Origin of the sequence: Haloarcula onubensis (assembly GCF_031624605.1) — an archaeon.
GTDB classification, from domain to species: domain Archaea; phylum Halobacteriota; class Halobacteria; order Halobacteriales; family Haloarculaceae; genus Haloarcula; species Haloarcula onubensis.
In genome coordinates this window covers 381,678-469,772 of record NZ_JAMQOS010000004.1, presented here as the reverse complement: position 1 = coordinate 469,772, position 88,095 = coordinate 381,678, and the positions used below count along the sequence as shown (strand labels likewise).

Sequence of the window (88,095 nt, the reverse complement as noted above, 5' to 3'; positions counted from 1 at the left end):
GGTAGTGGCACCTGAACGGTGCCATATGTATATCGAAATCACAGGCAAATATAAAACCTTCGGCCAAATTATCAGATTTGAAGCTCGAAGGGGGCCAAAGACGATTCGGCCGCTCTTCGGTGTGGGTGGGAGCGGATTCAAACCGGATGGAGAACTGCTCGCTCACGTCCGTTCGCTGGGCGTTCCTCCCGTGCTTCGAAGCCGCTCCGTCCGATACACAGACCACTCACGTCCGTTCGTGGTCAGTAGAATGCGTGGGACCGGATTCGAACCGGAGGAAGACTCACTCCGTTCGTCTTCCAGGGCCCGACTCCGCTGAACGATTTTGTCACTCGCGGGTTTGCTCGTGACAAAAATGCGTGGGACCGGATTCGAACCGGCGGACCCCTACGGGACAGCGCCCTCAACGCTGCGCCGTTGGCCTGGCTTGGCTACCCACGCACGCTGTGTCTTACTGCAATAAATCGTATCCCGTGGTCGGATAAAAGGGCTTTCGTTTGCGTCCCGCTCCGAGACGCTCTCGCATCCCGCCGAACCGGACGTTTCAAATATGACGAAACCGCTACCGGGGGCATGGCCAAATACTCGACCGGCAGCGGGGGGGGCAGCGCCGGCGGGAGCTGCGAACTCTGTGGCGCCGCCGGCGACACACAGACCGCCGAGGTCGCCGGCGCGACGCTCGACCTCTGTGCTGACTGCGCGCAGAACCACGGCGAGAGCGACCAGGGCCCGTCGGGCAGCGACTCGCCGGACGACCAGGAACGCAAGCGCCGCGCGGCACAGAACACGGCGAAGATGCAGGACTCCCAATCGGTCGACGGCTCCCACTGGGAAGACGGCGCCGACTACGACGCCGACCAGCTCCCCTATCTCGTCTCCGACTACGGCTCCCGCGTCACCGAGGCCCGACAGGCGGAAGGGCTCCAGACCGGCGAACTCGCGACGGAACTCGACCTCACAGAGGACGACGTCCTCGCCGTCGAGCAGGGCCGGGCGGTCCAGGCGAACGTGAAAGGCTCGACCATCGCCGCCATCGAGAAGTTTCTGGATATCGAACTCGCGGACTCGCGCTGAGACACCGTCGCCGAAGCGCATTTCCAGCCCGCACGCGTAGGCTTCGTCGTGAGTCACGACGCCGTCGTCTACGACCTCGACGGCACCCTGGTCGACCTCGCCGTCGACTGGGGTGTCGTCACCCGCGATGTCGCCGCCGTCCTCAGAGACCGCGGCGTAGAGCCGGACACCGCGAGTCTCTGGGGGCTACTGGAGCTCTCCGAGACGACCGGTCATCGGGCGGCCGTCGAGACGACCATCGCCGAGTACGAGCGAGAGGGCGCGCGGCAGTCGAGCCGGCTGTCGCTTGCCGACGGCCTGCCCCACGACGTTCCCGTGGGCGTCTGTTCACTCAACGCCGAGGGGGCCTGTCGGCTGGCCCTGGAGGTCCACGAAATCGAACACGCCGTCGGGCCGGTGGTGGGGCGGGACTCCGTCGGGTCGGAGAAGCCGGACCCGGAAGGGCTGTTGACGGTCGTCGACGACCTCGACGTCGAACCGGCGGCGACGGTGTTCGTCGGGGACTCCGAGCGGGACGCCGAGACGGCGCGCCGGGCCGGCGTCGAGTTCTCGTGGGCGAGCGAGTTCGATCAGCGCCTGTACCGGGCGTAGAGGTAGACCGAGAGCGCGGTCAGCACCCAGACGACGGCCCCGACGCGAACCGCGAACATCGCACGGCTCGTCCACGTCGGGAGGGCCGCGCCGACGGAGGCGACGGCGACGATGGGCGACCCGACCACGATAGTCGTCACGAAGGTGACCTGCATCACCCAGCCGAAGTCGACGCCGTCCGGGTCGGTTTGCTCGACTGCTGGCACGGCCGACGGTTCCGACCGGTGTGGCAAGGCGGTTGCGGTTTGGCGAGCCGACCGACCCTTATTTCACGGGCCGCCCCAAACCGGTCGCTATGACAGCCGAGGAAGAGACGCCGGAGATACCGGTCGTCTGTACGGCCTGCGGGACGCGCACGCAGGTCCCGTTCGACGACGTGGCGGCCGCGGTGGAGAGACACAACGAACAGCTCCACGACGGCGAGGCGGTCGCCGAGGTCGACCCCGACGTGCTGGACGCGCTGACCGACCGGCTCGGGCGCGACATGGGGCTGTTCGAGTAGGCGACCGGGACGACCACCGACTCAGAAGACGGCACAGACTTCCTGCAGCAGCGGTTTGGCCCTGTCGTGACCGAGATACTCTATCCTGTCACCGTCGGCATCGTACTCGACCCAGCCCCTGTCGTCGAGTTTCGGTAGCTGTGTCTGTGCGAGTTGGAGCCGGAGCTGCGTCTCGTTTTGCGAGGGAATCCGGCCGTCGAGGTAGTGGACCAGCGCGAGGAGACGGACCCTCCGGCTCTCCGTAATCCGCTCGAAGTAGTGGATAATCTCGCGACGAACCGGGTGACAGAGCGTCTCCAGCAGGCGGCTCACTACCGGCGCCTTGTTCGGATAGTAGGGTTCGTCCACCATGGAAATTCGTTAACAACAGGAGTAATTAAATCTAGGCACGACGGCGCGGTCGGAGCGGCCGGTGCTCCTGGCGGCCACGCTGCGCCCGATTCGGCGACGACCCGAACACGTAATACCCCGGAGCGCCCGGCCACGGACATGACCACCGTTCGGGACCTGCAGGCGATGGCCGGTGACGAACCGATTACGATGTTGACTGCGTACGACGCCGTGACGGCGACGCTCGTCGAGGCGGCCGGGGTGGACGTCGTCCTCGTCGGCGACAGCATGGGCAACGCCGTGCTGGGTCACGAGGACACGCTGCCGGTGACCGTCGACGAGGTGGCCTCCCGGGTCGGCGCCGTGGCCCGCGGGACCGACGAGGCCCTGGTCGTCGCCGACATGCCCTTTCTCTCCTTTGGCGCCGACGAGGGCGAGAGCGTCAGGAACTGCGGCCGGATGCTCAAGGAGGAGGGCGCAAACGCCGTCAAGTTGGAGTCGGGCCCCCACACCGTCGAGTTGACCGAACGCCTCGCCGACCTGGGCATCCCCGTGATGGCGCATCTCGGGCTCACCCCCCAGAGCGTCAACCAGACCGGCTACACCCAGCAGGCGACCGAACGGGAGGAAGCAGCGGAGATTCTCGAACTCGCCGTCGCCCACGAGGAGGCGGGCGCGTTCGCGCTCGTGCTCGAACACGTCCCCGCGAACCTCGCGGCGCAAGTGACCGACGCGCTCTCAATTCCGACCATCGGTATCGGCGCCGGCGGTGACTGCGACGGGCAGGTGCTCGTGTTTACCGACGTGGTCGGGCTGGCGGAGTCCTCGCCGCCCTTCGCCGAGCAGTTCGGCGACGTCCGCGCGGAAGTCCAGTCGGCCGTCGCGGACTACGTCGAGGCCGTCGAAAGCGGTGAGTTCCCCGCCAAGCAGCACGCGAACACGGCCGATGACCTGGACGAACTCTACTGAGTGGCAGCATAGTGTCAGTAGAAAGAAACATTGAAGCCGCGCCTGCCGTTAGTCAGTCCAATCCATGTCCGGAGAGGCTGCCGCGGAGGCGGAGCAAGCCGAGGGCGAGGACATCCTCGACATCGAGATTCGCCGGGGGCTGAGCGAGCTACAGCGGCCGACGACCGGGCTCTCGCTTTCGGGGCTCTCCGCGGGGCTCGACATCGGCTTCGGTCCGCTGTTGATGGCGGTCATCCTGACGACGGCGGGGACCGCGGGGACCGGGGAACTGACCACGCAACTCCTGCTCGCGCTCGCCTACGGTATCGGGTTCATCTTCGTCGTCCTCGGACGCTCGGAGCTGTTCACCGAACACACCACCCTCGCGGTGTTGCCCGTACTCGACGGCAGCGCGTCGCCGGCGAAGCTGGCCCGGCTGTGGGGTATCGTCTACGTCTCTAACCTCGTCGGCGCGGTGGTGTTCGGTGCGCTGATAGTCGCCGTCGGTCCGACCGTCGAAGCCGTCGAGCCGGCCGCTCTCGTCGAACTGGCTCGGGTGTACACGGACCAGCCGACCATGGGGCTGCTCGGCGGCGGCGTGCTGGCGGGCTGGCTGATGGGGTTGCTCACCTGGCTCGTGGCCGGCGCGGACAGCACCGCGTCACGCATCTTCGTCGTCTGGCTCGTCGCGACGGCCATCGGCGTGGCCCATCTCCCCCACTGCATCGCCGGCTCCGTCGAGGTGGTCGCCGGAGCGCTCGCCTCGCCGGCGCTGGGCCCGATGGCATTCGCCAGGTTTCTGGGACTCTCGACGGTCGGGAACCTCGTCGGGGGGACAGTGTTCGTGGCCCTGCTGAAGTACGGCCACGTCACCCGGAGCGGCCCGACGGCCCGTGACTTCCGGAGCGACTGACGCCCGCCACCCGAATCCTTATCAGGCCGTCAACAGACAGTCGATGTGTGGTTTACGAGACGGGTAACCGGACGGTCGACGACGCAGTGAGCCGCGTACTGGACGGAGAGCGACTCGACCGGCGGGACGGACTGGCCCTCATCGCCCAACCCGTCGACGCACTCGCCGCGGGCGCCGACGCCGTCCGCTCGGAACTGGGCGACGGCACCGTCGACGCCTGCTCTATCGTAAACGCGAAGGCCGGTAACTGCGCGGAGGACTGTGGCTTCTGTGCCCAGTCGGTCCACTTCGACACCGGCATCGACACCTACGACTTCCTCGGCCCGGAGAAGATACTCGAAGCCGCAAAACGGGCCGAACGGGACGGCTCACAGCGGTTCGGCATCGTCCTCGCCGAGAAGGGCGTCTCGAAGGAACGCCGGCCCGATGAGTGGGAAGCGGTGCTGAAAGCCATCCGACTCGTGCGCGACGAGACCGACGTGGAGGTCGACGCCTCGCTGGGCATCCTCACCGAGGAGGAGGCCGCGATACTCGCAGAGGAGGGGCTCAACCACTACAACCACAACATCGAGACCTCCCCGCGGTACTTCCCGGAAATCGTCCAGTCCCACGGCTTCGAGGACCGCGTCGAGACGCTGGAAGTCGCCAAGGACGCAGGGATGGACCTCTGTGCCGGCGTCATCCTGGGGATGGGCGAGTCCCCGACCGACCGGGTGGACGCCGCCGTAGCCTTACAGGACATCGGCGTCTCCTCGCTCCCGGTGAACATCCTCAACCCCGTCGCGGGGACGCCGCTGGCCGAGCGCGGTCTCCCCGACATCACGACGGAGGCGGTCGTCAAGACCATCGCGGTCTACCGGTTGCTCCATCCAGAGGCTCGTGTGCGCCTGACCGGCGGGCGCGAGGTCAACCTCGACACGGAGGGGCAAGTCGCCGCGCTGGAGGCGGGCGCCGACGGCATCCTCACCGGCGACTACCTGACGACGGCGGGCCAGTCGCCGGCCGACGACATCGAAATCGTCGAGCAGGCCGGGCTAGAGCCAAACAGGGAGACGAACGAGTTCGACCCCGAGCGGGTCAAGGAGCGACGGGACGACGAAACCGGGCCCGAGACCGCCGCTGGCAGCGCAGAGCGCAAATCCGAACTGGAGTCGGACGACTGACTCCGGGCGCCCGCGACAGCAGCCTTTTACCCGGGATGGCCGACGCTGGAGTATGACGGTCGACATCGAGGAACTGCGGGAGTTCTGTGCGTTCGGGCCGGACCGCGTCTACCTCCTCCTGGCTATTGCCCGGTCGAAGGAGAACACCGACGGCGGCGCGAGCGACAGTCCGACGATGCGTGCGGTCGTCGAGGAGGCCGCCGACCTCCCCGATACCGTCGCCCAACTGGAGCACTCGGCCCGTCGCTTCGATGCGACCTATCGGCTCTATCTCACGGTGAACGCCCGCGACGCCCTGGCGGCGACCTTCGAGTTACGCCGGCGGATGGACGACTGGCTGGAGATGCGACTCCACGGCGACGAGGGCGTCGCGGCGAAGTTCAGACGGGTCGACGACGAGTACCGGTCGGTGTTGCAGTCGGACGGGTGTGCGGACGACAGCGACTTCCTCTTCGACCTCGACGACGCGTCCCGGACCGATGCGGAAGAACTCGAATCCGACCTCACCGCGCGGACGACCGTGCGACTCGTCCGCGAGACGCCCAACGGCTACCACGTCGTGACTGCGCCGTTCGACTACACCGAGTTCGAGAGCGACGTTCCGTACGAACTGCAGACCGACGGCCTGCTCTTTCTCGCGTACGTCGGCGACGCTGCGTGAGCGCCGAGCGAATCGAAATCCGCGGACCGCACAAAGGGAACAAGCCGGGGACTTGCGCCCCCGAGCGTGTGACACTACGGAGCCGGAGAGGCTCCACGTATAGTGAGTGCGTCAGACGATAAAAAGGTGGAGGTATGTTTCGTCTGGAGATAACGATATATGGCCCGTCTGTGCCGTGTTCTCAGCGGATGGAATCGCAGCGGAAACTGTGGCTACTCGGACAGGCCGAGCAGCGAGTGGACGTCGACACCGTCGCCGAGCAGTTCCTGCATCCGCGTGACGGTCTCCGTATCGCGGGTGCGCCCCGAGTGGAGCACGTCCTCGATGCGGTCGATAGTGGTCCGGGTGTCGGACTGGACGAGCAGGATGGGGACGTTCTCCTGTTCGGCCCGGCCGAGGACGGCGCTGGCCGGTCGGAAGCCACCGGTCAGCAGCAGGGCCTTGATGCCCGACGCCTCCAGGGCGGCGGTCTGGACCTCCGAGCGGTCGCCGCCGCTGACCATCACGGCGTCGCGCGTCCGCCGGAACTGGTCTAAGGCCTTGTTGCCGCCCATCGCGCCGACGGTGAACCGCTCGACGTGGGTGTCGGTCGACGCCTCGCTGGTGAGTACGTCGGCGCCTAAGCTCCGGGCGAGGTCACTCACGGTGATACCCGCGAGGTCCTGCACGCGCGGGAGCGCGCCGAACACCGGCACGTCGCGCCCTTCGAGGAATGGGATGACGTCGTCGACCAGTTCCTCCATGGCCGAGTCGGTGACGCCGTTGAACAGCACGCCGGCGAGGCGGTCGCCCACCTGGTCGGCCGCGGCCAGCACCTCGTCGGCGTCGCCCGGCGTGGCGTAGCTACAGACCAGCAGGACGCGGGCGTCTATCGCCTCGGCGATGTCCGCGTCGGTGAGGTCGACGATGCCGCCGGTCTCGAGCCTGTCGCTGCCCTCGACGAGCATCGTGTCGCGGTCGGCCGACAGCGCCTCGAAGTTCTCGACGACCCGCTCGCGCAGTTCGTCGGGGTCCTCGCGGCCCCGCACCGCCTCCTTGATGAACGTCGGCGAGTAGACGATGGGCTCCATCTCGTGCATCTCGGCCTCGAAGTCGAGCAGTTCGCGGGCGAGCATCGGGTCCTCGTCGCGGGTCTTCCCGACGGCGCTCTGGAGCCGCGTCCCCTTTGGCTTCATGTAGCCGACCTCCTTGCCGCCCTCCTGTGCGGCCTTCGCGAGGGCGATGGTGATTGCTGTCTTGCCGATTCCTTCTTCGGTCGAGGTTACGAGTAGCGTGTCGGTCATAGTTCCTCCTGGTCGAGCGTGAGCCGCAGGTCGACCGCCGTGGCGCCGTCGGGCGTCGCGACGAGCGGGTTGATGTCCAGTTCGACGATGGCCGGGAAGTCCGTGACGAGCTGTGAGAGCCGCTGGACCGTCTCGACGAGGGCGGCCTCGTCGACCGGGTCGCGGCCGCGGGCGCCTCGCAGCAGCGGCGCGGATTCGATTTCGTCGAGCATCGCACTGGCCTCGGGTTCGCTCACCGGAGCGACCCTGACGGTGGTGTCTTCGAGCACCTCCACGAAAATACCACCGAGGCCAAAGAGCAGTAGCGGGCCGAACTGCGGGTCACGGTTCATCCCGAGGATGGTCTCGGTGCCCGCGTCGAGGTCGACCATCTCCTGGACCTGCACGCCCAGGATAGTGGCGTCCTGCTGGTAGTTGCGCGCGCGGACGACGAGGTCTTCGAACGTGTCCCGGACCTCCGCTGGCGGGACGCCGACCTCGACGCCGCCGATGTCGGACTTGTGGAGGATGTCGGGGCTGACGATTTTCATCACGACCTCCTCGCCTATCTCCTCGGCGACGGCCTCGGCGTCGCCCGGCGAGTCGACCACGTCGCCCTGAGGCGTCGGGATGCCGTAAGCGTCGAGCAAGTCCATCGCTTCGACGCCGAGTCGGTTGGTGTCGCGGCGGGCTGCCTCGTCCAGAATCTCCTGTGCGCGCTCGCGGTCGACGTCGAACGTCGCCGGGTCCTCGAACTCGCGTTCCGAGATGTTGCGGTACTCCGTCAGCGCGTCCAGACTGCCGACGGCCCGGGCGGGGTCGAAGTACTGCGGGATGCCCGCCTCCGAGAGTATCTCCCGGCCCGCACCCACGGATTTACCGCCCATCAGCGTCGTGGCGACCGGCAGCCCGCTCTCCTGCTGGGCCTCGACGACGACGTCGGCCAGTTCCTCGAAGGAGAGTACGGCGGTCGGACAGGCGACGACGACGGCCATCGAGACGTTGTCGTCCGCGAGGACGGTTTCGAGCGCCGTCTCGAAGCGCTCGGCGGGCGCGTCGCCGATGATGTCGACCGGGTTGTAGATGTTGGCAGCCTCGGGCATCGTCTCGCGCAGTTCCTCGAAGGTCTCGTCGGTGAACTCAGCGAGCGACAGGTCCGAGTCGCCGACGGCGTCGGTCGTCATCACGCCCGGACCGCCGGCGTTGGTGACGATGGCTATCTCCTCGCCGTCGGGCAGGGGCTGGCCCGAGAGAATCTGCGCGTAGTCGAACAGCTCCTGGACCGATTCGACCCGCAGCGTCCCGGCCTGTTCGAGGCCGGCCTCGTAGGCCCGCTCGGAGCCCGCCATCGCCCCGGTGTGGGAGGCGGCGGCCGAGGCGCCGGCGTCGGTGCGGCCGGACTTCACGAGGACGATGGGCGTGTCCTGGGTCACCTCGCGGGCGGTTCTGATGAACTGCTCGCCGTCGTCGATGTCCTCCAGATAGCCCAGAATCACGTCCGTCTCGGGGTCCTCGCCCCACTCGGCGATGAAGTCGCCCTCGTCGAGTACGGTCTTGTTCCCGACAGAGACGATGTCCTTGAACCCGACGTCGCGCTCGGCGGCCCAGTCCAGCACGGCCGTCACGAAGGCCCCGGACTGGCTCATAAAGGAGACGTCGCCCTCGGTGGCCATCTCGTTGCCGAACGTGGCGTTGAGCCCCCTCGGGGTCGACATCACGCCGAGGCTGTTGGGACCGACGAGGTTGAGGTCGTGTTCCTCGGCGACCTCGCGGAGTTCCCGCTCGCGGGCGGCCCCGTCGCTGCCGGTCTCGCCGAAGCCGGCGGTGATGACGACGACGTTCTCGATGCCGACCTCGCCGGACTGGCGGATGGCGTCGACGGCAATCCCGGGCGGTACGACGACGACGGCCACGTCGACAGTCCCCGGCGAGTCGACGTCACCGATGCCGTCGTAACAGGTGAGGCCGAGGACCTCCTCGGCGTTCGGGTTGACCGCCAGGACCTCGCCGTCGAACGATGCAAGCAGGTTCTCCGTGATGGCGCGGCCGACAGAACCCTCCGATTCTGACGCGCCGATCACGGCGACCCGTTCCGGCCCAAACAGCGTCGATAATCGTCCCATTCCTCTCGGCTGAACTTGCGACGCCGCGTGGAAATAGCTGCCGAAGCGCGGGTATTGACAGAGTTAATCCGGGAGGATACCCGGCCTTCGAGAGCAGGTGCTTTGTGGCTGGCCGGGCAAGCGAGCGCAATGACGGACGAGACGCTGCTCGCTCCCTTCGACGACGACGTACTCGGACAGGTCGCGGCGGCCAACGACATCGAACTCGACGCGCTGGAACGCGCCGTCGCCGACCACCAGCGAGCGATGCGGGAGAATCCGGGCGTCGAGGACCTGGTCTACGAGTGGCGCAAGCAGTACGACGACCCCGTGCTGGTCCGGACGCCGGACCTGTTCATCCTCGCGCTCCCGCCGACTGTCTGGGAGCAGTACGCTGACTACCTCGACTTCGACGACGGGACGCTGGCCGCCGTCACCGCCGTCCACGGTGAGCAGACCATCCGGACGGAGGCCGTCGAGTTCTCGGACATCCCACGGGACCACGTCGCACTGGTGGTTCATCGTCCCTGAGATGGGTGCTCCAGCGCCCTCAGAATAAGTCGCCATATCCGAAACAATATTTATTCTTCCGTAAAACAGTTTTTCTAGAAGCGAACTTTTAAGTGCAAGCCGTCAGTATATACGGACGACAATGGCAACCCAAGAACACGTAGTGCGGGAGTTCGGCACCGTCGAGGAGAACGAGCTTCGCCTCGACGTCGAGAAGTCCGAGCAGATTATCGACGCCCTGAACCAGGACCTCGCCGACGTCTACGTCCTCTACCACCAGGTCAAGAAACACCACTGGAACGTCGAGGGCGCGGAGTTCCGCGACCTCCACCTCTTCCTCGGCGAAGCGGCCGAACACCTCGAAGAAGCGGCCGACGAAATCGCCGAGCGCGCACAGGCCCTGGGCGGGACGCCCATCGCCGGCCCCGTCGAACAGGCTGAACACGCCTCCGTCGAGTACGAGGGCCAGGAAATCTACGACATCCGCACGTCGCTGGAACACGACCTCGGTGTGTACGGCGACATCATCGAGTCGACCCGCGACCACATCGAACTGGCGGCGAACCTCGGCGACCACGCGACGGCCCAGATTCTCCGGGAGGTTCTGGTCCAGACCGAGGAGGACGCCCACCACGTCGAGCACTACCTCGCGGGCGATACGCTCGTGATGGACTGAGCGCGGACCGCCGGTCCCCCGCGGCTCGCTGTCGACCGAACAGCGGAGAGTTTCTGCCACCGCCGCACACGCTCGACGTGGGCTTATGCCCCTCCAGTACGTATGGGTAGTATGAGCGAACAAGCCGATAGCGTGCCGGAGACGGACGACGAGTGGCGCGAACTGCTCACCGACGAGGAGTACCGCATCCTCCGCGAGGCCGGGACCGAACCCCGATTCAGCAGCGACTTACTGGAGGTCAAAGACGACGGCGTGTTCACCTGTGCCGGCTGTGGGACCGCGCTGTTCGACAGCGAGGAGAAGTTCGAGTCCGGCACCGGCTGGCCCAGCTTCTGGGACGTCTACGACCAGGGAACCGTGGAGACGAGGGTCGACAACTCCCACGGGATGCGCCGGACCGAAGTGGTCTGTGCGAACTGCGGCGGCCACCTGGGCCACGTCTTCGACGATGGCCCCGAACCCACGGGCAAACGCTACTGTATCAACGGCGCCGCGCTGGACTTCGAGTCCGAGGAGTAATCAGGCGTACGACTGGTCGACGAACTCGAGGATGCGGTCGGACTCGGCCATCGTGACACCGTACTCGTCGTCGACAAGCACCGGGACCGCGCGCTGGCCCGAGACGCGCTTTACCTCGTCGCGGTTCGAGTGGAGCGCCTCGACCCACTCGGTGTCGTAGTCGACGCCCAGTTCGTCCAGCCGGTCGGCCACTTTCTCGCAGTACGGACAGCCGTCTAGCTGGTAGAGTGTTCGACTCATGGGATGGTGTTTGGCCGCCGGCCACAAAACCAGTTTGGCTCGGCGGGGCCACCGACCCGCGGCGGACGGTCCTACTCGTACAGCCAGGAGCCGTCTATCTTGTCCCACTCGACGAGTTCGTCCTCGTCGAAGAACAGGTCGATTTCCCGCTCGTTGGCCCCCTCGTCCTCGTGGTCGGAGCCGTGGATGACGTTCCGACCGAGGTCCAGGCCGTAGTCGCCGCGGATGGTCCCCGGTGCGGCCTCGGCCGGGTCGGTGTCGCCCATCATCCGGCGGACCTGCCGGGTGGCGTCCTGCCCGTCGAGCACCATCGCGAAGACGGGTCCGGAGGTGATGAAGTCGACGAGCCCCTCGTAGAAGGGTTTGCCCTCGTGTTCCGCGTAGTGTTGTTCGGCGAGTTCACGGTCCATCTGCATAAACTTCGCGCCGACGATTTTCAGGCCCCGATTCTCGAACCGTTCGAGTATCTCGCTGATGAGACCGCGCTGGACACCGTCCGGTTTGACCATGACGAAGGTTCGCTCTGTTTCAGGCATCTGGAAAAAACGTCGACCGCCGACGGCTTTACGCTTCGGCTTCTTCGGCGTCGTCGGCTTCGTCGTCTTCTTCGGCGTCGTCCGCGTCCGTTTCGTCGGCTTCAGATGCCTCGTCGGCGTCTTCGGCTTCCTCTGCGTCCGCAGCCGCTTTGGCCGCTTCGGCGGCGGCCTGCTGCTCGGCCGCGGTCGTCGCGCGACCGGCGTCGGTCCAGCCGAGGTTCCGGGCCTCGCGGCCCAGGTCGGCGTTGTTCTCGCACTTCGAGGAACAGAAGTGCGTGGTCGAGCCGTCGTTGTGGACGAGCATCGTGCCCGTGCCGGGCTCGATGTCCTGCCCGCAGTAGTCACAGTCTCGGGTTCGGGGCATCGTTACTGTCCTCCGATGGAGTCGGCTTCGCGGGCCGTCTCGCGAAGCTGTAAGACGTCGCCCTCGCGGACGGGACCGAGGACGTTCCGGGTGATGATCCGGCCCTGGTTCTCGCCCTCGCGGATGCGGCACTTGACCTGCATGGCCTCGCCGTGCATCCCCGTCTTGCCGACAATCTCGATGACTTCGGCCGACGTGGCGCCGCTACTTTCGGATTCCTCAGCACTCATTCTCGGTCACCTCAGCGGAGCTCCTCGACCTTGTCGGCGATGTCCTCGACGTCGCCTTCGGCTTCGCCGGCGTCCGTGATGGCGGCGGCGGCCGAGCCGACTTCGAGTCCGGCGGCGTGGCCCAGGTCGTCCTGCTGCTCGACGAAGATGAAGGGGACGCCCTTCTCGTCGGCCAGCTCCGGGATGTGCATGACGATTTCCTCGGGCTGGACGTCCTCGGCGACGAAGACGAGTTCGGCGGAGCCGCGTTCGACGGACTTGGTCGTCTCGTTGGTTCCTTTCTTCACTGTGCCCGTGTCTCGTGCGACCTCCAGCGCCTCGAGGGCGTCGTCCTCGAGGTCGGCCGGAACGTCGAAATCTACGTATACTGGCATTTGTGTGGTCACCTCCCGCACGCGGGCTCAGGCTCCCCCGCCGTTCGCGGGAAATCCCGCGGCACGCCACGCCGGCGTGCGAATCCTGAGAAGGCTGGGAGCATCATCAACCCGGTGCAGGCTGTATCCGACAGTGTGCCACGGGCCCTAAAAGCGCTTTCGAAGCCGAAACCGCATGCCAGCGCTGCACACGGGGCCCTCCCGGCGGTTCGGGGGACAGACCGACGGTGTCGCCGCGGCCCCCCAGATTTTACTCGCTGGCTACCGAGGCGTCTGTATGCACGAACGCATCGGTCCCGACGGCGAGACCCTCTACGTCGACCGCGAGGACAGCGACATCGGCACGAAAGCTCCCTTTTACGTCGTCTACGTCGACCCCGACGGGGAACGGCGGTGGGGGTACTTCTGTGGCAACTGCGAGACGTTCAACAACGCCATGGACTCGATGGGGCGCATCCGCTGTAACGACTGTAGCAACCTCCGGAAGGCCGAGGAGTGGGACGCGGCCCACGAGTAGTCAGGCCCGAATCCTGTCGTCTCGGTTACTAGTGGGAACGTTTATCACCCACCCACTGGTAGGGGTTCACAGATGGCGGCCGTTAGCACATCACTAGACGAGCGGGCTCGGTCGATATTCGACGATATCGGGTACACCGTGTCGCGTACCGAGGACGGACTACGAGCGGCGCACAAGTGGCGCGAGGTCGGCGTCACAGTACTCGAAGACGACATCTCGTTCCCGGAGACGGGGGAGATGCACTGTTTCGTCACGAGCGCCGCCGAGGCGCCCGACGTCGGTGACCGGCTCTCGCGGATGGACGTCACCTACGACTGGGCGGTCATCGGCGTCCGCGACGACGGCGGCTACGACGTCGTCAGAGCGTAGAGACCCACGCTGTTTTCGCCGCTGTACATCCCGCTGGCACGGCCTCACGGACGGGTAGTGCCGTCCCGAGTCCGCGCCCCGACGAGAGAAACCGGCGGTAACTGGCACCCGAGCCGACGGCAGTTCATGTGTCACAGACGCTCACACGAGAGATTTATAGCGACTGGCGGCCAACGAAACGTATGTTCGTCGGCCACGCACTGCTGGCGTTTGCCCTCGCCGTGGGCGCGGCCGAGCGGCTCTCCGTCCCCCGAGAGCGAGCGCTCCGGTACGGTCTCGTCGCCGGGCTGTTCGCTTCGGTCCCGGACGTCGACGTCGTCTACGCGCCCGTCGGTCTCCTGTTGCGCTCCGTCGAGACGGTGGGACCGGACGTGTTCTGGGAGACCGCGAACGTCATCCACCGCGGCCCGACGCACTCGCTGGTGATGGGCGCGCTACTCGCGGTGTCCGTCTATGGCTGGGCCGCGGGGACGCGGCCGACGCGCGCGCTCTCGCTCTCGCTTGCCGCCGCGCTGGTCGCCGTCGGCTGGCTGTTCAGCGGCGCCGTCGGCGGGGTCGTCGTGTTCGTGTTCGTCAGTTCCGGGTTCGTCGTCGGCGCGATCGCCACCCGGACCGCCGTCGCACCGCGCCCGCTGTTTGGAGCCGCGCTGCTGGGACTGCTCTCGCACCCGTTTGGCGACCTGTTCACCGGGTCGCCGCCGCCGTTCCTCTACCCCTTCGACGTGGTGCTGGTCGCCGAGCGCGTCGCCTTGCACCCCGACCCGACGGGGCAGTTACTCGCGGCCTTCGCGGTCGAACTCGGCGCTATCTGGTTGGCCGTGATAGCCTACACCCGCCTGACCGACCAGCGGCTGTCGGAACTGGTCAGTCCCCGGGCCTCGCTCGGTGCCGGCTACGCCGCGGCCGCCCTGCTGTTGCCCGCCCCGACCATGGAGCAGTCGGCCCACTTCGTCTTCAGCGTCCTGGCTATCGGCGTCGTCGGGGCCCCGGTCCGCCCGTTCAGCCGCGGTATCGACGGCGACAGGGTAGTGGTGACCGGGCTGGCCGCCGTCACCGTCGCCGCCCTCGCGTACGCGATGGCCTACGGGGTCCTGTGAGGACGACAGTGTTTTTCTACCAGCGTCGTGTCTTGCAGCTATGAGCGGTGACGTGGCCGAGTTACTGGGTGACAGACGGGTCAACGCCGGCCTGGGGTGGCTGGTCGTCGTCGCGATACTGGCCGTCGTCGTCGGGAGCCTCCTGGACGGGCAGGTCCTCTGGGCGGCCTTCGCCGGGACGGTCGCCGCCCTCGCGCTCTTGCCGCCGGTCTCCTATCGGAACGTCCACGCGATGTTGCCGTGGGAGATACTGCTGCTCGCTGCGCTCCCCATCGTCGGGCGGCTGTTCGCGACGGTCCCGGTGACCGGCAACGTCGCGACGTACCTCTCGGTGGCCGCCATCGCGCTCATCGTCGCCGTCGAGCTACAGCTGTTCACGCCGGTGAAGATGACACCGCGGTTCGCCGTGGTCTTCGTCGGCGTGGCGACGATGGCGGCCGCGGGCGTCTGGGCCGTCGTCCGGTGGGCGTCCGACCGGACCCTGGGGACGACCTTCATCCTCGACCCCGCGCTCTCCGAACACGCCATCGAGGAGGCGCTGATGTGGGAGTTCGTCGCCTCGACCATCGCCGGCGTCGGCGCGGGCGTACTCTTCGCGCTCTATGTCAGCTACCGAATCGGGACGACTCGGGTCCCGGCGGAGGTGGTTCCGTGAGAGTCCGTGACTACGTCGGTATCGGCCAGCGCCGGCAGCGCCAGGCCACCTACGCGATGGAGGTCATCATGGTGGGTATCTTCGTCATCGGGGTCCTGACCGGGAACACGGGCGTCATCGTCAACACCGGCGTCGGACTGCTCGTGACCCAGTTGCCGCCACTGCTGGAACGTGACTACGGCATCGCGCTCGACCCCGCGCTGACGCTGTGGATTACGACCGCCGTCTTCCTCCACGCCGTCGGCGTCATCGGCCTCCCGTGGTCGGACCTGAACTTCTACAAGAGCGTCCCGTGGTGGGACCACCTCACCCACGCCCTCTCGTCGTCTATCGTCGCCGCCATCGGCTACACGACCGTGCGGGCGCTGGACCGCCACTCGGACGACATCTACGTCCCGCCGCGGTTCATGTTCGTGTTCATCCTCATGTTCGTGCTGGCCTTCGGCGTGCTGTGGGAAGTCCTCGAGTTCTCCATCACGCTCGTGGCCGAATCGACGGGCAACGCCACTATCCTCACGCAGTTCGGGCTGGAGGACACGATGCTCGACCTCGTCTTCGACACCATCGGTGCCGTCGTCGTCGCGCTGTGGGGGACCGCACATCTGACGGACATCGTCGGCCTCGTCGAAGAGTGGCTCGACGGTCGGACCGCCTGAGGGCGGCCCCGCCCCGGCGACCGTGGTTTTATATTTCAACGGAGCTACAGTTCGAGGTGCTATGGTGTTCAAGAAAATCACGCTCATCGGTACGAGTCCCGAAAGCTTCGACGCCGCCGCCGACAACGCTATCGAGCGCGCGGAGCGGACGCTCGACAACCTGATGTGGGTCGAAGTAGACGAACTGGGCGTCGAGATAGCGAGCGTCGAGAACCGGGAGTACCAGGCCGAAGTGACAGTGGCGTTCGAACTGGAGGAGTAACGAGTCCGACCCAGAGCGCTCGGACCGAGACAGAAGCGACGCGTAGTCAGGTCCGGAACGACTCGCCACAGCCACACTCGCTGACCACGTTGGGGTTCTCGACGTGGAACCCCGCGCCCTGGAGGCCGCCCTCGTAGGCCAGTACGGAGCCTTCGATGTAGTCGATGCTCGCCCCGTCGACGAACACGCGCAGGCCGTTGCGCTCGAAGACGGTGTCTCCGTCCTCCGGTTCGTGCTCGAAGCGCATCCCGTAGGAGAGGCCCGCACAGCCGCCTTGCTGGACGAACAGCCGCAGGCCGGCCACGTCGGTGTCCATCTCCTCGCCCTCGAGCAGGGCCAGCGCCTCCTCGGCGGCGTCCTCGGTGACGCCGACGTCCTCGCCGCCCAGTTCGGGTTCCCCCTCGACGGTGCTGCTCATACAGAGTGATGCGGTCCCGACCGTGTTAACCCTGACGCCGGTCCCCGAGCGCAGGTCATCGGCGCTCGCTGCCCGTGCAGCAGTTGCAAGCCCGCTTGGAAAGCGGGTCGGCGACGATGTTCTGCCATGAGCCAACCGAACGCAGCCCGCTCCTCCGCCCGGACCACGAGCGGACGCGGGCTGGTCGGGGCGGGCGTCTTCGGGCTGGGATTCAGCGGGCTAGTCGACGTACTCGTCCTCCACCACGTGTTGCAGTGGCACCACCTCGTCTCCGGTGTCTACCCGATGGACACGCTGGCCGGTCTCAGGACCAACATCCTCGCCGACGGGCTGTTCTCCCTCGGAATGTTGCTCATTGCGAGCGTCGGTGCCGGTCTGCTCTGGCGCGCGGAACGAGCGGCGAACAGCCCGCTCGCGGTCCGCCCGCTCGCCGGGGCCGCGCTCGTCGGACTGGGCGTCTTCGACATCTTCGACGCGGTGGTCGACCACGTGCTTCTGGGGCTACACCAGCCGCTCTCGCAGGGCGGTCAGTACAACCCTCACTGGCTCGTCGTGAGTCTGCTGTTCGTGGCCGCTGGCTACTACGTCTACCGGACGGGGCGCTCGACTGACGCCGAGGCTCAGTCGAGTGATTGAGCTTTGCCGTCTCTCCTCGCCGTCACACCGGTACCGCTCCACGGGGCAACGCCGCCAGCAGTCCCGCACTGGGCGGTCCTGCTGACTGTCGTCCCCGCACTCTGGCTCGTCGCGAGTGGTGGGGTCGCCCTGCTCGACCGGCTACTGCGCCGCTTCGGGTAGCGAGACGCCTCCCGCTGGTCGCTTCCTCGCCGTCTCACGGGTCACTTCGTTCCCCGTTCGACTTTCCGAGGTCTTCGCTACGCTCAGACCTCGCTACTCGCGGGTCGCTACCGCTGCCCGCTCGCTTTTTTCGAGGTCGACGCAGAGCGCCGACCTCGCTACTCGAACCGCTTTCGCACGCTCTCGGCGTGGGCCTCCAGTCCCTCGGCCTCGGCGAGCGTCGTAATCGTCTCGCTCAGGTCATCCAGCGACTCCGCCGAGAGGCGCTGCACCGTCGTCGAGCGGACGAACGTGTCAACGGAGAGCCCGCCGGTGACGCGGGCGCCGCCGCCGGTCGGGAGCACGTGGTTCGTCCCGGCGGCGTAGTCGCCCGCTGCGACGGGGCTGTACGGGCCCAGGAACACGGAGCCGGCGGACGGAATCCTGTCCAGCAGCGCCTCGTCGTCGTCGGCCTGGATGGAGAGGTGTTCGGCGGCGTACTCCTCGGCGAACAGCACCGCCTCGCTCATCGAGCGGGCGAGGAAGACGCCGGAGGCGTCGTTGTCGAGCGCCCCCCGGACGACGGCCTCGCGCTCGCGCCCGCTCGCCTGTTCGTCGACGGCCTCGGCGACGGCGTCGGCCAGTCCCTCGTCGTCCGTGACGGCGACGACGGAGGCGTTCTCGTCGTGTTCGGCCTGGGCCACGAGGTCCGCGGCGACCAGTTCCGGGTCGGCCCCGCCGTCGGCGACGACCATGATTTCGCTCGGCCCGGCGAGGAAGTCGATGGCCACGTCGCCCCGGACCTCGGCCTTGGCGGCGGTGACCCAGCGGTTGCCGGGGCCGACGACGATGTCGGTGCCCGTGACCGTCTCGGTGCCGTAGGCCAGCGCGGCGATGGCCTGTGCCCCGCCGACCTGGTAGACGGCGTCGGCGCCGGCGACGTGGATGGCCGCGAGCGTGACGGGATTTACCTCGTCGGCAGGCGGCGTGGCGACGGCGACGTGTTCGACGCCGGCGACCTTCGCGGGGATGACGCCCATCAGCGCGCTGGAGGGGTAGGCCGCGGTCCCGCCGGGGGCGTAGACGCCGGCGCTGTCGAGCGGGCTGAAGCGCCGTCCGAGTTCCCGCCCGTCGAAGTCCTCGCGCCAGTCCTCGGGGCGCTGGCGCTCGTGGAACGCGCGGATGTTCTCGGCGGCGTCCTGGATAGCAGCTCGGAGGTCGTCGTCTATCTCCTCGTAGGCGCGCTCGGCGGCGTCGGTGATGTCGACGTTGCCCACCTCGACGCCGTCGAACTCGCTGGCGAAGCGCCGCAGCGCCACGTCGCCCTCCTCGCGGACGGCGGAGACGATGTCGGCCACGTCGTCGCGGACCGCCTCGACACCGGCGTCGCGGTCGAACAGCGCCGACCGCTCGTCGGGGCCGAGGTCGGCGACAGTGCGTACGTTCATACGCCGCCTTCGAGACCGGCGGAAAAACGGGTTTCCCTTCGCGCTTACCGGAACAGCGCCGCGGTGAGATGCAGCGCGGAGACGCCGGCGGTGGCGCCGACCATCACCGCGGCGACGACGACGGTCGTAACCGACGGGGCGCCGCCGGCGCTCGTTAGCAGCGCCGCCGCCATCGCGACGGCCCCGCCGAGGAGCGCCAGGTGGGCCAGCAGCCACGGGAGCACGTCGCGGACGCCCGCGAGCGTGTCGCCGAGGCCGCCTGACTGGACACCGACGCGATGACCCGGCCGGTAGTAGTCCGAGGCCGTCGCGTAGCCGTCGCTGCGGTCGACCCGCTGGCTCTGCCGGGGCTCCGCCGCGCTGGCCGTCTCACTCACGACACGCTGTGGGGCCTCGGTGGCCGACACGCCGTCGCCGGTGGCACCCACATCCCCAGCCCCGGTCGCATCACTGCGCCAGCTATCGTCCAGGTGTCGCCCGACGTAGCGGTCGTGGCCCAGTCGGTCGTAGCGCGCTCGCTCCGTCTCGTCGGTCAGCACCTCCTTCGCGGTGGTGAGGCGCCTGAAGCGGTCGCCGGCGTCTGTCGCGTCGCTCACGTCCGGGTGGTGCTCTTTGACCTGCTCGCGGTAGGCGCGCTCGATAGCGGCGCTGTCACAATCTGGTCCAACCCCGAGCACCCCGTACAGTGTTTCCGACATGTTCCCCTGTTCGCTCAGGGCTACGGAACGTTATATAAAAAGGCTGTGGCCGATATCGGTCGTCGATACCGTCTCAGGCCAGCCACTCCTCGGGCTTGGTGTTGTAGTCGATGTCCGTCGCGGCCAGATGCTCGACGTCGCTCCAGGGGACGTCTTCGACGGTCACGTCCTCGCCGTCGTAGCGCAGCAACTTCCCGACCTCCTCGGGTTCTGGCTCGCGGTCACGGCGCTTTGCGACCTCGATGTCGTGGTCGTCGAACTCCTTGACGATGGTCAGCAGGTTCACCGGCCGACCCCACAGTTCGAACACTCGCTTGAGCACCTCCGTGGCCTGCTTGCGGTCGAGCATGATGCCGTTGTACTGGTGGGCCAACAGGAGTTCGTTGCGGTTCTCGTAGTTGCCGTCCTGGACCACGACGGTCGGTTTCCCGAAGTTGGTAAAGGATAGCATGAGCTTCTTCTTCACGTCCTCGTGGTCCGTCGAGGTGACCCGGTAGTCGCCGGAGGCGTGGGTGTACTCGTAGGTGAAGTAGTCGTTGTCGTCGACGAACTCCTGGGTGAGAAACTCGTCGAGGAAAGTCACGTCGTTGTGGCTCTCCCGAATCTCGCGCATCCGGTCCCAGCCGCGGGCGTACGCCACGTCTTCGAGCGCCGCTTCGACGCTGTCGTACCGGGAATCGTCGAACATGTACCGCGAGACTCGCTCCAGTTCGGCCTGGCCGACCCGCGAGACGAACCCGCGGTACTGGGGCTTGACCAGCGAGTAGTGCCGTTGTGCCAGCCCCTCGTAGGTCAGCACCTTCCAAGGGTACGTCGCCACGTCGAACTCGCCCTCCCGGGCCGCGGCCAGCGCGTCGGCGTCGACGCGGGGGTCTTCGGGGTCCAATTCGTCGACGTGACCGGCCACGTCCTGCAGCCACGCCGGCGGTTCCAGGTGGTCCTGCACCTCGATGAAGTCGACCACGTCGTGGAAGGTCCGCCAGGTGATGCCGTCGACGCGGAGCAACCGCTCGACGACCTCCCGGCGGTTCTCGGTGTTCTCGACGTACTCCCATATCTCCAGCCCGAGCTTGTACGGGTTCAGCCCGGGCGAACCCAGCACCTGGGCCATGTGGTCCGAGTAGAGGATGAACTCGTCGTCCCCGGCGAATCGCTCGCCGGTCATCATCAGCGACTCCCAGTAGGCCGCCCACCCCTCGTTCATCACCTTCGTCATCTTCTGGGGGGCGAAGTAGTACGCCTCCCGTCGCAGGAGTTCCAGCACCTCTTTCTGCCAGTCTTCCATCTCCACTGCCTTCCCGGCGTCCTCGTCGTAGGCCATCCCGTGCTTGCGGATGAACCCGAGCACGTCCTTCTCGGGCTGGGCCGGGAAGGAGGCCCCGGTGTCCTCGTCGGTCTGTGCCTCCAGCCAGTCGTCGTCGAACACCTGTCGCTTGACCTCGTCAGAGAGGTCTAGCTCGTCGAGCTGGTCGCTGACGTCGACGCCCTCTATCTCCTCTAGTCTATCGCGGGCCGTCTCGACCGGGCGATATGACCGGTGCTGGTCGATGTTGTCCTCCAGACAGAGGACGTGGTCGATGAACCGCTCGACCTCGCTGCGGTCGATGTCGGGGTCCTGCATGTGCTCGCGGATGGCGTCGGCGTGGCGGGCGAGCATCCCGGCGGCGTCCGGGCCGCGACCGTCGTCCTCGCTGCCGGCCGCTCGCGGCGGCGCGCCGTCGCTGAACAGGCCGAACCACTCGTTGTTCGCGAAGAAGTCGGCGTGGGCCTCGACGTGGGTGATGACCGCCTTCTGGTCGGCCAGGGTGTTGGACTCCTGGAGGAAGGCGTGGGAGGGGTCGTCGTTGTTGACGATTTCGAAGGCCTTCCCGCCGAGGAACTGCCCCTGTTTCTGCTGGCGGTCGTACTGCATCCCCCAGCGCCAGTGGGGATACCGCTGCTGGAATCCGCCGTAGGCGATGAGCTCGTTCATCTCGTCGTAGTCGACCACCCAGTAGTTCACCGGGTAGGGTGTCAGCCCCAGCCGTTTCGCGAGATTGCTCGCCTCACTGACCGGCTCTTCTAGTCCGTCGGCGATGCGCTGTTTCCGGAATCTGTCGTCGTTCATTCTGACTCCTCCGTGCTGAGTATCTCGTAGATGGCGTCGACCACGTCCTCCGGCGAGGTGACGTACGCGACCGCGACGTTGTCCGAGTCGCGGAAGCTGCGCTCGACCTCCTCGGCGTGGGTCGCGTTGATAGCGTTGCCCGACGGCTGGGTCTCGACGTAGGCGTGGAGGTTCGCCGGTATCGCCTCCATCATCGGGATGACCCGCTCCTCGGTGTCGTTCGAGGAGTTCTCGCTGTCGCCGGCGGCGAAGACGTAGCGGTTCCACTCGCTCCAGGGGTACTCCTCCTCCAGCACTTCGGCCGCCACCTCGTACGCGCTGGAGATGCGCGTCCCGCCGCCAGAGCGGATGCCGAAGAACTCCTCGCGGTCGACCTGCCAGGCGTCGGCGTCGTGGGCGATGTAGACGAACTCGGCGTTGTCGTACTTGCCCTGGAGATACCAGTCAAGCGGCGTGAAGGTGCGTTCGACCAGTTCCCGCTTCTTCTGGCGCATCGACCCCGACACGTCGCGGATGTTGACCACGACGACGTTCTTCTCGCGCTCCTCGACGATTTCGGGGTAGCGGTAGCGTTCGTCCTCGCGGCGGAAGGGTATCTGGTCGACGCCCTCCCGGCGGATGCGCGTCGAGGTGTCGACCTTCTCGACGTTGGCCTCCATCTCCTCGATTGAACTCCAGGTGGACCTCTCCTCGACCGGCATGTCGTCGTAGGCGTCCTCTATCCACGCCTTCGAGACCGGGATGTTCTGCTCGCGGGCCCACTCGAAGACGGTGGCCGGGCCCCACCCCTCGACTTTCAGGGCCTCGCGGACGTAGTCCTCGTCGAAGTCCATCGCGAGCTTACGCTTCAGCCCCTTCTTGAACAGTCGCTCGAAGTCCAGCGTCGAGGACGGCCCCGAGCGGGTGATGTCGGTGAAGTCGCCCTCCTTCTCCTCGATGACCTTCTTGCCCTTCGGGTCGAGGTCGAGGCCGAGTTGCTCGTCCAGTTCCTGGGCGAACTCCTCGGGGTCCATCTCGTAGTACTCGTGTTCGCCGCCCTCCTCGCCGGGTTCGCCGTCCTCGCCGTCCTCGCCGTCGCCGGGCTGGGGCTGTGGCTGGCCGACGGGGTCGCCCTCCTCGGCGCCCTCGCCCTGGCCGACGCCGCCCTTGTCCCGCTGGTCGTAGGCGAACTCCGGCAAGCTGACGATCTTGATAGGTATCTGGACCTCGTCGCCGCGGGACTGCCCGAGGTCGCCGTACTGGATGAACTCGGAGAGGTCCTGGCGGCGCTCCTCGCCCACTTCGCGATATCGCTCGAGGTCGTCTTTCAGTCCCATCTGTAACTCACCTGGCTCATGACGTGGCGGCTGGTCAGTTCGGCGGCCGCCTCGCTGTAGCCGTGCATCTCCATCATGTTCGCAATCGTCTCCTCTTTGAGCGCGGCCGTCTCGGTGCCCGACGGCGGGTTGTCCCACTGCTGTGGGTCGAAGTCCTCGTAGGTCCGCTTGACGTCGTCCCAGTCGTGACTTCCGAGGACGGTCTTGATGACCGGAATCTCCTTCGGGGAGACGTCGCCCACGCGGAACTCCTCGTCCCGGCGCTGCCACGCGTGGCGGTTCAGCGCCGTGATTATCTTGTCGGTGCGAAACTTCGTGACGGCGTGGTCGGCCTCGCCGCCCTCGTAGTTCTTCTCGTCGAAGCGGCCCAGATGCTCAATCTCGAACACCTTCATCTTCAGGGGGTCCGGGTCGACGAATTCGCCGCGTTCGTTCTCTAGCTGTTCGTCGGAGGCCCAGGCGTACACCTGCTCGATGTACTCCTCGACCGTGGCCGCGTCGACGCGCTTGTCCCGCATCAGCGCGGCCAGCACGTCCCGCTCCTGTTCGCCGAAGATGTAGTTTTTCACGGGCACCACGCGCTCCTCGTACTCGGTCGCCTCGCCGGGGGAGAACACCGGCGCGTCGTTCAGCCCCGCCGCGATGGCGTTCAACACGTCCCGTGGCATGATGACGTGCTCGACCGGCAGGTCCGGGTGGTGGCGGTCCTGGGCCTCGTGGAGCAGGTCGGCCACCACGTCCCGGACGTAGGTCACGGGGATGCCGTGGTCGCCGTCCCGGTCGGTAATCTCGACGTCGTAGTCGTCGATGTCGACGCGCTCGTCGCCCTCCATCAGGTAGCCGCGGTCGAACAGCAGCGCCTTCTCGACCAGGTCAAGCCCGGCCGGGACGGTCGAACTGTCGAGCCGCGAGACCACCGCGTACAGCGCCGCCGCCTCGATGGTGTGGGGCGCGATGTCCTTCTCCGTGACCGACCCGAGGTCGTCTCTGACCGAGACCGACACGGGCTCCTGTATCCACGTCTCCAGTTCCTCCCAGGAGTCGGGGTCCCAGACGCGCGTCTCGTTCGTGAGCTCCCGTCGCAGGAGCTGTGATTCGAGCGAGAGGTTCGTCAGGTACGTGAACTCGTGTTTGTCCAGGCGGCGTTTGAGCGCCTTCAGGGGGTCCTGGCCCTCGCGGTCGGCGTGCTGGTTCAGCTGGGCCTCCAGGTCCGGGTTCGAGATGATGACCAGCTGCGTGTCCACGTCCATCCCGATGCCCTTGTCCAGTTTGACGCGGCTCTCGTCGGGGACGTTCAGCAGCTTCTGCAGCAGGTCGGCGTGCTGGGCGGCGTCCTCGACGACGGTCAGCAGGCCGTTGCCCTGCGAGAGCACGCCGTCGTAGGAAAAGGCCTGCGGGTTCTTCCGGCCGCGGGAGTCCAGTTCCCGGAGCATGCCGTGCATCCACGACCCGACCAGGCGCTCCTTGGGCGTCCCCTCGTCCTCGGAGTGGAGGATACCGATGCCGCGACCCACGTCGACGACGAAGTTCTTGACCCGGAGGTGGCCGGGGTCGGTGACCGCCGAGAAGAGGTTCTCCTCGCCGTTGCGGCGGTACTGCTCCTCGAGGAAGTTGTACGCCTCCCGGGAGAACGGGTCGAGTTCCCCCTCGACGCGGATGTCGATGTGGTCGTCGTGCCGGTCGTTTATCTCGGCCAGTAGCTCCTTGCGCACGTCCTTCGGGAACACCGTCAGCGGGTGGACCTGGACCGGGCTCTCGTACCAGTCGTCCTCGTCCTCGATGGGCGTGTCGCCGTAGGTCAGGGCGCTGTCGCTGGCGCCGGCGCCCGCCACGTTCCACTCGACGGTGTACCGGCGGCCCTCGGGGGTCCGCGAGTACTCGCGCAGGCCGTTGATGAGACAGCGCTTGAGCTCCGACTTGCCCGTCGCCGTGGGGCCTTCGAGCCAGACGATTTTCTCGTCCTTGCCCCTGCCCGCGGCGATAGAGCGGAGGTCGTCGACGAAGGCGTTCAGCACCTCGGTGTTGCCCAGGATGGCGTGTTCGCCGTCGTTGTGCGGGTCGTCGAAGAAGCGGTATCGCTCCTTCTCCTCGCCCTCCTCGATGACGGTCCGCGTGCCCGCCGCCTCGATGGCCGCCAGCAGGTACTTCGAGGCGTGGGCCGCGATTTCGGGCGTCTCCAGGAGGGTGTCGACGTACTCCCCCAGAGCCATCGGCTCCTCGTAGGTGGCGTCGAGGGCCTCGTCGGCGCGGTCGATGTACTCCTCGCCGCTCATTAGTCTTCCATCTCGCTTTTGGCGACCTCCGCGCCGGCGAACTCGAGCACTTCACGCGCGCCCTCTTCGGAGTAGCCCTGTTCCATGAGGGCGTCTATCCACTGGTTGCGCTCGTCGTCGTCCATCTCCCCGCTCGAGACCAGCGCGGAGAAGTTGATGTTGTGTTTCTTGTCCTCCCAGAGCTTGCGCTCCAGCGCCCGGCGCAGGCGGTCGTTGTCCTGCGGGTTGAAGGTGTCACCCTCGCGGGCGCGGCGGGAGACCCAGTTCGACACTTCCTGACGGAAGTCGTCCTTGCGGTCCTCGGGGAGGTTGAGCTTCTCCTCGACCGAGCGGAGGAACTGCTCGTCGGGCTCTTGCTCGCGGCCGGTCAGTTCGTCCTCGACGGTGTCGTCGTCGATGTAGGCCATGACGTGGTCCATGTACTTCTCGCCCTGGCGCTGAATCTCGTCCATATCGTAGGCCAGCGCGTGACGCACGTCCTCGATGGCTCGCTCCTTGTACTCCTCGCGGACGAGTTCGAGGAAGCGGTAGTACTCGTCGAACGACTCCGAGTCGATGGAGCCGTGGTTCTCCAGGTTCCCCTCTAAGTGATTGAACGTCGTCAGCGGCGAGAGGAAGGTCCGCGAGCGGTGCATCGAGTCCATGATGGCCTCGGCTATCTCGTCGCCGATAAAGCGGGGCGAGACGCCGTCCATCCCCTCGCGGATGTCCGCGGCCTGTTCGGCCTCCTCGCGGAGCTTCTTGACGTCGATGTCGTCGGCCTCGTCTATCTCGCCGTTGTACGCCTTGGCCTTCTGGACCAGTTCGACCGACTCCGTGTCGGGCTCCTCGATGCGCGTCAGCACGCCGAAGAGGCCGGCCATCTCCAGGGTGTGGGGCTCGACCTGGATGTCCGGCAGGTCGGCGTTGCGCAGCATCTTGCGGTATATCTTCGCCTCCTCCTCGTACTGGAGGACGTACGGGAAGTCGATGCGCTTGGTCCGGTCGTTAAAGGCCTCCATCTTCTCGTCGCCCTTCTTGTCCCGGTACTCGGGCATGTTCGTCCGGCCGACGATGACCTGGTCGATGTCGATTCGGGGGTTGTTCTTTGGCTTTATCGTCTGTTCCTGGCTGGCGTGCAGGAAGTCATAGAGGAACTCCCGCTGGAGTTTCAGTAGCTCCTCGCCGGAGAAGATGCCGCGGTTCGCGTTACAGAACGCGCCCGAGTAGTCGAACGCCCGCGGGTCGCTCTCGCCGTAGATGGCTATCTTCGAGTAGTTGACGTCACCCGTGAGTTCGGTCTCGTCCTGGTTTTTCTTGTCCTTGGGCTCGAACGTCTCGATACCCTGGCGCTGGTTCTCGTCGGCGACGAAGCGGACGATTTCGATGTGGTTCTCGAGCACTTCCTGGAGGTCGTCGTCGTAGTAGGCCAGCAGCCGGTCCATGTAGAACTCCGAGGCCGGGTCGAGGTCCTGCTCGTTCCGGATGGTGTAGGGGGCGTCCAGTTCCTCGTTGATGTCGTCGATGACCCGGTCGCGCTGGTCCTGCGGGAGGAGGACGAGCGGGTCCTGGTTCATCGGCGAACGGACCACGTCGTCGGCCGGGTCCTGGTCGTGGACCACGTCACAGAGATTCGTCCAGCGGAACGTGTACATCCGCCCCTCGTCGCCGCGGGTGTAGTCCTCGAAGTACCGGCGGACCTGTCGGTCGAAGTCGGATTTCCCCGACCCGACCGGGCCCAGCAGTAGCTTGATGCGTTTCTCCGGCCCGAGCCCGCGAGCGCCCGACTTCACTTTGTTGACGAACTCGTGGATGGCCTCGTGGACCTCGCGGCCGTAGAAGGTGTTCTCACCGTCGGTTATGGGGTCCTCGCTGGCGATCTTGTATTCGACGACGCCCGCGTCCTCGTCGTACTCGGTCCCGTAGTAATCGAACATGTCCGCGACGCGCTGGTGGGCGTTGCGGGCTACCTTCGGGTCCTCGTACAACTGGTCGAGATACCAGTCGAACGTCCGGGTGGTCCGGAGGTCCGCGGGTATCGTGTCTTGGTACTCCTGGCTCAGTGCTTCCAGTGTCTCTTTGTTCTGACTCATGCTATAGTTGGTTCTTCGCGCGACGGGGTCGACGCGACGCTACTGCCTCGGGAACAGTCCGACTGTGACAGCCGCCGCTCTGACCGTGAATCACCGGGAGCCGCGGCGTGACCCGTCCGTCCGGGCCGGTTGGCAAGCGATACCATTGTCGTGCTAGCGGGGACGGGGGCCGCTCCACCCCCTCGGTAACGGGTGACAGCCTTCGACTGTAGTTCCGATACTATTTATTACATGAGTGCTTCGAGAATAAGAGCCTTTTGCCAGGGTACATAAAACACCGGGATTTCTGCCCGGTTATTCGAGGGTGAATCAAAGGACAGCACCGCGTCGGTATGGTGTACCAAGCCACGGCACTGGTAATTAACTTATAAGCAACCGGACCCGCAGCCAGCCGACAGGGTATTGGCCGCCGGGCCACAGGCCACGGTATGGACATCGCGGCGCTGGCCGAGGACTGGACGGTGTGGAACCGAACCGAGACGGAACTCATCCTCGCGTACCGGCCGGACATCTTCGACAGCGAGACCTTTCCCGCGCCGTGTCTGCCGACCATCTACCTGACTCGGGGCAAGCGGACGCGCCGCCCGGGGGCCGACAGGACCGGCGAGGACTGGTACGTGACGCTCTATCTCGAACCGGAGGTGGACTGGCAGGCAGCCGTGGAACCGGAGCGTGAGGCCGCCGTCGAGGCCGCCGTCGACCTGGCGAACGACTTCGCCGCCGGCGAGTTCGACTTCCGGTCGCTGTACCAGGTGCCACGCGAGGCGTATCTGGACGAACTCGACGTCCTGACCGGGCGAGCCTGACACTTACCTTCCGGGGCCACCTACCGTAGGACATGACTACAGTCACGCTCGTCGGCACTCGACTCGCCGATACCGACGAAGAGTTCGTCTACCACGGCGAGGCGTCCGGGTGTGCGGGCTGTCCGTACCGGGACCAGTGTCTCAACCTCACCCCCGGGCGGCGCTACCGCATCACGGAAGTCCGCGAGAGCGGCCAGACGCTCGACTGTGCGGTCCACGACGAGGGCGTCCGCGCCGTCGAGGTCGAACCCGCCCCAATCCGTGCGAACGTCCCGACGAAGGGCGCCTTCGCCGGCAGTATGGCCGAACTGGCCGGGCCCTGCCCGCACACCGAGTGTCCGAGCCACCCGTACTGTGAGCCCAAGGGCGCCGACTTCGACACCGAGTACCGCATCACGGAGGTACTCGGTGACCCGCCCCACGACTACTGTATGCTGGACCGAGACCTCACGATGGTCGAGTTCGAGGCCCCCGACGACGCCTAATCGAGCGTGCCGACGCGGGTCCCCATGTAGCCAAAGACGTCCTCGTACCCCTCAGCGGAGAGCAACACCGGGTGGAAGTCCTCCTCGGCGTGGAGCATCTCACCGTCGGCCGCAGCGACGGGGTCGCCCGCCGCCACCGGCTCGAAGTTCCGGACGAACACCTCGTACTCGTCGGCGGCGGCCTTGGGAATCGGGCCGCCAAGCTGGAACACCGGGAGCGATGGGCTCCTGACCGGCGCGGGCTCGTCCGTGACGCCCAGCGCGGCCAGGAACTCCCGGATGACCTGTTCGGCGTTCGCGGCGGCCTCGGGCGACCCCTGGTAGCCACACTCTATCTCGATGGTCGACGGGGCGACGGAGAACAGCCGCCCCTCGTTCTCGCCTTTCGTCCGGACGACGGCGTCGACCGAGAGCTTCGGACAGACGTCACGCGCCAGGTCCGACAGCTCGTCGACCAGCGCAAACATCCCGTCGTAGGACTGCGTGGAGTGCAGTGAGAGGACGGTACACCCCCGTAGTTCCGCCGTCAGCTCGGCGGCCAGTCGCATCTCGTGGACGTCGCTGTCGGGGTCCCCCGGAAACACCCGGTTGAGGTCGAGTTCGAGGTAGCGCTCGCCAGCGGCCAGCGCTCGCTCGTTGACCACGATGAACTTCACGGGCTGAGAGAGCGCCGGCGGGTCCGCGAGCACCGCTTCGATACCGTCCCGACCGCACGGCTCGTCGCCGTGAATACTGCCGACGACGGCGATGGACGGCTCCCCTTCGCCCAGTTGCTCCACTCGCATCTATCCCAACGTTACCGGCCGGCTATTAGAGTGGTACGGATTCGCCTTCGACCGGCCGTATCTCGTCGTCACGCTACCCCCGACAGTGACCAGAATTAGTATGAGGGAGGGTCACATGACATGTAACCGATGGACCGCCGACAGCTGCTACGGGTGAGTGGACTCGCCGTCGTGACCGGACTCGCGGGCTGTCTCGACGACGGGTCGACGGGAGAACAGACCGGGGCCGACCCGACCACGACTGCCGGGGGGACAGCGACCGGAACCACCGACCCGACAGCGACCGAACGCGCCGCCTACCAGGTCCCGATTCGGAACCTCTGGTCGGCCTACGAGAACGAGAACGTGACGGGGATGCGCGCCAGCTATCACTCGGAGTCACCCTACACGGTGTCCGAGTCCGAGGTCAGGTTCGGCAACGAAATCTCAGCAACGAACTTCAGCGTCGTCGACCGCACCGACGGCAACCTGACGGTCGCGGTCGAGGCGACCGTCACCGAAGGCGACCAGACACAGTCGGTCGAACACGCCTACGAGCTCCGCCGAGAGGACGGCCACTGGGCCATCTGGCGGTTCGTCGTGGGGTCGCCAGCAGCACTCGACGACGCCGATTCCGGCGGCCAGGGAGAGACGGACGCCCCGGCCGCCGCCTTCGGGTTCGACTACGACGGGAGCGCCACAGGGAACGGCGACACTGGCGTCCTGACCATCACACACAGCGGTGGGGACGCCATCGACGCGACCACGCTCTCGGTCCGCGGGGACGGTATCGTCGACCCGGCCGACGCCTCAGCCGCCGTGACTGCGTCGGGGACGACGTGGGCCAGCGCCACCGGCGAGGAGACGGTGACCGCGGGGACGTCGGTGACTGTCGGTGTCGCGAGCGATTGCGACGTTCGACTCGTCTGGGAGGCGCCCGACGGGGGGATGTCTGTGACCCTCGCGCAGTACGACGGCCCGGACGCGTGAGCCTCACTCTAGCTTCTCCGCGAAGCGGTAGTCGGCTTCGTCGGCCACCGGGTAGCCGTCGTCGAGGCGGATTTGCCAACCGTGAAGCACAGACGGCTCCTCCAGCGCGTTCGTCATCGTGGACCGCACGTCGAGGACGTCTACTCCGTAATAATCGTTTGGTACGCCCCGGAAGTACTGCAGCGACGTGCGAAACAGCGACCGCATACCGTCGTCGTCCTCGAAGTCGAAGTGTTTGTACGCGCCGGCAGCGACCTGGACCATCCCGTGGAGGAACTTGCTCTCGGTGCTGCCCCGGCCGTAGTTGTACCACTCGTCTTCGAAGCAATCGTGTGAGTCGTGGAACTCGCCGTCGTTGAACAGCCGGACCCCGTGGACCACGGCCCGCCGCAGCGTGGCGTGCTCCCACTGGCCGTCGGCCCGCCATCCCGTCGGGTTCCCTGCCGGCGGGTCGACGCTGTCGTCGCGCGTGTGGTCGTCCATATCGGCGTGTCGGCTGCCCGATGGGTCAATGTAGCGATACCGACGACGGTCCGAGCGACATTTATACCTCCGCCGCGCTTGTGCCAACTGCAAACAGCGCGTGCGAGGGTAGCCAAGCCTGGAAACGGCGGCGGACTCAAGATCCGCTCCTGTAGAGGTCCAAGGGTTCAAATCCCTTCCCTCGCATCGCCACGGGACCGGACTGGTCCCGTCCGATGCGGAAGTCCGCGTGGAGCGGTCTTCCCTCGCAAATTCCTCGGGAAAGATCCAGCAGAGACGGCGGACTCAAGATCCGCTCCTGTAGAGTCGTCGCGAGCGGTGGCACCGCGAGCGACTGCTCGGAAGGCGAACGGCCGAACGGCGGAGCCGTGAGGCCTGAGTCTTCCGGTGGTCCAAGGGTTCAAATCCCTTCCCTCGCACTGCAGCGAGGCGCAGACGCGCCGAGCAAAGTGCAACGGAAGAGCTTTGAACGAGGCCAGTAGCAGCCCGGACGCCGCAGGCGTCCCGGACCGTCTGGACGTTGTTCAAATCCCTTCCCTCGCATCGCCACGGGACCGGACTGGTCCCGTCCGATGCGGAAGTCCGCGTGGAGCGGTCTTCCCTCGCAAAACTTCTACCGGAACGGTGTTGGGACAGTCGCCGGTAGATACTCGTCAGTATCGCCCGGTAATCTCCATCAATAATAACTAACTTTATACGGGCTCGCTTTGTAACAGACTCACATGGCCACAGAACAGTCCGATAGTTCCGGTCTCGGGGTCCCCCCGCTGGAGAATACGGCGTTTTTTGCCATCGAAGCCGACAACGACTACGTCCGGATAGAACAGTCGCTGGGCAACCAGGTGCGTTACACGCCAGCCGAGGCGCGCGACATCGCCAACGCCATCCTGGACGCCGTCGACGAGGCCGAGTAAGTCGCGATTGCCCCATACCGAGCTTCTAAAGCCGACCCGCTGCCAGGGGCATCCATGCCGGATTCACTCCACCGTGCCGCACTCGCCGAGCGAGCAGCCCGTGCCGGAGGCAGCGTCGCGCGCACCACGTTCCGAGAGGCGCTGGCCGTCGAGACGAAAGCGAGCAAGAACGACGTCGTGACAGAGACCGACCGGGACGCACAGGCACAGGTCGTCGCCACCGTCCGGGAGGAGTTCCCCGACGACGCCTTCCTCTGTGAGGAGGACCTCGTCTCGCGGTCGGGCCCGGAGACCGCCGAGACCGAACCGACCGCCGTCGACGAGGTACCCGAGACGGGCGCGGCGTGGGTGGTCGACCCCATCGACGGGACGACGAACTTCGTCCGGGGGTTGCGCACCTGGGCGACCAGCGTGGCCGCGATGACCGACGGCGAGACTGTCGGGGCGGCGACGTACCTGCCGTCGATGGGCGACCTCTACGCGAGCGGGCCGGAGAGCGCGACCCGGGACGGTACGACCCTCTCGGTGAGCGAGCGGACGGACCCCGAGACGTTCGTCGTGACCCCCGTCGGCTGGTGGGAACTCGACGACCGCGCGGAGTTCGGGCGGCTCTGTACCGCCGTGGGCGAGCGGTTCGGCGACGTGCGCCGCGTCGGCAGTTTCCAGGCGACGCTCGCGTTCGTCGCCGACGGCGGGCTGGACGGTGCGGTCTGTCCGACGCGGACGAACCCCTGGGACACCATCGCCGGGGTGCACATGGTCCGACAGGCCGGCGGGACGGTCACCGACCTCGACGGCGAGCCCTGGCGCCACGACAGCGCCGGGCTCGTGGCCTCGAACGGCGAGGCCCACGACGAACTCGTCGCGGCGGCGACCGCCGCACTGGAGTGAGCCACCGGGGCGGTCCTGACGGCACCCCGGTCCGACGCCCCGCGCACACGCGACCGGAAGCCTGAAATCGACGCCCCCCGGTCACACGGCCATGAACACCTACGAGCGACTCAGCGAGGCCCAGGGACCGGCTCGTCTCTGGGTCGCCTCATTCGTCGCCCTCGTGGTCGCCACCGCCGGCGCCGCGGTGGCGATGCCCACACGGGTCTGGGACCGCTTTCTCTGGCACTACTTCTGGGGCCCGGTGTACGCCGACGCGAAGGCCGCGAGCTGTGCGGTGATGACCGACGGCGGCCCACAGCCGCTGTATCAGGGCTGTGCAGCCGCCGTAGAGAGCGGGGCGATAGTCGCCGAGCCGGGGTACACCATCGTCTCTGAAGTCGGGTACATGCTCATCCTGGTGTACATGCTGGTCGGGGTCTACCTCCTGCTGGAGCGACTGGACATCGCCGACGACCCGAACCTCTACTTCGCGTTCGTCCCGTTCATGCTGCTGGGCGGCGCGCTGCGAGTCGTCGAGGACGGCACCGACCGGGCGGTCGACGCCGGCGTGGCGCCGCTGGTCGAGTACCCGCTGAGTTCGCTCATCATCAGCCCGGTCATCTACGGCACCGTCTTCCTGCTGACGCTTCTCACCCTGCTCGCCTGTCTGGCACTGCAGCGCCGCGGCGTCATAGATAGCTACTACCGGGCCACCGCCGGCGTCGGCGTCACGCTGGTCGTGCTGACGATGGCGTATCTCACGATGGGCGCCGTGACGACCGACTACTCGACGCTGTACCCCTCGGTGCTCGTCTCGACGGTCGCCATCGCGTCGGCGCTCTCCTACGGCCTCTACTGGCTGTTCGAGAACTACGCGCCGGAGGTCAACAGCGGCACCGGTCTCATCGGCCTGCTGGTCATCTGGGGCCACGCCATCGACGGCGTCGCGAACGTCCTGCTGGCCGACTGGCTCGACGCGCTCTCGGTGCCGCTGACCTACTACCCGAAACACCCCGCCAACGCCTTCATCATCTCGACGACGGAGACGCTCCAGCCGGCCGGACTCACCGCCGCTATCGGCACTTCCTGGCCGTTCCTCTTCGTCAAGCTCGCGGTCGCCTCCGTCGTGGTCTGGCTGTTTAACGACGAGTTTCTCGACGAGAGCCCGCGCTACGCGCTCCTCTTGCTCATCGCGGTCACCGCGGTCGGACTGGGGCCCGGCACGCGAGATATGCTCCGGGCCACGTTCGGTATCTGAGCGGGGAGATACCCACCGGCCACGCTACGGGAACGGGTGGTGTGCCCGACCGAGCCGAGGTTCGAACCCCAGTTCGTCGGGCACTCGCTCGGCCCGCTCACCGAAGTACGCCGCGTCGAAGAAGAGCGGCTGGGCGCTCGGACAGAGCACTCGAACCGCCTCGAAGCCCAACTGTTCGAGGTCCCGCGTCGTGAGTCTGGTCGCGTAGGGGTCCAGCCCGGCGTCGGTGACGCGGTCGACGAGCATGTCGAGTTCCGCTGCCGGGTCCTCGGGCACGCTGTCCGGGCCGATACTCGACGCCGGGACGGCCGTCTCGGCGTCGACGAGCGACGCGGCCTCGGACGGTCGACCGGCGTAGTGCCCGATAGCGCCCGCGGCCTCGCCCGCGCCCTCCCGGCCCATCCCCCGGAGTTCGAGCCAGTTCTGGAGCGCCTCTTCTATCGCCCCGGCGGCCGCGTCGGCCGGGTCCAGTCCGGCCGCCGAGCCCAGGGCGAACTCGGGCCACTCATCGCCCCGGAGCGCGACGGCGACGACCGGCACGTCCACGTCCTGCGTGAGCACGACCGCCGTCGCCGTCAGCCCCTCCGACCGGGCGCGCCGCCGAAGCACGTCGTAGGGCTCGCGCTCGACTGCGACCTCCAAGGGGTCGTACGTCGAGTACCACGCGAGCATCGCGGCGTCCCGTTCGACCACCTCGTAGAGCCCCGACAGCAGCGCCTCGGTCTCCGTACTCCCCAGCCCCAGCCCGGTCGTCACCGGCGGCCTGACCGCCTGCGACGGCGGCGGGTACAGCACCGTCTCGGCGGGCACGTCGACCTCGGCGCCACTCGACAGGTGTTCCGCGGGGAGCCACTGTAACACCTCGTCGACGCCGCCGTCATCGGGGCGGACGAAACGCTCGGGCTCGAGTGCGTCCGCGACATCACTTGCTGTCCCCAGTGGCAGGTCGTCCGTCCGGTAGACGCCCGCGGCGTAGCGCTCGTAGCTCTCCCCGAGCGCCTTCATGAACGCCGTATCCCAGTCGCTGGCGACCCCGGCGGCCTGCTGTGACGCGGTCGCGTCGCTGAACCGCTCCGTGTTCGCGACCGTCGCGAGGTAGTACGGCGCCGGGAACGACTCGGCCTCGCCGACCTCGCTGACGACACCGACGCGCTCGTCGAGGCCGCCCTCGGCGCGGGCGAGCGCGTCCCGGTCGTAGTCGGGGTCGGTGCCTCGGAGCGTCCAAGTCCGGTCGCCGCCACAGTCACAGCCCGGCACCGGCAGGAACTGCCGCTCGACGTAGGGCAGTTCGACGAGGGTCCCGGCGAGTCGGCCCGCCCCCGAGAGCGCCCGCTCGATGCGCCGGCCGGCGACCGCGCCAGCGAACCGCTGGGTCGCGCTGCTTGGCGCCTCCGCCGGCGCCGCCTCGCTGTCGAGGTTCGCCCGGACGCGTTCCGTGAGACAGCGATAACAGCCCGTCTCGGGACCGAAACCCGCGACGGCGGCGTCCGCGACCGGCACGCCGCCGATGCCGCCGAGTTCGACGGCGACCCACCCCGTCTCCAGTTTGCGAGCGCGGTCGCTCGCGGTCCCGAACAGCTCCGATGTCACCGTGTCGACGACGACCGAGAGGTCGGCCCGGGTCACGAGGGGCGCCTCGGCCCGGCGCACGTCCGCGGGGCTGTCGCCAAGTGCCGCCACCAGCGACTCGACCGCCGGCCCGCTCCCGACGACTTCGACAGTAGTCATGGCCCCACAGAGACGACAGGGGGAGAAAAACCTAGGCCGAAAGCAGGCTCTGTGCGACCGTCGCCAGTTCGTCGCTGTCGGCGTCTTCGAGGCGCTCGTCGCCCAGCATCAGGCGGAGTCGCGGTCGACCCACGTCGATTGGGACCTTCTCCGTGTCGATGAGGCCCATATCCTCCAGTTTCGTCTTGGTGCGTGAGAAGGTCGCCTTGCTCGCCAGCCCGACGTCCTCGCCCCACTTGCTGATATCGTACAGCAGTTCGTTGTTTCGGGCCGCGACGAGCAGGCTGATAGTCACCTCGTCGAGGCCGTCGCCGTCGCCCCGCGCCGTCGCCAGCGAGCCGAGCACGCTGTCGAAGTCGTCTGCGGTCTCCGGGCCGATTTCGGACTCCAGGGTCGACCGGACCCGCGAGATAGCGGGCGTCCGCAGCGAGTACTCCTCGGCGCTCTCCCACGTGTTCTCGTAGTACGCCTCCGCGTCGTCGACGAACGCGTCGTCGTCGGTGCCGAGGCCGCCGACGACGTCGCCGATGGTGACCAGGGCGTAGACGCCGTCTGCCGTCACGGCGACGGAGTGGTTCGGCACCGTCTCCAGCAGTCGCATAGAGAGTGTGCCCGCCTCCACGAGGTCGGCCGCCGTGCTCGCGACGAGGAAGTCGTCCATCACGTCTTTCAGCGTCCGCTCGTCGGCGAGCACGCGGACCTCCGCGTCCGCCTCCTGGCGGTCGAGCGTCGTCATCAGCGAGGAGATAGTCTCCTGAGAGGGATTCACCACGTAGATGGGTGCGTCCGTCTCGTCGAACACCGACGACAGCATCGAGCCGATGTCGTCCTGCAGTAGGGTAGTACTCATTGTCCTGTTGAGTCTATTGACGGGTAAAACATTTAATTTCATCGGCCGGTTCTCATTGAATTCGCCGACAATTCTGTCATATCGACCATCAAATCAGTACAAATATATCTAACAGATACCAATATTATGTACGTATTCCTGACAATAACAACGTCCGAACACGATGGTTCGATTTGGACTATCCTGAATCTGACTGGTACGTAACTAGTCAGAAACCCGGATTCAATCTAGCAGCGAGGTCCTCGGACCAGTGGAAGTCGCCCTCGAAGATGACGGGCAGGGAGTTCGACTCGAGCGTGTCGACGAGCGTCGCCGCGGAGACGGTGTACTCGGTCGCCGTTCCGTTGAGCGCCATCCCGTCGTCGACCGGCAGGTCGTAGCTCTCGCCGGCCCCCTGTGGCGTCATCACCTCGCAGGTGAGTTCGTAGCCGTCGTCGGTCTCGCGCACCTGGACGACGACGGGGTCGGTCGGCCCCGGCAACAGCGCGTACGTCCCGTCGCCGACGACGGCGTAGTCCTTGCTCATCACGATGCGGCGACGGGCCAACTGGAGCGCGCGCTGGATGCTGAACCCGTTCGAGAGCAACCTGGCGAAAGCCGTCCCGACCATCGCGGCGTGGCTGTCGAGCACGTCGGCGAACGTGACGGCCCCGGCCACGGAGCCCTGTTCGATGAGGTCGAGGCCCTGCTTGTAGGAGCCACAGGCGTTCAGGAAGAAGGTCCGCGTGCGCGACGCCGACAGCGAGGCCATCGAGAGGGTGCCGTCGGGACAGCAGAGACCGTCGTCCTCGCAGTGGCCGATGAAGTGGACGAAGTCGTTCTCCGACTCGAAGACCGCGGCGAGTTCGGCCGTCGTCAACTGGTCGCGGACGGTGACCGCCATCGGGAGGTCGGCCGCGCGGTAAATCTCCGAGACGGCGTGGCGCTCGTCCGACATCTCCATGTCGTTCAGCACGACCGAGAGCTGGAGCCGGTCGCTCTCTTTCTCCCGGTAGCGGTAGCGGTTCTCGTAGGCCGAGGGCGTCGTCTTGAACGCGTCGATGGGCGTGCCGGGCGCGAGCCAGCCGTGGACGCGCCCGACGCCGCCGGTCGGTTCGACCATCGCCGTCGGCCCGGCCGCGCCGCGGGTGTAGGAGTCCGAGAGCGTCTTCTCCAGGAGGTCACACCGCTCCAGGCGGGAGCCCTCAGAGAGGTAGATGAGCGAGAGTTTGTCCAGCAGGAAGGGCAGACAGCGCGCCCGTTCGAGCGACGGCTGGGTGTGCGTCGAGAGGTGCCACTCCGGCACCGCCGCGTCGACGGCCTCGGCCGGCGTCTCCAGGTAGCGCTCCAGGCGCCCCGCGGGCGAGAGCGAGCGCACCGTCTCCGGGTCCAGCGAACACTGCGCCAACAGCTCCGGGTCGGACTCGGGGTTCATCCGGCGGACCAGACAGTCCAGGTAGAACAGCCGCCGGACCATCGACCCGACCTCGTCCTGGAAGTCGGGGAGCGGGGCAAACTCGTGGCGGACGGCCGCGTCCTCCGCGGTGAGCACGGCTCGCGTCCGGTCCTCGACGCTCACGTCGGCACCCAGATAGTACGCCAGCGGGGCCGCGACGAACAGCGACTCCACACACCGCGGCACCCGGAGTTCGATGTCCGTCTCCGGCTTGGTGTTTGCCAGTTCCGTCGGGATAGACACGTCCGGTCCGGTCGTCAACAGCGGCGGGTGGCCCCGCTGGCCCGGGTGAGAGCGGGACGGACTCAGCGTGTGATGGGCCACACTCAGATGTGAGATGCCGGTCGCCAGCCCCGCGGGCGTCTCGGGCACCTGGATGTGCGCCGGCCCGATAGAGGTGGACTCGCCGACGCCGACGGTGACCTGCTGTGAGTCCCACAGCGACAGCACCGTATCGCCGTCCGTGGGACGCAGCGAGGCCGGCCCGTCGAAGCGGACGTGGACGCGCCCCTGCTGTGTCGCGAGGGGGCTCTGCCCGCGGGCGCCCCCGGTCGTCCGGGCGGTCACCGAGAGCAGGTACGCGCCCTCGGGGAGTTCCGACGGGCTAGTCAGTGTGTACTGGGCGTCGCAGTCGAGCGCCGCCACCGTCGGGTCGGTCCCCGGGACGCGCAGGCGGGCGGTCCGGCCGCTGACACAGTCCGTCGTCGCCCGAGGCACCGCGTCCGGCCGACACTCCCGGCGGTCGTCGAGTTGCGCCAGCACTGTCGATACTCCTGAGCGGCCCTGCCGTGCAGTCTCGGCCGCGGCCCCTTGCTCCGCGGCCGTGTCTGCCACCCCCCAAGAAACCATGTGCTACCTACTGTGGGCTTATGCATTATATACGTACTGATAACCCGTTAAGCATTTCCTACTGACATATTTTGGGCTCTGGTGCGGCCCGCTATCTGCCAGCCGCTCACACGCTCGCGGTCAAAGGGTAGATTATTGACGTGCGGGTTCCGACCCACGTACATGAGCTACGACACCGTCCGCGAGACGGACCCCGCCGTCGCAGACGCCCTCGAAGGCGAACGGGCGCGACAGAACGATACGCTGGCGATGATAGCGAGCGAGAACCACGTCTCGGAGGCCGTCATGGAGGCCCAGAGCTCCGAACTCACCAACAAGTACGCCGAGGGCTACCCCGGCGAGCGCTACTACGGCGGCTGTGAGTTCGCCGACGAGGTCGAGCAACTCGCCATCGACCGCGCCAGGGAGCTGTGGGGCGCCGACCACGTCAACGTCCAGCCCCACTCGGGCTCGCAGGCCAACATGGGCGTCTACCTCGGTGTTCTGGAGCCCGGCGACAAGATTCTCTCCTTGGACCTGACCCACGGCGGCCACCTCTCGCATGGCCACCCGGCGAACTTCGCCGGCCAGGTCTACGAGGTCGAGCAGTACGAGGTCGACGCCGACACCGGTTACATCGACTACGAGGGCCTGGCCGAGCAGGCCGAGGAATTCGAGCCCGACATCATCGTCTCGGGCTACTCCGCCTACCCTCGCGAGGTGGACTTCGAGCGCATCCAGGAGACCGCAGACGCCGTCGGCGCCTACCACCTCGCCGACATCGCACACATCACGGGCCTCGTCGCCGCCGGCGTCCACGAGTCGCCCGTCGGCGTCGCCGACTTCGTCACCGGGTCGACCCACAAGACCATCCGCGCGGGTCGGGGCGGCATCATCATGTGCGACGAGGCGTACGCCGACGACATCGACAACGCAGTCTTCCCCGGCTCGCAGGGCGGGCCCCTCATGCACAACGTCGCCGGCAAGGCCGTCGGCTTCGGCGAGGCCCTCGAACCCGAGTTCGAAGAGTACGCCGCCCAGACCGTCGCCAACGCCAAGGCGCTGGGCGAGCGACTCAAAGAGCACGGCCTGGACCTCGTCTCGGACGGGACGGACAACCACCTCGTCCTCGTCGACCTGCGTCCCTCCCACCCCGACACGACCGGGAAGGAGGTCGAAGCCAGTCTCGAAGAAGCGGGCATCGTGCTGAACGCCAACACGGTCCCCGGCGAGACCCGTTCGGCCTTCAACCCCTCGGGCATCCGCGCCGGCACGCCCGCGCTCACGACGCGTGGGTTCGACGAGGACGACTGCCGCGAGGTCGCGGACCTCATCTATCAGGTCGTCGAGGCGCCGGGCGACGACGACGTGGTCGCCGAGGTCAGCGAGCGCGTCGACGAACTCGCCGACGAGTACCCGCTGTACGAGTAATCCGACCCGTTCTCCGGGGTCTCAGTCACCCCGTCAGGTGCCGCGTGGTGAACTGCGCGATGGGGTCGCCGGTCTCGCGCATCCAGTCGGCCAGTCGCTCTCGTAACCGCGTGCGAACGTCGCGGTAGTCGGGGTGGTCGACCAGGTTCTGTAGCTCCCCCGGGTCCGCGTCGAGGTCGTACAGTTCGTCGATATCGGGCGCGTTGAAGACGTACTTGTAGCGCTCGGTCCGGACCATCCGCTGGGAGTACAGCCCCATCTCGTCGCCGTGGTACTCGCCGAAGACGGCCTCCCGACCCGCCGCTTTGTCCGCGTCCCGCAGGGCGGGCCAGAGGCTCTGTGCGTCGATGTCGTCGGGCACCGGCGCGTCGGCGGCCTCCAGGAACGTCGGCATGAGGTCCAGCAGCGAGACGAGGTCGTCACAGACCCGTCCCTCGCCCTCGACGCCGGGCCCGGAGACGACCAGCGGGATGCGGTAGGTGTCGTCGTACATCATCGGTCCCTTGTTCCACTGGCGGTGGCCGCCGGTGAAGTCGCCGTGGTCCGACGCGTGGACGACCAGCGTGTTCTCGGCGACCCCCAGGTCGTCGAGCGCCGCCAGCACGCGGGCTATCTGGTCGTCGATGTGGTGCATGAATCCCATGTAGAGCGCTCGCAGGCGGTCCCACTCCTCCCGCGAGAGGGCCTCGACGCCGCGGTACTCGCGGTAGTTCGCCTGCACCTGGGGCTTCCCGTCGAAGGTCTCGGCGTCGGAGGGCCACGGCGCGAGGTCGTCGGGGTCGTACATCGAGGCGTAGGGCTCGGGGACCAGATACGGGTGGTGTGGCCCCTGGAAGTCGAGCCGGTGGAAGAAGGGCTCGTCGACGGTGGCGAGGTGTTCCAGCCGCGTGATGGTCAGTTCCGCGTTGAACGCCGAGCGGGTCGCCGCCGGCGGAATCGGTAGCGTCCCGCCAAGCAGGTCCCGGGAGTCGTCGAACTCGGCGTACACCGGGTCACGCGGCTCTATCTCCTCGGGGTCGACGCCGTGGTCCCGCTGGTACCCCGCCAGCCCGGAGGCGAGGTGGGCGTCGTGGTGGTCGTCGCTCCCGCCGACGTAGTCGAAGCCGAAGTCCTCGGGCGTCTCCGTGCGACCCACGTGCCACTTGCCGACGTAGGCGTTCCGGTAGCCGGCATCCCGCAGCGCCGGCCCGAACGTCGGGGTGGTCTCGGCGAGGTTCGCCCGGACGGCGTCGGGTTCGTGGACGTTGTTGAGTACGCCGTGGTTGTGGGGGTACAGCCCCGACAGCAGCGACGCTCGCGCGCTGCTGCAGATGCTGATGGGCGTGAAAGCGTGGCTGAAGCGGACGCCCGCGTCGGCCAGTCCGTCGATGGCGTCGGTCTCGACGGGGAGCCCGTCCGGGTCGACGAGGTCGTGGCGCTCCTGGTCGGTCAGCAACAGGAGGACGTTGGGTCGCGCGTCGCTCATCAGAGATACCCGAGGTCGGCGAGTCGGTCCTCGGTCGCGTCGGAGACGTCGACGCTGCCGTCGGCCTCGGCCTCGTCGAAACTGCCCAGCCACTCGTCGAGCGACGCGGCCAGTTCGGCCGTCTGGCGCGGGTTCGCCGCCGAGATGTCGTGTTCCTCGCCCGGGTCGCCGCGGACGTCGTAGAGCCACTCCTGGCCGTCCGAGGCGCGGACGTACTTGTAGCCGTCCGTCCGGACGGCACGGAGGCGGCGCTGGTACTCGTAGAGCTCCGCCGGCAGGTCGTCGAACTTCTCCTCTAGCACGTCGATGGGCGGCTGTGGTCGCATGTACTCGGCGATGACCTGGTCCCGGGGCTCGGTGCCGCGAGTCGGGTGGAAAGACAGCGCCTGCGACGCCTCGCGCAGGTCGGGGGCGTCGATACCGGCCGCGTCGAGCAGCGTCGGCGCCAGGTCAGCGGTCTGGACGAGGCGGTCCGTACGGACGCCGTCGCCCGAGAACGCGCCGCCGTGGACGACGAGCGGGACGTGCAACACCGTGTCGAACAGGCTGTACTGGTGGCCCAGGAACCCGTGTTCGCCGATGTTCTCGCCGTGGTCGCTGACGGCGACGAACACCGTGTCCTCCCACTCGCCGGCGGCCTCCAGTTCGGCTCGAAGCCGCCCTATCTGTGTGTCGAGATACGATATCTCGGCGCTGTAGAGGGCCCTGACGACATCCCACTCCTCGTCGGTGTAGTCGAACTCGCCGACGTCGTACTCGCGGGGGTCCTGTCGCAGCGCCATCGCCCGGTCGTAGCTCCACCCCTCGGGGAGGAACTCGCGGGCGTACTCCGGCGGCGGGCGGTACTCCAGGTGGGGCTCGATACAGTTCGCAAACAGGAAGAACGGCGCGTCCGAATCCCGGCCGTCCAGCCACTCGGCCACCCAGTCGACCGTCGCCGCGGCGCCGTCGTCCGTCGCGTCGGTGTCGGTCACCAGGCGGCGCAGGCGCTCGAAGGCGGGTCCGCCGAGGTCGCTCTGCCGGACGGCGTTGGTCGCCCGGTGGGCCAGCGACCCGGCCCCGCTCCAGGCGTCGGTCCGCTCGGAGTCGTCGCGGTACGTGTCGAAGCCGTCCGTCATCCCGAACTCGTCGGTTATCCAGACGTTGTTCGAGACGCCGGCCGTCTCGTAGCCGGCGTCGGCAAAGGCGTCCACGACGGTCGGGTGCGCCCCGTCGAAGGAGGTGTGCTCGGCGTGCGTGCCGTGTTTCGACGGGTACGTCCCGGTGAACATCGAGACGTGTGACGGGAGCGTCCACGGGGCGGTCGTGAACGTGCTGGTGTACTCGGCCCCGGACTCGGCCAGCGCCGCGAGGTTGGGCGTCAGTTCGGGGTCGGCGGGCACCGTCTCGGCGGCGCGCATCGTGTCCATGACGAACAGGACGACGTTGGGCGCCGCGTGGGTAGAGGTATCTGACATATGTAGCGTCACATCCGTGACATCGAATTGATATACGCGAACACAGTCAGGTTGTGACGGCCACCGTACTAGGCCCTGGGCCTTGCACATATCGGGCGCTTATATATGTGAGTCGGCGTGGCGGAGGACAGTTCGGACGACTCAGGAACTCTACCACCGTATTAGTCCCCTTCGGGCTTGACAGTGGCTGTGGCGACGGCCACTGTTCGATGGCGGGGCAGTCCCGGCCTCGTCGATTGCGCTGAGAGTGTCGAGCGCCAGATGGCCGGCGAGAGCGCGTCCCCGATGTGTTACGGCGTGGCGGGTCCGTGGAGCGATAGTGACGCTTTTGGCCCGCGGGCGTCCCCGTTCTGGTATGACGGAGATAATCGACGGCAACGCCGTCGCCCAGTCGATACGGGACGACCTCGCGACGGCCATCGACCAGTTGGCCGACGCGGGCCACACCCCGACGCTCGCGACCGTGCTGATGAGCGACGACCCGGCCAGCGAGACGTACGTCTCGATGAAACAGTCCGACTGCGAGGAGGTCGGCATCGAAGCGTTAGACATCGAAATCGACCCCGCGGCCGACGCCGGGGAGCTGTACGACACCGTCGCCGACCTGAACGACGACGACGCGGTCAACGGCATCCTCGTCCAGATGCCGGTTCCGGACCACGTCTCGGACCGGCAGGTGCTGCGGGCCATCGACCCCGAGAAGGACGTCGACGGCTTCCACCCGGAGAACGTCGGCCGACTCGTCGCCGGCGACGCCCGCTACAAGCCCTGCACGCCCCACGGTATCCAGAAGCTCGTCGAGTCGGCGGGCGTCGAGACGGAGGGGAAAGACGCCGTCGTCGTCGGCCGGTCGGACATCGTCGGCAAGCCGATGGCGAACCTGCTCATCCAGAAGGCGCCGGGCGGGAACGCGACGACGACGGTCTGTCACTCCCGCACCGACGACCTCGCCGAGAAGACCCGTAATGCGGACATCGTCGTCGCCGCCGCGGGCGTCCCCGAGATGATAGACGGCGACATGATAGCCGAGGGCGCGACGGTCATCGACGTGGGTATCAACCGCGTCGAGGCCGACACCGAGAAGGGGTACGAACTCGTCGGCGACGTCGACTTCGAGAGCGCGAAAGCGCAAGCCGGCGCCATAACCCCCGTGCCCGGCGGCGTCGGCCCGATGACCCGCGCGATGTTGCTGTACAACACGGTCAAGGCCGCCGGACTGCAACACGACGTCGACGTGGACCTGCCCTGAGCGGTCGCTGAGCACCGGTAGTGGGCCTGCGACTGCAGGCACTAGTCTCGGCAACCGCGTCGCCGTACCCCTGCTATGGACGACCCTGCCCACGTCGAAGGTGTCGACTTCACGGCCATCAACCCAGTCCTCGAGGACATCACGTACCCGATAACCGCCGCGGAGTTCGTCGACCGATACGGCGACCGCACGCTCGGACGGACCAACGCCGACCCCATCGCGGTCGCTGACCTGTTCGAGTACATGGGCGAGGACACCTTCGAATCGAAGGGCGACGTCCGACAGATGGTCCTCTCGCAGATGCCCCGCAACAGCGAGGGACGGACGAACTACTCCGACCGCGGCGGCGCGACGCCGATGGAGACGGAGGCCGCGGAGGCCGCCACCGAACAGACGACCGCCGACCTGGAGCCCGGCGTGTCGACCGACCCGGACACCACACAGGAGTGAGTCTGCCGACCGTCACGTACCGGCGCCGTCCAGCCCCGAGAGCCAGTTGTCGGCGGTGACCGCGGCGCTCTCGTCGCCGTCGACGTACCGCCCGAGGTCCCGGGCGGCGTGCATGAGCCGGTTCGCGTCGGCTGGGTCGACGTCGCCGTCCAGCGCCTCGATTCGCTTGCGGTGGTCCCGGATGCGTCCCGAGAGCCGCCGGGCGTGGTCGTCCGGGTTGTCGTCGAGGTAGGTCCGGACGTCGCGCTGGTAGCCGTCGACGGCGTCGGCCATCGCCAGCCCGAACTCCGCGCGGAACTCCGCCGGGACCGCGTCGTGGCCGGGCCGCTCGCCCCGGTCCGCACCGCCGAGCAGGTCCAGGAAGTACAGTTCCGCCGCGTCACTCGGGCGGGCCAGCCTGGCGAACGCCGCGGCGACGGCACCGAGTTCGACGGCGGCGACGTACGTCTCGTCGAGCGGTTTCAGTCGGCCGGTGTCGATGAAGCCGCGTTTGCGGGTGTACTCGCGGCAGGTCGTCGCGACCTCCTCGGCCAGCTCGTCGGTCGTCACCCGGTCCACCTTGTTTCGCAGCGGCGTCAGGTCTAGCTCGACCGGACTGTCCGTGTGTTCCGTGCGGTCGTCGACGCCGACGCTCCGGAGGCACCCACACTCCGGACAGGCGACGGTCCCGGTGTCGTAGTAGGACCACCTGGTCCCACAGGACTTGCACTCGCGGTCCCCGCGGATTTTCATACTCGCTCTCGGGTCGCCGGCCTCAAGTCTGTTGTGCGGTCAGCGTCCGACCGTACTCCCAGAGGCGGCCGATGCGGTCGTCGATGTCGGGGTTCTCCTCACGCAGTGTCGCCACGTCGGTCTCGCCGTCGACGTTGATGACGTGGACCGTCCCCCGGCGGTCCGAGTAGACGTCCTGGAAATCGTACACCGCGCCGACGACGGTCACGTCCTCCGGGACGTCCTCGCTGTCGACCAGCCGCTGGACCTGGTGGTCGACGTTGTACTCGACGAGGTGGTTGATGGCGGCCACGTCCGAGAGTTCGTCCTCGGGGAGCACTTCGAGGGCCTCCTTGAGGTGTGGTTTCAGCTGTTCCAGGCAGTACTTCACCCCGCGGGGCTGGATGACGTCCTCGGTGAGGTACTGAAAGGCCGTGGTGACGGCGCCACAGCCGGTGTGGCCGACGACGATTGCGACTTTGGTGTCGGTGTTCCACAGCGGGAACATCACGTCGCCGGAGACGAGATGTCCCATGCTGGTGGGCTGTGTGACACGGTTCCCGATGTTACCGACGGTGAACAGCGTCCCGGGCACTTCGTTGCCCCACATGTCGTCCTGTAGCACGCGCGAGTCCGAGCAACAGACGGTGACCGCGTCCGGGAACTGGGTGTTCTGGATGTCGTCGAAGCGAGCGCCGGGCTTTGCCGCGTGTTCGGCGTTTCGCGCCAGCATCTCGACGACGGTCTGGTGCATAGCTCCCAAGACACGTGCGAGGGGGTATATTCTTTGGTGAAAATTTCGCCGGCAGCGGCCTTATCTGAATCCGAACCGGGCGAGCAGCGGCCCCAGTTCCGCGCGGACGGCCCGTCGTTTCAACAGGATGAACCCGGCGAAGATACAGCAGAAGCCGGCGATGTCCAGCCCGCCGAGTCGCTCGTCGAGGACGAGCCACCCCGATATCGAGGCGACCACCGGGACGGCGTACGTGACGAGGTTTATCTCGATGGCGCCGACGCGGGCGAGCAGGTCGAAGTATATCACGTAGCCGAGCGCGCTCGCGAACACGGCCAGATACACCACCGCGAGGAGGCCGGTGACAGTGACCTCGACGGCCGACAGCGACTCGCCGGGCAGGCCGAGGCTGATAGCGTGCAGGAGAGCGGCGCCGAGCGCCGTCGACCACGCGACCATCCCCTCCGAGGAGATGTCGCCGTCGAGGCGCTGGACCAGCACGCTCCCCAGGGCGACGGCGGCCGCGGCGAGCACCACCAGTCCCGAGGGTATCGCGGCGCCGCCGAGGAGGGCCGCCGGCGACGGCCGCGCCACCAGCGCCACCCCGAGGAAGCCGACGACCAGCCCGACTACTCCCACCGCAGTCAGTCGTTCCGAGGGCAGAAAGACCCGTGCGAACCCCGTCGAGAGCAGGGGGCTCACGCCGACCAGAATCGCCCCGACGCCGCTGGTCAGGTCCTGCTGGCCGACAAAGAGGAAGGCGTTGTACAGCGCGATGATGAGCGTCCCCTCGACGAGCAGTGTGAGCCGGTCCGCGCGGGTCCGGGGCAGCCAGTAGTCGCTCGAGGCCGCCGCGTAGCAAAGCATCACGAGGGCGGCCACGTCGTACCGGACGGCGGCGAACAGCACCGGCGGCAGCGTCCGGAGTCCGGCCTTGATAGCCACGAAGGCGGTTCCCCAGACGAGAGCGAGGAGGACGAACAGCGCGACCGCCCGACGCTTACTCATACTGCCATCTCCGTCGGCGCCCGGATAACAGTTCTCAGTCGAGCGCGTGCCAGACGGTCGCCGAGAGATACAGCGAGGCCAGCCCGCCCGCGGCGACGACCAGCCAGTAGGTCACCAGCCGGAAGACGATGACGCCGGCCGCGGCGACCGCCGGCGGCGTCGCGACGAGCAGCGAAATCGCCGCGGTCAGCCCGATTTCCGTGCTACCCAGCCCGCCGGGGGTCGGCAGCAGCGTCACCACTCCGGCGGCCGGCGTCAGGAACAGCGCGAGGCCGAGCGGTATCGACGCGCCGACGGCCAGCAGGCCGACGTACAGCGCCGCGGAGAAGGCGAGCCAGCCCAGCACCGCCACCGTCGCCGCGACGACGAGCCGGCGGGTCTCGCCCGTCGCCGTCCCGAACGCCGCCAGAAACGACTCGGTCCCCGACCGGACCCGGCCGGGCGCGAGCGACCGGTGGACCCGCACCGAGACCGTACCGAGCGTCGCTCTGAGGAGCCACGCGACCCGCTCGACGACCGTCGCGACCACGTGAATCCGGTAGGCGACGACGGCGCCGGTGACGACGGTCACGAGGACGATGGCGGTCAGCAGCGCGAGCACGAGCGTCGTCGGCAGTCCCGAGTACGGGTTCAACAATACGGCTATCAGACCGATTATCGCCACGCCGACCGAGCCGGCGAACACCAGCAGTTCGCTCGCCGTGACCGCCGCGAAGACGTCGCGAAAGCGCCGGTCGAGGTCCTCCGAGATGACGTAGGCCAGAATCGCCGAGCCCCCGGCGTTGCCCAGCGGGAGGACCTGCTTGCCGAAGGTGCCCGAGAGGTAGCCAAGCTGGATGCGCCGGGTCGGGAGCGACGCGTCGACCCCGGCGAGAATCGTCGTCGTCGTCAGGCTCCAGCACAGTTGTGCGAGCAGGGAGAGCGCGGCCGCCAGCGCCACGAGCGGCGGGTCCGCGGTGGCGAGGGCGTCGAGAATCGCGGCCGCGTCGAGCGAGAGGACGAGTCCGACCAGCAGGGCGAACGCGAGCGCGCCGCCCGCGAGCAGTCGGCCGTAGCCGGCCCGTTCCTTCGAAACCGTGGCCATCCTGTGTCTGTGATTTGGCGAGCGGTATCAATCCAGCGGCTCGGGAGTTCAGGCCGTCGGCTCGTAGCCGTCGGCCAGTTCGTCCAGCGCCTCGTGGTGTTCGGTCGTGTGTGGCGCCGTCAGGGGCGAGACGCTGACGGCGCCGTCGACGACGGCCCGGCGGTCGGTCCCCTCCGGGTCCGGAATCGACCCGTCGGCCATCCGCTCCCAGATGCGGTCGTGGAGGGTGACGGCGTCACCGTTGCGGTCGGCCGTCATCTCGTACTCTAGCGAGGGGCGTGTCACTTCCAGCGGGGCCGGCCCCCAGTCTGCGACGGGCGCGTTGACGTTGAGGTAGTCACACTGCTCGAAGACGCCCGCCGCGTCGGCGTGCCTGGCCAGGTAGGCCGTGGCCCGGACGGCCTCGTCGTAGCGCAACTCCCTGTCGTCGATGCTGGTGAAGTCGGTGTCCTCACGCACGGGGATGTACATCGAGGTCGCAATCGCCGGCACGTCGAAGAAGGTCGCCTCCACCGCGGCGCTGACCGTCCCCGACCGGCCCAGCACGTAGGCCCCGAGGTTGGCCCCGCGGTTACAGCCCGCGACGACGAGGTCGGCCTCCGGGACGAGCGACTCCAGGCCCGCCACCACGCAGTCCGCCGGCGTGCCCTCGACGGCGTAGCCCAGTTCGTGGCCCGCCACGTCGACCTCGTGAGAGAGCGCTCGTCCGACGGCGCTCTGGTCGGTGGCCGGCGCGACCGCCACCACCTCACCGACCGCCGTGAGACCGTCGTACACGGCCCTGAGTCCCGCGGCCTCGATACCGTCGTCGTTCGTCAGCAGAATGGTCGGCCCGTCCATACGGCGACTGTGGCCCTCGGTAGCAAAAAGCCACTGACTGCGTGGTAGCAATTGGCGCGGTGTCGGACCGACGGGCGCTGCCCCCGGCGCCCCGAACCGCCACGAGGGACGAAACCGCGGCTCGCGTCGGGGAGGTGGTACCGAACGCAGTTCGTACGGCGTGGGCGAACAAAAATTTTTAACGCTAACAAATTTCTTTAGCAGCTCCGAATATCTGACAGCCCATAGACAAATTTAACACGCGAATGGCGCAACCACTAGACGATGAATTGGTCCAACCAGGAGTGGTGGCCGAATCGACTGCGCGTCGACGTACTCGACCAGAACGCCCGCCGGGTCGGTCCGGTCGACGAGGCCTTCGACTACGCGGACGCGTTCGAGTCGCTCGACCTCGACGCGGTGAAGGCGGACATCGAGGACGTGATGACCACGTCCCAGGAGTGGTGGCCCGCCGACTACGGTCACTACGGCCCGCTGTTCATCCGGATGGCGTGGCACAGCGCCGGGACGTACCGCACCAGCGACGGCCGCGGCGGCGCCTCGGCCGGGCGACAGCGCTTCGCCCCGCTGAACAGCTGGCCGGACAACGCGAACCTCGATAAGGCGCGTCGGCTCCTCTGGCCCGTCAAGCGCAAGTACGGCCGCAACCTCTCGTGGGCGGACCTCATCGTCCTGGCCGGCAACGTCGCCATCGAGTCGATGGGCGCAGAGACCTACGGTTTCGCGGGCGGCCGCGAGGACGCCTTCGAACCCGACGAGGCCGTCGACTGGGGCCCCGAAGACGAGATGGAAGCGTCGGAACGCTTCGAAGACGACGGTACCGGCAGCGACCTCCGGGACGGCCTCGGGGCGACCGTGATGGGACTCATCTACGTGAACCCCGAAGGACCGGACGGTCAGCCCGACCCCGAGGCGTCGGCGGCGAACATCCGCGAGTCGTTCGGCCGGATGGCGATGAACGACGAGGAGACCGTCGCGCTCATCGCCGGCGGCCACACGTTCGGCAAGGTCCACGGCGCGGACGACACCGACAACCTGGGTGAGGAACCCGCTGGGGCCCCAATCGAGAAGCAGGGGCTGGGCTGGGAGAGCGAGCACGGCTCCGGCAAGGGGTCCGACGCCATCACCAGCGGTATCGAGGGCCCGTGGACCCAGGCCCCGGTGGAGTGGGACCTTGGCTACCTCGACAACCTGCTCGACTACGAGTGGGAGCCGGAGAAGGGGCCCGGCGGCGCCTGGCAGTGGCACCCGAAAGGCGAGGAACTCGAAGACACGGTGCCCGACGCTCACGACTCCTCGGAGACGCGGACGCCGATGATGCTCACGACGGACATCGCGCTGAAGCGGGACCCGGAGTACCGCGACATCGTCGAGCGGTTCCAGGACAACCCCATGGCTTTCGGCATCGCGTTCGCGAAGGCCTGGTACAAGCTGACACATCGGGATATGGGGCCACCGTCCCGGTTCCTCGGGCCGGAGGTGCCCGACGAGGAGATGCTGTGGCAGGACCCGCTGCCCGACGTGGACCACGGACTGGTAGGCGACGCGGAGATAGCACAGCTCAAAGACGAGATTCTGGAGTCCGACCTCTCCGTGCCCCAGCTAGTCCGGACCGCGTGGGCGTCGGCGTCGACGTACCGCGACAGCGACAAGCGCGGCGGCGCAAACGGCGCCCGCATCCGCCTCGAACCGCAACGGGACTGGGCGGTCAACGAGCCCGACGAACTGGCACCGGTACTGGAGACGCTCGGAGCTATCCGGGCGGACTTCAACGACTCGCGGTCCGACGGGACCAACGTGTCGCTCGCCGACCTCGTCGTGCTGGGCGGCGCCGCGGCCATAGAGCGGGCGGCGGCCGAGGCGGGCCACGACGTGAACGTCCCGTTCGAACCCGGCCGCGTCGACGCTTCGCCGGAACAGACCGACGTCGAGTCGTTCGAGGCGCTGCGCCCCGAGGCGGACGGCTTCCGGAACTACCTCGCCGACGATGTCGAGGACCCGCCGGAGGAACTGCTGGTGGACCGGGCGGAACTGCTGAACCTGACGGCCTCGGAGATGACGGTCCTCGTCGGCGGTATGCGGGCACTTGACGCGAACTACGAGGGGTCGGACCTCGGCGTCTTCACCGACAGCCCTGGGACGCTGACGAACGACTTCTTCGTGAACCTGCTGGAGATGGACACGGAGTGGGAGCCGTCCCCGTCGTCCGACCGCGTTTACGAGGGGGTCGACCGCGGGACGCGCGTCGACCTCATCTTTGGCTCGCACGCCCGTCTGCGAGCCATCGCCGAGGTGTACGCCAGCCCCGACGCCGAGGAGAAGTTCGTCCGCGACTTCGTGGACGCGTGGACGAAGGTGATGCGACTCGACCGCTTCGACCTCGACTGACGCCGGTCAGCCCGACAGGGCGTCTCGGCGTTCGAGCGTGGCGGGGACAGCCGCATTCTCACCCGCGATAGCCGGGCAGTCACCGTGTTGTCACGCTTCAAGCCGGGATTGCGCGGTCGAACCGCCCGTCGAGGGCACGTCCGTCGCTTCGTTGGCTCCTGTGGCCCTCCCGGCCCAGTCACCGCGCCTGCACGCCGATTATCAACGGGTAATATCCGGCCCGGTTCTCAGCTAAATTACACGACGAACGTAATCATTAATAATAGCAAACGTCCTGTCTGTGGCTGCCGTGTTACAGTCGCGAGGTGAAAGAGCGGGTTACAGCCGAGGGTCGAACGGGACTGCAGTGGCTCGTGCTGGAACGCGGCAGAGCAACACATGGGTCACAAGCACGACGAAGCGCGAACTACCGACGAACTATCTTCGAACACACGACTCCCCCTGGACCGACGCACCGCGCTGCGGGGCGCGGGGGCGGGCCTGGCCGCACTGGGTCTGGGCAGCTTCACGGCGAACGTCGCGGCCAAGCCGGGCAACGGGAACGGCGGCGGGAACGACAAGGACGGCGGCAGTGTCGGCACGAGCGCCGCGAACCAGTTCCGGTTCGCTGGCGAGCGCTGGCACATCCTCTCGGCGTCGTCCGACGCGGGGCAGAACACGTCGCCCGTCGAGACGCTGATGCGAATCGACGGCGTGAAACAGTCGAACAGCTGGCAGGACTCGCTCGTCTTCCAGCCGAGCCTGGAGACCAGCCTCCTGACGGACGTGAGCGTCAGCGGCGGGTCGGGAAGTTCCACCGCCGTCGCCGGTGTCCTCGGATGGATAGAGATGAGAGACACCGGAGCCGGGGAGGACGCCTGGCAGATGGTCACGGTGAACGACGACCTCGTCGAGCCGCCGACCGCGTCCAACATCACCGACGAGGGCGGGCTCGACGCGAGCAGCCCCGGTCGCGTACGCGAACTCGCACGGGGTATCGTCGCCGTCAACACGCGGAACCTCGGGCTGGAGTGGGACCTCGAAGCCCTGGTGGAGGCGGCGCTGGACGAGGTCGTGACGGTACTGGCGGCCATCGAAGCCGAGTATCCCGACTTCGCCGACTACCAGGCGACGCTGAACGACTTCGCGAGCTACGGCGACCACGAGGACTGGCTCGTGACGCTCGGGGTCGACCGCACGACCGCGGAGAAGTACAGCGCCAGAGCCACGGACGTCATCGGCTCCTGGAGCGCGTACGCCGACTTCGTCGGGACCGTCGCGACATCGTACGACGACGTGAAGGCGGCGCTGCTCGAACTGGACATCTTCTCGGCCATCTACCTCCAGACCAAGAGCGCGAACTCGTTCAACTTCGTCAAGACCGGGGCCGGTGGTACTCACGACGTCCGCCTGCGGGGGGCGCTGCACGTCTTCGTCGACCCGGACGACGACGCCGACGTGACGGCGAAGGCGATCGTCGGCAACCGCACGATGCTGGTGGAGCCGACGAAGATCAAGGCGCGGGTCAGCGGCCGCGACGAGGACTGACAGCGGCGCGATTGCGCTCCGAGCCCGCTTTTTTCGAACTGGATTACCGCGCCCGGTCGACCGTCGTCTCGCCGTCGACGACGACGTTGTACGCTTTCTCGTCGTCGTTCCACAGCACCAGTGCGTTCCGAATCGACAGCAGGTCGCCGTAGCCCGCCGTCCCGAGGTCGTCGTTCAGCAGCGACGGGTCGGTGACGACGGCGAAGTGGTCGGTCCGCTGACTGCCGTCGCCCAGCAGGTACAGCGGGTTGGCGTCCTCGCCGGAGAGGTCGTGAGAGAGTTTGATAGCCAGCAGGTTCACCCGGTCGGTGACGTAGCTCTCGGCGTCGGCCATCGGCGCGTGGGTGCTTCGGTCGGGCGTCATGTCGATGGCCCGCCGGTCGTCGGTCCGCAGGACGCTGTAGGCGTACTGCACGTCGACGTTGACGAACTCGCGGGTCCCGCCGGCGGGGTCGTCGAGGCGCTTTTGCATCGCCGGGACTTCGATATCCGGTTTCTTCTCGAAGGACCACGACTCGCTCGCGGGGGACTGGTGGGGCCACAGGCGGACGGTCGGCGCGTACACCGTCGCCGGGCCGTCGTCGGCGACGGCGCGCTCTGTCTCGCGGAGCCCGGTGGCGGTGTTCCTGTCGGCCGGTTCCAGCGCCAGGACGGTACCGTCCTCGGCCAGCACGTCGAGATACCGCTTCAGGACCGCCGCGGGTTCGTCGAGTTCGTTCAGGACGTTGCTGAAGAGGACGAGGTCGAACGGGCCGCCAGCGTCGACCTCGGCGTCGAGGTCGAACGCCTCGGCGGTCTCGCGGTGGACCGTCACGTCGCGGCTCCCGTCTGCGGGCTCCAGCAGGGCTTCGAGCACGTCGGCCGCCGCGCTCGGCTCGACGGCGTGGTAGTCCAGCAGGGCGTCCCCTTCGGCGGCGAGGTCCGCAAGCGCCAGGGCGGGGCCACCGACGCCCGCGCCCACGTCGAGGACGCGTAGCTGCGAGGGGAGCAGGCCGTCGGCCGCGAGGTCGGCCAGCGCGTAGGTCGCGACGGCGTAGTAGTCGGGCAGGTGATAGATTGCGTAGCCGTGAGCCGACAGGTCGTCGTACTCGACGTGGTCCTGTCTGAGATACCGCTCCTTGATGTCACGCACTCGCTCTCGCAACCGGTCGCCGCTGTCGCCCTCGGCCCAGCCGTCGCCGTAGGCGTCGGCGAGCAACTGCTCGACGCGGCGCTCGTGTTCGGGCGGGAACCGTTCGACGCCCCGCGCTGTGACCGCCAGCGGCCCCTCCGGTGCGGGCACGAAGGTCCCGTCCTCGCGCTCGACGACGGCGAGGTCCACGGCCTCCTCGCGGAGCACCTGCCGGACGACGGCGGGGTGGGGCTGGCCCTCGACGTACTCGAATATCTCCTCGGGGTCTATCGGCCGCACCGAGCGGAGATACTGGGCGTTCTCGCGTATCTGCTGTCGTGTCTCGGAGTTCATGGGAGTTCGTCGTACAGGTCGACGAAGGCGTCGTGGTCGGCGTCGGCCAGTTCCCGGGCGGCCTCGGCGACGGCGTCGGCGCCGTCGAAGGCGGCCTGGATGTCGGCGTAGACGTGGGCCTCGCCGCCCAGCACCTGCTCGACGAGCGACTGCAGCCCGGCCGAGACAGGGGTGTGGAACCGCTCGGGGACCTCCTCGGCGGCCATGGCGTAGGCGAGCACGGCAGCGTGGGCCGCCGCCTGTACGGACTCCATGGCCGCGTCGTGTTCTGCGGAGGTCGTCTCGAAGACGTCGTTGCCGGCGGCGCCGAGCGCGTCGAGGACGGCCTCGACGGCCGCGCCCCCGGCGGGCGTGACCGCCGCGACGTTACCCGGCGCGTTCGCGGGCGCAAAGAGGGGATGGAGACTCGCTCGCTGGCGGTCCGGCACCGTCTCGGCCATCGCCGCGAGGGGGTCGGTCATGCTCCCGGTCACGTCGACGACGGCGTCGGTGGCGAGGGGGGCGTACTCCTCGATGGCGACGCTGGCGACGGGCATCGGGACGGCGACCGAGACCACCTCGAACCGCTCCTCGGTGTCGGTCGGAACGGCCCGCCCGCCGACCGCCTCTGCGGCCCGTCGGGCGGCGGCGCTGTCGGTGTCGGTGAAGGCGACGGACGCGTCGCTGTGGTCGCGGAGCGTCCGGGCGAACCACTCCCCCATCGACCCGGCACCGACGACGAGGACGTTCATGAACCGAGCGTAGCCCGCGGCCTCTCAAAAGCGGTTCGGTCGGGGGAGCGCCCCTGGGGTAGCACAGCCGACGAGGGAGGGTTAGACTGGTGTCGAAACGCGTGCGGGCTGGTCGCTCGTCGCTCCTAAACGCTTATCCGTCGGCGCCGAGTCGCGGGAAACATGAAACGCGTCCGATTCCGCGACTCCGCCGGGAACGTCCGGGGCGGCCGGTGGGCCATCGAAGACGGTGAGCCCGTGGTCACCGCCGCCGCCGGACCCTACGGCCGCATCGCGTTCGGGGACGAGAGCTACGACCCCGCGGAGGTGGACATCCTCCCGCCGTGCGAGCCGACGAAGATAGTCTGTCTGGGGCGGAACTACGCCGACCACGCCGAGGAGATGGGCTCGGACGTTCCGGAGCGGCCGATGCTCTTCCTGAAGGGTCCAAACGCCGTCGCCTCCCACGGGAACACGCTGACCATGCCCGCTGGCAAGGAGCGCATCGACTACGAGGCGGAACTGGGCGTCGTCATCGGCGAGCAGTGCAAGAACGTCTCCGAGTCCGGCGCGATGGACGTCGTGGCGGGGTACACCTGCGTCAACGACATCTCGAACCGCGACGACCAGGAGCGCGAGCAGAACTGGGTCCGCGGGAAGGCCTTCGACAACGCCTGCCCCATCGGACCGATGGTCGCGACGCCGGAACACGTCCCCGAGGACGCGACCATCGAGTGTCGGGTCAACGGCGAGACCAGGCAGTCCTCCTCGCGTGACAACCTCGTCTTCTCCGTCGAGGAGATCATCGCCGAAGTCACCGAGTACATGACCCTCGAACCCGGTGACGTCATCGCCACCGGGACGCCGGCCGGCGTCGGCCCGATGGAAGATGGCGACCGAATCGAGGTCGAAATAGAGGGTATCGGGACGCTCGAACACTCGGTCAAGATTCCGTGATGTCGACGGCGGCCGCCGTCTGGAGCCGGCTTCCGATGACAACGCCTAAGTTTAGGATTGCCTAATCCGATTCCGAATGCAGCGAGCGCCAACCGACCGGGCGGATGTCTGTATCGTCGGTGCCGGCCCCGCTGGCGCCATCGTCGCGAACCGACTGGCAAGCGACGGCTACGACGTGACGGTACTGGAGGCTGGCAGGCGCTTTGACTTCACACGGCGACGGGACCAGATGGAGCAGGCGATTCGCCCCGGCGAGCGCGGCGACGTCTGGGAGATGGGCGGGGAGCGCGACGACTACTCCGACAACGGCGCCCGCACCTATCCGCTCAACGTCGCCCGCGTGAAAGGCGTCGGCGGGTCGACGCTCCACTGGCAGGGGATGGTGATGCGGATGCACCCCGCGGACTTCGACGCCGGTCACGACAACGACGACCCGGCCTGGCCCATCAGCTACGACGACCTGCGCCCGTACTACGACGAGGCCGAGCGGGCGCTTGGCGTCGCCGGCGACGCGGACAACCCCTTCGCGCCCCCGCGTGACGAGCCGACCTATCCGATGCCTGGCTTCGAACCCTCCTACAGCGACTCCATCTTCGCCGAGGCCTGCGAGAAACTCGGCATCGCGATGCACTCCGTGCCCAACGCCAGAAACTCCGAGTCCTACGACGGGCGGGGCCAGTGCGTGGGGTACGGCACGTGTCAGCCGGTCTGTCCCTCGGGCGCGAAGTACGACGCGACCGTCCACATCGAGGACGCCGAGGCCGCCGGCGCGACGGTTATCGACCGGGTGCCCGTCCAGCGCCTCGAAACCGACGGCTTCGGGCGGGTCAGCGCCGCCGTCTACGTCACCCCCGAGGGCGAGGAGTACCGCCAGGCGGCCCGCGAGTTCGTCCTCGCCGCGGGCGGCGTCGAGATTCCGCGCCTCCTCCTGCTGTCGGCAAACGACGACCACCCCCACGGGCTGGCGAACTCCTCGGGCGCCGTGGGCCGGTACTTCATGGACCACCTCTTTGCCGGTTCCGGCGGGACGCTCGACCGGGAGACGCGCCAGAACCACATCGGCTTCATCACGAGCGAGAGCCACCAGTTCTACGACGACCCCGGCGGCGCCGTCGAACACGTCGACACCGGGGAGACGTTCGTCGCCGAGAGCGACGACGACTACTCGCCTATCAAGCTGGAGTTCCTGAACTACGCCGGGCCGTCACCGGTCGAGATTGCGCTCACCGGCGAGGACTGGGGCGACGCGATGCTCGACGAGCTTCGGGGTGCCTACGGCAACAGCATCGCCATGGGCGGGCTGGTCGGCCAGCCGCCCCGCTGGGAGAACCGCGTCAGGCTCAACACGGATATCACCGACGACCACGGCAACCCCGTGCCGGACATCATGTGGTCGTGGGGCGACCGGGTCCGCCGGTCCATCTCGCGGGCCAACGCCATCCAGCACGCCGTCCTCGACGAACTCGGCGTCGACATCGCCTGGACGGCCAACGTCGAGAGCGGGTCCGGCCCGGCGTATCACCACATGGGAACGACCCGGATGGGCGCCGACCCCGAGGAGAGCGTCGTGAACCCCCAGCTCCGGAGTCACGACCTGCGAAACCTCTCGATAGCCTCCTCGTCGGTGTTCGTCACTGCGGGGTCGATGAACCCGACGCTCACCATCGCCGCGCTGGCACTGAAATGCGCCGACCACCTCGAAGAACGGCTGTAGCCCGCGTCCCGGAGTCGCTCGGCCGAACCTCGGCGACCGACGTTTTCATCTTCCGAGAACCGATTGGTGTCTTTATCTTCACGAGTGGGTAACTAGGGTTCATGAATCCGCCTGTCCGCCGGTTTGGGCAGCGTTCGAGCGGGATTCCCGGTCTCGATTCGCTCCTCAACGGCGGGTTCGTCGACGGCCGGCTGTACCTCGTCCTCGGTCCACCGGGGTCGGGCAAGACGCTGCTCGGAACGCAGTTTCTCAGAGCGGGTCTCGACGCCGAAGAGACGGTACTGTTCATACACAGCGAGGAGTCGGCTCCCGACCTCCGCGCCAACGCGGCGAACCTCGGTATCGACATCGACGACGCCGAGTTTCTGGACGTCGGGCCGGAATCCGACTTTTTCACCCAGTCCGGCCCCTACGACGTCGTCAGACCGGAGGACATCGAGGACGGCTACCTGATTTCGGATATCAGACGGGAGATTGAGGCCGTCGACCCGGACCGCATCCTGATAGACCCGATAACCCACTTCCAGTATCTCGAACCGACAGAGTACCAGTTCCGCAAGCGACTCATCTCGTTCGCTCGGTTCCTGAAGGACCGGGGGACGACTGTACTGGCGACGAAGACGCCCAGCGAGCGGACGGATACCCAGCTCAAATCGCTCAGCGACGGGGTCGTCGTCCTCAGCCACGACGGGGAGAAAGCCGGCCGCCGTATCCGTATCCCGAAACATCGGGGCGTCGGGCAACAGGACGGGTCCCACGGGATGGAGATACGCGACGGCGGCGTCGAAGTCTACCCGACCGGCGGCGGCGAGGACACCGAGCGCCGGTTCGAGCCGACACAGTTCACTTCCGGGGTGTCGGAACTCGACGCCCTGCTGGGCGGCGGCATCGAGCGGGGAACGGTCACGATTCTCAGCGGCCCCTCGGGGGTCGGCAAGTCGACGACAGTGACGCAGTTCCTGGCGAACGCGGCGGCCGAGGGGGAGGCGGCGCTCGCGTATCTCTTCGACGAGTCCATCGAGACGTTCGTCCATCGGTCCGAGACGTTCGGGCTCCCGGTCTCCGACCTGCGCGAGGCGGGGTCGCTGTTCGTCGAGGAGATAGACGCGCTGTCGCTGTCCCCCGAGGAGTTCGCCCACCAGGTCAGAGAGCAGGTCCGGGACTACGACGGTGAACTCGTCGTCATCGACGGCATCGCGGGGTACAAGAACGCTATCAAGGGCGGAGAGGAAGACGTCGCGTTGGGACGGCGACTCCGCGCGCTCATCCAGCGTCTCGTACGGACGAACGCGTCCGTCATCCTGGTCGACCAGCGGCGCGAGGTGACCGGATTCCCGGAGCCCACGAGCGAGAGTGTCAGCTACCTGGCCGACAATATCGTCTTCGAGAACTACATCGAGGTCGAAGGGCAGCTCCAGCGGGTCGTCGGCGTGCTCAAAAAGCGCATCGGCGGCTTCGAGACAGTCCCACGCCGGTTCGAGATTACGGCCGAGGGCCTGGACGTCGGCGAGCCCGTGTCCGGAATGCACGGAGTGTTCGAGGGGATACCCGAACGGTCCGGGACCGAGTGACCACGCTATGGCGACGGTGCAACTCCTCCTGTCCGACGAAGCCAATCGGGACGCGCTCTCCTCGCTGGTGGGCGAACGCCACCGGACGGTCACCGACGTGGCGGTCCGGGACGCCGACCTGTACGTCGTCGACGACTCGTCGTTCTCGCGGTACCGCGAGGAACTGGCACGGCGAAAGCGCGACCTCGACCCGGTGTTCTGTCCGGTAGTGCTCATCCGCCGGGACCGGAGCCCTGTCAGTGTCACGCTGCCCGACATCGACGACTCCGACCGTCCGCTCATCGTGAACGAAGTCGTCCGGTCGCCGGTCGACCGCCAGGCCTTCTTCCGGTCGCTGTCGAACCTCCTCGTCAGACGGTCCCAGACGGAAGAACTCGCCGGGGACCTCCGAGCGCGGAGCGCGGCGTTGCGCCGGTTCGAGAACGCGGTCGAACACGCCGGCCTCGCCATCTTCATCACCGACTCCGAGGGGCACATCGAGTACGCCAACCCGGCCTTCGAGGAGATGACCGGGTACACGGCCGACGAGGCGGTCGGTCGGACCCCCCGTATCCTCAACTCGGGCGAGCAAGACGAGACGTTCTACGACAGACTCTGGGAGACCATCAAGGCCGGCGACGTCTGGAGCGACGAGATAGTCAACGAGCGGAAATCCGGCGAGCGGTTCATCGCCACCCAGACCATCTCGCCCATCGAAGCCGACGACGGCGAGATACGGGGATACGTCGGGATACAGGAGGAGATAACCGACCGACGGTTGCGGGAGCAACAGCTCGCGGTGTTCCACCGGATCCTCCGTCACAACCTCCGCAACAACGGGACGACGATCGTCGGGCGCGTCGAAGTGCTCGAAGACGCGCTCGGCGACACGCTCGACGACGTCGCCGCCGAACACCTCGACGTGATTCGTGACAGCATGGCTTCGCTCCTCGATATCAGCGAGAAGGCAAGCCGCATACAGCACCTGCTGGCGAACTCACTGGCGGAATCGGGGACGGAGTCGGAGCTGCTGGCAGCCGTCTCGGACGTCGTCGACGACGTTACCGCGTCGAACCCGGACGCTGCGATAACAGTCGAGGCCACCCCGTCGGAGTCGCTGGCCGTCGACGCGAAGGCGATTCCCGCAGTCCGTGAGTTCGTCGATAACGCTGTCACTCACTCCGACGCGACCACGCCCCGCGTCGCGATACATCTGTCAGCGGACGAGACGACGGCGACGGTCACCATCGTCGACAACGGGCCGGGCATTCCCGACCGGGAGCGGCGCGTCATTCAGGAGGGGACGGAGAAACCACTCGAACACGGGTCGGGGCTGGGACTGTGGTTCGCCTACTGGCTCATCAGCCACGTCGGCGGTGACATCGACATCCGGGCCGACCGGAGCGGGACGACGGTGTCGGTGACGATTCCGGTTCGCTGAGCACACCCAACCCGGCCGTCACCGGCGCGTCGGATGTCCGGGAGGCCCCTGACCGTCGCCGTCGAACTCGAACCGCGCCCCGCCCGCCCGGCTCTCGGTCACAGCGACCGACCACCCGTGTGCCTGTGCGATAGTCTCGACGATAGCGAGCCCGAACCCCGTCCCGTCTCCGTCGGAGTACCCCTGCTCGAACACCCGCTCGCGCTTCTCGGGCGGGATTCCGGGGCCGTCGTCGGCCACGTAGAACCCATCCGCCGTCGGGCCGACGGTCACCGTCACCGTGTCCGGCTCACCGGCCCCGTGCTCGATTGCGTTCCGAAACAGGTTCTCGAAGATGTGACGGAGCTTGCTGGGGTCCGCTTGCAACTCGACGTCGCCGTCGGCTGCCAGTGTCGCGCCGCCGGTCGCCACGTTCTCCCAGCAGTCCGTCGCAATCGCCTCGAGCGAGACCGGCGACACGTCGGTGACCAGCTCGCCCTCTCGGGCCAGCGTGAGCGTGTCCTCGATGATTGCCTCCATCCGGTCGTGCGCCCGCGCGATGGGGGCGAAGTGTTCGTCGCTTCCGGTTTCGCGGGCCAGTTCCAGTCTGGCCCGTGCGACGTGCAGCGGGTTCCGGAGGTCGTGAGAGATGACGCTGGCGAACTTCTCCAGTCGCTCGTTCGTCCGCTCCAGCGTCCGCTCGTATCGGTGCCGTTCTATCTCGTAGCCGACCCACTTGGCGAGGGTCTTCACCGTCGACTGCTGGATTTCGAGCAACGTCCGGTCCCGGGGCTCCTCGCCCCCGAAACACAGCGTCCCGTAGACAGCCCCGTCGATTCGTATCTCCGCACCGATGTAACACCGTAACCCGAAGTGTTCGAACGCGGGGTCGCCGTCCCACCCGTCCGCTTTCGCGTCACCGACCACGAGCGGCCCGTCGTGGTCGACCGTCTTCCGGCAGTAGGTCCGTTCCAGGGGGTCCGTCGCCCCGGCCTCGATACGGTCGTTCGACCCGACCGCGGCGAGTATCTCCTGGGTCCCGCCCTCGATGCGGGTGACGTAGCCGACCGGATGGTCCAGATGCTCCGCGCCGATCTCTAGAGCGCGTCGGAGCTTCGTCTCGAGAGGGGTGTCGGCGTCGAAGGTCGTGTCGTACAGCTGTGAAAGCGTCGCCTCAGAGGCCGCTACCTGCGATTCGAACCGTCGGTGTTCGGTCACGTCACGCTGGATTGCGACGAACTTCTCGACGGCGCCGTCCGCGTCGGTCACCGGTGCGATGGTCTGGTGGGCGACGTACCTGTCACCGGATTTCGTCTGGTTGACGATCTCCTCTTCCCACACGCCGCCGGCCTTGATGGTCTCCCACATCCGCTCGTAGTAGGCCTCGCACTGTTCGCCGGACTTGAGGATTCGAGGCGTCCGACCGACCGCGTCCGCCCGGTCGTAGCCGGTCACCTCCTCGAAGGTCGAGTTCACGTACTCGATAGTGCCGTCCGGGCCGGTCACGAGGATGGCGTCCGCCGCGTGCTCGACTACCTGCTCGATGCCGTCGAGTCGGCCCTGCTGTGTGCGGGTCCGACGCCGCGTCATCGCTTCGTCGACCCGCGCCGCGAGCCCGTCGATACCGTCCTCGTCCAGCGACACGTACCCGTCCACGCCGGCGTTGATCACGTCGCCGGCGACCTGTCCGGAGCCGTCCGCGGCGACGAGGACGAACGGGAGGTGCGGGTACTGGTCCCGGACCGTCTCTACTAGCTCGACACCGTCAGCCTGCCCGAGGTCTCCCGTCCCAGCCACACAGCCGACCGCCTCGGATTCGAGGGTGGCCATAGCGGTGTCGACAGCGGAGGTAGAGACGACTTCGACGCCGTCCAGCGCCGCGTCCAGTTCCTCGGCCGTGGACGTATCGACACCGACACAGAGGACGATAGTCGCCGCAGTTCGAGACGGCCCCTCGCCCCCTCCGCCTGTCTCCTCGGCCGTTCCAGAACTGGACCGTCCCATCACGAAGAGCTTGGATTTTCGCTCCCTAAACGCTAGCTGTCGGTTCTTTTCTACCGATAACAGCCAGAACAATTTTATATGGATTTTCCGCAGCGAGCGGAACTGGCCCGTCCGGTGACAGGCGACCGCAACTACTACAGCCCGAGAAGGAGGCCGGCGTCCACCAGCAGGAGCAGCGCGACCACCGACGCGCCGAGCAGGAACGGGCGAGCCTCGGCGGCGGGCTGGCGGACCTTCTGCTGGTCGGTGCCGTCAGACAGCTTCGACGCGCCGATTTCGACGAGGGCGGACAGCACGAACCACAGCGCGACCATCGTCAGCACGAGATGCCCGCGGGTCGAGCCGAAGAGACTCGGAACCGTATAGAGGGTCCCGGCGAGGTGGCCACCCGAGAGGAACAACAGGAGCGAACTCGCTCGCGAGACCGTCTTCAGTTTCCCGGTCATCGCCGCCAGCGAGCCCGCCCGGAGGTCGCCGTCGAGGGCCGCCGGGATGACGGCGTAGCTGGTAAAGAGGACGGTGCCGGACCACAGTCCCGCGAAGACGAGATGGAGGACGTACATCGCGGTGTCGATGAGACTCATACAGAGCGGTTAGCCCCCTCCCCCTTGAACGTCATGTAATCCGTCGACTACTCCTCGCGAGTGTCGGCGTCATCGCCACCGTCAGTCGGCACGTCGCCATCGAACACCTGCACGTCGGCGTCCATGTCCAGTTCCTCGACATCGGTGGCGCCGACACTGGTCGGCTCCCCGGTCTCTACGTCCCGGTCGAGCTGGTCGATGAGGTGGACGAACGAGCCGGGGTCAGGAATCAGGAAGATGCGAAGCGAGAAGGCCACGTCGGACTCGGATATGTCGACCAGCGAGTCAAGCACGATGGTCAGTGAGTCCCGGCGGACGTGCGAGAGGGCCGCGTCGGCGATGGCGCTTGCGTCGTCGGCCTCGACCGTCGGCGTCTCCATGTTGATGGTCGTCTCCAGCGTGTTCGCGATGCCGTCGATGAACCCCGAGGTGAGGATGTTACACATCTCCTGGAGGGCCGACTCCTGTAGCTGGGTGAACTCGCCGTCGACGGCGGTCCCGGTCATCAGCCGGGCGATTTCGGCGGCCGTCTCGGTAGAGAACGTCATCAGGAAGACGCCGTAGGGCGGCTCTGTGAGTCGAATCCGGGCGCTGTGTATCTCGCCGGTTCCCATCTCGGTCGGGATGTCGCCCGGCTGGACGAAAGAGAGGCTCTTGACGTCGACGCCGGCGTCGACCCCGGCCAGCGACCCGAGCGAGTCGGCGACCTGTTCGGTGCCGTCCTGGACGAGGTCGGTGATGAGAGAGAGTTTCCGGACGTCGATGAGAAGCGGCATTGTCTGGTCGTGGCGGGGCGGTGAGTTACGGTTTTCGGTGGTCCGACCGTCAGCTCTCGGCGGGCTGGTCGCCGGCTGACTCCCCGAGGTCCATATCGAGCATGTCTATCAGGTTGACGAACGCGCCGGGGTCGGGGACCAGGAAGATGCGGATGCCAAAGTCGGTGTCGGAGTCGGCGACGTCGACGACGGAGTCTAAGACGATGGCCGTCGCGTCCTTGCGGACGTGCGAGAGCGCTTTCTCCGACAGCGCCGCCCCGGAGGAGTGGTCGAGCGTGGGCGTCCCCATGTCGATGGTCGTCTCCAGCGTGTTCGCGATGCCGTCGATGAATCCCGACGTGAGGATGTTACACATCTCCTGGAGGGCGCTCCGGTGGAAGTCGGTGATACCGTCCTCGCAGGACTGACCGGTCATCAACTCGGCTATCTCGCGGGCCGTCGACGGGGGAAACGTCATCAGGAAGACGCCGTAGGGGGCTCCGACAGCCGGATGCGCGCGCTGTAGGTCGTTCTCGTCCCGATTTCGGCCGGCATATCCGACGGGTCGACAAAGGAGAGGCTCTTGATTTCGACCGAGGCATCGACGCCGGCCAGCGTCGACAGCGAGCACGCGACGCTCTCCGACCCGTCTTTGATAAGCTGGTTGATGACGGTGAGTTTCCGCACGTCGACCAGGAGTGGCATTCCTTATCAGGGTTGTTACTATCAGACCTATTATTATTTTCGGTAACCAGGGTCGTATTTTGCGTCCAGTTATCTGTCCATCCCGGTTCTCTCGGCGAGCGACCACGACCAGGCGGTATCGGCTCCGGCCGCCCCAGCGGGCCGGAGTTGGGCACGCTTAAGCCGCCCGGCCCGCTTGGCCCGTACATGAACCCACGGGACCTCTCCGCGCACACCGCCTACCGGGCGGGCCGCGGTATCGAGGAAGTCGCCCGAGAGCTCGGTCTGGACCCCGACGCGATGGTGAAGCTGTCGTCGAACGAGAACATGTTCGGTCCCAGCCCGCAGGCCGTCGAGGCCATCCGCGAGTCGGCCGAGCGGATGCACTCCTACCCGAAGGCCTCCCACGCCGACCTCGTCGAACGGCTCGCCGAACTGTGGGACGCCGACCCCGCACAGGTGTGGCTCGGAAACGGCGGCGACGGCGCGCTGGACTGTCTCGCCCGTGCGTTGCTCGACCCGGGCGACGAAGTCCTCGTCCCGACGCCCGGCTTTGCCTACTACCCGATGAGCGCCCGCTACCACCACGGCGAGGTCGCCGAGTACACGCTGTCGAAGGCCGACGGCTTCGCACAGACGGCCGACACAGTACTGAGAGATTACGACGGCGAGCGCATCGTCTACCTCACAAGCCCGCACAACCCCACCGGCAAGGAGTTCACCACCGACGCGGTGCGGGAAATCGCCGAGCGGACCGACGACGAGACGCTGACGCTCGTCGACGAGGCCTACGGCGAGTTCACCGACAGCCCGAGCGCTCGGCCGCTGCTCGACGAGCGGGACGACGTGGCGCTCCTGCGGACGTTCTCGAAGGCCTACGGGCTGGCCGGGGTCCGGCTTGGCTACGCGCTCGTCCCCGAGGAGTGGGCCGACGCGTACGCCCGCATCAACACCCCGTTCTCGGCGAGCGAACTCGCCTGCCGGGCCGGGCTGGCCGCGCTTTCCGACGACGACCACGTCGAGCGCAGCGTCGAGACGGCGGCGTGGGCACGAGCGTACATCTACGAGAACCTCGCGGCACCGACCTGGGAGAGCGCCGGTAACTTCGTGCTGGCCGAGGTCGGCGACGCCGCGGCGGTGGCCGACGCCGCCCAGGCCGAGGGCGTCATCGTCCGTGACTGCTCATCCTTCGGACTCCCCGAGTGCATCCGCATCACCTGCGGCACCGAGGCAGACACGAAGCAGGCCGTCTCGGTTCTCAACGACGCCATCGCGGAGGTCGGGCAGTGAGAGTCGCCGTCACCGGTACCCCGGGAACGGGCAAGACCACGGCGACCGAGCGGCTGGAGACCGACCTCGACGTGGTTCACCTCAACGACGTCATCACGTCCGAGGGGTTCTCGACCGGCACCGACGAGGAGCGAGGCAGCCTCGTGGCCGACATGGACGCCCTCGAAGCGTGGCTCGAGGGGCGCGACGACTCCATCGTCGAGTCACACCTCGCGCACAACTTCGACGCCGACCGCGTGGTCGTCCTCCGGGCCCACCCCGACACGGTCGTCGAGCGCCTCCGAGGGCGGGGCGACAACGACGCCAAAGCCTACGAGAACGCGGAGTCCGAGGCCCTCGACGTCGTCCTCTCCGAGGCCGTCCACCACCACGGCGAGGACAGCGTCTACGAGATAGACACGACCGACCGCGACCCCGACGCGGTGGCCGCCGAGATAGCGGCCGTCGTCGCGGGCGAGCGCGAACCGAGCGCCGGCACCGTCTCCTACGTCGACTGGCTATGACGCTGGATAGATACCGCTGGGTCGCCGACCGCGCGCTCGACCCGTTCGTCAGTGCGGCCCGTACCGCGGGCCTCTCGCCCAACGGCGTCAGTGTCATCGCGTTCGCTCTCGCCGTCGCCGCCGGCGGCGTCTACGCCCTCGCCGCCGGTCACCCCCTGCTGTATCTCGTCGGCGCCGTCCTCGTGTTCCTGAACGGCTGGCTCGACCTCGTCGACGGGGCGCTCGCCCGCGAGATGAACGTCGCCTCCTCGGCCGGCGACCTGCTCGACCACGTGCTGGACAGGTACGCCGACATCGTCATCATCGTCGGGCTGGCCGCCGGCATCGGCCAGTGGGCGCTGGGCATCGCCGCCGTCACCGGCGTCCTGATGACCTCCTACCTGGGTACCCAGGCCCAGGCCGTCGGCCTCGACCGCGTCTACGGCGGGCTACTGGGCCGGGCCGACCGGCTCGCACTCGTGGGGCTGGTCACCGGTATCGCGGCCTTCGTCCGACCGACCGGCCTCGGGCTGAACCCCGTCGGCTGGCTGCTGGTCGTCTTCGCCGTCGTCGGCCACGTCACTGCGTTCCAGCGGTTCTACCACGCCATGAAGGCGCTGGATTGAGGTGGTACAATCGGGCGAGGTCTACGCCCAAGCGTCGGCTTCGGTGACTCACCGTCACGCAGTACGAATCGGTGTGCAGAACCCGACCAGTAGAGCGACACACAGCATTCTTTCGGCCTCCGGCCCCTCTGTCCGGGTACTCGCTACGGGAACGACGTCGTCCGTCACTCCAACAATCCGGGGAACTGGCGTTGGACATACGGCCCGAAAGGGTCCGAGTCCGCCCAGAGCGCCTCGAAGAGGTCGCGACCCCACTGGACCGCTGACTCGGTCTCGGAGACGAACAGTGCCGTGCTCCCAGCGACCGAACCGTGTTCGGACTGGTAGGGTGCTCCGGTTCCGTCGTGTCGTTCCGTCCCGCCCTCGTTCAGCGGGGGCAGTTCGAACTTCAGTTTGTCGTCGGTGACGACCGACGCGAACTGGCAGTCGGTCAGTCGCAGCGTCGCCGGGTCCAGGTTGTTCAGTTCATCGCGGTGACCGTCCCTGTACCGCTGGAGGCTGACGTCTATCGCCTCCCGGGTCACCAGCAAGCGCGTCTCCGGGTGTCTCGGGATGGCCGCCTGGTGGCGCCGCGAGTAGTACGGCGTCGTGAGGTCACAGTGGTCGGCCGATTCGAGTATGCTGATGGCGACGTCCTCGCATCTGTTTGGCTCCTGGGGGACGTCTCTGACGATATCGTACTCGCCGACCTCCGGCAGTCGGCGGCGGAACGCCGTCGGGATAACGTCTATCTGATGATTCTTCCAGAAGGCCGGGTCCCTCGCGCGAAACTCCTCGGAGGCGAGCCACTCCGAGACGCTGTCGGCGACGAGGTGCCCGTGAGCAGTGAGTTCCCAGCCGTCTTCGACCTCGGTGAGCAGCCCGCGGTCCCTGAGCGTCGAGAGCGCGTCGTAGACCGCGGAATCGCTCGCATCGATTTCGGACAGCAGGGCGTCGGTCGGCGTCGTGCGCTCGGACACCTGGAGGACGATTTCCGTCCGCACTGACGACGTGAGGACGAACTCGTTGGGCGACTGGGGCGGCATTCGGTCCCATACCCGTCGCCGTCCCACTTAAATTGTCAGATTCCACACCCAACGGACAGGTCACCCGCCGGCTGACCGCTCACCCACCCGTTCACCGTTCTTACCGAAGATACGCCGGGATTTAACCCGCTACTCCCGAGCATGAGATAACATGTCGAACACGGGCGGCGGAACTTACGACTACGTTATCGTCGGTGCGGGGTCGGCGGGCTGTGTGCTCGCGAACCGGCTCTCGGCGGACGGCAACAGCGAGGTGCTGCTGGTGGAGGCGGGCAAACCGGACGAGAAGCGGGAAATCGGCATCCCGGCGGCGTTCATGGAGCTGTTCGAGTCCGACGTCGACTGGGAGTACGACACCGAGCCCCAGACGGAACTGAACGACCGGGAACTCTACTGGCCCCGCGGGAAGACCTATGGGGGGTCGAGTTCCATCAACGCGATGATATACGCTCGCGGCCAGCCGGCGGACTACGACCACTGGGCGGAACTCGGCAACGACGGCTGGGCCTACGAGGACGTGTTGGACTACTTCAAGCGGGCCGAGCACAACGAACGCGGCCCCTCGGAATATCACGGGACCGGCGGACCGCGGAACGTGGCCGACCAGCAGTCGCCCAACGAACTCAGCGAGGCCTTCGTCGAGGCCGGGGAGTCGGTCGGATTGGCACACAACGAGGATTTCAACGCCGGCGACCAGTCGGGCGTCGGGCTCTACCAGGTGACCCAGAAGGACGGGGAGCGCCACAGCGCCGCCGACGCCTACCTGAAACCGGTGCTCGACCGCCCGAATCTGACCGCCGTGACCGGGGCGCAGGTGACGCGTGTCCGGTTCGACGGCCGGGAGGCAGTCGGCGTGGAGTACGTTCGCGACGGGAGCGGCCCACCCGAGACGGTCGACGCGAGCGAGGAGGTTGTTCTCTCCGCGGGCGCTATCAACTCACCGCAACTGCTGATGCTGTCGGGCGTCGGGCCAGCAGCGCACCTCCAAGACCACGGCGTTTCGGTCGTCCACGACCTCCCCGGTGTCGGCCGGAACCTCCAGGACCATCTCAACGTCAAGGTCAACTGCGCGTGCAAGAGGTCCGTCACGCTCGACGAGGCGGATTCGCTGTGGAACCTCCTCAAGTATCTGGTGTTGAAACGGGGACCACTTACCTCGAACCTCGCAGAGGGCGGCGGCTTCGCGTCGGTCTCTGCGGAGTCCGACCGACCCGATATACAGCTCCACTTCGGCCCATCCTACTCCGTCGACCACGGGTTCGACAACCCCGACGGGCACGGCTTCTGGCTGAGCGCGCTCCGGCTTCGCCCGGACAGCCGTGGTCGGATTTCCCTCCGGTCGGCGGACCCGTTCGACGAACCGGTCATCGACCCGCAGTACCTGAGCGAGGGTGCGGACCTCGAGATACTGCTCGAAGGGGTCAAACTGGTCCGTGAGATTCTGCAGGCCGAGCCGTTCGACGACTACCGCGACAGAGAGGTGTTGCCGGGGCCCGACGCGCAGTCGGACGAGCAACTGAGTGCGCATATTCGTGAGCGGGCTACGTCGCTCTACCACCCCGTAGGTAGCTGCAAGATGGGTGACGACGAGATGGCGGTGGTCGACGAACGTCTCGCTGTCCACGGACTCGATGGGCTCCGCGTCGTCGACGCCTCCATCATGCCGACGATCACCAGCGGAAACACGGACGCCCCGACGACTATGATTGCGGAAAAAGCGGCCGACGACATCCTGAACGCGTAAGTCCCCTGTCGCTCGAATGTGAACCCTCTCGCGGTCCAGGCTGACGAAGTGACGGAACTCGTCGAACGACCGCCAATCCCCGTGCGTCGCGGGGTATCGCTCGGCTTCCCGCCGATAACGTCGTCACTTTCAGGCGGCCATCCCTCACTCACTGACACACAGCCATCACCGCTGTCACTCGTTCTGGCTCAGCGCACCATTTATACGGGACCCTCTCCAACTCCGCGGTATGGTTCAGTGCGAGATGTGTGGTAAGGAGGTTTCCTCTCCGAACCGCGTCAAAATCGAAGGGGCCGAACTCGACGTCTGTGACGAGTGTACCGACTTCGGCACCGAACTCAAGACAGAGGACGCCTCCTCGTCCACGTCGACGAAGTACTCCACCTCGTCGTCCGGGTCGAGTTCGTCCTCGTCGTCGAGCTCGTCCAGTTCGTCGAGCGGCGGCGGCCGCCGCCGGGACATGTTCGACGAGATGGACGAGATCGCACAGGACTTCGACGACCGCATCCGGTCGGTCCGGGAGTCCGAGGGGCTGAGCCAGAAGGAGTTGGCCCAGCAGTTAAACGAGAAGGCCAGTCTCATCCGGAAGCTCGAACAGGGCAACTCCCTGCCCAGCGACGACGTGCGCAAGAAACTGGAGAGCGCGCTCGGTATCGACCTGAGCGCCGGTGGGAGCACGGACGACACCGAGTGGTCGAGTGGCTCCAGCGAGGGGAGCTACACGCTGGGTGACGTGGTCCAGCGCAAGGACTAGAGGCGCAGGTCTTCCTCTTCGACGTCCAAGTCGGCCGCCAGTTCGTCGACGCGGTCCGATATCTCCGCGATTTCCGACTGGAGTTCGTCGTACCGCTGGCTCGACTCCAGTTCGGTCTGGGTCTTCTCTACCTGGAGGACGTTGCGTTTGAGCTTCCGTGTCGTCAGCGCCTGGAGCTGTTCGTTGTAGGCGGCTATCTTCTGGAGGCGTTCGACGACTTCGGAGAGTTCCTCCCGCGTGACGGGCTTGACCAGGTAGTCGTCGACGCCCATCTCGATGATGTCGAAGTCCGGGTTGACCGCCGTCACCATCGCCACCCGGCAGGGGAGCGAGCGTTCCTCGATTTCGGCCAGCACCTCGTTGCCCGAGACGACGGGCATCCGGCGGTCCAGGAGGACGACGTCTAGGTCCTCCGAGAGGCGCTCGATTCCTTCCTCACCACTGTATGCCGTCCGGACGTCGTAGCTATCGGCGAGATAGTCCGTGTAGAGGTCCGCGAGGTGCTGTTCGTCCTCAACGATGAGTACGGTCGGTGTCGCGTCGCCTGTGCTCACGGCTTGTCTCTCAGAGCGTACTGGCCCCACTGTCTTAATCCTCACTGCTTCGCGTCGGCCGGGCTGGGAACACGCGACCGATCTCCTCTAGTACGCGGCGTTCTCCGTGTCCCCGCGAGAGAGCGGACTGGGAACACGCAATCTATTTCCCCCCGGCGTTCGCGTCTGTACCCATGTTCGTCCTTGTCAACCTCAAGGCGTATCCGTGTGACCCAGTAGAGGTAGCCACCGCGGCGGCCGACGTCGCCGACGACTCCGGCGTCCGCGTCGCCGTGGCCCCCCAGGCCGCCCACATCGACGCCGTCTCCGAGACCGGCGTCGAGACCTGGGCCCAGCACGTCAGCCCGAACGAGCACGGCAGCCACACCGGCTCCACGCTCGCCGAGGCCGTCGCCGACGCCGGGGCCGAGGGGACGCTGCTGAACCACTCCGAGAACCGGCTCAAGCTGGCCGACATCGACGCCTCGCTGGACGCCGCCGAGCGCGCGGACCTGGAGACCATCGTCTGTGCGAACAACCCCGCACAGATCGGCGCCGCCGCGGCGCTTGGCCCCGACGCCGTCGCCGTCGAGCCCCCGGAACTCATCGGCACCGGCACGCCGGTCAGCAGCGCCGACCCCGACATCGTCACCGCCGCCGTCGACGCCGCCGCCCGCGTCGACGGCGACGTGGACGTGCTCTGTGGCGCGGGCATCTCGACCGGCGACGACCTCGTCGCGGCCAGCGACCTGGGCTCGACCGGCGTCCTGCTGGCGAGCGGCGTCGCGAAGGCCGACGACCCGCGAGCGGCCCTGGAAGACCTCGTCGAGCCGCTGCGCTGAGAGCCCGAGCCGACACCCGTTTTTTTAGCACGACGACTGGGGAGCGCTATATATATCACATAGGAACTGCGATAGTCGTAACCGCGCCTCTCTCTTCCGTGGCAGAACAGTCCAGCGAGTCTCTCCCGAGCCAGTTTGGGCAGCTACACATCGGTGTCGCGCTGTACGACCCGGCGACCGCGATGGTCCTCGACGCCAACGAGCGTCTGGAGGAGCTGTTTGGCTACCGAACGGCGAGGCTGCGACGGTTGTCCGTCGACGAGTACAGTGCCAACACGTACGACTACTCCAGCACTCGATTACGCGAGCGCTTCCGTGCCGCGGGTGACGGGGAGACTCAGGCGTTCCGGTGGCGCATCAAGCGAGACGACGGGACGCTGGTCTGGGTCCAGGTCCACCTCTCCGCGCTGACGCTCGGTGGCGAGCGCCGGGTGCTGGCGGAGGTCCGCGACATCGAAGCCTACACGACCGCCAGTCAGCGCGTCGGGCTGCTCTCGCGTATCATGCGACACAACCTCCGCAACGACCTCATCGTCATCTCGGGCCGGGCCGAACAGATAGCGTCGGCCGACGACCGCGAGGGTGTCGCCGAGCACGTCGGAAAGATACGCGAGACGGCGAGCAGTATCGACCGGATGACCGACTCGGTCCGGCAGATAGAGCGCGCGACGACCCCCGACGCCGGTCACCGGGAACACCAGCGGGCCGCGGCCGCTGCGCGGCGGGTCGTCGCCGACATCCGCGAGCGCTACCCCGCTGCGACTATCACCGTCGAGGAGGCGACATCGATGTGGTTCAGCGTCGACGGGACCTTCGCGCAGGCGCTCTCTCACGCCGTGGAGAACGGGGTCGTCCACGCGACGGACCCAGAGCCCGCGGTCACCGTCACCGTCGGGGAGTCGCCCAACACGGGCCGCGTCGAGATTCGGGTCAGCGACCACTGCCCGCCGATTCCCGACGTCGAAATCGACGCGCTGGACGCGCCCGGCGAGAACACGAGCACGGCCCACGGTACCGGGGTCGGCCTCTTCGTGATGAAGTGGTCCATCGAGGCGCTCGGGGGCGAAATCGCCTTCGAGCGCGACGGCGACCGAGGGAACGTCGTCAGTTTCTATCTGCCGCCCGAGGCGCCGCCGGAGGCGGGCGCCTGACCAGAGTCACCCCAGTACGCGGGCGTCGTTCCGCCACGTCCTTGCACCGGCGCTGGCGCCGTCGGTCGTCTCAGCGCGCCTCGTCGACGACCGCACGCTCGATTTCCGTGGCGTACTCGCTTGCCGTCTCGTCGTCGATGCCGTCGCCCTCCTCGCGAACCAGCGCGGGTAGCCGGTAATCGTACTTCCCGCGGCCCACGTGTTCGACGAGGCCGCGGAGCCGCAGGGTCCGGTTCCGGGCGTAGGCGGCGGTGCGGTCGCCCGACCCGCCGGCCGAGAAGTGGGCGTTCAGCGGCGTTCCGGGGCCGTGTTCCTGGTAGTAGGCGAGCATCCGACGGGTCTTGTCCTCGAGTTCGAGGATGTCGGTCTCGATGTCGCGGACGACCTCGGGCCTGTCCGCGCCGGCGGCCGCCGTCTCGGCATCCCCGTCCCCGTTCGCGCTCCCTTCGTCGTCGGCGACGGCCGCGAGGGCGGCCTCCAGCGCCGCGTCCGTGCTTCCCTGTACCGACTCGTCGTCGGATGAGGTGCCGTCGGCACTGGCGCCGTTGCTCGCCTCGCTCCCGCCGTTCATCGCAACGCCGTCGTCCGCGAAGGCGCTGAACGCGTCGCCGAAGCCGCCGCCGGAGGTCGTATCCGGCGCCGGGTCCTCGTCCGTCTCGGTAGCAGCCGACGCGGCGGCGTCCTGCTGACTGTCCGACCCCGGCTCCTGGAACCGCTCGCGCTTGCGGCGCATCTCGTCTTTCGCGGTCCGGCCCGGATTGGCGCCCTCGACGTGGCCCAGCAGGGCGTCGGTGAACTGCTCGGCCATCCGCTGGAGGTCCCGAGCGTCCTGCAGTTCCGTCTCCAGTTCGGCGATGCGGGAGTTCTTCTTGTCCAGTTCCTCGCGGAGTTCCTTGATGCGGTTCTCCGTGGCCTGTTTCTCCTCGCTGATGGTCTCCAGTTCGGAGACGAGGTCCTCGCTGACGGACTTGAGTTCGGGGCGCTCGAAGTCGTCGAGGCCGGGCGTGGCGCCGGCGTCGAAGGTCTGCTTGCGGTGGAACTGCACCCGCCGGACCTGCTCGGCCCAGTCGGTCATCATGAACGCCTCGCCGTCGTCTAAGTCCTCGACGGCGTCGGCGTACTGGCTGTCGAGGATGCGCCCGACCACCTTCGTGTCGTTGTTCCACGTCAGGCGGTGCCAGACGAGCCAGTCACACTGGGTGATGTAGTCTTTCTTCACGTCGGCGGGGCGCTGGCTGATGCCGACGATGCCCAGTCCGTGTTTCCGGCCGCGCTTCCCGATTTTGATGAGCATCTTTCCGACCTCGCCCATCCCGCCCTTCTCGGGAATCCACTCGTGGCACTCCTCGACCAGCAGGAGGAAGGGTTGCTTCTGCTTTTTCGCCTTGGCGAACAGCTGTTTGGCGACCTCGGTCAGCAGACTCTCGGCCTCTTCCTCGTCCAGGAACGACGAGACGTCGAGGATGATGGGGACGTTCTGCTCCAGCGCGAGCGAGGCTATCTTGCCGGCGTGTTCTTCCGTGACCTGGATGTCACACTCCTCGTCGCCGCCGACGTGGAGAATCTCGTACTCCTCCTTGAGCCCGTAGTACTCCCCGTCGATGTCGACGATGAGCAGGCCAAAGCCGTTGTCCAGGAGCTTCTCCGCGACGACGCTCGCGGTGTTTGACTTCCCCGACCCGCTCTTCCCGGTGATGAACCCGCGACCGGTCAGCAGTTCCACCACCGGGATGTCGACGGACTGTCCGGGGTCCTCCAGCCCGCCGGGCCCGGAACTCGTGTCGGCCACGGTGATGCGTTCAGTCTCTGCCATGGGTTCTTACCGTAGAGAGCGGCGCTGTCCCTATAATGCTCCGTCAGACGGGCGTCAGAAGGGCCCGTTCGGAGCAAGGGCTATGACGCTGGCGTGCGTCGGTGAATCCGAACCGGGGTTGGGACACGATGGCACGCTACGAGACGTTCGTCGAGGACGAGACGGTCTACGTCGGTGCCCCGGACGGCCAGGTGGCCGTCGCCCCGCTCGCCGACATCGTCACGGCGGTTGGCGGTCCGGCCTGGACCATCACCTACGCCGAGAGCCAGAAAGAGCGGTACCCGCACATGGACACCTCGGACGAGGGCCTCGTGGTCGACGTGGTGGATATGCTCTCGGCGATGACCCACAGCGAGCAGTTCGTCGAGACGCTCGCCGCCCACCCACGGACCGTCCCCGAGGAGGACACCATCTCGCCCCGAGCGGGACTGTTCGTCGGGAAACTCCTGGAGAATCTTGAGAACGGCGTCTCCTGACCGGGGTCGCGGCCCCCGACTACTCGAAGTCACCCAGCGACGCCTGGCCGTCGGGGGCCGAACCCGACTCGCTCCGCTCGTCGGACGCTGCCCCGCTGGCCGCCGACTCGTCGCCGTCGAAGGCAGTCAGACTCGCCTGGCCGTCGGCTGTCTGGTCCCGGTCGTCGCCGTGGCTCTCGGGGCTGGCCGCACCGGTGTCGCTCTCGCCCTCGAAGCCGCCCAGACTGGCCTGCTCGCCGGCGGAGAAGTCCAGGTTCGAGACGCGGACGCCGAGTTTCCGCACCGGCCGGTCGGCGAACTCCGAGAGCAGGTCCAGCGCGATGGCCTCGACCAGGTCGGCGTCCGCGACGGGCCCCGGCAGCGAGCGGGCGCGGGTGTTCACCTCGTACGGCGGTTCGACCACCTTGATGCCGACGGTCTGGTAGCGCGCGTCCTTCCGGCTCGCGCGGTCCGCGACGGCGCGGGCGAGCGTGGTGGCCTTCCGTTCTTTCTCCGCGACGTCCGCGACGGCCTCGGTGAACGCTGACTCCCGCGAGAGGCTCTTGGGGTCGCCGCGCGGAGTCACCTCCCTGGTGTCCGCGCCGCGGGCGTAGCGCCATATCTCCCGGCCCCGCTCGCCGAAGCGGGCTTCGAGGGTCTCCGGGTCGGCGTCGGCGAGGTCACCGGCCGTCTCGATGTCGAGTGCCGCCAGCTCTCGGGCAGTCACCGGGCCGACCCCGTGGACGTCCTCGACGGGGAGGTCGGCGAAGAACTCGCGGACCTCCCCCGGGCGCACGACGACCTGTCCGTCCGGTTTCTCCCGGTCGCTCGCCACCTTCGCGGCGCTCATCGTCGGGGCGACGCCGACGCTGGCGACGACGCCCACCGCGGACTCGATGGTCGCCCGCAGGTCGCTCGCCCACCCCGCGGCGCCGTCCCAGCCGACGGCCTCGGTGATATCCAGGTACGCCTCGTCGATGCTGACCTCGCGGACGGTGTCGCTCTCGGCGTGGAGTATCGCCTTGACCTCCGCCGCGACAGACTCGTAGTAGTCCATGTCGACCGGGCGGTAGATACCCGTCTCGGCGTCCACATCGGGGTCGGCGTCCGCGCGCCGGGGGAGTCGCTCCAGCGCCTCGGAGATGGCCATCGCGGACTCGACGCCGAACGCCCGGGCCTCGTAGCTCGCCGTCGCGACGGCGCCGTGTGTCTCGCCGCCCTCGTACCCCATCCCGACGACCAGGGGCTCGCCCGCGAGTTCGGGGTCCCGGCGCTGTTCGCAGGCCGCGTAGAAACAGTCCATGTCGACGTGGGCGACCACCTGGTCGGGCGCGGCGGTGCCGGGCAGTCGCGCGGCGTCCATACCAGGTGGATACACGTGGTCCCTCAAAACCTCTCCGCCAGCCGATTCGCGTCGCTACCCGGTCAGTAAACGGGGAACTGGTGGGTGCACTATGCCACAACCAGGCCCCCAAGGTTCAACTCGACACAACTCGTTATTAATTTTCTTGTTCTCCGTCACGCAACGCCGGGCGGTAGCGGCGCCGCCACTCACTCCCCGCTCAGGTCCACGTCGTCACGTTCCCTGAGGACGACCGGTTTATCCGCTTCCACGGGTTCCTCGTCGGTCCGATAGAGTGCCACCAGGTCTTTCTCCTCGAACTCCTCGCGGAACTGCTCCCAGGAGAGCTGTTTGAGGTCCTCGTCGTCGTGGAACCCGACCCGGAGCAGGCCGTGGTCGCCCCGGCCCTCGGAGTCGGGAACGTGGCCCGGATAGCCGTCGCGTTCCTCGATAATCGTCCGTGCGAGCGTCGGTTCGTCCGCTACCTCGACGGCCGGGTCGCTGGACTGGTCGGTGACCATCGTGCAGAAATATAGCCTCGGAGACACTTATGTCGTGGGAGTGAGTCGAGCGTCCCCGACCCGTCTCAGTCGTCGTCGGCCGGCGCTTCGGCGGCGGCGTCGGCGCCGCTCGCGGCGGGCGCGTCGGCCCCCTCGGCGTACGGGAACTGCCCGATGGTGGCCTCGCGGAAGGCGGCCTCGTCGAACTCGTACTCGCCGTCGAGAAAGTCCACGAGCGTGTGGGTGTCCCGCATCGCGTTCTTCAGACACGTCGAGGCCCCGGGCGAGGGGGTGATGTTGAAGATGATGTCGTCGCCGACGATTTTCGCCTCCCCCATGTCGAGGGACTTGGCCTTCGTGTCGACAATCTGTGGTCGGACGCCGCCGTACCCCTTCGCGCGCTCGATGTCGTCCAGTTCGACGCTGGGGACGACCTTCTGGACGTGCGGGAGGAACTGCCGCGGGCCGACCTCCGGGAGGTCATAGAGGAGGTTCCGGAGGACGTAGGGCAGGAGCACTCTGTCCGAGAGGAAGTTGGCGTAGCTGAGAAAGGAGGCGGCGTTCAGCCCGAACACGTCCAGGAAATCGGAGACCGTCGAGACGTTGCCCCGTTCCAGCGCCGGGACGAGCTTCGCCGTCGGGCCGAAACGCGTGATGGAGTCGTCGTGCACGTCGGCGTCGCCGTGAACGGCGGCGAACGGCAGCTTCTTCATCTGCAGGGTGTACACCTTCCCGTTCAGCAGGTCGTCCGCGAGGAAGAAACTGCCCGCGACAGGAAGGAGGACCTTGTCCTCGCCGTAGCCCAGTTCCTTGGCCATCTGGAGGCTGTGGGAGCCGGCGGCGACGACGGCCGCGTCACAGTCGAAGCGACCGTCCTCGGTCGCGATGGTGTAGCCATCCAGTGTCGGCGTGATGTCTGTGACCGCCGTCCCGGTGTAGACGTCGACGTTCGCCTCCTCGGTCGCCTGCTCGACGAAGGACTCGGCCGTCATCCCGTAGTCGACGACGTAGCCGTCGGGCGTCTGGAGTGCGAGCATATCGACGTCGGGCTCGCGGCCCTCCAGGACCTTCGGTTCGATGTCCGCGATTTCCTCGCGGCCGATGGGCCGGAGCTTCGGGAACAGGTCGCCAAACCCCTTCTCGTGGTACCGCGTTTCGAGCTGTGGAACCTCGTCTTCGCCCACTGCGAGCACCATCTTCGAGCGCTTGGCGTGCATCTCGCGGTCCGGGTCGTGGTTCTCCAGATAGCCCGCTAGCAACTCCGCGCCCTCCTTCACTTCGCGGGCTTTCTCGAGCGTGTAGTTGGTCTCGATGTCCCCGAAGTGCAGCGTCTGTGAGTTGTTCGTGTGGTGAGAGTTGATGGCCGCCACCTCGGCTTCCTTCTCGACCAAGGCGATGGAGTCGATATCCGTGAACTTCGCGGTCGTGTACAGCAGCGATGCCCCGCTGATTCCCCCGCCGACGATGACCAGATCGTATTTCCCTGACATACTTTGACTCTCGCTATCCCAAGCGGTGCACTCCAGACGGATAACTCATATTCTCTGGCCCGTATTTCTACAATCAGCGAAGTGGACATCGACTAGCTGTGAACCCACAGAGTCGCTCTCAGAGCGGTCGAAACAGTCTCTGTCTGCGGTTATAGGGTCGGTCAGTATCCTTAACTACGAGCCAATTGTATGTGATTATATGTCCTTGGTTGTGAACCTCCGGGACGAGCTCGATGAGAATCTCAGGGCCGTAGCTACCTACAAGGAACACGACTGGAACCTCCGGTACGAACGAGCGGACATCCAGGAGAAACCGAGGATTTTCGACAAAATCCACGAGGAACTGATTCTGGAAGGGATGGGCACGGAGTATCTGGAATCGGTGTTTCGGGTCGGGAAGCTCAACTGTACGATGCACAGCTTCGAGGACGCCATGTGCTTCCACTTCGTCCGTGGCCCTATGCGGGGTGTCTTCATAGCAATCGAACCGGACGCGTTGCTCCCACTGGAGCGGTTCGTCAGTATCTGCAAGGAGAGCGACCTGGAGTCACTCGACTGAGACGCCTTCCAAGCGTCCGCATCCGGTCGGGGTTCGTCCCAGTCCTCGACGCTGAGTTTCGTCCTCTCGCCACAGCCGTCCTCGCTTTCGCAACTGCAGACATCCTCGACCAGGGTCGGTGGGTCGGCACCTACGTGTCACGACCCGCTTGCGGGTCGTTTCACACTCTGTACAGCGTACCTCCACGGATAGTATGCTGTCTATCATCGCGATATCACCGTAAGTGTGGCGTCGGCAGGCACCGCGCAACCGTCTGCCCCGCCCGTAGCGAGGGTCCGAGTGAAGCTTCCTGGCGGCTTCTACCCGGAATGTCACGTGTTTCTGTGACTCTGTCGGGCTGGGACGACGGGTCCTGGCGGCCGGGTCGAACCGTGGTCACCTGTGACGTCTGTGGGGAGGCCGGTGCCGATGAAAGTCACGCAGTCCGGGCCGGGAGCCAAGCCAGCACACCCCGCTGCCGGTGAACGGCCGCCGCCGACCGGCGGGGTCACTGGTCTACCCGTGCCACCCGCCCGGCCATCGCCCGCAGATACGCGATAGCGATGTCCGGTTCGGTGCCGTCGGCCCCGTCCACAGTCAGATACGCACGGTAAAGCTCCCGTGTCTCACGGCCCGACAGCGCGAGTCGATAGCCGTCGTCGGACGCGCCGGCAGCCCGCTCCCGGGCCGTTCCACGATGCCGGTGCCGGCGGCAAGTTCGAGCCGGATTCGGGACTCCCGGGTCGCGTGTTCGACTCCGGTTCGCTCGTCGACGGCGGCCCCATCTCCAGCCTGTAGGGCGTGAGCCGGGGGTGGGGAGCGAGAAAGTGGTCGTCGCCGTCCGGGCCAGCGACGTCGACTCGCGTCGACCCGTCAATTCGTCCGCTCCCAGATGGCAGCGTAATAGGCCTGCCGTTACGGCCGTAACCACTGACGTCTGTCAACCGATAGCCGTCGGCACTGCACTCGTCGAACCGCTGCTGGTACTGTGACGAGGAGAGACCGTGTCGCCCGATCCACGCTCGGTCCGACGGCGCTGACCCGTCCGCCGGTGTCCCGGTGGTCTGCTGTCCGGCCCGACCACCGGCTGCAGTGACACACCCGGCGGTGGCGCCGGCAGCTGTCGCGGCCAGGGCGCCGAGAAAGCCACGGCGTGAGGCCGATTCGTCCATGCGAAGCGAGTCGAACGGAACAATAATTTTCTTTCTGACAATCTCGGTTCCGGTAGCTGATGTCCTGGCTACAGCAGCATGCCACAAGCCGTCACGATTGGACTGGTGGGTTCCGAGACACGGGACCGGTCGGCTCGGGGTCGAGCGCCTGTCAGTCGTCTCCTCGCGCGCTCAGCCCGCTGCCTCCTCGATGGAGACGCGGTAGCTGGCTTTGCTGTATGGCTCTGCGAAGACGCTCACAGTGTGTGTCCCCGTCTCGTTTGCCGTGTAGGAGACGACGCCGTCGGAGACAGTAACAGCCTCGGGATGGGGGCCGCCGGCCACTCCCGAGACTGTGTCGCCGTCGGGCGGCTGAATCTCCCAGCCGGCCTTGCCGTCGATGGCGATTTGCACCCGGTCGCCCCCCTCGAGTGTGAGGCTGTGGTGCTCCACCCCGGGGTGGTCTTGCAAGGAGAACCCGGACGACTCGTCGGATGCGACTGTCCCACTGTAGGACGAACTGGACCGAGAGCCGGCCGCGTCGAGAGCGGGCGCCCACAGCGGCACCAGGAGGAACACGACGGCGACGAGAGCCCCGATGACGACGAGTCTCGGCCGGTCGATTGCGGACCGTTTCTGGACGACGCCAGCGCTGGTCACGACCGCACTCACGCAGGCGAACCACAGAATCGCCCCGAAGGTGACGCCGTTCGGACTCCCGAACAGGATGAAAAGCGCAACCACGGCGACGAAAGCGGCTCCGCCGGCACCGGTGGTCAGCACCAGCAGCCACGCGTACCGCCGTCTGGTTGCGCTCATACAGCTTCGGTATCGGTATTTCGACGTTGTTATGGGCTCGTTACGGGCAGATTGCACATCTCGCCAGTGGCGACGTTCGGACGTGTTCCCAACTGGTGACCGCCAACACTCCGGTAGCGAATCAGGAGAGCGGCGAGTGCGACAGTTTCGGTGGGCGGCCCGGATATGTTTCCACAGGGCACACAGATGAGCGACAGCGTCTCCGCTGGGTCGGAGACACGGCTCACCGAGACCCACCGTCTGAGAAGCGGCAAAAAGCGCAGCTGTAGTGATGTAGTGTACGGGGTCGGAGGGATTTGAACCGCGAGGACTTCGCTCCGCTCGTCCTCTGGGCTCAAATCCCTCGACGTGACAGCATTGCCGCTCACGAATTAATTCGCGGCAAAATGCAGTGGGGTCGGAGGGATTTGAACCCCCGATCGGCTGATATCTCCGTCCAGCGCCTCGGAACTCCAGAGGGTCATCGTCGCGGGCCGGTGATCAGCCGGTCGCTCAGTATATCAGCCCTCGGATGTCGTCCCTGGCGCGTGGCCTCTGGAGTCAGCCGCCTTCCCGGACTAGGCCACGACCCCGCACTCCGTCGTATGCCGATTGGTAGTAAAGGGATTTCGATTGCGGGACGCGCCACTGTCACCTGTCTTACGTGACGCGGGCGGACTGCCACCGAGTCAGCGCACGTCGCGACAGCGGACCGTCTCAGTCTCGGTCGGTCGCCGACCAGTCACACTCCTGGCACTTGTAGCCGGTCACGAACTCCAGCGCGGAGGGAATATACCCCACCGCGAGGACGTTCTCGCCGCATTCGGGGCAGTCTCGGTCGGCGTCTTCTATCGGTTCTGCGTCCATCACGCTCTCGCCTTCGATGAGTTCGGCGAGGCTCTCGGGGGTCTGCATTCGCCCCTGTACCACGCGATTGTCGGCCATACCGAAAGGCGGAGCGTCGGCCGCCTAAAGCTTCCCCTCTGGCGAACGTCTGTGTGAGTGGTAGTCAGCGTGTGTATCGCGACAAAGACCGATGTGCGCGTCTGATTCAGTCTCGGCAAGGACCGATGCCCGTAGCGCAGCCTGCGTCGACGGCCCTAGAGCCACGGCGCGCGTTCCTGGTCGGGGTCGTACTCGACGGCCTTCCCGTCGTCCGTGCGCTCGTCGGCCGCGACGCCCTGCGAGGCCCCGCCGTCGGAGAACGCGGCCGTGAGGTCGACGGCGTCCGGATGGTACTCCTGGTGGCGTTCGCGGGCGTTCTCGGGGTCGAACGAGAGCAGCGCGGTCACGCCGAGGACGGCCAGCGCGAGCGGGGCCTGGGTGGGGAGCAGACCGAGCACGGAGAGCGCGAGCACGCCCAGCGCGACGGCGCTACCGAAGCGGAAGCGGTCGATGTCGACGGCGTTGCGGAGCCACGGGCTGGCCAGAGCGACCACGAGGGCGAATCCGACGCCGATGCCGGCCGTCGCCGCGGCGCGGGCCAGCATCGCCGGGTCGGCATCGACGACGAACGTCGCGCCGGCAGGGTCCACGCTCGCCAGGAGGCCCAGGCCGACGATGATAGCAGGTCGCGGGAGCAACTCGCCGACGCGGGCGCTCGCGGTCTGGGCCGCGATAGCCAGGATGACGATACCGGCGAAGCGCTCGAACGTAGCGAGATGGACGACACCGGCGATAGTCGGCGCTATCGCGGCTTCGAGCACGGCGACCGGTATCAACAGGGCGCCGATGAGCAACACCGTCGTGGCCTGCTGTCGCGGGGTGCCGTCCATCTCCGCGAGGACGACGGCGACCATCGCGGAGCCGCCGAAGACGAGGAGGCCGACCTCGAGCATGCCGGTCCAGGTCGTGAGCGCGCCCGCGAGGACCAGCACGGGGAAGATACCGTCGACGAGCGGGAGACACATCACCGTCGCCAGCAGTCGGCCGCCGCGACCGACCTGCCGCTCGATGTCGAGTGCGACCGGGTGTCTGGAGCTACTCATCGCGTGTCAGTGCTGGGGATACCCCGACTCCCCGCGGGTGGCTGCTGCGCGGTCGAGCCCGGCCGGGAGCCGGCTCCACTTCCCAAAGCCCACCGAAAATGTCTTGGCCGCCGTTGAGCACGAGGCTTGCCGGTCGGTGAGGTCGCTGGTGGGGTGGGAGCAGCGCATATCTATAATTAACTTTCAGGATGGTATAAGCGTTGTGTGAGAACCGGGACCACACTCCGTGAAACGTGGGAATTTAGCACATACAACTGGACGGGCGTAGTGTAGAGTGGCATTTGGGACAACACCACACGATTCTGACCCGGGGACACCCACGCTGCCGTGGCGACCACGGTATGCGAGGCCACCACAGCCCATGCCAGTCTCGCAACGTTTTTGCCCGGCGGTCATGGACGACTTACATGGCGAACGATTCCGAGCCCTTCTCCGAGAAACTCCGCGTTCCGGAGGCGTTGACCTTCGACGACGTACTGCTGCGACCGAAAGAGTCCCGGGTGGAACCGGACGAGGCCGACACCGCGACACGCGTCTCGAAGAGCGTCGAGCTGACCGTCCCGGTCCTCACGGCGGCGATGGACACCGTCACCGAGAGCGACATGGCAATCGCGATGGCCCGCCAGGGCGGGCTGGGCGTCCTCCACCGCAACATGGACACAGACGAGATGGCCGCCGATATCGAGCGCGTCAAGCGCTACGACGAGCTCATCATCCGCGACGTCGTCACGGCCCACCCCGACCAGACGGTCCGCGAGGTCGACCAGATGATGGACCGCAAGGGCGTCTCCGGCGCACCAGTCGTCGACGGCGAGACCGACGAGGTCCTGGGCATCATCTCCGGCACCGACATCCGACCCTATCTCGAAGTCGGCGAGTCCGACGCCGTCACCGAGGCGATGACCGACGAGGTCATCACCGCCTCGGAGAGCGTGACCCCGCGTGAGGCGCTGGAACTGATGTACGACCACAAGATAGAGCGCGTCCCCATCGTGGACGACGAGAACCGCCTCGTCGGCCTCATCACGATGCGTGGCGTCCTTAAGCGCCGCGAGTACGACGACGCCGCCCGCGACGACGACGGCCAGCTCCGGGTCGGCGCCGCCGTCGGCCCCTTCGAGATGGACCGTGCAGAGGCCGCCGACGAGGCCGGCGCGGACGTCCTCTTTATCGACTGCGCCCACGCCCACAACGCGAACGTCATCGACAGCGCCCGCGAGATAAAGGCGACCGTCGGGGCCGACGTCGTCGTCGGGAACATCGGGACCAGCGAGGCCGCGGAAGCCGTCGTCGACTTCGCCGACGGCGTGAAGGTCGGCATCGGCCCGGGCTCTATCTGTACCACCCGCGTCGTCACCGGCGCCGGGATGCCCCAGATTACGGCCGTCTCGCAGGTCGCCGACGTGGCGAGCCAGCACGACGTGCCCGTCATCGCCGACGGCGGCATCCGCTACTCCGGCGACGCCATCAAGGCCATCGCCGCGGGGGCGGACGCGGTGATGCTTGGCTCCTACTTCGCCGGGACTGACGAGGCCCCCGGCCGCGTCATCCAGATGAACGGCAAGAAGTACAAGCAGTACCGCGGCATGGGCTCCGTCGGCGCGATGAACGAGGGCGGCGGCGAGCGCTACCTCAAGGAGGACGACGAGGACGAGGACTACGTCCCCGAAGGCGTCGAGGCCGCGACTCCCTACAAGGGTTCGCTCGAATCCGAACTCCACCAGCTCGTCGGCGGGATGCAGTCGGGCATGGGCTACGTCGGCGCCGAGACCATCCCCGAGTTCAAGGAGCGCGCCGAGTTCGTGCGTGTCTCCGCGGCCGGTCAGCAGGAGAGTCACCCCCACGACGTGATGATTACCGACGAGGCGCCCAACTACAGCCCCGACAGCTAGCGGAACCTTCTCCCGCGCTGCCCTCGGAGGGCTTTCATGACCAGCTACACCCGCCACGTGGGCAGCGACGCGGCGGTTGTCGAGATGGCCCACACCGTCCGGCGGCACGTGTTCATGGAGGAGCAGGGCGTCTCCGAGGCCGTCGAGATGGACGGGAAAGACGACGCCGCGACACACGTGGTCCTCACCGACGACGAAACGCCCGTCGCCACGGCCCGCCTCCGGTTCGTCGACGCATCGACGGCGAAAATCGAGCGCGTCGCCGTGCTGTCCGACTACCGCGGCGACGGCCTTGGCGACCGGGTTATGGACGCCGCCGAGCGGGTCGCCGTCGACCGCGGCGCGACCGACGCCGTCCTCCACGCGCAGGTGCGCGTCCAGGGGTTCTACGAACGGGTGGGCTACACCGCGGTCGGAGACACCTTCGAGGAGGCCGACATCCCGCACGTCGAGATGCGGAAGCGACTGGACTGACCTACTCGCGGCCGACGAAGACGTAGATGACCACGACCAACACGCCGGGGACGAGCCCGATGAAAAAGCCGAGCAGGGTCAGGACGCCCCAGAGGACGGCGTTGTCGTTCCCGCGTTGCTTCGCGTCGCTGTAGACCCAGTACGTCGCCGCGAGTCCGGCGACGAACACTACCAGGCCGACGAGGAGTATCAGTCCGATGATGAACAGTTCTGGACCGCCGGGTACCTGTAACAGTGGGAGGGACACGAGTGAGTCCACTTCAGTCAGCGGTAAATAGTTTCTGAGTAGACACCACTCGGCTACCCCTTGCACTGTCGTCGCATCCGGAGAGTCGTCTCGGTATGCCCCCCGGTGACGCCGTCGCTGCTCACGGAGTTGTCCACGGTGCAGGAAAGCGGGCCGGAAGGGATTTGAACCACGGTCGGAGCGACGCTCCTCCCTGATTCAAATCTTTCCGCCCGATTCGCGCACCGTCTCACTGCGTTCGACGGACCGCTGTACGGGCCGGAAGGGATTTGAACCCTCGACCGACGGCTTAAGAGGCCGTCGCTCTGCCAGACTGAGCTACCGGCCCTGCGTATTCTGGTTACGGAGGGGTTAGTATATACGTTTCCTTTCGGTCGCCGGATGTCGGTGTAGTCACAGGACGGGCGGCGGAAAGGCGTCCACGGCGCCGGTGTCCTCACTGCGAGCGACCCGAGTCAGTACTCGAAGGTCGGCTGCTTGCCCGTCACGGTGGCCGTGTTACTGTTCGTGTTGACGGTGATGTTGTTGACGTTGGAGAGCGAGCCGTCACCGGTGTTGTTCGCCTCGACCCACTCGTTGACGTCGCTCTCGTTGACGTCGCCCTCGCTGTCGTAGACGAAGACCCACTGGAACTTCGTCGTCCCGCCGTTGATGCTGACGGAGCGGCCGGAGGCGACGAGGCCGTCGAAGTCGCTGGTCGGGATGTTCTCGTTCCCGCCGTCGTCGGAGCCGACGGGGTTCTCCAGCAGTTCGAAGTTGACCCTGGCACCGCTGTTGAGCTTGTCGGTGAGGGTCTTGAACGTGTCGTCGCCGTCGACGAGGCGGTCGTCGCCGTTCGTGCCGGTGTCGATGATTCCCTCGGCGACGTCCGGTGCCCCGACCGGGTCGGAGTCGTTGGTCCGGTTCGCCGCGCGGCGGGCGTCGACGATGGTGCCGTCGCCGAGAGCCACCGCGTCCGGCGACTCGTCGGGTTCGGACTGGACGAAAATCTCGTAGTCGTTGTAGGTCCCGTCGGACTCGTACTCCGTGCTGCCGACGCTCCCGCCCATGTTCTGGGCCGGCGCGGTCGGTGTGCTCGGCTGACTGGCGGTGAGTTCCGTCTTGACCGTCTCCGTGTCGAACGAGCCAGTTATGACCCGGCCCTCGGGCAGGTTCAGTTCCATTCCGACGTCCTCGACGTCGATACCGAGTTTGGGGTAGTCCGTCCCCAGGATGCTCAGTCGGCGGAAGTCGTTCAGTTTGCCCTTGTTCGAGAGCATCGACTTGTAACTGACCGCATCGTTGTTGAGACGCTCCTGGTCGCTCTCGAACGTGTCGGGCTCGTAGACCCAGTTCGTGAACTTGCCGAGACCACCACCACCGCCGGGGACGAGGTCCCGAATCGCGCTACATCCCGACAGGCTACCGACCGCCCCCAGAGCGGCCGTCCCCGCACCCATTTTCATCAGCTTTCGTCGTGTAATATCTCCGGACATTATGGTCTTGTGTTTATTTACACTCATATAGTACTTACTACTCTACGCGAAAACGGTAACAAATCCCTAATCCTGGGTTTTGGCCCCGTTCAGTCACAATCAAGGTCGTAGTCCCGTCCGGGTATGGCGACGGCCCGCGGAGACGGTGTAATATAAGTGTGTGCCGGCCACACTGCTTGCCAATGAGTGCTGCCAGTGGTATTACGATGGCGTCGATGTCTACCT

The 88,095-nt window shown here is 67.0% G+C and carries 92 protein-coding genes and 4 tRNA genes (1 of these 96 cut by a window edge); 45 read left to right on the top strand and 51 right to left on the bottom strand.

Features of this window, described 5'->3' with window-relative positions; translation table 11 throughout:
* Window positions 1–356: 356 nt before the first annotated feature.
* Window positions 357–441: transfer RNA gene (locus tag NDI86_RS14535), tRNA-Leu, on the bottom strand.
* Window positions 442–573: 132 nt separating this feature from the next.
* Between NDI86_RS14535 and NDI86_RS14530 the strand changes: the two genes are divergently transcribed.
* Window positions 574–1,074, top strand: a complete 501-nt coding sequence (locus NDI86_RS14530) for a helix-turn-helix domain-containing protein (protein WP_310901161.1) — start codon at window positions 574–576, stop codon at window positions 1,072–1,074.
* Window positions 1,075–1,122: 48 nt separating this feature from the next.
* Entirely contained in the window at window positions 1,123–1,665 is a 543-nt protein-coding gene (locus tag NDI86_RS14525) for an HAD family hydrolase (protein WP_310901160.1), read from the top strand.
* Here NDI86_RS14525 and NDI86_RS14520 read toward each other — a convergent pair.
* Window positions 1,644–1,871: a DUF5822 domain-containing protein gene (locus tag NDI86_RS14520; RefSeq protein ID WP_310901159.1), complete on the bottom strand. Its 228-nt coding sequence runs from the start codon at window positions 1,869–1,871 to the stop codon at window positions 1,644–1,646. The genes NDI86_RS14525 and NDI86_RS14520 overlap by 22 nt on opposite strands.
* 89 nt (window positions 1,872–1,960) lie before the next feature.
* Here NDI86_RS14520 and NDI86_RS14515 point away from each other — a divergent pair, with 89 nt between their 5' ends.
* Window positions 1,961–2,167 (top strand): DUF8149 family protein, encoded by a 207-nt coding sequence (locus tag NDI86_RS14515; RefSeq protein WP_310901158.1) that lies wholly within the window; start codon window positions 1,961–1,963, stop codon window positions 2,165–2,167.
* 21 nt (window positions 2,168–2,188) lie between these two features.
* On the opposite strand, the gene NDI86_RS14510 is transcribed toward NDI86_RS14515, so the two are convergent.
* Window positions 2,189–2,518, bottom strand: coding sequence for a DUF7344 domain-containing protein (locus NDI86_RS14510; RefSeq protein ID WP_310901157.1), 330 nt, complete (start codon window positions 2,516–2,518; stop codon window positions 2,189–2,191).
* A gap of 138 nt (window positions 2,519–2,656) precedes the next feature.
* Here NDI86_RS14510 and panB point away from each other — a divergent pair, with 138 nt between their 5' ends.
* The 4 genes from panB to NDI86_RS14490 all read left to right on the top strand — a co-directional run bounded on the left by panB (window position 2,657) and on the right by NDI86_RS14490 (window position 6,182).
* On the top strand, window positions 2,657–3,466 hold the full coding sequence (gene panB / locus NDI86_RS14505) for a 3-methyl-2-oxobutanoate hydroxymethyltransferase (protein ID WP_310901156.1): 810 nt from the start codon (window positions 2,657–2,659) through the stop codon (window positions 3,464–3,466).
* Between the two features lie 64 nt (window positions 3,467–3,530).
* Entirely contained in the window at window positions 3,531–4,358 is an 828-nt protein-coding gene (locus tag NDI86_RS14500) for a formate/nitrite transporter family protein (RefSeq protein ID WP_310901155.1), read from the top strand.
* Between the two features lie 47 nt (window positions 4,359–4,405).
* Window positions 4,406–5,521: a biotin synthase BioB gene (bioB, locus tag NDI86_RS14495; RefSeq protein ID WP_310901154.1), complete on the top strand. Its 1,116-nt coding sequence runs from the start codon at window positions 4,406–4,408 to the stop codon at window positions 5,519–5,521.
* A gap of 52 nt (window positions 5,522–5,573) precedes the next feature.
* The gene (locus NDI86_RS14490; protein WP_310901153.1) at window positions 5,574–6,182 is read left to right on the top strand and encodes a hypothetical protein; all 609 of its coding nucleotides are present in this window, start codon (window positions 5,574–5,576) and stop codon (window positions 6,180–6,182) included.
* A gap of 212 nt (window positions 6,183–6,394) precedes the next feature.
* Here NDI86_RS14490 and NDI86_RS14485 read toward each other — a convergent pair whose 3' ends face one another.
* Together NDI86_RS14485 and acs are read right to left on the bottom strand one after the other, a co-directional pair.
* A complete protein-coding gene (locus NDI86_RS14485; protein WP_310901152.1) occupies window positions 6,395–7,465 on the bottom strand; it encodes a phosphotransacetylase family protein in 1,071 nt (356 codons plus the stop codon).
* Complete coding sequence (gene acs, locus NDI86_RS14480) at window positions 7,462–9,567, bottom strand: acetate--CoA ligase alpha subunit (protein WP_310901151.1); 2,106 nt, start codon at window positions 9,565–9,567, stop codon at window positions 7,462–7,464. Before acs ends, NDI86_RS14485 begins: the two co-directional genes overlap by 4 nt.
* Before the next feature lie 129 nt (window positions 9,568–9,696).
* Here acs and NDI86_RS14475 point away from each other — a divergent pair, with 129 nt between their 5' ends.
* The 3 genes from NDI86_RS14475 (at window position 9,697) to msrB (ending at window position 11,251) form a co-directional block, all read left to right on the top strand.
* Entirely contained in the window at window positions 9,697–10,077 is a 381-nt protein-coding gene (locus tag NDI86_RS14475) for a DUF8048 family protein (protein WP_310901150.1), read from the top strand.
* 121 nt (window positions 10,078–10,198) lie between these two features.
* The gene (gene dpsA / locus NDI86_RS14470) at window positions 10,199–10,732 is read left to right on the top strand and encodes a DNA starvation/stationary phase protection protein DpsA (protein WP_310901149.1); all 534 of its coding nucleotides are present in this window, start codon (window positions 10,199–10,201) and stop codon (window positions 10,730–10,732) included.
* Window positions 10,733–10,843: 111 nt separating this feature from the next.
* Window positions 10,844–11,251, top strand: coding sequence for a peptide-methionine (R)-S-oxide reductase MsrB (gene msrB, locus NDI86_RS14465; RefSeq protein WP_310901148.1), 408 nt, complete (start codon window positions 10,844–10,846; stop codon window positions 11,249–11,251).
* Here the strand turns inward: msrB and NDI86_RS14460 are convergent, their stop codons facing one another.
* The 5 genes from NDI86_RS14460 to rpl7ae all read right to left on the bottom strand — a co-directional run bounded on the left by NDI86_RS14460 (window position 11,252) and on the right by rpl7ae (window position 12,995).
* On the bottom strand, window positions 11,252–11,491 hold the full coding sequence (locus NDI86_RS14460) for a glutaredoxin family protein (protein WP_310901147.1): 240 nt from the start codon (window positions 11,489–11,491) through the stop codon (window positions 11,252–11,254).
* Window positions 11,492–11,562: 71 nt separating this feature from the next.
* A complete protein-coding gene (gene ndk, locus NDI86_RS14455; protein WP_310901146.1) occupies window positions 11,563–12,027 on the bottom strand; it encodes a nucleoside-diphosphate kinase in 465 nt (154 codons plus the stop codon).
* A gap of 28 nt (window positions 12,028–12,055) precedes the next feature.
* Window positions 12,056–12,391, bottom strand: coding sequence for a 50S ribosomal protein L24e (locus NDI86_RS14450; protein ID WP_310901145.1), 336 nt, complete (start codon window positions 12,389–12,391; stop codon window positions 12,056–12,058).
* Window positions 12,392–12,393: 2 nt separating this feature from the next.
* Complete coding sequence (locus NDI86_RS14445; RefSeq protein WP_310901144.1) at window positions 12,394–12,621, bottom strand: 30S ribosomal protein S28e; 228 nt, start codon at window positions 12,619–12,621, stop codon at window positions 12,394–12,396.
* Window positions 12,622–12,632: 11 nt separating this feature from the next.
* Entirely contained in the window at window positions 12,633–12,995 is a 363-nt protein-coding gene (gene rpl7ae / locus NDI86_RS14440) for a 50S ribosomal protein L7Ae (protein WP_310901143.1), read from the bottom strand.
* A 277-nt stretch (window positions 12,996–13,272) separates the two neighbouring features.
* Here rpl7ae and NDI86_RS14435 point away from each other — a divergent pair, with 277 nt between their 5' ends.
* The 6 genes from NDI86_RS14435 to NDI86_RS14410 all read left to right on the top strand — a co-directional run bounded on the left by NDI86_RS14435 (window position 13,273) and on the right by NDI86_RS14410 (window position 16,551).
* A complete protein-coding gene (locus tag NDI86_RS14435) occupies window positions 13,273–13,512 on the top strand; it encodes a DUF5816 domain-containing protein (protein WP_310901142.1) in 240 nt (79 codons plus the stop codon).
* Window positions 13,513–13,584: 72 nt separating this feature from the next.
* A complete protein-coding gene (locus NDI86_RS14430) occupies window positions 13,585–13,881 on the top strand; it encodes a DUF7116 family protein (RefSeq protein WP_310901141.1) in 297 nt (98 codons plus the stop codon).
* Window positions 13,882–14,063: 182 nt separating this feature from the next.
* Window positions 14,064–14,978, top strand: coding sequence for a metal-dependent hydrolase (locus NDI86_RS14425; protein ID WP_310901140.1), 915 nt, complete (start codon window positions 14,064–14,066; stop codon window positions 14,976–14,978).
* Window positions 14,979–15,018: 40 nt separating this feature from the next.
* The gene (locus tag NDI86_RS14420; RefSeq protein WP_310901139.1) at window positions 15,019–15,633 is read left to right on the top strand and encodes a hypothetical protein; all 615 of its coding nucleotides are present in this window, start codon (window positions 15,019–15,021) and stop codon (window positions 15,631–15,633) included.
* A 56-nt stretch (window positions 15,634–15,689) separates the two neighbouring features.
* Window positions 15,690–16,289: a DUF2238 domain-containing protein gene (locus NDI86_RS14415; protein WP_417936276.1), complete on the top strand. Its 600-nt coding sequence runs from the start codon at window positions 15,690–15,692 to the stop codon at window positions 16,287–16,289.
* A 61-nt stretch (window positions 16,290–16,350) separates the two neighbouring features.
* Window positions 16,351–16,551 (top strand): dodecin, encoded by a 201-nt coding sequence (locus tag NDI86_RS14410; RefSeq protein WP_310901137.1) that lies wholly within the window; start codon window positions 16,351–16,353, stop codon window positions 16,549–16,551.
* Between the two features lie 46 nt (window positions 16,552–16,597).
* Here NDI86_RS14410 and NDI86_RS14405 read toward each other — a convergent pair whose 3' ends face one another.
* Window positions 16,598–16,969: a HesB/IscA family protein gene (locus NDI86_RS14405; RefSeq protein WP_310901136.1), complete on the bottom strand. Its 372-nt coding sequence runs from the start codon at window positions 16,967–16,969 to the stop codon at window positions 16,598–16,600.
* 126 nt (window positions 16,970–17,095) lie between these two features.
* Between NDI86_RS14405 and NDI86_RS14400 the strand changes: the two genes are divergently transcribed.
* Window positions 17,096–17,605, top strand: a complete 510-nt coding sequence (locus NDI86_RS14400; protein ID WP_310901135.1) for a DUF2243 domain-containing protein — start codon at window positions 17,096–17,098, stop codon at window positions 17,603–17,605.
* 320 nt (window positions 17,606–17,925) lie between these two features.
* On the opposite strand, the gene hisD is transcribed toward NDI86_RS14400, so the two are convergent.
* From hisD to NDI86_RS14370, 6 genes are all read right to left on the bottom strand, one after another.
* Window positions 17,926–19,194 carry a histidinol dehydrogenase gene (hisD, locus tag NDI86_RS14395; RefSeq protein WP_310901134.1) on the bottom strand — a complete coding sequence of 423 codons (1,269 nt, stop codon included), beginning with the start codon at window positions 19,192–19,194 and terminating at the stop codon, window positions 17,926–17,928.
* Between the two features lie 44 nt (window positions 19,195–19,238).
* Entirely contained in the window at window positions 19,239–19,892 is a 654-nt protein-coding gene (locus NDI86_RS14390; protein ID WP_310901133.1) for a DnaJ domain-containing protein, read from the bottom strand.
* Window positions 19,893–19,965: 73 nt separating this feature from the next.
* Window positions 19,966–21,999 (bottom strand): SpoVR family protein, encoded by a 2,034-nt coding sequence (locus NDI86_RS14385; protein ID WP_310901132.1) that lies wholly within the window; start codon window positions 21,997–21,999, stop codon window positions 19,966–19,968.
* Window positions 21,996–23,315 (bottom strand): YeaH/YhbH family protein, encoded by a 1,320-nt coding sequence (locus NDI86_RS14380; protein ID WP_310901131.1) that lies wholly within the window; start codon window positions 23,313–23,315, stop codon window positions 21,996–21,998. The genes NDI86_RS14385 and NDI86_RS14380 overlap by 4 nt, the downstream gene beginning before the upstream one ends.
* A complete protein-coding gene (locus NDI86_RS14375) occupies window positions 23,306–25,588 on the bottom strand; it encodes a PrkA family serine protein kinase (protein WP_310901130.1) in 2,283 nt (760 codons plus the stop codon). Before NDI86_RS14375 ends, NDI86_RS14380 begins: the two co-directional genes overlap by 10 nt.
* Entirely contained in the window at window positions 25,588–27,660 is a 2,073-nt protein-coding gene (locus NDI86_RS14370) for a PrkA family serine protein kinase (protein ID WP_310901129.1), read from the bottom strand. Before NDI86_RS14370 ends, NDI86_RS14375 begins: the two co-directional genes overlap by 1 nt.
* A gap of 428 nt (window positions 27,661–28,088) precedes the next feature.
* On the opposite strand from NDI86_RS14370, the gene NDI86_RS14365 reads away from it, so the two are divergent.
* Complete coding sequence (locus tag NDI86_RS14365; RefSeq protein ID WP_310901128.1) at window positions 28,089–28,466, top strand: DUF5820 family protein; 378 nt, start codon at window positions 28,089–28,091, stop codon at window positions 28,464–28,466.
* 32 nt (window positions 28,467–28,498) lie between these two features.
* Window positions 28,499–28,951 carry a UPF0179 family protein gene (locus NDI86_RS14360; RefSeq protein WP_310901127.1) on the top strand — a complete coding sequence of 151 codons (453 nt, stop codon included), beginning with the start codon at window positions 28,499–28,501 and terminating at the stop codon, window positions 28,949–28,951.
* Here NDI86_RS14360 and NDI86_RS14355 read toward each other — a convergent pair.
* The gene (locus NDI86_RS14355; RefSeq protein WP_310901126.1) at window positions 28,948–29,736 is read right to left on the bottom strand and encodes a M14 family metallopeptidase; all 789 of its coding nucleotides are present in this window, start codon (window positions 29,734–29,736) and stop codon (window positions 28,948–28,950) included. The two genes, NDI86_RS14360 and NDI86_RS14355, sit on opposite strands and share 4 nt — an antisense overlap.
* A gap of 129 nt (window positions 29,737–29,865) precedes the next feature.
* On the opposite strand from NDI86_RS14355, the gene NDI86_RS14350 reads away from it, so the two are divergent.
* The gene (locus NDI86_RS14350; protein ID WP_310901125.1) at window positions 29,866–30,705 is read left to right on the top strand and encodes a hypothetical protein; all 840 of its coding nucleotides are present in this window, start codon (window positions 29,866–29,868) and stop codon (window positions 30,703–30,705) included.
* A 3-nt stretch (window positions 30,706–30,708) separates the two neighbouring features.
* On the opposite strand, the gene NDI86_RS14345 is transcribed toward NDI86_RS14350, so the two are convergent.
* Window positions 30,709–31,188: a DUF309 domain-containing protein gene (locus NDI86_RS14345; RefSeq protein WP_310901124.1), complete on the bottom strand. Its 480-nt coding sequence runs from the start codon at window positions 31,186–31,188 to the stop codon at window positions 30,709–30,711.
* Between the two features lie 102 nt (window positions 31,189–31,290).
* Here NDI86_RS14345 and NDI86_RS14340 point away from each other — a divergent pair.
* From NDI86_RS14340 to NDI86_RS14325, 4 genes are all read left to right on the top strand, one after another.
* Window positions 31,291–31,374, top strand: a tRNA-Leu gene (locus NDI86_RS14340).
* 536 nt (window positions 31,375–31,910) lie between these two features.
* Complete coding sequence (locus NDI86_RS14335) at window positions 31,911–32,102, top strand: hypothetical protein (RefSeq protein WP_310901123.1); 192 nt, start codon at window positions 31,911–31,913, stop codon at window positions 32,100–32,102.
* A gap of 54 nt (window positions 32,103–32,156) precedes the next feature.
* A complete protein-coding gene (locus NDI86_RS14330) occupies window positions 32,157–32,993 on the top strand; it encodes an inositol monophosphatase family protein (protein ID WP_310901122.1) in 837 nt (278 codons plus the stop codon).
* A gap of 91 nt (window positions 32,994–33,084) precedes the next feature.
* Window positions 33,085–34,233: a DUF63 family protein gene (locus NDI86_RS14325; RefSeq protein ID WP_310901121.1), complete on the top strand. Its 1,149-nt coding sequence runs from the start codon at window positions 33,085–33,087 to the stop codon at window positions 34,231–34,233.
* A gap of 24 nt (window positions 34,234–34,257) precedes the next feature.
* Here the strand turns inward: NDI86_RS14325 and NDI86_RS14320 are convergent, their stop codons facing one another.
* The 3 genes from NDI86_RS14320 to NDI86_RS14310 form a co-directional block, all read right to left on the bottom strand.
* Window positions 34,258–35,961 (bottom strand): YcaO-like family protein, encoded by a 1,704-nt coding sequence (locus NDI86_RS14320; protein WP_310901120.1) that lies wholly within the window; start codon window positions 35,959–35,961, stop codon window positions 34,258–34,260.
* Between the two features lie 31 nt (window positions 35,962–35,992).
* Entirely contained in the window at window positions 35,993–36,811 is an 819-nt protein-coding gene (gene tbsP, locus NDI86_RS14315; RefSeq protein WP_310901119.1) for a transcriptional regulator TbsP, read from the bottom strand.
* 208 nt (window positions 36,812–37,019) lie between these two features.
* Window positions 37,020–39,095, bottom strand: coding sequence for a hypothetical protein (locus NDI86_RS14310; RefSeq protein ID WP_310901118.1), 2,076 nt, complete (start codon window positions 39,093–39,095; stop codon window positions 37,020–37,022).
* 162 nt (window positions 39,096–39,257) lie between these two features.
* Between NDI86_RS14310 and glyA the strand changes: the two genes are divergently transcribed.
* Entirely contained in the window at window positions 39,258–40,505 is a 1,248-nt protein-coding gene (glyA, locus tag NDI86_RS14305) for a serine hydroxymethyltransferase (protein ID WP_310901117.1), read from the top strand.
* A 25-nt stretch (window positions 40,506–40,530) separates the two neighbouring features.
* Here glyA and NDI86_RS14300 read toward each other — a convergent pair whose 3' ends face one another.
* Both NDI86_RS14300 and NDI86_RS14295 read right to left on the bottom strand, forming a co-directional pair.
* Complete coding sequence (locus NDI86_RS14300; protein ID WP_310901116.1) at window positions 40,531–41,970, bottom strand: sulfatase family protein; 1,440 nt, start codon at window positions 41,968–41,970, stop codon at window positions 40,531–40,533.
* On the bottom strand, window positions 41,970–43,427 hold the full coding sequence (locus NDI86_RS14295) for a sulfatase family protein (protein ID WP_310901115.1): 1,458 nt from the start codon (window positions 43,425–43,427) through the stop codon (window positions 41,970–41,972). Before NDI86_RS14295 ends, NDI86_RS14300 begins: the two co-directional genes overlap by 1 nt.
* A gap of 355 nt (window positions 43,428–43,782) precedes the next feature.
* On the opposite strand from NDI86_RS14295, the gene NDI86_RS14290 reads away from it, so the two are divergent.
* Window positions 43,783–44,676 (top strand): bifunctional methylenetetrahydrofolate dehydrogenase/methenyltetrahydrofolate cyclohydrolase, encoded by an 894-nt coding sequence (locus NDI86_RS14290; RefSeq protein ID WP_310901114.1) that lies wholly within the window; start codon window positions 43,783–43,785, stop codon window positions 44,674–44,676.
* Between the two features lie 75 nt (window positions 44,677–44,751).
* Window positions 44,752–45,126, top strand: a complete 375-nt coding sequence (locus NDI86_RS14285; RefSeq protein WP_310901113.1) for a DUF5789 family protein — start codon at window positions 44,752–44,754, stop codon at window positions 45,124–45,126.
* 12 nt (window positions 45,127–45,138) lie between these two features.
* Here the strand turns inward: NDI86_RS14285 and NDI86_RS14280 are convergent, their stop codons facing one another.
* From NDI86_RS14280 to surE, 5 genes are read right to left on the bottom strand one after another with little or no spacing between them, the layout of a single operon-like run.
* Window positions 45,139–45,858, bottom strand: a complete 720-nt coding sequence (locus NDI86_RS14280) for a DUF7117 family protein (RefSeq protein ID WP_310901112.1) — start codon at window positions 45,856–45,858, stop codon at window positions 45,139–45,141.
* A gap of 22 nt (window positions 45,859–45,880) precedes the next feature.
* Window positions 45,881–46,591 carry a carbonic anhydrase gene (locus tag NDI86_RS14275; protein ID WP_310901111.1) on the bottom strand — a complete coding sequence of 237 codons (711 nt, stop codon included), beginning with the start codon at window positions 46,589–46,591 and terminating at the stop codon, window positions 45,881–45,883.
* 60 nt (window positions 46,592–46,651) lie between these two features.
* Window positions 46,652–47,578, bottom strand: a complete 927-nt coding sequence (locus tag NDI86_RS14270; RefSeq protein WP_310901110.1) for a DMT family transporter — start codon at window positions 47,576–47,578, stop codon at window positions 46,652–46,654.
* A 34-nt stretch (window positions 47,579–47,612) separates the two neighbouring features.
* Window positions 47,613–48,662, bottom strand: coding sequence for a flippase-like domain-containing protein (locus NDI86_RS14265; RefSeq protein ID WP_310901109.1), 1,050 nt, complete (start codon window positions 48,660–48,662; stop codon window positions 47,613–47,615).
* A 48-nt stretch (window positions 48,663–48,710) separates the two neighbouring features.
* Window positions 48,711–49,502, bottom strand: a complete 792-nt coding sequence (gene surE, locus NDI86_RS14260; protein WP_310901108.1) for a 5'/3'-nucleotidase SurE — start codon at window positions 49,500–49,502, stop codon at window positions 48,711–48,713.
* 264 nt (window positions 49,503–49,766) lie between these two features.
* Between surE and katG the strand changes: the two genes are divergently transcribed.
* Window positions 49,767–51,890 carry a catalase/peroxidase HPI gene (katG, locus tag NDI86_RS14255; protein WP_310901107.1) on the top strand — a complete coding sequence of 708 codons (2,124 nt, stop codon included), beginning with the start codon at window positions 49,767–49,769 and terminating at the stop codon, window positions 51,888–51,890.
* Between the two features lie 378 nt (window positions 51,891–52,268).
* On the top strand, window positions 52,269–53,417 hold the full coding sequence (locus tag NDI86_RS14250; RefSeq protein ID WP_310901106.1) for a hypothetical protein: 1,149 nt from the start codon (window positions 52,269–52,271) through the stop codon (window positions 53,415–53,417).
* A 43-nt stretch (window positions 53,418–53,460) separates the two neighbouring features.
* Here the strand turns inward: NDI86_RS14250 and NDI86_RS14245 are convergent, their stop codons facing one another.
* Together NDI86_RS14245 and NDI86_RS14240 are read right to left on the bottom strand one after the other, a co-directional pair.
* Window positions 53,461–54,882, bottom strand: coding sequence for a small ribosomal subunit Rsm22 family protein (locus tag NDI86_RS14245; RefSeq protein ID WP_310901105.1), 1,422 nt, complete (start codon window positions 54,880–54,882; stop codon window positions 53,461–53,463).
* On the bottom strand, window positions 54,879–55,613 hold the full coding sequence (locus tag NDI86_RS14240) for a prephenate dehydrogenase/arogenate dehydrogenase family protein (RefSeq protein ID WP_310901104.1): 735 nt from the start codon (window positions 55,611–55,613) through the stop codon (window positions 54,879–54,881). The genes NDI86_RS14245 and NDI86_RS14240 overlap by 4 nt, the downstream gene beginning before the upstream one ends.
* A 162-nt stretch (window positions 55,614–55,775) precedes the next feature.
* Between NDI86_RS14240 and NDI86_RS14235 the strand changes: the two genes are divergently transcribed.
* The 4 genes from NDI86_RS14235 (at window position 55,776) to NDI86_RS14220 (ending at window position 61,254) form a co-directional block, all read left to right on the top strand.
* The gene (locus NDI86_RS14235; protein ID WP_310901103.1) at window positions 55,776–56,549 is read left to right on the top strand and encodes a fumarylacetoacetate hydrolase family protein; all 774 of its coding nucleotides are present in this window, start codon (window positions 55,776–55,778) and stop codon (window positions 56,547–56,549) included.
* A gap of 76 nt (window positions 56,550–56,625) precedes the next feature.
* The gene (locus NDI86_RS14230; protein WP_310901102.1) at window positions 56,626–58,263 is read left to right on the top strand and encodes a GMC family oxidoreductase; all 1,638 of its coding nucleotides are present in this window, start codon (window positions 56,626–56,628) and stop codon (window positions 58,261–58,263) included.
* Between the two features lie 101 nt (window positions 58,264–58,364).
* Window positions 58,365–59,834, top strand: a complete 1,470-nt coding sequence (locus NDI86_RS14225) for an ATPase domain-containing protein (RefSeq protein WP_310901101.1) — start codon at window positions 58,365–58,367, stop codon at window positions 59,832–59,834.
* A gap of 7 nt (window positions 59,835–59,841) precedes the next feature.
* The gene (locus NDI86_RS14220) at window positions 59,842–61,254 is read left to right on the top strand and encodes a PAS domain-containing sensor histidine kinase (protein ID WP_310901100.1); all 1,413 of its coding nucleotides are present in this window, start codon (window positions 59,842–59,844) and stop codon (window positions 61,252–61,254) included.
* Window positions 61,255–61,272: 18 nt separating this feature from the next.
* Here the strand turns inward: NDI86_RS14220 and NDI86_RS14215 are convergent, their stop codons facing one another.
* From NDI86_RS14215 to NDI86_RS14195, 5 genes are all read right to left on the bottom strand, one after another.
* Window positions 61,273–63,237, bottom strand: coding sequence for an ATP-binding protein (locus tag NDI86_RS14215; RefSeq protein ID WP_310901099.1), 1,965 nt, complete (start codon window positions 63,235–63,237; stop codon window positions 61,273–61,275).
* A 134-nt stretch (window positions 63,238–63,371) separates the two neighbouring features.
* Entirely contained in the window at window positions 63,372–63,821 is a 450-nt protein-coding gene (locus NDI86_RS14210; protein WP_310901098.1) for a transporter, read from the bottom strand.
* A 47-nt stretch (window positions 63,822–63,868) separates the two neighbouring features.
* A complete protein-coding gene (locus NDI86_RS14205) occupies window positions 63,869–64,597 on the bottom strand; it encodes a chemotaxis protein CheC (protein WP_310901097.1) in 729 nt (242 codons plus the stop codon).
* Window positions 64,598–64,646: 49 nt separating this feature from the next.
* A complete protein-coding gene (locus tag NDI86_RS14200) occupies window positions 64,647–65,054 on the bottom strand; it encodes a chemotaxis protein CheC (RefSeq protein ID WP_310901096.1) in 408 nt (135 codons plus the stop codon).
* On the bottom strand, window positions 65,054–65,281 hold the full coding sequence (locus NDI86_RS14195; RefSeq protein WP_310901095.1) for a hypothetical protein: 228 nt from the start codon (window positions 65,279–65,281) through the stop codon (window positions 65,054–65,056). Before NDI86_RS14195 ends, NDI86_RS14200 begins: the two co-directional genes overlap by 1 nt.
* A 186-nt stretch (window positions 65,282–65,467) precedes the next feature.
* Between NDI86_RS14195 and hisC the strand changes: the two genes are divergently transcribed.
* Genes hisC through NDI86_RS14180 form a run of 3 tightly spaced genes read left to right on the top strand, consistent with a single transcriptional unit; the run spans window position 65,468 to window position 67,658 of the window.
* A complete protein-coding gene (gene hisC / locus NDI86_RS14190; protein ID WP_310901094.1) occupies window positions 65,468–66,550 on the top strand; it encodes a histidinol-phosphate transaminase in 1,083 nt (360 codons plus the stop codon).
* Window positions 66,547–67,053, top strand: coding sequence for an adenylate kinase family protein (locus NDI86_RS14185; RefSeq protein ID WP_310901093.1), 507 nt, complete (start codon window positions 66,547–66,549; stop codon window positions 67,051–67,053). Before hisC ends, NDI86_RS14185 begins: the two co-directional genes overlap by 4 nt.
* Window positions 67,050–67,658: a CDP-alcohol phosphatidyltransferase family protein gene (locus tag NDI86_RS14180; RefSeq protein ID WP_310901092.1), complete on the top strand. Its 609-nt coding sequence runs from the start codon at window positions 67,050–67,052 to the stop codon at window positions 67,656–67,658. Before NDI86_RS14185 ends, NDI86_RS14180 begins: the two co-directional genes overlap by 4 nt.
* Window positions 67,659–67,822: 164 nt before the next feature.
* On the opposite strand, the gene NDI86_RS14175 is transcribed toward NDI86_RS14180, so the two are convergent.
* Window positions 67,823–68,683 (bottom strand): helix-turn-helix transcriptional regulator, encoded by an 861-nt coding sequence (locus NDI86_RS14175; RefSeq protein ID WP_310901091.1) that lies wholly within the window; start codon window positions 68,681–68,683, stop codon window positions 67,823–67,825.
* A 151-nt stretch (window positions 68,684–68,834) separates the two neighbouring features.
* Between NDI86_RS14175 and NDI86_RS14170 the strand changes: the two genes are divergently transcribed.
* Window positions 68,835–70,427: a GMC family oxidoreductase gene (locus NDI86_RS14170; RefSeq protein WP_310901090.1), complete on the top strand. Its 1,593-nt coding sequence runs from the start codon at window positions 68,835–68,837 to the stop codon at window positions 70,425–70,427.
* Window positions 70,428–70,656: 229 nt separating this feature from the next.
* On the top strand, window positions 70,657–71,181 hold the full coding sequence (locus NDI86_RS14165; RefSeq protein ID WP_310901089.1) for a multiprotein bridging factor aMBF1: 525 nt from the start codon (window positions 70,657–70,659) through the stop codon (window positions 71,179–71,181).
* On the opposite strand, the gene NDI86_RS14160 is transcribed toward NDI86_RS14165, so the two are convergent.
* Window positions 71,178–71,735, bottom strand: coding sequence for a response regulator (locus NDI86_RS14160; RefSeq protein ID WP_310901088.1), 558 nt, complete (start codon window positions 71,733–71,735; stop codon window positions 71,178–71,180). The two genes, NDI86_RS14165 and NDI86_RS14160, sit on opposite strands and share 4 nt — an antisense overlap.
* 173 nt (window positions 71,736–71,908) lie before the next feature.
* Here NDI86_RS14160 and tpiA point away from each other — a divergent pair, with 173 nt between their 5' ends.
* The gene (gene tpiA / locus NDI86_RS14155; protein WP_310901087.1) at window positions 71,909–72,556 is read left to right on the top strand and encodes a triose-phosphate isomerase; all 648 of its coding nucleotides are present in this window, start codon (window positions 71,909–71,911) and stop codon (window positions 72,554–72,556) included.
* 98 nt (window positions 72,557–72,654) lie between these two features.
* Complete coding sequence (locus NDI86_RS14150; protein WP_310901086.1) at window positions 72,655–73,707, top strand: PAS domain-containing sensor histidine kinase; 1,053 nt, start codon at window positions 72,655–72,657, stop codon at window positions 73,705–73,707.
* A gap of 70 nt (window positions 73,708–73,777) precedes the next feature.
* On the opposite strand, the gene NDI86_RS14145 is transcribed toward NDI86_RS14150, so the two are convergent.
* On the bottom strand, window positions 73,778–75,520 hold the full coding sequence (locus tag NDI86_RS14145) for a helicase HerA domain-containing protein (RefSeq protein ID WP_310901085.1): 1,743 nt from the start codon (window positions 75,518–75,520) through the stop codon (window positions 73,778–73,780).
* 128 nt (window positions 75,521–75,648) lie between these two features.
* Between NDI86_RS14145 and NDI86_RS14140 the strand changes: the two genes are divergently transcribed.
* Window positions 75,649–75,996 (top strand): hypothetical protein, encoded by a 348-nt coding sequence (locus NDI86_RS14140; RefSeq protein ID WP_310901084.1) that lies wholly within the window; start codon window positions 75,649–75,651, stop codon window positions 75,994–75,996.
* Between the two features lie 19 nt (window positions 75,997–76,015).
* On the opposite strand, the gene dinB is transcribed toward NDI86_RS14140, so the two are convergent.
* The 3 genes from dinB to NDI86_RS14125 all read right to left on the bottom strand — a co-directional run bounded on the left by dinB (window position 76,016) and on the right by NDI86_RS14125 (window position 79,307).
* Window positions 76,016–77,338 (bottom strand): DNA polymerase IV, encoded by a 1,323-nt coding sequence (dinB, locus tag NDI86_RS14135; RefSeq protein WP_310901083.1) that lies wholly within the window; start codon window positions 77,336–77,338, stop codon window positions 76,016–76,018.
* Window positions 77,339–77,526: 188 nt separating this feature from the next.
* On the bottom strand, window positions 77,527–77,838 hold the full coding sequence (locus NDI86_RS14130; RefSeq protein WP_310901082.1) for a hypothetical protein: 312 nt from the start codon (window positions 77,836–77,838) through the stop codon (window positions 77,527–77,529).
* 65 nt (window positions 77,839–77,903) lie between these two features.
* Complete coding sequence (locus tag NDI86_RS14125) at window positions 77,904–79,307, bottom strand: FAD-dependent oxidoreductase (protein ID WP_310901081.1); 1,404 nt, start codon at window positions 79,305–79,307, stop codon at window positions 77,904–77,906.
* A gap of 199 nt (window positions 79,308–79,506) precedes the next feature.
* On the opposite strand from NDI86_RS14125, the gene NDI86_RS14120 reads away from it, so the two are divergent.
* Window positions 79,507–79,866 carry a DUF7522 family protein gene (locus NDI86_RS14120; RefSeq protein ID WP_310901080.1) on the top strand — a complete coding sequence of 120 codons (360 nt, stop codon included), beginning with the start codon at window positions 79,507–79,509 and terminating at the stop codon, window positions 79,864–79,866.
* A gap of 605 nt (window positions 79,867–80,471) precedes the next feature.
* Here NDI86_RS14120 and NDI86_RS22120 read toward each other — a convergent pair.
* From NDI86_RS22120 to NDI86_RS14095, 6 genes are all read right to left on the bottom strand, one after another.
* Entirely contained in the window at window positions 80,472–81,017 is a 546-nt protein-coding gene (locus NDI86_RS22120) for a hypothetical protein (protein ID WP_417936274.1), read from the bottom strand.
* Between the two features lie 171 nt (window positions 81,018–81,188).
* Complete coding sequence (locus NDI86_RS14115; protein ID WP_310901079.1) at window positions 81,189–81,815, bottom strand: hypothetical protein; 627 nt, start codon at window positions 81,813–81,815, stop codon at window positions 81,189–81,191.
* A gap of 392 nt (window positions 81,816–82,207) precedes the next feature.
* Window positions 82,208–82,387 (bottom strand) — tRNA-Trp (locus NDI86_RS14110).
* 124 nt (window positions 82,388–82,511) lie between these two features.
* Entirely contained in the window at window positions 82,512–82,739 is a 228-nt protein-coding gene (locus NDI86_RS14105) for a DUF5795 family protein (RefSeq protein WP_310901078.1), read from the bottom strand.
* A 155-nt stretch (window positions 82,740–82,894) separates the two neighbouring features.
* A complete protein-coding gene (locus NDI86_RS14100) occupies window positions 82,895–83,782 on the bottom strand; it encodes a DUF5794 domain-containing protein (protein ID WP_310901077.1) in 888 nt (295 codons plus the stop codon).
* Window positions 83,783–83,788: 6 nt separating this feature from the next.
* Window positions 83,789–83,950 (bottom strand): hypothetical protein, encoded by a 162-nt coding sequence (locus tag NDI86_RS14095; protein WP_310901076.1) that lies wholly within the window; start codon window positions 83,948–83,950, stop codon window positions 83,789–83,791.
* Window positions 83,951–84,189: 239 nt separating this feature from the next.
* Between NDI86_RS14095 and guaB the strand changes: the two genes are divergently transcribed.
* Window positions 84,190–85,674: an IMP dehydrogenase gene (guaB, locus tag NDI86_RS14090; RefSeq protein WP_310901075.1), complete on the top strand. Its 1,485-nt coding sequence runs from the start codon at window positions 84,190–84,192 to the stop codon at window positions 85,672–85,674.
* Window positions 85,675–85,710: 36 nt separating this feature from the next.
* Window positions 85,711–86,148: a GNAT family N-acetyltransferase gene (locus NDI86_RS14085; protein WP_310901074.1), complete on the top strand. Its 438-nt coding sequence runs from the start codon at window positions 85,711–85,713 to the stop codon at window positions 86,146–86,148.
* A gap of 1 nt (window position 86,149) precedes the next feature.
* Here the strand turns inward: NDI86_RS14085 and NDI86_RS14080 are convergent, their stop codons facing one another.
* From NDI86_RS14080 to NDI86_RS14070, 3 genes are all read right to left on the bottom strand, one after another.
* Window positions 86,150–86,395, bottom strand: coding sequence for a hypothetical protein (locus NDI86_RS14080; RefSeq protein WP_310901073.1), 246 nt, complete (start codon window positions 86,393–86,395; stop codon window positions 86,150–86,152).
* Between the two features lie 254 nt (window positions 86,396–86,649).
* Window positions 86,650–86,723, bottom strand: a tRNA-Lys gene (locus tag NDI86_RS14075).
* Window positions 86,724–86,850: 127 nt separating this feature from the next.
* Entirely contained in the window at window positions 86,851–87,840 is a 990-nt protein-coding gene (locus NDI86_RS14070) for a hypothetical protein (protein WP_310901072.1), read from the bottom strand.
* 212 nt (window positions 87,841–88,052) lie between these two features.
* Here NDI86_RS14070 and NDI86_RS14065 point away from each other — a divergent pair, with 212 nt between their 5' ends.
* Window positions 88,053–88,095, top strand: the 5' portion of a protein-coding gene (locus tag NDI86_RS14065) for a DHH family phosphoesterase (protein ID WP_310901071.1). Its footprint extends 1,412 nt past the window's final position; only the first 43 of its 1,455 coding nucleotides appear in the window; the start codon lies at window positions 88,053–88,055; its stop codon lies beyond the right edge, outside the window.

What these genes read in the sequence shown, in the direction of transcription:
- NDI86_RS14530 (WP_310901161.1), top strand. Translation starts at nt 574, where the DNA reads ATGGCCAAATACTCGACCGGCAGCGGGGGGGGCAGCGCCGGCGGGAGC.
- NDI86_RS14515 (WP_310901158.1), top strand. Translation starts at nt 1,961, where the DNA reads ATGACAGCCGAGGAAGAGACGCCGGAGATACCGGTCGTCTGTACGGCC.
- NDI86_RS14510 (WP_310901157.1), bottom strand. Translation starts at nt 2,518, where the DNA reads ATGGTGGACGAACCCTACTATCCGAACAAGGCGCCGGTAGTGAGCCGC.
- panB (WP_310901156.1), top strand. Translation starts at nt 2,657, where the DNA reads ATGACCACCGTTCGGGACCTGCAGGCGATGGCCGGTGACGAACCGATT.
- NDI86_RS14500 (WP_310901155.1), top strand. Translation starts at nt 3,531, where the DNA reads ATGTCCGGAGAGGCTGCCGCGGAGGCGGAGCAAGCCGAGGGCGAGGAC.
- NDI86_RS14490 (WP_310901153.1), top strand. Translation starts at nt 5,574, where the DNA reads ATGACGGTCGACATCGAGGAACTGCGGGAGTTCTGTGCGTTCGGGCCG.
- NDI86_RS14485 (WP_310901152.1), bottom strand. Translation starts at nt 7,465, where the DNA reads ATGACCGACACGCTACTCGTAACCTCGACCGAAGAAGGAATCGGCAAG.
- acs (WP_310901151.1), bottom strand. Translation starts at nt 9,567, where the DNA reads ATGGGACGATTATCGACGCTGTTTGGGCCGGAACGGGTCGCCGTGATC.
- NDI86_RS14475 (WP_310901150.1), top strand. Translation starts at nt 9,697, where the DNA reads ATGACGGACGAGACGCTGCTCGCTCCCTTCGACGACGACGTACTCGGA.
- dpsA (WP_310901149.1), top strand. Translation starts at nt 10,199, where the DNA reads ATGGCAACCCAAGAACACGTAGTGCGGGAGTTCGGCACCGTCGAGGAG.
- msrB (WP_310901148.1), top strand. Translation starts at nt 10,844, where the DNA reads ATGAGCGAACAAGCCGATAGCGTGCCGGAGACGGACGACGAGTGGCGC.
- NDI86_RS14460 (WP_310901147.1), bottom strand. Translation starts at nt 11,491, where the DNA reads ATGAGTCGAACACTCTACCAGCTAGACGGCTGTCCGTACTGCGAGAAA.
- ndk (WP_310901146.1), bottom strand. Translation starts at nt 12,027, where the DNA reads ATGCCTGAAACAGAGCGAACCTTCGTCATGGTCAAACCGGACGGTGTC.
- NDI86_RS14450 (WP_310901145.1), bottom strand. Translation starts at nt 12,391, where the DNA reads ATGCCCCGAACCCGAGACTGTGACTACTGCGGGCAGGACATCGAGCCC.
- NDI86_RS14445 (WP_310901144.1), bottom strand. Translation starts at nt 12,621, where the DNA reads ATGAGTGCTGAGGAATCCGAAAGTAGCGGCGCCACGTCGGCCGAAGTC.
- rpl7ae (WP_310901143.1), bottom strand. Translation starts at nt 12,995, where the DNA reads ATGCCAGTATACGTAGATTTCGACGTTCCGGCCGACCTCGAGGACGAC.
- NDI86_RS14435 (WP_310901142.1), top strand. Translation starts at nt 13,273, where the DNA reads ATGCACGAACGCATCGGTCCCGACGGCGAGACCCTCTACGTCGACCGC.
- NDI86_RS14430 (WP_310901141.1), top strand. Translation starts at nt 13,585, where the DNA reads ATGGCGGCCGTTAGCACATCACTAGACGAGCGGGCTCGGTCGATATTC.
- NDI86_RS14425 (WP_310901140.1), top strand. Translation starts at nt 14,064, where the DNA reads ATGTTCGTCGGCCACGCACTGCTGGCGTTTGCCCTCGCCGTGGGCGCG.
- NDI86_RS14420 (WP_310901139.1), top strand. Translation starts at nt 15,019, where the DNA reads ATGAGCGGTGACGTGGCCGAGTTACTGGGTGACAGACGGGTCAACGCC.
- NDI86_RS14415 (WP_417936276.1), top strand. Translation starts at nt 15,690, where the DNA reads ATGGAGGTCATCATGGTGGGTATCTTCGTCATCGGGGTCCTGACCGGG.
- NDI86_RS14410 (WP_310901137.1), top strand. Translation starts at nt 16,351, where the DNA reads ATGGTGTTCAAGAAAATCACGCTCATCGGTACGAGTCCCGAAAGCTTC.
- NDI86_RS14405 (WP_310901136.1), bottom strand. Translation starts at nt 16,969, where the DNA reads ATGAGCAGCACCGTCGAGGGGGAACCCGAACTGGGCGGCGAGGACGTC.
- NDI86_RS14400 (WP_310901135.1), top strand. Translation starts at nt 17,096, where the DNA reads ATGAGCCAACCGAACGCAGCCCGCTCCTCCGCCCGGACCACGAGCGGA.
- hisD (WP_310901134.1), bottom strand. Translation starts at nt 19,194, where the DNA reads ATGAACGTACGCACTGTCGCCGACCTCGGCCCCGACGAGCGGTCGGCG.
- NDI86_RS14390 (WP_310901133.1), bottom strand. Translation starts at nt 19,892, where the DNA reads ATGTCGGAAACACTGTACGGGGTGCTCGGGGTTGGACCAGATTGTGAC.
- NDI86_RS14385 (WP_310901132.1), bottom strand. Translation starts at nt 21,999, where the DNA reads ATGAACGACGACAGATTCCGGAAACAGCGCATCGCCGACGGACTAGAA.
- NDI86_RS14380 (WP_310901131.1), bottom strand. Translation starts at nt 23,315, where the DNA reads ATGGGACTGAAAGACGACCTCGAGCGATATCGCGAAGTGGGCGAGGAG.
- NDI86_RS14375 (WP_310901130.1), bottom strand. Translation starts at nt 25,588, where the DNA reads ATGAGCGGCGAGGAGTACATCGACCGCGCCGACGAGGCCCTCGACGCC.
- NDI86_RS14370 (WP_310901129.1), bottom strand. Translation starts at nt 27,660, where the DNA reads ATGAGTCAGAACAAAGAGACACTGGAAGCACTGAGCCAGGAGTACCAA.
- NDI86_RS14365 (WP_310901128.1), top strand. Translation starts at nt 28,089, where the DNA reads ATGGACATCGCGGCGCTGGCCGAGGACTGGACGGTGTGGAACCGAACC.
- NDI86_RS14360 (WP_310901127.1), top strand. Translation starts at nt 28,499, where the DNA reads ATGACTACAGTCACGCTCGTCGGCACTCGACTCGCCGATACCGACGAA.
- NDI86_RS14355 (WP_310901126.1), bottom strand. Translation starts at nt 29,736, where the DNA reads ATGCGAGTGGAGCAACTGGGCGAAGGGGAGCCGTCCATCGCCGTCGTC.
- NDI86_RS14350 (WP_310901125.1), top strand. Translation starts at nt 29,866, where the DNA reads ATGGACCGCCGACAGCTGCTACGGGTGAGTGGACTCGCCGTCGTGACC.
- NDI86_RS14345 (WP_310901124.1), bottom strand. Translation starts at nt 31,188, where the DNA reads ATGGACGACCACACGCGCGACGACAGCGTCGACCCGCCGGCAGGGAAC.
- NDI86_RS14335 (WP_310901123.1), top strand. Translation starts at nt 31,911, where the DNA reads ATGGCCACAGAACAGTCCGATAGTTCCGGTCTCGGGGTCCCCCCGCTG.
- NDI86_RS14330 (WP_310901122.1), top strand. Translation starts at nt 32,157, where the DNA reads ATGCCGGATTCACTCCACCGTGCCGCACTCGCCGAGCGAGCAGCCCGT.
- NDI86_RS14325 (WP_310901121.1), top strand. Translation starts at nt 33,085, where the DNA reads ATGAACACCTACGAGCGACTCAGCGAGGCCCAGGGACCGGCTCGTCTC.
- NDI86_RS14320 (WP_310901120.1), bottom strand. Translation starts at nt 35,961, where the DNA reads ATGACTACTGTCGAAGTCGTCGGGAGCGGGCCGGCGGTCGAGTCGCTG.
- tbsP (WP_310901119.1), bottom strand. Translation starts at nt 36,811, where the DNA reads ATGAGTACTACCCTACTGCAGGACGACATCGGCTCGATGCTGTCGTCG.
- NDI86_RS14310 (WP_310901118.1), bottom strand. Translation starts at nt 39,095, where the DNA reads ATGGTTTCTTGGGGGGTGGCAGACACGGCCGCGGAGCAAGGGGCCGCG.
- glyA (WP_310901117.1), top strand. Translation starts at nt 39,258, where the DNA reads ATGAGCTACGACACCGTCCGCGAGACGGACCCCGCCGTCGCAGACGCC.
- NDI86_RS14300 (WP_310901116.1), bottom strand. Translation starts at nt 41,970, where the DNA reads ATGAGCGACGCGCGACCCAACGTCCTCCTGTTGCTGACCGACCAGGAG.
- NDI86_RS14295 (WP_310901115.1), bottom strand. Translation starts at nt 43,427, where the DNA reads ATGTCAGATACCTCTACCCACGCGGCGCCCAACGTCGTCCTGTTCGTC.
- NDI86_RS14290 (WP_310901114.1), top strand. Translation starts at nt 43,783, where the DNA reads ATGACGGAGATAATCGACGGCAACGCCGTCGCCCAGTCGATACGGGAC.
- NDI86_RS14285 (WP_310901113.1), top strand. Translation starts at nt 44,752, where the DNA reads ATGGACGACCCTGCCCACGTCGAAGGTGTCGACTTCACGGCCATCAAC.
- NDI86_RS14280 (WP_310901112.1), bottom strand. Translation starts at nt 45,858, where the DNA reads ATGAAAATCCGCGGGGACCGCGAGTGCAAGTCCTGTGGGACCAGGTGG.
- NDI86_RS14275 (WP_310901111.1), bottom strand. Translation starts at nt 46,591, where the DNA reads ATGCACCAGACCGTCGTCGAGATGCTGGCGCGAAACGCCGAACACGCG.
- NDI86_RS14270 (WP_310901110.1), bottom strand. Translation starts at nt 47,578, where the DNA reads ATGAGTAAGCGTCGGGCGGTCGCGCTGTTCGTCCTCCTCGCTCTCGTC.
- NDI86_RS14265 (WP_310901109.1), bottom strand. Translation starts at nt 48,662, where the DNA reads ATGGCCACGGTTTCGAAGGAACGGGCCGGCTACGGCCGACTGCTCGCG.
- surE (WP_310901108.1), bottom strand. Translation starts at nt 49,502, where the DNA reads ATGGACGGGCCGACCATTCTGCTGACGAACGACGACGGTATCGAGGCC.
- katG (WP_310901107.1), top strand. Translation starts at nt 49,767, where the DNA reads ATGAATTGGTCCAACCAGGAGTGGTGGCCGAATCGACTGCGCGTCGAC.
- NDI86_RS14250 (WP_310901106.1), top strand. Translation starts at nt 52,269, where the DNA reads ATGGGTCACAAGCACGACGAAGCGCGAACTACCGACGAACTATCTTCG.
- NDI86_RS14245 (WP_310901105.1), bottom strand. Translation starts at nt 54,882, where the DNA reads ATGAACTCCGAGACACGACAGCAGATACGCGAGAACGCCCAGTATCTC.
- NDI86_RS14240 (WP_310901104.1), bottom strand. Translation starts at nt 55,613, where the DNA reads ATGAACGTCCTCGTCGTCGGTGCCGGGTCGATGGGGGAGTGGTTCGCC.
- NDI86_RS14235 (WP_310901103.1), top strand. Translation starts at nt 55,776, where the DNA reads ATGAAACGCGTCCGATTCCGCGACTCCGCCGGGAACGTCCGGGGCGGC.
- NDI86_RS14230 (WP_310901102.1), top strand. Translation starts at nt 56,626, where the DNA reads ATGCAGCGAGCGCCAACCGACCGGGCGGATGTCTGTATCGTCGGTGCC.
- NDI86_RS14225 (WP_310901101.1), top strand. Translation starts at nt 58,365, where the DNA reads ATGAATCCGCCTGTCCGCCGGTTTGGGCAGCGTTCGAGCGGGATTCCC.
- NDI86_RS14220 (WP_310901100.1), top strand. Translation starts at nt 59,842, where the DNA reads ATGGCGACGGTGCAACTCCTCCTGTCCGACGAAGCCAATCGGGACGCG.
- NDI86_RS14215 (WP_310901099.1), bottom strand. Translation starts at nt 63,237, where the DNA reads ATGGGACGGTCCAGTTCTGGAACGGCCGAGGAGACAGGCGGAGGGGGC.
- NDI86_RS14210 (WP_310901098.1), bottom strand. Translation starts at nt 63,821, where the DNA reads ATGAGTCTCATCGACACCGCGATGTACGTCCTCCATCTCGTCTTCGCG.
- NDI86_RS14205 (WP_310901097.1), bottom strand. Translation starts at nt 64,597, where the DNA reads ATGCCGCTTCTCATCGACGTCCGGAAACTCTCTCTCATCACCGACCTC.
- NDI86_RS14200 (WP_310901096.1), bottom strand. Translation starts at nt 65,054, where the DNA reads ATGACGTTTCCCCCGTCGACGGCCCGCGAGATAGCCGAGTTGATGACC.
- NDI86_RS14195 (WP_310901095.1), bottom strand. Translation starts at nt 65,281, where the DNA reads ATGCCACTCCTGGTCGACGTGCGGAAACTCACCGTCATCAACCAGCTT.
- hisC (WP_310901094.1), top strand. Translation starts at nt 65,468, where the DNA reads ATGAACCCACGGGACCTCTCCGCGCACACCGCCTACCGGGCGGGCCGC.
- NDI86_RS14180 (WP_310901092.1), top strand. Translation starts at nt 67,050, where the DNA reads ATGACGCTGGATAGATACCGCTGGGTCGCCGACCGCGCGCTCGACCCG.
- NDI86_RS14175 (WP_310901091.1), bottom strand. Translation starts at nt 68,683, where the DNA reads ATGCCGCCCCAGTCGCCCAACGAGTTCGTCCTCACGTCGTCAGTGCGG.
- NDI86_RS14170 (WP_310901090.1), top strand. Translation starts at nt 68,835, where the DNA reads ATGTCGAACACGGGCGGCGGAACTTACGACTACGTTATCGTCGGTGCG.
- NDI86_RS14165 (WP_310901089.1), top strand. Translation starts at nt 70,657, where the DNA reads ATGGTTCAGTGCGAGATGTGTGGTAAGGAGGTTTCCTCTCCGAACCGC.
- tpiA (WP_310901087.1), top strand. Translation starts at nt 71,909, where the DNA reads ATGTTCGTCCTTGTCAACCTCAAGGCGTATCCGTGTGACCCAGTAGAG.
- NDI86_RS14145 (WP_310901085.1), bottom strand. Translation starts at nt 75,520, where the DNA reads ATGGCAGAGACTGAACGCATCACCGTGGCCGACACGAGTTCCGGGCCC.
- NDI86_RS14140 (WP_310901084.1), top strand. Translation starts at nt 75,649, where the DNA reads ATGGCACGCTACGAGACGTTCGTCGAGGACGAGACGGTCTACGTCGGT.
- dinB (WP_310901083.1), bottom strand. Translation starts at nt 77,338, where the DNA reads ATGGACGCCGCGCGACTGCCCGGCACCGCCGCGCCCGACCAGGTGGTC.
- NDI86_RS14130 (WP_310901082.1), bottom strand. Translation starts at nt 77,838, where the DNA reads ATGGTCACCGACCAGTCCAGCGACCCGGCCGTCGAGGTAGCGGACGAA.
- NDI86_RS14125 (WP_310901081.1), bottom strand. Translation starts at nt 79,307, where the DNA reads ATGTCAGGGAAATACGATCTGGTCATCGTCGGCGGGGGAATCAGCGGG.
- NDI86_RS14120 (WP_310901080.1), top strand. Translation starts at nt 79,507, where the DNA reads ATGTCCTTGGTTGTGAACCTCCGGGACGAGCTCGATGAGAATCTCAGG.
- NDI86_RS22120 (WP_417936274.1), bottom strand. Translation starts at nt 81,017, where the DNA reads ATGGACGAATCGGCCTCACGCCGTGGCTTTCTCGGCGCCCTGGCCGCG.
- NDI86_RS14115 (WP_310901079.1), bottom strand. Translation starts at nt 81,815, where the DNA reads ATGAGCGCAACCAGACGGCGGTACGCGTGGCTGCTGGTGCTGACCACC.
- NDI86_RS14105 (WP_310901078.1), bottom strand. Translation starts at nt 82,739, where the DNA reads ATGGCCGACAATCGCGTGGTACAGGGGCGAATGCAGACCCCCGAGAGC.
- NDI86_RS14100 (WP_310901077.1), bottom strand. Translation starts at nt 83,782, where the DNA reads ATGAGTAGCTCCAGACACCCGGTCGCACTCGACATCGAGCGGCAGGTC.
- NDI86_RS14095 (WP_310901076.1), bottom strand. Translation starts at nt 83,950, where the DNA reads ATGCGCTGCTCCCACCCCACCAGCGACCTCACCGACCGGCAAGCCTCG.
- guaB (WP_310901075.1), top strand. Translation starts at nt 84,190, where the DNA reads ATGGCGAACGATTCCGAGCCCTTCTCCGAGAAACTCCGCGTTCCGGAG.
- NDI86_RS14085 (WP_310901074.1), top strand. Translation starts at nt 85,711, where the DNA reads ATGACCAGCTACACCCGCCACGTGGGCAGCGACGCGGCGGTTGTCGAG.
- NDI86_RS14070 (WP_310901072.1), bottom strand. Translation starts at nt 87,840, where the DNA reads ATGAAAATGGGTGCGGGGACGGCCGCTCTGGGGGCGGTCGGTAGCCTG.